The sequence below is a fragment of the Serratia sp. szju genome, from assembly GCF_044594185.1.
Lineage (GTDB): Bacteria > Pseudomonadota > Gammaproteobacteria > Enterobacterales > Enterobacteriaceae > Serratia > Serratia bockelmannii.
In genome coordinates this window covers 2,740,838-2,853,345 of record NZ_CP172576.1, presented here as the reverse complement: position 1 = coordinate 2,853,345, position 112,508 = coordinate 2,740,838, and the positions used below count along the sequence as shown (strand labels likewise).

Genomic DNA, 112,508 nt, shown 5'->3' with positions numbered 1-112,508 from the left:
AAATGCTCGGCCGCCAGCGGTGGCGTATTGTAGAACGATTGCAACGCCTGAATAAAGCGCGCAGGCCGTGTGGGTATTCCCTGCTCCAGTAGCATCAATACCCGGGCGCGCACCTTGCGCTGGAACGCGATGCGATCCGGCTCGCAGTCGCCGTTCAGGTTGTCGCAGCTGACGTTGAACGGGAAACCGGCCGCCACGCAGAACATCCATTCCAGCGCCTGCGGTTTGATCTCCACCGCTTCGAATTCACTCTGGGTTTGCGCGTCGCGCCCGTCCGGGCAATACCAGTAACCGAAGTCCACCAGTTGGCGGCGCGCTTCACCGGCGATGCACCAGTGCGAGATTTCATGCAGGCCGCTGGCGTAGAAGCCGTGGGCGAACACGATGCGGTGATACGGCAATTCGTCGTCGGCCGGCAGGTAGATAGGTTCGTCGTCGCCCTTCACCAGGCGGGTGTTGTAGTCATCGCTGAAGCACCGATTGAAGATCTCGATCAACTGCTCATAGTGATGGCGGGTCTGCATGTCTGACATAAAAACTCTATAACCACAAAAATAAAGAGGCCATTATACCCGATAAGACAGGGCGCGTAAGCAACGCCCCCTCTTCATCTTTAACCGTGCACCAAGGCGGTCAACCACTGCTGAATTTCCGCGCCGTGATTGTCGTACAGCAGCTTGAGGCTCATCACCAGCGAGACGATCACGATCATCGGCCGAATCAATTTCTGGCCGCGGGTCAGCACCATGTGCGCGCCCAAACGCGCCCCCAGCACCTGCCCCACCAACATCACCAGACCAATGCTCCACACCACCTTGCCGCCGATGATGAACAGCGCCAGCCCGCCGACGTTGGAGGTAAAGTTCAGCACCTTGGCGTGCGCCGTGGACTTGGCGAGGTTGAAACCGCACAGCGTCACGTAGGCCAGCGCGTAGAATGACCCGGCGCCGGGGCCGAAGAAACCGTCGTAAAACCCGACGCAACCGCCGGCCACCAGCCCGAACGGCAAGGCCCCGAGACGGCGTTGACGATCTTCCTCACCCAGTCGCGGCATCAACAAGAAATAGAGACCGATGCCGATCACCAGCAGCGGCAACATCTGCCGCAGCAAATCGGCGCGCATATGCTGCACCAAAATGGCGCCGGCGATCGAGCCGATCAGCGTCAGAAAAATCGTCAGCTTCTGGTCGTTGAGGTTCACCGCTCGCCGACGAATGAAGTACAGACTGGCGGAGAAGGAGCCGCCGACCGACTGCAACTTATTGGTCGCCAGCGCCTGCGCCGGAGGAACCCCCACCGCCAGCAGGGCCGGCACCGTCAGTAATCCGCCGCCGCCGGCGATGGAGTCGATAAACCCCGCCAGCAGCGCTACCGCAAACAACACCCCGAGCATCTCGGGGCCAATGACGAACCAGTCCATGTGTTATTCCGCTGAGAAATGGTGATCCAGCAATGCCTGACAGGTCGGCGGTAACGGCGGCGGCACGGGTTTGCCCGGCTTCGCGTTCGGCTGATGCGGCACGAACCAGCTCGCCAGTTCGGCGCCGCAGCCGTCGCCCGGCGGCGGCGTATCCTGCTCCTGGCACTCCAGGCTGCCGGCCGGACAACGCAGACGCACGTGCATGTGCGCACGGTGGCCGAACCACGGCCGCACCTTGTGCAGCCAGGCGCGATCGGCGCCGGCGTCCAGGCACAGACGCTGCTTGATCGCCGGGTTGACGAAGATGCGCGTCACGTCCGCGTCCTGCGCCGCCAGTTTGATCAGCGACTCAATTTGCGGCTGCCATTGGCTCGCCACCACCTGCTTGCCATCCCCTGACACCAGGTCGATCGGCTGCGGCTTGAGCAATTGCTGCGCGCTCCAGCGTTGGCGCGGCAGCTGCAGCCAGATGTCGACGTCGAGCCCAGACTGGTGGCTGGCGTGGCCGCTGCTGAAGCGCCCGCCGGCCGGCATCGCCATGTCGCCGATCAGCACCGTGCCCAGCGCTTTCTGGTTCGCTTGGCTGCTGAGGCGCTGTATGAACGCCAGCAGATCCGGATGGCCGAAATAGCGGCGCTGGTCGGTACGCATCACCTGATAGTCCGGTGAATTCAGCGGCAACGGCTGCGCGCCGATGATGCAGCCGTTGGCGAAACCGCCCACCGCCTGCGGCGCGCCGGCCACCGGATGGTCGATTTTCTGCCACGGCGTCAGCGCCATGGCGGAAGCGGAGGCCGTCAGGGCCACCAGGCCCAACATCCAGTTTTTCATGGCGATTACCAGCGAGGCACGTCGGAAACCACATCACCGTTTTGCGCACGCTGGCGCAGCAGGTGATCCATCAACACGATCGCCATCATCGCTTCGGCGATCGGTACGGCGCGGATGCCCACGCACGGATCGTGGCGACCGCGGGTCACCATTTCCACCGCTTCCCCGTGGCGATTGATGGTGCGGCCCGGCACCATGATGCTGGAGGTTGGCTTCAGCGCCAGATGCGCGATCACCGGTTGGCCGCTGCTGATGCCGCCGAGAATGCCGCCGGCATGGTTGCTTTGGAAGCCTTCCGGGGTGATTTCATCGCGGTTTTCGCTGCCGCGTTTGGTCACCACGGCGAATCCGTCGCCGATCTCCACGCCTTTCACCGCGTTGATGCTCATCAGCGCGTGCGCCAGATCGGCATCGAGGCGGTCAAACACCGGCTCGCCCAGGCCAACCGGCACGTTTTCCGCAATCACGCTGACCTTGGCGCCGATGGAGTCACCCTCTTTTTTCAGCGCGCGCATCAGTTCGTCCAGCGCTTCCAGCTTGTCCGGATCCGGGCAGAAGAACGGGTTCTGTTCGACCTGATCCCAGTCTTTCAGCTCACAGGTCACATCGCCGATCTGCGCCAGATAGCCGCGCACCTGCACGCCGAACTTCTGCTGCAGGTATTTCTTGGCGATGGCGCCCGCCGCAACGCGCATGGCGGTTTCGCGCGCCGAAGAGCGGCCACCGCCGCGATAGTCGCGCAGACCGTATTTCTGTTCGTAGGTGTAGTCGGCATGCCCCGGACGGAACACGTCTTTGATGGCGCTGTAGTCTTGCGAGCGCTGATCGGTGTTTTCAATGATCAGACCGATGCTGGTGCCGGTGGTCACGCCTTCGAATACGCCGGAGAGAATGCGCACCTGATCCGGTTCGCGACGCTGGGTAGTGTAACGCGAGGTGCCCGGACGACGACGATCCAGATCGTGTTGCAAATCGGCTTCGGTGAGCGGAATGCCGGGCGGTACGCCATCGACGATACAACCCAGCGCCACCCCGTGAGATTCACCGAAGGTGGTGACGCGGAAAATCTGCCCAATACTGTTTCCTGCCATCACGGCTCCTTACCGTTAGTCTTTTATCGTTATGAGGCCCGCCGTGCGGGCCCTGGAAATGCGGTTTAGCTGCGATAGAGGCTGAAGTGATCCTTGCAATCCACCAGCTGCTGTTTGGTCAGCATGAACACGCCGTCGCCGCCATTTTCGAATTCCAGCCAGGTGAACGGGATGTCCGGATATTGTTCCATCAGATGTACCATGCTGTTGCCCACTTCACAAATCAGCACGCCGTCGTCGGTCAGGTAGTCCGGCGCGCAGGCCAGGATGCGGCGCACCAGCTTCAGGCCGTCGCTGCCCGCCGCCAGGCCCAGTTCCGGCTCAAAGCGGAACTCCTGCGGCAGATCGGACATGTCTTCCGCATCGACGTACGGCGGGTTGGTGACGATCAGATCGTACTGGATCGCGGGAACGTCGCGGAACAGATCGGAACGGATCGGGATCACCTGATGTTCGACGCCGTGCGCCTGAATATTGCGCTCGGTCACCGCCAGCACTTCGCTGGAGATGTCCACCGCGTCCACTTCCGCTTCCGGGAAAGCGTAGCCACAGGCGATGGCGATGCAGCCGCTGCCGGTGCACATGTCGAGAATATGGCGTGGCGGGTGCGGGATCAGCGCGCTGAAACGATCGTTGATCAGCTCACCGATCGGCGAGCGCGGCACCAACACGCGTTCGTCGACGTAGAATTCCATGCCGCAGAACCAGGCCTTGTTGGTCAGGTAAGCGACCGGGATGCGTTCGTTGACGCGGCGGATCACGCGCTCAACGATGCGATGGCGCTCGCTGGAGGTCAGACGGGCGGTGTGCATGTCCTCCGGAATGTCCAACGGCAGGAACAGGCTTGGCAGCACCAATTGCACCGCTTCGTCCCACGGATTGTCGGTTCCGTGACCATAATAGATATTGGCGGCGTTGAAGCGGCTTACCGTCCAGCGCAGCATATCTTGAATGGTGTGCAGTTCGTTCACTGCTTCGTCGACGAAAATTTTGTCCAATTTGCCCTCCGGCAGGCGCTGTGTTTCATGATTTAGCCGCATAGTTTGCCATGAAGCCCGCGACAAATCACGCGCGCCCCTCGCGCTTTTCACTCTGGCCCGAGTTTTGCGTCGACAGCGCTCATTCACAAGGTAAACTAGCGAAATAAACGATTTCCGGTGAATGAAGCATGAAGAACAAGCCCCCTCTGAGCAAAGACGAACAACAGCTCTTCAGAGAGTCGGTGGCGGGCGCAAAAAAGCTGCGCCAGGACACCATCGTCCACCGCCCGCCGAAGCTCAAGGTCAAACAGGTTGCGCCGCAGCGGCTGCTGCAGGAGCAGGTCGATGCCAGCTATTATTTTTCAGATGAATATCAGCCGCAGCTGGAAGAGGAAGGCCCGACGCGCTACGTGCGCCCCGGCAGCAGCCCGTATGAGCTGAAGAAGCTGCGACGCGGCGATTATTCGCCGGAGCTGTTTCTCGATTTGCACGGCCTGACCCAGCTGCAGGCCAAGCAGGAGCTGGGGGCGTTGATCGCCGCCTGCAAACGCGAGCACGTGCACTGCGCCTGCGTGATGCACGGGCACGGCAAACACATTCTCAAACAGCAAACGCCGCTGTGGCTTGCGCAGCATCCCGACGTGCTGGCGTTCCATCAGGCGCCGAAGGAATGGGGCGGCAACGCCGCCGTCCTGCTGTTGGTGGAGCTGGCAGAATAGCCCCCCGCAGAAACGACTCAGGGCGATGTCAGACATCGCCCTGAGTTTATTCCGCACCGCATCCGCGGCTCACACTTTGGCCATCACCTGCGACGGGCTGACCTGCCATTCAAATTTGCCGTAGCTGCCGTCCGCCGGCAGATCGACGTTAGCGATCGCCGAGGTCGCGAACATCGGCGGGCACTCGCCCGGGCACAGTTCAGCCACCAGGTAGCCCACCAGCGGCAGGTGCGACACGATCAGCACCGAGCTCACCCCTTGCATCGCCAGCGCCTGCAGATAGCTGCCGACCTGTTCGGCGTTGCCGCCCGGCGTCAGCTCGGGCAGCACTTCTTCGCCCTCCGGCAGCGTCAAGGCTTCACGCACCGTCGCCAGCGTCTGTTCGGCCCGCAGATAGGGGTTGACCAGCACGCGTTCAATATCCACAGACTTGGTGTTCAACCAGGCCGCCATCTGACGGGACTCGTCGCGGCCGCACAGGGTAAGGGGCCTTACCGCATCGCTGGCTGCCTCGAGCGCCGCCTCTCCGTGACGCATAATCAAAACTTGCATATTGCACCGCTGTTGTTGACAAAGTAACGCTATACAGAAACGCCGTGCGTGCTGTACCGCCGAGTTTTACAACCCAAAGCCAAAGCTTTAAAACGATAACGCGCCGTCTCTTTATGGCGGCCGGGCATTTTGCCTGAAAGTTTGCCTAAAGAAAATGCTGTTTTTTACAGCAACCCTCCCCTGGCAAACCTCGATTGCTCACAGAACAATCAATTCAACGGGTTAAATTTTAACCTTACCGCCATGAAATTTATTGATGACGGTCAAGCTAACTTACCGCTGCCTACGCCTTGCTGTACAGCCTCACCGGCTGACGCTGTTACAAGGAGTGATGGCGATCACAACGCGGCCCTGTTGCAACTATAGTGCAAATCGGGCCGCCCTGCGTTCAGCTCCCCAGCGGGTAAAAACGCTCGCCCTGCTGCGCCATGCGCTGCAAGCGTTCGCACGGCGCGAAGTGCTCGCCGTGCTGCTGGCGCAGGTATTCCAACGTTTTCACCACTTTTTCGGCGCCGAGCTCGTCCATATAGCGGAACGGGCCGCCGAGGAACGGCGGGAAGCCGATGCCGAACACCGCGCCGATGTCGCCGTCGCGCGCGCTGCGGATCACGCCTTCATCCAGGCAGCGCGCCGCTTCGTTCAGCATCATCATCACGCAGCGCTGGGCGACGGTCGCCGGCAGCATGTGCGCCTTCGGCGTGACGCCGAGCAACGTATACAATGAGGTATCCGCACGTTTACGCCGCTGCCGCTGCTGCCCTTCGCTCGGGTAAAGATAGAAGCCGCGGCCGTTCTTGCGCCCTTTACGCCCGTCCTTCAGCACCGCATCGAACGCAGCCGGCGCGGCGAAGCGCGGCCCCAGCGCCTCGACCAGCACCGGAATGATCTTGGTGCCGACGTCGATGCCCACTTCGTCCAACAGGGTGATCGGGCCGACCGGGAAACCGAAGTCCACCAGCGCCTTGTCCAGCGACTCCATCGGCTCGCCTTCCAGCAGGCAACGGGCCGCTTCGTTGATGTACGGCGCCAGGATGCGGTTGACATAAAAACCCGCGCTGTCGCCCACCACGATAGCGGTCTTGCCCTGCTTGTGCGCCAGCGCCACGGTGGTCGCGATAGTTTCTTCGCTGGTGCCGGCGTGCGGGATCACTTCCACCAGCGGCATTTTGTCCACCGGGCTAAAGTAGTGCAGACCGATCACCTGCTGCGGCCGCTGGGCTTTTTCGGCGATGTGGCCGATAGGCAACGAGGAAGTATTGGAGGCAAACACGGTATGCGGCGCACAGTTCGCTTCGACCTCGGCCACCATCTTCTGCTTCAGCGCCAGATCCTCAAACACCGCCTCGACCACGATATCCACCTGCTCAAAGCCGGTGTAATCGGTAGAGCCGGAGATCAGCATCATCTGTTTTTGCCGTTCCGCCGGGCGCATGCGCTTGCTGCGTACCCGTTTGCCAAGCACGTCCCAGCTGTATTTCAGCGCGTGATTGATGCCGGTTTCATTAATGTCTTTGATACGAACCGGCAAACCGCCGCGCGTGGCGGTGACGCAGGCGATGCCGCCGCCCATCAGGCCGCCGCCGAGAATGCCGACGCGATGCAGGGCATGCGGCTTGGCATTGCCGCCCCGCTCTTTTTTCAGCGCTGTGGAGGCGAAGAACAGGCTGCGCAGCGCCGCCGACTGCGGCGTCATCGCCAGTTCGCCAAAGGCGCGCGCTTCGGCTTCATAGCCGCTGGCGCTGCCGTGATCCAGCCCGGTGCGCACTACCTGAATGATGCGTTCCGCCGCCGGGTAGTTGCCGTGGGTTTTCGCCAACGTTTTTTTGCGCACAATGCTGAACAGCAGATTTCTGCCCAGCGGGCCATTGAGCAGGCGATCCTGCCACGGCAGCTCGCGCTGATGCTTCCAGCCCTGTTTCACCCGCTCGATGGCGGTCTGCAACAGGATCGACTGCGGCACGGCGTCGTCCACCAGCCCCATGCGCAGCGCCTGGCGGGCGCGAATGTGCTTGCCGGTCAGGATCATGTCCAGCGCCTTGGCGGCGCCAACCAAGCGCGGCAGGCGCTGAGTGCCGCCGGAGCCCGGCAGCAGGCCCAGCTGCACTTCCGGCAGACCGAGCGCGGTTTTGTCATCCAACGAACAGACGCGGCCGTGGCAGGCCAGCGCCAATTCCAGGCCGCCGCCCAGGCAGGCGCCATGAATGGCGGCCACCACCGGCACCGGGAAGGCGGCGATCTGCGCTAGCGTGCTCTGCCCTTTCTTGGCCAGCGTTTCCGCCTCTTTGGCGCTGGTGCAGGCGGCAATCATGGTGATGTCGGCGCCGGCGATAAACGAGTCCGGCTTGCCGGAAACGATCACCAATCCTTCCAGCGCGGTATGCTGCTGCGCCCGGATCAGCACGTCGTTCACCTGTTCGACGAACTCGGCCTTGAGCGTATTGACCTTATCGCCCGGCACGTCGATGGTGATCACGCCGATGTTGTCGGGGCGAATCGTCAGCTGAAAGGCCGACGGTTTGGCCCGCTGTTCGTGCAATGCGTTTTCGGCACTCATCATTCCACCTCCACGATCATCGCGGCCCCTAACCCGCCGGCGGCGCAGGCGGTGGTCAGGCCCAACCCGCCGCCGCGGCGTTTCAGCTCACGCAACGTCTGGGTGATCATGCGCGCGCCGGTGGCGGCGAATGGGTGGCCATAGGCGATGGAACCGCCCAAGACGTTGAATTTGTCCATGTCCACCTCACCGATCGCCTGGCTGCGGCCAAGCTTCTCGCGGGCGAACGCTTCGCTGGCAAACATCTTCAGGTTGGCCAGCGTTTGCGCAGCGAAGGCTTCATGCATGTCGATGAGCGTCAGATCGGCCAGACCGATGCCGGCGCGATCCAGCGCCAGCGGCGTAGCGTAGGAAGGCCCCAGCAGCATGTCTTCCCACACGTCGATGGCGGCAAAGGCGAAACTGCGTAGATAGCCGAGCGGCTGCAGCCCCAGCTCTTTGGCGCGCGATTCGCTCATCATCAGTACCGCCGCCGCGCCGTCGGTCAACGGCGTGCTGTTGGCCGCAGTGACGCTGCCGTGTTTGCGATCGAACGCCGGTTTCAGCTTGGCGTAGGAAGCCAGGCTGGAGTCTTTGCGGATATTGTTGTCTTCAGAAAGCTGCGCGCGGTAAGGCGGCACGTAGGCCGTCATCACCTCATCGCGCAGCCACCCCTCACGCCAGGCCCTGGCCGCCAGTTCGTGGGAACGGTGCGCCAGCGCATCCTGCGCTTCGCGGGTGATGCCGTGGCTTTTCGCCATTTGCTCAGCGGTATCGCCCATGCGCAGACCGGTGGAATACTCCGCCACCGCCGGCGGCACCGGCATCAGATCGCGGAATTTCAGCCGGCTGAACAGTTTGAGACGCTGCGACAGCGTGCGCGCCTTGTTGACGTCCACCAGCGTGCGCGCCAACGCCTTGCTGACGCCGATCGGCAAGACGGAAGAAGAGTCCGCCCCGCCGGCGATACCGACGCTGATGCTGCCGGCCATGATGCTCTCCGCCACGTTGGCGATCGCCTGGAAGCTGGTGGCGCAGGCACGCGACACGCTGTAAGCGTCGGTATGAACGCTCATACCGGTACCGAGCACGATTTCACGCGCGATGTTCGGCGCCTCGGGCATTTGCACCACCTGGCCGAACACCAGCTGTTCGATCAGCTGCGGATCGATGCCGCTACGCGCCAACAGCTCGCTCACCGCCGTTTTCCCTAAATCCACCGCCGGAATGCCGTGATAGGCAGTTGCCTGTTTGGCAAAGGGGGTACGCAGTCCATTCACAATCGCAATGCGGTCACCATGACGGGTCACCAACGGCAGTGCCTTACTCATAAATGCTCCTGAAGAAAATAACGTCAGCGCAATGGGCAGAAAGAGGTCTGACCTGATGAGGTCATTGTTAACCAAACGGTTACATTTGGCAAACCGGCAGAGATCAAAACTGCGAGCAGGCGCACTTTCTATCGGGGCGGCACGGGGAAGGAAATCCCCGGCGCGCAGCAGGCGGCGCCGGGGGTAAAGCGGGGATTAACGCAGGCCGAGCTGGAAGATCAGGGTTTCCGCCTGGCAGGCGAAGGTGAAATCGGCCTCCAACTGCACGCCGCCGTCAACCGGTTTAATGCTACTGCTGATGTCACAAGGATCGGATTCAACCGCGCGCGCCTTTTCGCTCAGGGCGGCCAGCATCGCTTCCGCATCTTGTTGATTACTGAACACCTGGCTGTAGGACGCGGTGCAATCGGTGTTATCCATCACAGTGCCGACATCCACGCAGCAACACGCTGCGGTTTCCTGAGCGCTGCATTTATTAATTGCATCTGACATGATTGGTTCTCCTCAAGGGCCTCTGTTATCAGCCCAAATTGCCGTTTCACTCACCGGCACAAAGCCACAAAATTCTGCGGGTATTTTACGCTTCCACGCCGGCAATCACTAGCACTTACTTTTACTGGGTGTTTTAAGTGATGGAAATCACAAATAAAAATGAGCGTCTGCTAAGGAATGGTAAGAATTTTGTTATTTACCGCTGGCTTTTTGTTAAGCAGATCTCTTTTTTGATATCAGGTTGGAAATATTTCAAAAACAAACTTGCAACAATTTCACAGGTCAGACCTATACTTCAGCCACTGGTCTGATTTGTCTGAACGATAACGGACCCTACAATCCCGCGCTCCTTGTTACTTCGTGTAACAATAGTTTAAATAATAAACACATAATGAGGTTTTGGTCATGAGCCAGAAAAACCTATTGACTAAATCAGCTCTCGCAGCTGCAGTGGCAATTATTTCTTCAAACGTGTCTGCCGCAGGATTCCAGCTGAATGAGTTCTCATCAGCTGGTTTAGGACGTTCGTATTCTGGCGAAGGCGCCATGGCGGATACAGCGGCCTCCGCAAGCCGCAACCCGGCATTGCTGATGATGTATACCCGTCCCGAGCTGTCCATCGGCGCAGTCTTCATCGACCCGGACGTTGACATCACCGGCAAATCGCCTTCCGGTGCCAGCCTGGACTCCAAAAATATCGCCCCTGTCGCCTGGGTGCCGAACCTGCATTATGTTCACCCGATTAACGATCAGTTCGCCGTAGGCGGCTCGGTCACCAGCAACTTCGGTTTGGCGACCGAATTCAACGACGGTTATACCGCCGGCGCCTACGGCGGTAAGACCGATTTGACTACCGTTAACCTCAACCTGAGCGGCGCCTACCGTCTGAATCAACACTTCAGCTTCGGCCTGGGCTTCGATGCGGTGTACGCCAAAGCCAAACTGGAACGCTACGCCGGTGAATTGCCGAAACTGCTTGCAGGTTCTGGTAAGTTGCCGCCGCAGTTGGCCGGTCCGGTTTCGCAGATCCCGGCAGATACCCAAATTTCTCACCTGAAAGGCGACAAATGGGGTTACGGCTGGAACGCCGGCATTCTGTACGAAGTGGACGAAAACAATCGTTACGGTTTCACCTATCGCTCTGAAGTGAAAATCAAGTTCGACGGCGATTACAAGAGCAGCCTGCCATCGGCCTATAACCCAATTCTGGGTTCCCTCGGCTTGCCTTTGGGCACCAACGGCAGCACCATTCCGGGTTCTCTGGATCTGAACCTGCCGGAAATGTGGGAGCTGTCCGGTTACAACAAGGTGGCGCCGCAGTGGGCCATCCACTACAGCCTGGCCTACACCAGTTGGAGCCAGTTCCAGGAGCTGAAAGCCACCGGCAACAACGGCCAGACCCTGTTCCAGAAGCATGAAGGCTTCAAAGACGCTTACCGCATCGCGCTGGGCACTACCTACTTCTACGACGATAACTGGACCTTCCGTACCGGCATCGCCTTCGATGACAGCCCGGTGCCCGCCCAAAACCGTTCGATCTCCATTCCCGATCAGGACCGTTTCTGGCTGAGTGCCGGTACCACCTATGCGTTCAACAAAGACGCCTCGGTCGACGTCGGCGTGTCGTACATGCACGGTCAGAAAGTTACTATCAAAGAACAAGGTAGTCCTTATACCTTCACCTCCGAAGGCAAGGCCTGGCTGTACGGCGCCAACTTCAACTACCGCTTCTAATCTCACTTGAGATGGATGCCAAAGCGCCCCCTGGGGCGCTTTTTCTTTGCCTGTCGCTCGCGCGGGCATAAAAAAACCCGCCTGACGGCGGGTTTTCATTGGCATAATGCCCGGGATTACTGCGAGTCGATCTCGTCCAGTTCGCCCTGAATCGCCTTGGCGTTCGGGTTCTCTTCCGGCTTGAGCGAACCGCCGTTGGCGATGAAATCGTGGCGCTGGAAGTAAGCTTCGCGCACCATGATGTAAGGATCGGAGGAATTGCGCAGCAGACCGTCGGAATCCAGCAGTTGAGCGCGGGTTTCGATACCCTCGACCACCCATTTGCCCGCCGACATCCAGAAGGTCAGGTAGCTCAGCATCGGATACAGCGTATCCGCAAAGTCGCCACCTTCGTCACGCAGCGTGAAGCTGCCGTAGCCCGGCAACATCACGTACGGGCCGTAACCCACATCGTAATGCCCCAACGTGCTGCCGAAGCGATTCGGCTCTTCGCGCGCCAGTTTCGGGTTGGCCATGCCGGCCACGTCGATTAGGCCGCCCATCCCGAGCAGGGTGTTCAGGAAGAAACGGTTGAAGTGGATCATCCCGCGGTAAGGATCGCCCTTCAGGAAGGCGTTGACCATGCTGGCCGGCTCTTCCAGGTTGGAGGTGAAGTTGCTGATGCCGTTACGCGCCGGCATCGGCACGTAGTCACGCCAGGCCACCGCGACCGGACGCAAGATATAAGGATCCAGGACGTTGTAGTTGAAGTCGAACATCGTCCGGTTAAATCCTTCCAGAGGATCAGAACGCCCTTGCGGCTCATTGTCTGGCGCGCTGGCACAGCCCACCAGTAATGCCGCTGCGAATGCCACCCCAGTCAGGCGAAAGTTCATATTTTTCTCCATAAAAACACGTTCGGTCTTATTTTTCAGGGACCTGCTTGTTTATCTGAACGCTAACCTGCTCTTTACCGCTGAATGTCTGCAGCGAGCTTTCGCCGAACCAGTCCCCCGGTTGCGGCGTGGCCAATCCGTCCTGTGAGAGGCGCACACGCACCTGCACCTGATGCTGCGCCGAGAGCAGACGCTCGGGCATCATGGCGTTGCTGTCATCCAGTGAGAAAGACAGCGGAAAACGGCTCAACGGCAATTGTTTTACTGCGACCGGCACCGGGCTGACGCCGTCGGTCACCGAGATAACCAGCGTCCCCTGCGGCGGCAGGGCTTTCGCCGCCTGCGGTGACAGCGCAACGGTCACATTCAGTTTAACAGTTTCTCCGCCGGCCTGGGCTTTTGCTTGTGCAATACTGCGCTTTATCACTTCCGCGCGCGGATCGTTGGCCGGCAGCAGCTGCAGCATCACTTGCCAGGCGCCAATCGCCTGTTTGAAATCGCCCTGTTCGAAGGCATTGAACGCCAGCAGGCTGAGCACCCGCGGATCGCTGTGGTTTTCCGCGATCATGCGCCGCAACAGCTGCGTCGCCTGCTTGTTATCCTCCGGATCGTTGGAGCGCGTCAAGACCTCGGCATAGCCGAGCCGCACTTCCAGACTATTCGGATCCAATTGATAAGCATGAGCAAAGGCCTGCGTGGCGGTAGTGGCATTGTTCAACGCCATGCCGACGCGCCCCAGCATCATCCAGTCGTTGATATTGCGATCGTCCTGCTGCAGCGCGGTGCGCAGCCCCAGTCCGAGACGGGCAATCTCTTCCATGCTCAGCGGTTTGGCGCGCTCGTTGGCGACGCGCTCGCGCAATTCCGGCATTTGCGCCTGCACCAGACGCCAGTCCAGCACCTGCGCCAACCCGCCGGTTTTCAGATAAAAGCCAACGGTCACCGCCAGCAGTAACACCACGCCCGGCACCAGCGCCCAGCGGTTGATCGGCTTCGCCTGCACCATCTGCTCGGCCGGGATGTCGTTCAACAGGTTCTGTTGCAGCTCTTTGACCAGCTCCGGGCGCTCGGCCACCACGCCCTGCTGCTCATCCTGCTCCAGCTCGCTGAGGCGATCCTGATAAAACGCCTTGTTCAACGCATCGCGCGTGGCGGCGCTCTGCTTGCCGTGGCGCATCGCCGGCACCACCAGCAACGCGGCGGCGCCGGCCAACAACACGCAAATAATCAGCCAAAAAGCCATTAGGGTTTCTTCCTGTCAGTCTCTTGCAACAGCGCCGCCAGGCGCTGCCGTTCCCGTTCGGAGAATTCATCATCCGCCGCCGCATCGGGCCGCCGACGGGTGCGCAGGATCACCACCGCCCCGCCGATCAATACGAACAGCAGCGGGCCGATCCACAAGATCAGCGTCGCCGGCGTTACCGGCGGCTCGTAGGTGACGAAGTTGCCATAACGCGCCACCATGTAATCGATAATCTGCTGCTTGTTTTGCCCCTGCATCATCAGTTCGTACACCTTGGTGCGCATGTCGGCGGCGATGATGGCGTTGGAATCGGCAATGCTGTTGTTTTGACATTTCGGGCAGCGCAGCTGTTCGGTCAACTCGCGATACTGCTGCTCTTGCTCGACGGAGTTGAAGCGATAGGTATCGATCGCCGCGGCGGCGCTCCAGCTCAGCAGTGCGGCACACAGCAGAACAATCAGCCTCATGCCTCACCCCCGTACTTTTTATACAGCGGCAGCACTTCCTGCTGCCAGACGCGCTCGTTCATGTCGCCGGCGTGGCGATAGCGAATGATCCCCTGGCCGTCGATAAGGAAGGTCTCAGGCGCGCCGTACACCCCGAGATCCAACCCCAGCATGCCGTCGCCGTCGTACAGGCTGAGCGCATAGGGATTGCCGAGGGAATTCAGCCAGGTCACCGCCTTGGCACGATCGTCTTTATAGTTCAGGCCGACCACCCGCACGCCGCGCGCCGCCAGCGTATTGAGATACTGGTGCTCCGCGCGGCAGGTCGGGCACCAGGTGGCCCAGACGTTGAGCAATATCGGCTTGCCGTCGCGCAGCACCGCCTGATCGTAGGTTTTGCCGGGCTGATCCAGCGATTCCAGCCTGAAGGTCGGCACCGGTTTGCCGATCAGCGCCGACTCCAGCATGGTCGGATCTTCGCCGCCGGCGTTGCGCGTCAGTTGCACCATCAGGGCCGCCACCAGCAGCAGGAAGAGCACCAACGGGATAAACAGCAGCTTACGCTTCATGATTGCGCCTCCAGCTTGCCTTCGCGCTTGAGCTTTTTGCTCATGCGATAACGCGGGTCGAGAATGCACAGCAGGCCGCCGATCGCCATAAAGACGCCGCCGAACCAGATCCAGCGCACGAAGGGTTTGTAATACAGGCGCACCGCCCAGGAGCCGTCTTCCAGCTCCTCGCCCAGCGCCGCGTACAGATCGCGGCTGAACCCGCCGTCGATCGCCGCCTCGGTCATCATGCTGCGCGCCACGCTGTAGTAGCGTTTCTCCGCATGCAGCGTCGCCTCCGGCTTGCCGTTGCGCGTCACGTCGATGATACCGACGCCGCCGCTGTAGTTCGGGCCGCGGATGTCGTGCACGTCGCGGAACACGAAATGATAATTGTGGATATCCACGCTGTCGCCGGCCTTCATCCGCACGTCACGCTCCACGCTGTAGTTCTGGCTGAAGGCGATGCCGATCACCGTCACCGCCACGCCGAGGTGGCCGAGCACCATGCCCCAGTGGCTGCGGGACAGCTGCCGCAGGCCGCGCCAGAAACCGTGACGATGGGTGGCGCGCTCATGCAGCTCCATCAGCGTCAGGATGATCACCCACAGTGCCATGATCAGGCCCACCACCGTCATGCCGGCGATGCTGTCCTGCAGCAACCACGGCAGCAGAATCGACAGCACCAACGTCGCCAGCAGCGCTACGCCGAGGCGCCGCCACAGCTTGCGCGGCTCATCGCGGCGCCAGCGCACCAGCGGCCCAATGCCCAACAGCAGCGCCAGCGGCGCCATCAGCCAGGTGAACATGGTATTGAAGAACGGCTCGCCGATCGAAATGCTGCCCAGCCCCAGCTGTTTGTGCACCAGCGGCAGCAGCGTGCCCAACAGCACCACCAGCATGGCGGCGATCAGCAGCACGTTATTGCCCAGCAGGAAGGTCTCGCGCGAGAAGGTCTCGTGCTGTACACGGCTACGCACCTGGCCGCCCTTGACCGCGTACAGCAGCAGCGAACCGCCGATGACGATCACCAGATAGGCGAGAATAAACATGCCGCGCGCCGGGTCGGAGGCGAAGGAGTGCACCGAGACCAGCACGCCGGAGCGCACCAGGAAGGTGCCCAGCAGGCACAGCGAGAAGGCGGTGATCGCCAGCAGCACCGTCCAGGCTTTGAACGTGCCGCGTTTCTCGGTCACCGCCAGCGAATGCATCAGCGCGGTGCCGGCCAGCCACGGCATAAAGGAGGCGTTCTCCACCGGATCCCAGAACCACCAACCGCCCCAGCCCAACTCATAGTAGGCCCAGGCCGATCCGAGCACGATGCCCAGCGTGAGGAACACCCAGGCGGCGGTAGTCCACGGGCGTGACCAGCGCGCCCAGGCGGTGTCGAGCCGGCCGGCCATCAACGAGGCGATGGCGAACGCGAAGGCGACCGAGAAGCCGACATAGCCCATGTACAGCAGCGGCGGGTGGAAAATCAGGCCGATATCCTGCAGCAGCGGGTTGAGATCGCTGCCGTCGATCGGGAAGTTCGGCAGCGTGCGGGTGAACGGGTTGGAGGTCATGATGATGAACAGCAGGAAACCGGCGGTGATCATGCCCATCACCGACAGCACCCGCGCCACCGCGTCCTGCGGCATCGCCCGGCTGCACAACGCCACCGCCAGCGACCAGCAACTCAGCAGCAGTACCCACAGCAGCAGCGAACCTTCGTGCGCCCCCCAGGTGGCGGCGATGCGGTAATACACCGGCAGTTGGGTATTGGAGTTGGTGGCCACGTAGGCGACGGTAAAGTCGTTGACCACGAAGGCATGCACCAGGCACAGGAACGCCAGCGCAATCGCCGCGAACATGCCATAGGTCAGCGGCCGGGCCACCGCCATCATGCGGCTGTCCTGCCGCGCCGCGCCCCACTGCGGGTAGATGCTCAGCAACAGCGCGATCGCCAGCGCCAGGCACAGCAGAAAACTGCCCAGTTCCGGCATCATGACTTGGCACCCTCCGCCTGCGGCGCGTTATACGCTTCCGCCGGCCCTTTGTGATTCTCTTTCATCGCGTCGGCCACTTCTGGCGGCGTGTATTTCTCGTCGTGCTTGGCCAGCACTTCGCGCGCATTGACCACGTTGCCCTCGCCCAGCACGCCCTGCGCCACCACGCCCTGCCCTTCGCGGAACAGGTCCGGCAGAATGCCAGTGTAGGTCACGCCGATCGCGCCGCGCGCGTCGTAAATCTTGAAGCTGACCTGCAGCGTATTGGGATCGCGTTTCACCGAGCCGGGCATCACCATGCCGCCGATACGCAGCCGCTGGCCGACCTCGGGCTTCTCATGATTTTCGCCCTTGCCCTGCAGGATTTCACCCGGGGTATAGAACAGATCGATGTTGGAGCGCAGCGCGTACAGCATCAGGGTTGCGGTCAGCGCAATGCCGATCAGCACAACGATCGCCAGATAAAGGCGGCTTTTACGACGTGGATTCACAATGATTTCTCCCGCGGTGCGGCGGATTTTTGTTTTGATTGTTGCGCATGGCGAATGCGCCGCTCGCGCGCCTGACGGCGGCCGATCTCGGCGAGCAACTGCCGCCGCTGCCAGACGGTGTGTGCCACCAGCCCCAACAGCGAAATCAGCGTGACGGCGACCGCCAGCCAGACATAGAAGGCATAACCGCCCATGGCGAAAAACGCCGGCCAGGAATCGAATGCGGCATTCATGACTGACGCTCCTTATTCACCAGCCCGGCAACCCACGGGCGCTGGCGCTCCTGGAACAGAATCAAATTGCGCAGACGCATCAGCGTCAACGTAACGAACAACAGCAGGTAGCCGAGGATCGCCCAACGCAGCGGGGTGCGCATACTTGGCGCGATGGATTGCTGCATGTTGGTCGAGCCCTGATGCAGCGTATTCCACCATTCGACGGAGAAATGGATGATCGGAATGTTCACCACGCCCACCAGCACCAGAATGCCGGCGGCCCGGCCCGCCAGGCGGCGGTCTTCGAAAGCGTTATACAGCGCGATGACGCCCATATAAAGGAACAGCAGCACCAGCTCGGAGGTCAGCCGCGCGTCCCACACCCACCAGGTGCCCCACATCGGCTTGCCCCAGGCGGAGCCGGTCACCAGCGCGATAAAGGTGAACACCGCGCCGATCGGCGCCATCGCCGCCACCACGGTATCGGACATTTTCATCTGCCACACCAGGCCGATAAACGCCGCCACCGCCATCGAGGCATAGATGCCCATCGACCACATGGCCGCCGGCACGTGAATATAAATGATGCGGAAGCTGTCGCCCTGCTGATAATCCTTCGGCGCGAAACCAAAGCCCCATGCCCAGCCAAGCAGCAGGCAGGCCGCCGCCGCCAGCCCCAGCCAGGGGACAAAGCGGCCGCAGACGTGATACAGCCGTTCAGGCCGCGCCAGTTGATGTAACCATTTCCACATTGTCGTCAGTGCTCACGGTAATTTTTATGCGTCGGCCGCCCCGAGCGATCGAAACGGCGAAAATCTTCTGCAGGGTACGCTCTTGTCGGCCTTGCCCCGTCTGTTCATTCAATACGTTAGCTAGTGCACGCTCACTCGCAGCGCCGCTGCGGTGGCAAACGGTGCCAATGTCACGCTGCCCGCCAGCATCGCACCGAGTATCGCCAGGTAACCGTCAATCGGCATGCCCATCGAGGCGGCGTCGATCGCGCCGGTGGCGAAGATCAGCACCGGGATATACAGCGGCAGCACCAGCAGGCTGAGCAGCACGCCCCCTTTGCGCAAGCCGACGGTCAACCCCACGCCGATAGCGCCGATCAGGCTCAGCGTCGGCGTGCCGAGCAGCAGCGTACCCGCCACCGCCAGCCAGGTTTGCATATCGAGCGACAACAGCAGCGCCACCAGCGGCGACAGGATCAGCAGCGGCAATCCCGTCACGACCCAGTGAGCACACACTTTGCCCAGCACCGTCATCGGCAGCGGCGTCGGCAGCAGCAACAGCTGCTCCAGCGATCCGTCGAGAAAGTCGTCGCGAAACAGCCGCTCCAGCGACAGCAGCGAGGCCAGCAGCGCCGCCACCCACACGATGCCCGGCGCAATGCGCGCCAGCAGCTGCGGTTCAGGGCCAATCCCCAGCGGGAACAGCGTGATCACAATCAGGAAAAACCACAGCGGGTTGACGATCTCCGACCCTTTACGGCAGGCGATCTTCAATTCGCGACGCACCAGAGTCAAAAACATCACAAACTCCCCGCGTCGTGTTCCGCCAAACGAATTTTGCCCACCGTTTGGCTGACGCCGGCCAAATCCTGATGCGTGGTCAACAATACCATGCCGCCACGCTGCGCATGTTGTTCAAAAAGGCTAATCAACTCGGCCACGCCCTGTTTATCGATCGCCGTCAAGGGTTCATCGAGGATCCACAGCGGCGCCGCGCTGAGCCACAATCGCGCCAGCGCCACCCGCCGCTGCTGCCCGGCCGAAAGCTGCGCCACCGGCAGATCCTCGTACCCCACCAACCCGACCTGCTCCAGCGCGCGCCAGATGGCCTGATGCTCGGCCGCGCCGCGCACCGCCTGATAAAACTGCAGATTTTCGAAGGGTGTCAATACGGCTTTGATGCCAGGTTGATGGCCGATAAACAGCAAATCTTGCTGATACGCCGCGCGATCGCGCAGCGTGTTGCGCCCGCGCCAGCACACCTCACCGCCGTCCGGCCGCGCCAAACCGGCGAGGATGCGCAGCAAACTGGTCTTGCCCGCGCCGTTCGGCCCTTCTACCTGAATGATATCGCCCGGCTGAACTGAAAAGCTTAGCTCGCTAAACAGGATGCGCTCATCGCGCACGCAACTCAGACTTTTGGCTTCCAGCATCAGGGAACTCATATTTTTCTTTGGGATAGCGAATCATAGCATAAGCCTTTCCCCACACGCAGCCTGCGGCGGGCGCGCCGAGGGGCCAATATGGCGAGCAGGATCAAGAATGCGTGGAAAAAATCGGCGGATTTTAACTCTTGTTACCTTTTTCTGTATTTCGCCGCATTTTGGCCGGGCAACTACGCTTAATGACGTGACCTCACCCTTATTGAGCAGGAGCGATAGCATGAACGACCAGCAACGCCAGCAGCACGAGCCGGATGAGACAATGCAGGTAGAGAGCGAAGAGCAGGAACAGGGCAAACGCGAAATCGAAGTCAGGGAAGAGAATCTGCCGTCACGCGCGGCGGCGGTGCATGAACAGATCCGAATGGAAGGCGAAAAAGAGCTGGAGCGCGACGGGCTGGCGCTGCTGTGGTCGGCGATTGCCGCCGGGCTGTCGATGGGCGCCTCGCTGGCGGCGAAAGGCATTTTCCACGCCCGCTTGCCGGACGATCCCAGCCGCTTTTTCATTGAGAACCTCGGCTACACCTTCGGTTTTATCATTGTCATCATGGCGCGCCAGCAGCTGTTTACCGAAAACACCGTCACGGCGGTGCTGCCCATTATGCATAAACCCACGCCGCGCAACCTGCTTATCCTGCTGCGCCTGTGGGGCGTGGTGCTGCTCGGCAATCTGATCGGCACCGCGCTGGCGGCGCTGGCGTTTACCCATATGCCGCTGTTCGACGCCGAAACGCGCCGCGCCTTCATCAGCCTGGGCGAAGAGGTGATGCGCCATACGCCGGGAGAAATGTTCGCCAACGGCATCCTGGCCGGCTGGATCATCGCCACCATGGTATGGATGTTCCCGGCCGCCGGCGCGGCGAAAATTTGGGTGATCGTGTTGATGACCTACCTGGTGGCGATTTGCGATTTGACGCATATCGTGGTCGGCTCGGTGGAGATCCTGTATCTGGTGTTCAACGGCACGATTGGCTGGCAAGCATTCGTTTATCCGTTCGCCCTGCCGACGCTGGCGGGCAACATCATCGGCGGCACCTTTATCTTTGCGCTGATCAGCCACGCGCAAATCCGCAACGATTTGAGCGCCAAAAATAAGGCGGCGCGCCTGCAAGAGGAAAAACGGCGCCACGGCGGGGAAAAACCGTGATCGCCGTCGGTTAGCCGAGGAAATTTCGGCGCGAACTGGCGAGGTATTGAGCAAACGCGCCGCTAAGCGCTTATTCTGCGGGTAAAAAAAGGTATAATGCCCCGGCAGCTTCGGTTGCCGGTCCGCAGCGTCCCCGTAGTTAAACGGATATAACAAGCCCCTCCTAAGGGCTAGTTACTGGTTCGATTCCAGTCGGGGACACCATTCTTTCTCATCAAACCGTCCCCCATCATCTGTACCCGCAATCCCCCTTTTCCCTTGTTCAGTCCCGGTTTCTCCCGCGCCTTATGATGGGCATTAATTGAAAAACTTGATATCCGTCGGCGTTGAGATCGTCGCCGCCTCACCTCTGGCCTGCAACTCGCCCGTCTCATCATCGAAATCGAACAGCGTAACGCTATTGGTGAACACATTCGTGACATAGAGGCGGTTGCCGTCGGCATCAAAAGCGAGCGCCCGCGGTTCAATGCCGCCGGCCTCATAGCGCGTCGGCACGCCTGGCAGACCGTCCCTGCCTATTTTAAATACCAGCAGGTGGTTATCGGTACCGCGATGGGTGGCAATAAGATATCTGCCGCTCGGGCTCAGGATAATAGCCCCGCCGCTTTTCTCCTCCGCCGAATCGAGGCCGCCGTTCAGTTTCACTTTCCCTTGCCGCGTCAATCGATGATCGCTGACGGCAAACGCCTCGATCTCGCCCGCCATTTCAGTGATGACATAGGCGTATTCACCTTTCGGCGAGAACACCATGTGCCGTGGACCGGCGCCGGGCGCAAAGCCGACATCGCGCGACGTATCCGCCTGCAGCGGCTGCGCGTTATCCGGGCGATAGCGATAGGCGTGCAACTTATCGCCGCCGAGATCCGCCGCGTACAGGTATTGGCCATCACGGCTGAAGGTGGTGGAGTGCGCATGCCCGCCTTCCTGGCGCCCCTGCACGATGCCGGAGCCGGGTATAAACGGGTAATGCTGCACGCGTTCACCCAGTGTGCCGTCGCTGCGAATCGGCAATACCGTCACCCCCGCGCCGCCATTGGCGACGGAGTAGTTGGCGACAAACAGAAACTTGCCGTCCGGGCTGAGTGTGGCATGCGTCGGCTGCTGGCCCGCACTGCTCACCGTATTCAGCACCCGCACGCTGCCAGCGTCGTCTATTGCCAAGGCGGTCACCGTTCCCGCATCCTCTTCATTGGTGACATAGGCGAAACGACCATCGCGAGATTTTGCGATCCATGACGGGCTTTTCATCTTGATAACATTGAGCAGCGTTAACGTGCCGTCGACATTTACCCTCAGACGATAGAGCCCTTCACTGGGGAACGCCGGTTTCTGCACCGTGGGCGCATCCGGAATATGGGTCCAGGTACCGACTAACGCTATTTGTTGATGCTCCCGATTATTGGCCATCGCATTTCCTGAAAACATGAAGAGGGTTAATGCCAGCATTAATTGAATGACCTGCCAGCCTAAACCGGCAACGTTCACCCAGCCAGACACAGACAACGTTAAAGGTAGCATACCGAAAGCGTAATGGTGTTTATTCATTGAACCGGGGGATTTCTCTACACTCATGATGTCTCCTTTTCTCAACGCTACACCACAGGAATCAGTATATCGACATTAACAACTTCGCTGTTTAAATGCTCGTTTCTATATAGCTCGATAAAAAAGCTTTCCCTCATTTTGACATTAATGGCCGGCAGGTAAGCGTCATAGATGCTTTCAAAAAAATCAATGTACTCAGGCAACGCCCCCATAAAGGGAATAACAATATATTTCCCTCTGGGTATGTAGAAGTTAAAAATAGAGTGGAAAACCTCTTGTTCCTTACCATTTGAATGCCATTTACCCGCTCTGGTTTTTTCCACACCATAAGCTTTTCCATTCTTGCTTAACCATTTTTCATTAGTCTGCGTAATGTCACTGGCATCTCTGTATTTCCTTATGGAATGGAAAATCAATGCTTTGTACTGCTTTAACAACTCAATATCATCCGGCATGACCGTGTGATAAAAATAGGGCTTATTGTCATTGCCATACGGTGGGATCTGGATGGAGAAATCCCATCCCCGGCTGTTTCTAAAGCTGTTGGGCGTTTCGCCAAAGAAACGTTTGAATGCCCGCGTGTAACATTGCTGAGAGGCAAAGCCCGATGCCAAGGCGACATCCAGTATGTTCCCTTGATGTTGTTTAAGCAAAATTGCGGATCGGCTCAGCTTTCTGTGCCTGATATAAGTTCCGAGCGTCATACCAAAATAATGTTTAAACAGCCGTTGCAAATGCCATTTAGAATACCCTGAGATAATAGACACTTTCTCGACGGAAAGCCCCTCTATAATATTCTTCTCCATATACTCTAATACCTGTAAAAGAATATCTTTCCGATAGTCCATGTGCGCTCCTTGCCTTTATAAAAATCGTGTCCTTTTCATTAAAATCGTTAACCAACCAAACCAAGTCATTAAGATTAATCCTAAAAAAAATCACCTTGGCAGCGCCATTTTTGCGGCATAGGAAAAGTCATTACTTAAATAACTGAAAATGATCATGTTATATAAATCCACCCGCAAAAAAACGGCAAAACAAAAACAACCCACATAAAATGCTCCCGTCAAAGATGCATTTACATCTCCAGGGAGAATCACACTTTTTGCCAATTGTTTTATCTTAACGTGTTTTTTTACACTCCACTGGCATGGCCGAATAGGAATTTCATCATCACAAATTAAATCGTGAATTTATTGTTTGGTCGGCTGATAAAATTATTGAACCTAATGCGAAGAAGTAGGAACAATGTCGAGGGAGGATGCGGTGGATAAACGCAAGGCCTTAACCTCGGGCCAGATAATCGCAGAGCTTCATAGCGCGTTTCTTTTTTATCTTTTCCCATACAAAGCAGAATCGATGTTTCAACAAACCTTGTTCGATGCCCTACGTTACCCTCCACGCCAATTGGGGCGCCATTTATGCCTCGCTCTTCCCTCGTAACAGTGCCGTGTCTGCATACGCTGTGCTTTGTTGCCACAGCACGGCAAAAAGCCCGGCTCGCCAGGCCGGGCTTTTCATTAACGGACTGATTAATCAGCCAGGTTGTCGATCTCTGCCGATCGGTGCTTGCGTAACAGATTCAGCAGCAAAGATACCCGCCGCTCGGTGCGTTCCGGGGTATCCGGCGGCAGGTTGTAGCGCAAGGTGTAGCGCTCGTTGTTCTCGTTGCAAAAATCGATGACGAGCACGGGCGCGGACGCTCCCGCCACTTTTCGATAGTTCAGCGAGATGCACGACAGGTTTTTTCTCATCTCAACTTACCGCGACGGTACGGCGGGTTGATTCGGCAATCCGCCCCACGCCGGCGCTCAGCGCAGCGCCCAACAGCAGTATCAGTAGTGAGCCCCATGCGGCGCGAGACAGTTGTTTGGCCGCTTCATCAGCCGCTTCACGCGCTTTCTGCTCGGCCTCGGCCTTGAGTTTTTCCACCTTCTGCACCGCCTGCTGATAAGCCTGGGCGTAGTTATCGACGATTTGGCTCGCTTCATCACGGCTCTTGCCGGTGCGTGCCGCAACGATATTCACCAACGCATCCTTGTCGGCCGCACTCAACGTCGGCTCACCGGACTGCTTGACGCGTTCGAACCACTGCTTAAGCTCGGTAGCGGCCTGCGCCGGATCGGCAGCCGCGTCCATGGCTGATTGCTTGCCGTCGGCGGTCGCCCTATCGGCCTTCTGTTCCAACCGAGCCGGATCCAATTCCGGCTTGCCGGTCTGCTTGAGCGTGGCGTTCAACTGATTCTCCAGGCTTCCCCAGTCCAGGCTGATACCCTTTTTATCCAGCTGTTGCTTGAGGCCTTCACCCACGTTTGGCGCTGCCGCCGCCAGGCCGCTGCCCGCCAGCGAGAGCCCTTTACCCACCGCGCTGCCCGCCAGCCCCACCACGCCGCTTGCTAATGAAACCATCAGCCAGGTGGTCAGCAAGGTGGTGATCGCCCAGCTCAGCAGGCCATGCAAACCGCCGCGGTTCGGCGCAGTGCGTCCGGCGACGAACGCACCGGCGGCCAGCGATGCCAGCGTGGAAACCAGCAGCCAGATCCCGGTGCCGGTGCCAAAACCGCTCAGCGGATTGCCCTTTTGCATCATATCCACGGCCTGGGCACCGATAGCCGTACCCAGCACGCTGAAGATAAGATAAGTCACCAGCGCCACGGCACTCCCGGCCAATATCGAGCCCCATGACACCTGAAACGCAAAGCGATTTGATTCATAGACAGTGGTCATCGTTGTTCCTTATATTTTCTGGACAAGTGATTGCACGCACGGTGGATAACCGCGCAGACAAATTCAGTCTGCCGCGCGGTGGCGTCGGCCGTCCCAGTTCATTTGCGCCAGAATGCCTAGTGCATTCACACCCTGCGAATACGCACGTTATGCACTAAGCTGCTCAGCGAGTAGCGTAACCCGCGGCCCCGATCAGAGGCCGCTCCCCTTCTGTCTAGCGGAGAGCACATGAACCCATCCGTTCTGGCCAGCGAAACCCACCGCGGCCACCTGCAGCAAATCATCTCCGGCTTGTCCGACGGCGTGATCCTGACGGATACCGATCAAACGCTTCTCTGGGCTAACGAAGCCGCGTTGGCCATGCACGGCGTGAGCCACCAGAAAGCCCTGGGGGCTGATGCCGGCGAGTACGCGGCGCGTTTTGCACTGCGTTATCGCAACAACCACCCGCTGGCGCTGGAACAGTACCCGCTGAGCCGGGTTGCCGATGGCGAAACCTTCACCGATGTGGTGGTGGAGGTTCGGCAGGTCGACGATCCGGAGAGCTTCTGGGTGCACCGCCTGCGGAGCCTGATCATCACCGATGCGCAGGGGCAGCCGGAGCTGCTGGCGCTGATCCTGAGCGACGCAACGGAGTGGGCCAGCGCCGAACAGCGCTTTGAAAAAACCTTCAACGCCAATCCGGCGCCGGCGGTCATTTGTCGGCTAAGCGACCTGCGTTACGTCAAGGTCAACCAGGGGTTCCTCGATATGACCGGTTACCAGCGTGAACAGGTCATGGGGCGTTCGGTTTATGAACTCGACGTCTTAGAACAGGCAGAGCACAAAGAGCTGGCGGTTCAGCGCCTGGGGGAAGGCGCCACCATTCCGCAGATGGAGGCCGAGCTGAAACTGCCCGGCGGAGGAAGCAAGCTGGTGGTGGTTGCCGGTCAACCGCTGGATATCAATGAAGACGACTGCATGCTGTTCACGTTTACCGATCTCGAACCCCGGCGCCTGGCGGAATCGGCGCTGCGAGAAAGTGAAGAGCGGTTCGCCAAGGCATTTCGCCTGAGCCCGGTGCCGACGTTGGTGTGTACCGCAGACGAGAGGCGCGTGCTGGACGTCAACGAAGCGTTCACCCGCACCACCGAGTACGACGCCGAAGCGTTGATCGGCAAAACGGTCGATGAGATCCAGTTTATTGACGATCCCGAGGCGAACCGCCGTTTGTTTGCCGCACTGGAAAAAAGCGGCAACGTCGAAGGGTTGGATATCCAGGTGCGAAAGAAAGGGAGCGAGCTAATCGACTGCGTGGCCTCGGCGGATGCCGTCAGTATCCATAATGCGCCCTGCTACCTGTTGGTGCTCATGGACATTACCGAGCGTAAACGATCGGAGCTGGAGCTGGTGAATGCCATCGAAGAAGTGATGCAGGATGCCTCGTGGTTCAGCCAAACTTTGATCGAAAAACTGGCCAACGTAAAAAGCATCAACCGGCCCGACCAGGCTGGATTCACCGCCAGCGACCTCACGCCGCGCGAGCGCGATGTGCTGGAATTGATTTGCGAGGGGCTGCCGGACAAGAAAATCGCGGCGCGTCTCAATCTGGCGCTCAACACCATCCGCAATCATGTCGCGACGGTCTATTCCAAACTCGGCGTGCACAGCCGCAGCGAAGCCATCGTCTGGGCCAGAGAGCGCGGGCTGTTTACCGGCGGAGCGGCCTCCAGGAACGGCAAGTAACCTGCAAATGCACTACCCGCACCGATGCAAACGCCCCTTATGAGCGCAGAGTGAAGTGCATAACATGGCGGTGCAAATGCAGGCTTTCGCTCTGTGCGAACGCCAAACGGATCGAACCTTAGGAGCACATCATAATGAACAGCGAAAAAGCCAATGGCATGATGGACAAAGTGGCGGGCAAAGCGCAGGAAATCGCAGGCGACGTCAGCGGTAACGAACGTTGGCAGGCCGAAGGCGTCACGCGCCAGGCAGTGGGCGCGCTGCAAGAAAAATACGGCGACGCCCTGAGCTGCGCCGGCAGTATGATGAAGAAAAACCCCCTCGCCGCGTTGGCACTCGTTGCCGGCGCAGGTTTGTTGGCCGGCCTGCTGCTGCGTCGCCGTTGATTAGCGCCGACGATCAACCTGCTTTTCCCTGAATGTTGTGCCCGGTGGGTAACCACTGGGCACGGTTCTCTGGCCAGGCGGGGCTCAGCGTTATCGATTGCTACCTCCATCTCGTTGGCATCCGGGCTTAACGCGTACTCAACGTCGCCATGCGACGGATGATTATGGCGAAACCGTTATATCCCGCAGGGAATATGAGCTTTTATCGTTCAGGCTGCGGTACACCGCCTTTACTCGCTGCTTAACGGCACCTCTTTTTATTATATTCGTCCTATTGCTGATTATCATCGCCCCCACCGCCTGTTATTTCCGGTTGTTATGCAATTCTCTTCAACATATCGAAATCCCTCGGCATAAAAACTGAATAGATCAATCAGGCTGGGTTTATCCTCCGCGCCATTAAATGTTAATATTGCCAGATTGTGCGCACGGAGAAATAGCATGTTCCCCAGTAAAAAACATTCACAGCGGGCGACCCCGCTGACCAGCTATCAATTTTCCCGGCTGCATACTTTTGAATGCGTCGCCCGCCATTTATCTTTTGCGCTGGCGGCGCAAGAATTGTCGATCACCCCCAGCGCCGTAAGCCACCGCATTAATTTGCTCGAAAAGGAATTGGGCTTTCTGCTGTTTCAGCGCTTTCATCGCAGAATTACCCTGACGCCGGAGGGCGAGCGCATGCAATGGGCGCTGGACAGTTCCTTCAACACCTTGAATCAGGAAATTCTGGACATTAAAAATCGCGAGTTGACGGGAACATTGACCCTCTACTCACACCCGTCTCTGGTGCAATGTCTGCTGCTGCCGCGCATCGGCGACTTTATCGCCCAGCACCCCACCATTCACCTCAACATTTTGACCGGGCAGGAAATCATCAACCTGGCCAACCGCGGCGTGGACCTGGCGATGTACTTCGGCAAACTGCCCTCGGGGCGGCATCTGGACGAGGCCTTTATGCAGGAATCGATGGTGCCGATTTGCACGCCGCAGTACGCCGCTGCACATAACCTGTACGATGCGCCGGAAAACCTGGCTCACTGTACGCTGCTGCACGATCGCTACAACTCCGGCGAAGATGAGTGGCAAACCTGGTCACAACACTTTGCGTTGGGGCTGGATACCGACAGTAAAAGCATGGAGTTCGACCGTTCCGATCTCGCGGTACTGGCCGCCACACGGCACCTTGGCGTCGCCATGGGGCGGCTTAATCTGGTGCAGGACTGGATAAAAAGCGGCGAACTGATCATTCCGTTCACCAACATGACCGTGCCCTGTGAGCACTGCTATTTTACCTCGACCATTTCCGAACGGCAGTGGCCCAAGATCCTCGCGTTTAAGCAGTGGATCATGAAAATCTCCCCTCTGGTCTGATGGCCAGAGGGTTAGCGCTCTACTTTGGGGGAATAAGAAAAATGCAGCGCGCAGGCGTAGAGCCGGCCGGCCTTTGAATAAGAAATATATTTTCGACTTTTATCCCAGGTCAGCAGGGAATTATTGGCAAAATAATAAACCTCCAATCGCATCCCATTCGCCAACCTCGACCAGCCTCGGCTTCTTATTACGGTAAAATCACCGTTATCGCTGAGCGTAATCAGCGGCACGCCCCAAGCATAGCGGGATATTTGCAACTGAATAATGAATTGGCTTTCGCAGCTTATTTGGTAGTTCTGTACATCAACATCCATAATTTATATTTTTGGTGCCACCCTTCGGTCAAAATAAAGAAGATATGAACAACTCACCACGATTAACCCCAGCACGATCAGCACAGCACCCAATACAAACTCAATTTGCAGTGGTTCGCCGAGAATGGCGACCCCCGCCAGGATGCCGAATACCGGCGTCATAAAGGTGAGAATGCCCAGCGAGGAAGCCTGATAACGGCGCAGCAGTGAAAACCAGATCAGGTAGCTGAAGAACGACACGATCAGCGTTTGGAACAGCAGGCTGCACCAGGCCACCGGGCTCAGGACGACGTGCAAATTGCCCGTCGCTATCGCCAGCAGCGACAGCAGCACGCAGGCGCCCGTCAACTGGAATAACAACGTCTGTTTGGCCGGGCACTCCGCCAGACGCGTGGTACGGATCACCAGGGTAGAACCGCCCCAGGCGATCCCCGCCAGCAGGCCATAGAAATCGCCTTTCAGCCGATCGGCTCCGCCACTTCCCTCAGCCATGCCCGATATGGCCAGCACCACGCCGCCAAAGGCGATGAGCATGCCTAGCCACTGCACCGGCGACAGACGCTCCTGAGGAAGGAGAAAATGCAGACCGAGGGCGGAAAATAGCGGCGCGGTGTACAAAAACACCGCCATATGCGAGGCGCTGGTGTAGCGCAGCCCTTCGGAGACAAAAAAGAACTCCAGCGCGAACAATGCCCCTACGCTCAAACCGGCGCTCAGCGTGGCGCGATCCCAGGTGAAACACTCGCCGCGGCAACGCGCCAACAGGTATACCCCCAGCGCGGCGAGGCCCGAGCGAATGGCAATTTGCAGCACCGCCGACACATCCTGCTCGGCGGCCTTGATCGCCACCTGCTGCATCCCCCAGATGGCGCAAAGCAGCACCATGGCGGCGGCGGCCCTGCCGTCAATACCGACTCTTGCATTCATAATAGAATTCTCGCCACCGTTGAAATAATCACAGGCCACCGTAGAATTATTCTTTATACACCACGATTTCCTGATAAAGTTTAATAACCTCACCATCGCTGTCGACGGAGTCGGTATATTCAGTTTGCTGCGCTAAATGAATCACCCGCCATCCTTTACGCGCCAATTCCGGGATCGTCAGGCGCCCCACGCCGCGGCAGGTAAACAGGGTATCGTCAGATAACCTGAGTTTGCTAACCTCTGCATAATCATAAGCTTGAGAATGGCAAACGTGCGACTCCGCCGCCATCGCCGGTAATGAAAACAGCCCCACCAACAACATTAACAGATTTCTCATGGCGACCTCCCAATCGCTTATTCCTGCCGACCGATTACGCAGAAGAAGGCAAACGTTAATACGGCGGTGACAGGCTGAAATTAATTATCTCTTGCACGACTAAAATTACAGTCTGACGCCGATGACTGACAAATGAAAAATATAAACCTTGGCGTTAGATGAATTCATCCGAATCGAGAGACATAAATAATGGCGCTTTTCACCGCACGAAATGGTCAAAAACCGGCCAATAATTAGCAAGAAAAGTAATTATTTATCCCACCTTTTATGTTACAAATGCCGCCCGCCGCTAAAACACCAAAAAAACCGTCAAAATGCGTGAAAACGCAGCGTTCTGCGCAAAACATCGGCATGGCGGCGCTGATGGGGCGGTCATACATAAAACAGGGATAACACATGGCAATGAAATTGCGCGTAGTGACTCAAGCGGTGGCGCTGGGTCTGGCGATCGGCAGCGCGTCGTTCGCCGCTCAGGCAGAAATCACTCTGCTGAAGCAAGATCCACAGGCCGGCGATCCGCTCAGCCGCCTGAACTTTACCGTTGGCGGCAGCATCCGTCCGCAGTTCAACAACATGACGGGCGACGGTGACAAGGGCTCGTATAAGCGTAACGGCTTCGATGGCGGCACCCGTTTCCGTTTCGCAGCGGACTACTACCTGTTCGACGATATCAGCTGGATCAGCTACTACGAGCTGGGTGTGAACATTCCGGCGCTGTTTGACTGGGATCACCACTATGCCGACGGCGCGAGAAACACCAGCCGCCGTATGCTGTATACCGGCCTGAAAAGCAACACCTGGGGCCAGATGACCTTCGGTCAGCAAAACAGCGTTTACTATGACGTGGTTGGCGCCAAGACCGATATCTGGGACTACGACATGCTGGCCCAGGCACCGGGCAACGGCATCAACGGCGACTACGACGGCTCTTACCGTTCACGCAAAATGCTGAAGTACAAGAACCGCTTCGGCGATGCGGACGTTTACGCCTCGTACCTGTTCAGCGACAGCGACTACCTGCCGGGCAACGGCCTGCGTTATAAGCGCAAAGGCGGCGGCTCACTGGGTGTGGATTACCACATTACACAGGATCTGACCTGGGGTACCGCCTGGAACTACACCCGCGCCGAAATGCGCAACCCGTCCACCAGCGGCAGCAAGAGTTATGACCAGAACATTTTCGGTACCGCCATCAGCTGGAAACCGGACAACTGGACGCTCACCTTCGGCGGCGGTTACTACAACGACTTCCTGACCACCAAGAAAGCCGACGTCAACAATTACTTCGCCGGCGATGCGTGGGGTATCGAATACCTGGCCGGTTATACCGTGCCGGTGGGCCAGTACGCGGTGAAATCGGTGATGCCGTACTTCATGGGCGACCGCCTGGAATACATCAGCGGCCGCAACTACCAGCGCATCGACAACGGCCTCGGGGTTACCGTACAGTTTGACTACGGTTTCCGCGTTGACGTAGAGCACGTGCTGACATCGAGCACCGACAACCTCGGCGATATGACCGTGGTCCGTCTGCGCTACGATTTCTGATTGCTCAGAACGTAAAAAAGGCCGCGCAAGCGGCCTTTTTCGTTGTTTGAAGCAGCGGTCAGAAGCCGCCGCGCGCCGAGCGCCCTACCGCTTCGCCCAGTTGCCATACCGCCATGGCGTAATGGGTGCTGTGGTTATAGCGGGTGATAGTGTAGAAGTTCGGCAGACCGTACCAATACTGGTAGCCGGTGCCGACGTCCAGCCGCAGCAGGCTGGCCTCTTGGTTATCCCCGAGTGAACCCTGCGGGCTCAGGCCGGCTTCAGCCAGTGCGGCGACCGAGTAGCGGGTCTTGAAGCCGTTTTCCAACCCCGGCGCCTGGCCGTTGGCCTGAATGGCGACCGGCTCGCCCTTGGACCAGCCGTGCGCCTTGAAGTAATTGGCCACGCTGCCGATGGCATCGACCGGATCCCACAGGTTGATATGCCCATCGTTGTTGAAGTCAACCGCGTAGCTTTTGAAGGAAGAAGGCATGAACTGCCCATAGCCCATCGCGCCGGCGAAGGAGCCGCGCAGCTCGAGCGGATCGTCACCTTCAGTGCGCGACATCAGCAGGAAGGTTTCCAGCTCACCGGCGAAGTAATCGGCGCGGCGCGGGTAGTTGAAGGCCAGCGTCGCCAGCGCGTCGATAATGCGGGTTTTACCCATTACGCGGCCCCAGCGGGTCTCCACGCCAATAATCCCCACGATGATCTCCGGCGGCACGCCGTACACCTGCCAGGCGCGCTGCAGCGCATCCTGATATTGATTCCAGAACACCACGCCGTTTTGCACGTTATCCGGGGTGATGAACTTGTTGCGGTAGCGCAGCCAGGAACCGTTCGGCCCGGTTGGCCCCTGAGTAGACGGCGTCGGCGCCTGTCTGTCCATCAGCCGCAGCACCGAGTCCAATCGCCGAGCCTGCGCCAGCACGTCGTGCAGCTGCTGCCGGTCAAACCCGTGTTCCTGCACCATCTTATCGATAAAGCGCGCGGTATTCGGGTTATTGGCGAAATCCCCTCCCAGCGGCGCGCCGCTGTGCGCCGGGCTCAGCAAAAAGCCGCCCTTTACCGGGGTGCTCTGCGGCGTAGCGGTGGTACTGGGTTTCGGCGTGCTGCTACAGGCAGCAAGCAAGGTAATCAGCGGTAAAAGCGCAACCAGGTGACGCATCGGATATCCATAGCCATGCAAGAGATAAGTGGGAGTTATGTTAATGCATTGTTCAACGCGAACAAACAGGATTATGCCGCCAATGACCGCGTCAGGTAGCCAAACGTGCCAAATTGTGACGTTTTGCTCGGTGAAAGGACGCCCTGTGCGGCCGCGTGGAATCTCAACCGCGACTAAATGAGAAAAATTATCACCTTGACGCCCCCGTTTACCCCGCTAGAATGCCCGGCTGCTTGCCATCCGGCCTCCGCCGGGCGGCCAATGATGACGACAACGGACTGTGATGGAATCTCTCGGACAACTCACCAAAGACCTTTACCGCGGGCGCATCTCGCGCAAACCCTTTGTTTTCTCGCTGGCGATCTTCGCTGTTGGCATCGTGCTGCTGTTGTTTCTGTCGACCTATCTGGATAAAAACCATTTTCGCGCCCATGCGCACGGCGACACCGAGGAATTCGTCTCGGTGCTGCTGTATCTGCTGTGCATCATGGTGTGGGCGCTGTTCTGTTTTGGCCTGGTGGCGTGGTTTATGGCCAAAACCGCGTTTCGCCTTAATGATATCGGCCTGCCCGGTTGGGTGCTGGCCGTCACATGCTACGTTTGCTCGGTGCTCAACAACTACTCCCCCGGCCCGGTGGCGCGCTGGCTGCCGCTGTTCAGTCTGGCCGTCATGATCTGCGCCCTACTGTTGCCGCCCGACGGGCTGCGTCGCAAGCCGCGTGAACATGCCGATTGAGCGCCATTCCGCTCAAGGCTATGGCTATCCGCCGGCCGCGCCGTCACAATAGCGCCTCATTCAGGTTTCAATCAGGGATTGCCATGTACAGCCACTACCCCGCCCATTACACCTTCGATAGCGACAGCGACGCCTGGCAGATCGGTTTCCACGACTTCCCCGAGTGGCAATCTGCCTGCTATAAACGCGAAGACATCGAGCTGGAAGCGCAGGAAAGCCTGCTGGCCGCCATCGCCGCCGCGATGGATGAAGGTCTGCCTCTGCCCGCCCCTTCTCCTGCGCAAACCGATGACTTGAAAGTACACCTGCCGGCGCTGGTGGCGCTGAAGATCGAACTGCACAATGCCATGCTACGCAAAAACACCGGCAAAGCGGCGCTGGCGCGCAAGCTGGGATTCAACGGCGGGCAAATGGAGCGGTTGCTGGATATCGGCTACGCCTCGAAGGTTGAAGCGCTGGAGCAGGCGTTGTATCTGCTGGGCTACGAAGTGCGCGTGACGATAAGCGAAGTTTGCCAATGAGTTAGCGCTAAGTTAGCGAAATATTCGTCAACAGGACTAAATTTTCCCCGTTTTGCGCCGATATGATGGCTACCTAATCACTTATCGCAACAACGAAGGCTAAAAATGGAGTGGAGTCGCCGTCATATTTGGGCCGTTATTCTGCTGTCTTGTCTCGTTTTTTGGGTCATTTTGGCGACCGGCATCAACGCCGCCGCCTGAGCGCCCGCCGCTGCATTGCTTCATCCCCTATTTAACAGCCCGCCACGGCGGGCTAGTTCCTGTCGCCCGCCCATAAAAAGCGTTATAAAACAGCGCGCCCTGTTCAAAAAACAGCCGAAAATTGTGATCAAAAACACAGTATTGAAATCAGACCAGTATTGAGAGTACATTAGCGCCGATCCTGTCGCGGTTCGGATTTTACCTCACGGAGCATGAGGCGCGACAACCGGACAGCCCGCGCTCGAGGACGTTGTTCTTTCGCTTGGAAGAATCCGCCCGACAAGCAGGCTGCCCATAAAATACTCAGCACAACAATCGGGATCATTGCTGGCGAGGACTCCAGACAGGAGTTGTTCAGTGAAATATTTTTTGATGGGCGTGTCATTCATGCTGGTTGCCTGGGTTGGCACCTTCATGTTGATGGTTGCCTGACGGTAGCCAGACCAGGAACACAGCCAAAGGGACGCGCAAGCGTCCCTTTGTCGTTTCTATTAACGATCATTTGCCCGGCATCATGCGGCGCAAGGTGTCGTCCTTACGCAGGTAGTGATGAAACAGCGCCGCCAACGCATGTGCGCCAATGATAAAGTAGCCGATATTCGCCAGCGTCTCATGAACCGTTTTGACCAGCCTGCGCATCACCGGATCCGGCGTCACCCACTGCGGCATCGGCCAGCCCAGCAAAGACCACGATTTCCCGCCGTAGGCCAGGGTTAACATGCCCAGCAACGGCAACATCAGGAAGACCACGTACAGCAGCCAATGGAAGATCTTGGCGCCCACTTCCTGCCATTCCTCCAGCGGCGGCGTGGTCGGCGGCGCAGCGTGGAAAGCGCGCATGGCCAACCGAATCAGCATCAGGGCAAAAACCGATACCCCAAAATTAAAGTGCAGAGTTTTGACCAGCGGCGCCCACGCCTCCGGCACTGAATCCTTCAGCAACATCGCCGCATAGGTGAGGATCACCATCAGCAAAGTTAGCCAATGTAAAACGATTTGCGATCGCGCGTAGCGGTTGCTCATACACTCTATCCAAAAAATAAAATTCAGCGTAGTTGAGCATAATGGGGAAATAATGAAGAAAACCTTGGGACGGAAAAAATAAGGCCGGGCGAACGCCCGGCCTGACAGGATTATTTGGCGCTGCCGGCTTTGCCCGGCTTCAGCAGCCCGTCCGCGCGGAACATCGCCTTGATACCGCGCACCGCCTGGCGGATTCGGTCCTGGTTCTCGATCAGCGCGAAACGCACGTGGGTATCGCCGTAGTCGCCGAAGCCGATGCCCGGCGAGACGCAGACCTTGGCTTCCGCCAGCAGGCGTTTGGCAAATTCCAGCGAACCGAGGTGGGCATAAGGCTCGGGAATTTTCGCCCACACGTACATCGACGCCTTCGGGTTTTCCACCATCCAGCCCGCCTCATGCAGCCCCTTCACCAACACGTTGCGGCGCTGCCGATACTGCTCGGCGATATCGCGCACGCACTGCTGATCGCCTTCCAGCGCGGCGATGGCCGCCACCTGCAGCGGCGTAAAGGTCCCGTAGTCGTGATAGCTCTTGATGCGCGCCAGCGCGCTGACCAGTTCGGGATTGCCGACCATGAACCCGATGCGCCAGCCGGCCATGTTATAGCTTTTCGACAGGGTGAAGAACTCCACCGCGATGTCTTTCGCCCCCGGCACCTGCATGATCGACGGCGCTTTCCAGCCGTCATAAACGATATCGGCATAGGCCAGATCGTGGATCACCAGCACGTTGTACTGTTTGGCCAGCGCCACCACCCGCTCGAAGAAATCCAGCTCCACGCACTGCGCGGTCGGGTTGGACGGGAAGCCGAGGATCATCATTTTTGGGCGCGGAATGGTTTCCCGAATGGCGCGCTCCAGCTCACCGAAGAAATCCACACCGTCCACCAGCGGCACCGAGCGCACCTGGGCGCCGGCGATCACCGCGCCGTAAATGTGGATCGGGTAGCTGGGGTTCGGCACCAGTACCGTATCGCCGTGATCGAGGGTCGCCAGCATCAGGTGCGCCAGCCCCTCTTTCGAACCGATAGTGACGATGGCTTCGCTTTCCGGATCGATATCCACCTGATAACGATCGGCATACCAGCGCGAAATGGCGCGGCGTAGGCGCGGAATGCCGCGCGAGGTGGAATAACCGTGGGTGTCGTCGCGCTGGGCGACGGCGCACAGTTTTTCCACGATGTGCGGCGGCGTCGGGCCGTCGGGGTTACCCATGCTGAAGTCGATAATATCCTCGCCGCGACGGCGTGCGGCCATCTTCAGTTCGGCGGTGATGTTGAATACGTAAGGGGGAAGGCGTTCAATGCGCGTAAAACGGCGCTGTGGACTGTTATCAGCCATAGGGGATTCCTCGATAGACGTTAGCGCCCGGACCGTCCGAGCGACGCTGGCCAGCGAACTGACCGAATATCGAACATAGCGCAGCGCCGACGAGCTTGTCGATACCTGGCGCGATATTTTTATTTGCCGCCCTGAAACTCCGCCGCCAACAGCCCGAACAGCCAGTCATCGCACCACTGATCCGCCAGACGGTAGTTGTCGCGCAGCGTGCCTTCCAGCTGAAAACCGCACGACTCCAGCAGGCCACGCGAGGCGAGATTGCCCACGGTCACGGTGGCGGTCAATTTGTGAAAACCGCAGGCGTTCACCGCAAAATCCAGCACTGCCCGTAGCGACTCCTTGCCATAGCCCTTGCCCTGGCCGGAAGGCAAACTCCCGTATCCCACTTCCGCCTGCCGATACGGCGCCCAGTGCGGACGAAAGCCGGTAATGCCCACCGCCTCTCCGCTGTGCTTCTCACGCATCACCAGACACAACCACTGCTCGCCGTGTTTGTCCCAGGCCGGCAGCCGCTCTTCGAACCGAGCGCGGATCTCCGCTTCGCTGCGCGGATCGGAGATGTAACGGATCACCTCGGGATCTTGGTACAGGCGCAGAAACAGCGGCCAATCCTCGACGGTTATCGACAGTAAGTGCAGACGTTCAGTGACCAGCTTCATAAAATCTCCGAAAAACGAAAAAGAGGAACTTACGAATGAAAGATATCTCTTTATTTTCCCCGATTGGTTGCCGATAATCATTCACGTTAAAACCACAAAACCTTAACGTCTTGCCCGATTCCCTACAACTGCCCGCCGCCGTTATCCACGCGGCACCAGGAGAACACCATGGCCTCTTTAGTCATCGACGATATTCCGCAGACGATCGTTAACGTCAAGCGCCAGCTGCGCCAGGCATTGCCGAACTACCGCGACGTCTTTCTAGCGCTGGAAGAGAACATCCGCGGCCAGGTCGAACAGATCCGCCGCGAGCTGGCCGCCGGCCATAATCCGGTGCCGCAGATCGACGCAGAAGATATCCTGCAGCAGCGCGTCAGCGAGCAGCAAATAGCGCTGATCAAACAGCGCGGCGCCTGCGCCATTCGCGGCGTGTTCCCCCGCGCCAAGGCCGAAGGCTGGAACCGGGAAATCGGCGACTACCTTGAGCGCAACAACTTCGTCGAACGGTTGAAAAACGCCGCCGAAGACAACTATTTCGGCAAGTTGGCCGCCAGCAAGCCGCAGATTTACGGCATCTATTGGTCAAAACCGCAGGTTGAAGCGCGGCAGGATGCGCGCATGCATGCGGTGCAGGTGTTCCTCAACAGCCTGTGGGCCACCGAGAGCAACGGCAAACAGCATTTCGATCCGACCCGCGTCGCCACCTACGCCGATCGCACCCGCCGCCGCCCGCCGAACTCCTCGTCGCTGGGCCTGTCACCGCACGTCGACAGCGGCACCATTGAGCGCTGGCTGGACGAAAACTTCCGCTATGTATATCGCCACGTTTTCTCCGGCGACTGGCAGCAGTACGATCCCTTCGCCGCCGACGGCCGCACCGAGGTGCGCGAAATAGCCTCCCCGGCGGTCTGCTCGATGTTCCGCACCTTCCAGGGTTGGACGGCGCTGACGCCGCAGCGCACCAAGGCCGGCACGCTGAACCTGGTGCCGATCGCCAACGCCATGGCCTATGTGTTGCTGCGCGCGCTGCAGGACGACGTCGCCGACGACGATCTGTGCGATGCGGCACCGGGCCGCGCGCTGTCGATCTCGGAAAAGTGGCATCCCCTTTTATTAAGTGGGATTTCCCCCATTCCCGATCTGGAGCCGGGCGACACGGTCTTTTGGCACTGCGATGTGATCCACGCGGTGGAGAACGAGCATAACGGCGAGTTCGACAGCAACGTGATGTACATCGCTGCCGCGCCGGGCTGCGAGAAAAACGACGCCTATCTGCAGCGCCAGCTGCCGAGCTTTATCGACGGCAGAACGCCGCCAGACTTCGCCCCTGACGACTTCGAGGTGGATTTCGACGGCCGCGCCACCGTCGACCTGCTGACGCCACTGGGCAAAGCGCAGCTCGGCATGGGCTGATCCCCCGCCCGTGGCGCACGCCACGGGCCCCTTTCGCTGTGGTATACTGCCGCCATCCGTAAGCCGCAGCGAGAACCCGTCGTGCACCCTTTTTTTGAAATGCTGTTGGCGGTGTTTGATCGCGCCGCGCTGATGTTGATCTGTCTGTTTTTCCTGACCCGCACCCGGCTGTTCCGCCAACTGCTGCAAAAAGAAGACCATACGCCGCTCGAGCTCGGCATCGTCACGGCGATCTTCTCGCTGTTCGCGCTGTTCAGCACCTACTCCGGCATCAACGTCGAAGGATCGCTGGTTAACGTGCGCGTCATCGCCATCATGGCCGGCGGCATCCTGTTCGGCCCCTGGGTGGGGATCGTCACCGGCATCATCGCCGGCGTGCACCGTTATCTGATCGACATCGGCGGCATCACCTCGGTGCCTTGTCTTATCACCAGCATCATCGCCGGCATCAGCGCCGGTTACATCAACCTCAAGGTGAAGAAAGAGCAGCGCTGGCGTGCCGGCATCGTCGGCGGCATGCTGTGCGAATCCCTCACCATGCTGCTGATCGTGCTGTGGGCCAAGCCGACCGAGCTTGGGCTGGACATCGTGTCGCAGATCGCCCTGCCGATGATCCTCGGTACGGTGTGCATCGGCCTGATCGTGCTGCTGGTACAGAGCGTCGAGGATGAGAAAGAAGTGATCGCCGCGCGCCAGGCCAAACTGGCGCTGGATATCGCCCACAAGACGCTGCCCTATTTCCGCAACATCAACAGCGAATCGCTGGCCACCATCTGCGAGATCATTCGCCAGGACATCCGCGCCGACGCGGTGGCGATCACCGATACCCACCAGGTGCTGGCCTACGTCGGCGTAGGGCGTGAAGCCTACCCGATCGGCCGCGAAGGGCTGAGCCGCGTCACCCGCGAAAGCATTCGCCACGGCAAAATCATCATCAAGAACAACCTGGAAAACCCGGCCGCGCCGCAGATCCATTCGCAGCTGGTGGTACCGCTGTGGGAAAAAGGCGAAGTGACCGGCGCGCTGAAAATCTACTACTGCCACGCCCACCAGATCACCAACACACTGAAGGTGATGGCGGTCGGGCTGTCGCAGATCATCTCCACGCAGATGGAGGTTTCGCGCATCGAACACCTGCGCCAGATGGCGGATAAAGCCGAAATGCGCGCGCTGCAGAGCAAGATTAACCCGCACTTCCTGTTCAACGCGCTGAACGCCATCTCTTCCTCTATTCGCCTGAATCCGGACACCGCGCGCCAGCTGATCATTAACCTGTCGCGCTACCTGCGCTACAACCTGGAGCTGAACGACGAACTGATCGATATCCGCAAGGAGTTACATCAGATTCAGGACTATATCGCCATCGAACAGGCCCGCTTCGGCGCCAAGCTGACGGTGATCTACGACATCGACGACGATGTCTCGGTGCGCATTCCGAGCCTGCTGATCCAGCCGCTGGTGGAGAACGCCATCGTGCACGGCATCCAGCCCTGTAAGGGGAAAGGGGTGGTGGTGATCGCGGTGAAGGATCAGGGCGATCGGGTGAAAATTTCGGTGAAGGATACCGGCCACGGCATCAATCAGGAAACTATCGACCGGGTGGCGCGCAACGAAATGCCGGGCCACAATATCGGCCTGCTCAACGTACACCACCGCGTGTCGCTGCTGTACGGTGAAGGGCTGCATATCCGCCGCCTGGAGCCGGGCACCGAAATCGCGTTCTACATCAGCAAAAACGGCGGCAAGCTGCATCAGGAGCCGAGCGCGCCGCCGGTCGGGGAGGCCTCATGAAAGCCATCATCGTGGAAGACGAATTCCTCGCGCAGGAAGAACTCAGCTACCTGATCAAGAAACACAGCAATATCGATATCGTCGCCACCTTCGAGGATGGCCTCGACGTCCTCAAATACCTGCAGACTCACCAGGTCGACGCCATTTTCCTCGATATCAACATCCCGTCGCTGGACGGCGTGTTGCTGGCGCAAAACATCAGTAAATTCGCGCATCGCCCGTCGATCGTGTTCATCACCGCCTATAAAGAGCACGCGGTGGAAGCGTTCGAGATCGAAGCGTTCGACTATATCCTCAAGCCCTATCACGAGGCGCGCATCGTCACCATGCTGCAAAAACTGGAGGCGCTGCATCATCGCCCCGCCGGCGCGACGGAGCCGGCCAGCGCGCCGAGCCGCGGCAGCCATAGCATCAACCTGATCAAAGACGAGCGGATCATCGTTACCGACATCAACGACATCTATTACGCCGCCGCCGATGAAAAGGTGACGCGGGTCTATACCCGCCGGGAAGAGTTCGTGATGCCGATGAACATCACCGAGTTTTACGGCCGGCTCCCGGAAGAACATTTCTTCCGCTGCCATCGCTCTTACTGCGTTAACCTGGCGAAGATCCGCGAGATCGTCCCCTGGTTCAACAATACCTACATTCTGCGGCTGAGCGATCTCGAGTTTGAAGTGCCGGTCAGCCGCAGCAAGGTGAAAGAGTTCCGCAAGCTGATGCGCCTGTAAGCGCTTACCAGCGCGGGCCCGGACGGTAGTAATACCCCGGCGGCGGCGGTGGCGGCATGCGGTAATGCGGCCGATCTCGCCAGTCGCGCCGCGGTGGCCCGTAGTAAATCACCCGTGGCGGCGGGCCGTAATAGTACCCGCGCGGGCGTTCATACCGGTGATGATCGGCCCACCAACGCGGATCGCGCCAGCGATAGCCGTCCCAGTAGTGGCCGCGATTATCGCGATCGCCGATATGCAACGACAGGCCAGGCACGTTCACGCCGATGGACACGTCGGCCTGGCTCGCCAGCGGCAGCGCCAGCAGCGCGGCCAGTAACAACAGCGTTTTTTTCATTTCATGGACTCCTGCAGAGCGGACCTCGTCCGATCGCAGATAACATAGTCCCGCGCTCGCCGCCGCTCTATAGGCGCAATGCCGATTTACGCCTTTCAGACGCATCCTTCACAATTTCACCACAATCGTTCACCGGCGATTAACAATAAATCGTTGATATCTTTGATGTAGATCACGTGTCTCCCCCGGCATTTCACGCGCTTTTCGGCGCAAAAACGGCAACTCACGCCGCATAACATGCATTTCATTCCTTCCGTCGTGCAACTCATTCCCAATCCGCCGCCCGCCGGAGGAGCCGGCCATATAATAAGCCCATACCGCGGGAACACAGATTCACCCCGCAAATTTCAGCCAACGGCTCACGCCCGGCAACGCACACACAGGAAGGAGACCGGCCATGAACACCAAACCGGCAAATCGCAGCTTAATCGTTCTCGGCACCATCATCTGTCAGATGGGTCTGGGCACCATCTACACCTGGAGCCTGTTCAACCAGCCGCTGGTCGACAAGTTCCACTGGGGGCTGGCGGACGTCGCCACCACCTTCTCCATCACCAGCTTCTTCCTGGCCTTCGCCACGCTGTTCGCCGGCAAGCTGCAAGAACGCTTCGGCATCCGCAATCTGACGCTGTGTTCCGGCATCCTGGTCGGCCTGGGTCTCATCGCCAGCGCCCACGTCAGCTCGCTTGACATGATTTACCTGCTGGCCGGCGTGGTGGTGGGCTTTGCGGTCGGTATCGCCTACATCTCCACCCTGTCCAACCTGATTAAGTGGTTCCCCGCCAACAAAGGCCTGATTTCCGGCATCTCCGTCGGCGCCTTCGGCAGCGGTAGCCTGCTGTTCAAATACGTCAACGCCGCCCTGATCGCCGACGTCGGCGTTTCCGGTGCCTTCTTCTACTGGGGTGTCATCGTGATGGGCCTGATCGTCGTCGGCTCCCTGCTGCTGAAAGAGCCGGTGCTGGCGACCAACGCCGCACAGCCAGGCGCCAACGGTCTGGGTAACGACTACAGCGTGCGTCAGATGCTGGCCACCAAAGAAGCCTACCTGCTGTTCACCATCTTCTTCGCTGCCTGCATGAGCGGTCTGTATCTGATTGGCATCGTGAAAGACATGGGCGTTCAATTGGCCGGGATGGACTTGGCCACCGCCGCCAACACAGTGTCTGCCGTCGCCATCTTCAACACCGCCGGCCGCATCATCCTGGGTACGCTGTCCGATAAAGTGGGCCGCATGCGCGTCATCAGCTTCACCATGCTGGTTACCGTGCTGGCGATTGTCGCCCTGAGCTTCATGACCCTGAACCACACGCTGTTCTTCATCTGCGTCGGCGCGGTGGCCTTCTGCTTCGGCGGCAACATCACCGTGTTCCCGGCGATTGTCGGCGACTTCTTCGGCCTGAAAAACCACAGCAAGAACTACGGCATCATCTACCAGGGCTTCGGCCTGGGCGCGCTGGCCGGTTCGTTCGTCGCCAAATACTTCGGCGGCTTCCACGCCACCTTTATGGTGATTGGCGTCCTGTCCGCCGCTTCTCTGCTGATTACGCTGTTCATCAAAGCGCCGAAGGCGGTGGCAGCGGAAACGGTAGAAACCGCCCAAACGGCGGAGCTGGCCAAAGCCTGATACCCCACGAAAACGACAAGGGGCGCAATCTGCGGATTGCGCCCCTTTTTTTATCGTGCCGCCGCGTTGCTTACAGCTGCATGCCCAGCGTCTGGCGCAGATGCGCGCCGGCCCCCAGCAGGCCCGGTTGGCCATGGGTTATCATGAACACCGGAATGTCTCGCACATAGTCGCGGAAGCGCCCCTTGTCTTCGAAAGCGGCGCGGAAGCCCGAGGCCTTGAAGAATTCCATAAAGCGCGGCACGATGCCGCCGGCAATGTACACGCCGCCAAAGGTGCCCAGATTCAACGCCAGGTTGCCGCCGAAGCGCCCCATGATCACGCAAAACAGCGACAGCGCGCGGCGGCAATCGATGCAGCTGTCAGCCAACGCCCGCTCGGTGATGTCTTTCGGCTCCCATTTTTCCGGCAGGCGGTTGTCCGCCTTGACGATGGCGCGATACAGGTTGACCAGGCCCGGCCCGGACAGCACGCGCTCGGCGGAAACGTGCCCCACTTCACCGCGCAGCACCTCCAGAATAATGTCTTCTTCTTCGCTGTTCGGCGCGAAATCGACATGGCCGCCCTCGCCCGGCAGGCTGACCCAGCGGCGATCGACGTGCACCAGGTGGGCAACGCCCAGCCCGGTGCCGGCACCGTACACCGCGATCGGTTTGCCCGGCTGCGCATCGCCGCCGCCAAACTGCAGCACGTCGTCCGGCGAGAGCATCGGGATCGCCATCGAGACGGCGGTGAAATCGTTGATCACTTCCAGATGACTCAGCCCCAGGCTGGCCTTCATTTCTTTGATAGAGAACGCCCAGCTGTGGTTGGTCATCGCCACCCAGTCTTCCGTCACCGGGCAGGCGATCGCGATACAGGCATCCTGCACCTCGATATCGCACGCTTTCAGGTAGTGGCGGATCACCGCCTCCAGGCTGTCGAACTCCAGGCCGGAATAGGTTTTCGCCTGGGTAATTTCACCCGTCGCAACAGTGCACAACGCCAGGCGGGCATTGGTGCCGCCAACATCACCCACGAGGGCATAGGTCATTGATTTCGTCTCCGCAAAATGAAAAATAAAAAGCTGCCCACACTGTAAAATCCTGCTGCGAAAACAACAATCACCCGCCTCGGATCTGCGCCCCAATAGCGATCCGGATCACAAAAAACGTTTCAGCTTGCCTGTGATGCCGCGATTTGAAACAAATTGCGGCAAAAAACGCGCCGCCGCGACTGTTAACCGTCATCGACGCCGGGCAATATCAATGCGTGCCTGCTCGCCGATAGTCTGGCAAGCTGTGGCCACTGCCCAACCACCCGCTCTCCCTGCCCTGCATGGAGGCATCGACAAGGGATTATCCATGCTGCATCCGCGCGCCAATGCCATGTTGGCCTTTGCTTTGCCTGCGCTGATTATCGGTTCCGCCTCCAGTCTGGTGCTGCTATTGATGATGAAAGTCGCCGCTACGCTGCAGCAATGGCTGTGGGTGACGCTGCCCGACGCGCTGAGCCTGGATGCCCAGGCACCCTGGTGGCCGCTCGGCATGCTGACGCTGACCGGTGTGGCGGTCGGCCTGATCGTGCGCTATATGCCGGGCCATGCCGGGCCGGATCCGGCGACGGAATCGCTGATCGGCATGCCGCTGCCGCTCTCCGCCCTGCCGGGGCTGGGATTGGCGCTGATCGTCGGCCTGGCCGGCGGCGTCAGCCTGGGGCCGGAGAACCCGATCACCGCCATCAATATCGCGCTGGTGGCGGCGGCCGGCGCGCGCCTGCTGCCGAAGGTGCCGCGCATGGACTGGATCATCCTGGCGGCCGCGGGCACCATCGGCGCGATGTTCGGCACGCCGGTCGCCGCCGCACTGATCTTCTCGCAAACCCTGGCGGGCAATAACGAAACGCCGCTGTGGGATCGGCTGTTCGCCCCGCTGGTGGCCGCCGCCGCCGGCGCGGTCACCACCCAGATGTTCTTCGTACCCAATTTCGCCCTGCAGCTCGACGCCTACGACATAACGCGACTGTCGGACATCTTCAGCGGCGCCATCGTGGCGCTGATCGCCATCGCGCTCGGCATGGTGGCGCTGTGGTGCTTCCCACACGTTCACCGCCTGTTCCATTCGATGAAGAATCCGGTGTTGATGTTAGGACTGGGTGGCTTTGTGCTGGGCCTGCTGGCGCTGGTGGGCGGAGAGATTACCCTGTTCAAAGGGCTGGATGAAATGAAGCGCCTCGCGGCAGACGGCAACTATTCGGTGCCGGCGCTGTTGACCGTTACCCTGACCAAGCTGGCGGCGCTGGTGATCGCCGCCGCCAGCGGCTTTCGCGGCGGGCGCATCTTCCCGGCGGTGTTCGTCGGGGTGGCGCTGGGGCTGATGCTGCACCAGCACGTTCCGGCGGTGCCGGCGGCGATCACCGTCTCCTGCGCCATCATGGGGCTGGTGCTGGTGGTCACGCGCGACGGCTGGCTCAGCCTGTTCATGGCGGTGGCGGTGGTGCCGGATCTGCACCTGCTGCCCGTCTTATGCATCGTGATGCTGCCCGCCTGGCTGACGCTGGCAGGCAAACCGCTGATGCTGGTGAACCGCCGGCAACCGCCGCACGACGATTAGTCCAGCGCGAACGCGGCGGCAGCGCGGGCGTGGATCGCGGTGGTGTCGAACACCGGCACCGACGCATCCCGCTCACTCACCAACAACCCTATCTCGGTGCAGCCGAAAATAATCCCCTGCGCGCCCTGTTGCTCCAGGTCGCTGATGATCCGGCGATACTCATCGCGCGAGGCATCGCGAATGTTACCGAGGCACAGCTCGTCATAGATGATGCGGTGCACGATGTCACGATCGGCGCTGACCGGCGTCACCACATCAATGCCGTGCAATTCCTGCAGGCGGCCGCGGTAGAAGGTCTGCTCCATGGTAAAACGCGTGCCCAGCAGCCCGACGCGGCGAATGTTTTTTTCCCGCACCTGCAGCGCCGTGGCGTCGGCGATGTGAATCAGCGGCAGGCCGCTGGCCTGCTCGACCGCCTCCGCCACCTTGTGCATGGTGTTGGTGCAGATCACGATGGCTTCGGCGCCGGCGGCGCGCAAAGCCACGGCGGCCTCGGCCAGCAGCCGGCCGGCACCATCCCAATCGCCCTGATGCTGCAAGCGTTCAATTTCCTGAAAATCGACGCTGTAGAGCACGATTTTGGCCGAATGCAGCCCGCCGAGGCGCGCCTTTACCTGCTCGTTGATGGTGCGGTAATACGGAATGGTGGATTCCCAACTCATGCCGCCCAGCAGACCCAACACTTTCATCCTTCGTTCCTCAGCATTTCCGACGATCCTCTGACCTTACCTGAGAATCGCCGGGCTGACGACGCCTTATTTGACGCCGGAATTGATCGGCTGGCGCGCTTCGAACCAGCGCTGGCGCAGCGTGTCGTACAGCCAGTTATAGGCCATGGTGTACGGCAGGAAGAACAGGAAGAAACCGATTTCCAGCATAAACGCCTGCGCCCAGGAGATACTCAGCATCCAGGCGGCGATCGGCACGCCGATCAGGATAAAACCGGCTTCAAAGCCGACGGCGTGCAGCGCGCGCACCTTCAGGTTACGCACCACCCGGCTGGCCGGCCACAGGCGGTCGAACACCGTGTTGTAAACCATGTTCCACAGCATCGCGACGGTGGAGAGCATCACCGCCAACGCACCGACCTGCACCATTGAGCGGTTCAGCAGCCACGCGCCCAGCGGGGCGCAAACCATCACGGCGATGGCCTCGAAACCGACGGCGTGGACGATACGTTCAATGAGAGACTTGTTTTGCAGTTGCATACATCACCTTTTTTTCAACAGTTGTTGCGAAAGCCAGGTGATTATCATCGCTTTTTTGGGTAGATTAAAAATAGGTTCCATCGATAAAGTAGATATATGCACTATTCACCGGAAGCGTTACAGGCGTTCGTAGAAGCCGCCGCCCTCGGCTCATTTTCCGCCGCCGCGCGCAAGCTGCGTAAAAGCCAATCCACCGTCAGTACCGCCATCGCCAATCTGGAGGCCGACCTGGCATTGACGCTGTTCGATCGCAGCGCGCGCCAGCCGGTGCTCACCGCCGCCGGCCGCAAAGTGCTGGGGCACGTACAGGCGATCCTCGCGGCCAGCGAACGGCTCGATGCCCTGAGCATTCAGCTGGCGGGCGAGGTTGAACCGCGCCTGAGCATGGTGTTTTCCGATACCTACCAGCCCAAGCATCACGATCGGTTAATGCAACTGTTCGAACAGCGCTACCCGGAAATTGAGCTGGAATGGATGATCGCCGAGGAAGGCGACGTTATCGATCTGCTGCAAAGCGGCCGCGCGCATTTGGGCATGGTAGAAGTGCAAAAACGTTATCCGCCGGATATCGCCTTCTCCCGGCTGCCTGAGCAGACCGAAATGGGGCTGTTCGTCGCCCATCAGCATCCGCTGGCGCAGGTCGCCGCGCCGACGCCAGAGCAATTGTCCAGCACCCGCCAACTGATCCTCAATACCTACACCGGCGCCGAGGCGGCCAGACAGGGTGGCCTGGTCTGGTCGGCGCCCAGCTATCTGCTGTTGCTGGAGATGGCGGAACAAGGATTCGGTTGGGCGGTGTTGCCGCACTGGCTGGTGCAGCAATACGGCCACGGCAGGCTCACCCAGCTGCGGCCGCGCGGCTGGCCAAAACTGATTTCGGTGGATGCGGTATGGTCCAAACTGACCCCGCCGGGCCCGGCGGGGTTCTGGATGCTGGAGCGCCTACTGGGCGATACCCTGCCCTAAGCGGCGGCGTTGCGCGCCTGAATGGCGCGGGAGACGGTATCGAGAAGTTCCGGAATGTCCATCTTCGGCAGCATCACTTCGATGAAGGCCAGCCGTTCGTCGTCCGCTACCTCGCGCAGCGCCTGACGCAATCCGTCCGGATCGCTGACCCGCAACGCCTTCACCGGCCGCTCACCGGCCAACGCCGACGGCAGCTGCGTCCAGTTCCAGCGCGCGATATCGTTATAACGTTGCTCCGGCCCGTGGATCGCGCGTTCAACGGTATACCCCTGATTGTTCAGCACGAAGATCACCGGTTTAAGCCCGTCGCGCAGCATCGATCCCAGTTCCTGCACGGTCAACTGCGCGGCGCCGTCACCGATCAGCAATACTGCCCGGCGCTGCGGTTCGGCAGTCTGCACGCCGAACGTCGCCGGCAGGGTATAGCCGATCGATCCCCAGAGCGACTGCACGATCATCCGGCAGCCGCGCGGCAACGTCAGCGCCGCCGCGCCGAAACAGGCGGTGCCCTGATCGGCCAGCACGATATCCCCCGGCCGCAGGAAATCCTGTATCTGCCGCCAGAAGGCGTGCTGATCCAGCCCTTCCCCATCGCCTTCCGGCAGCGTCGGGCGGACGATCGGCGGCAACGGCCAACGCGACGCCAGCGACAGACTCAGGCGATGCAGCGCCTGTACCGCCTCGCGCATCGGGATGCGGCTAAAACACCGCCGCCCAACCCAGGCTTCGAACGGCTGAATATCGATGCATTTTTCCACCGGCAGATGATGCGTGAAACCGGCGGTAATGGTGTCGGTGAGACGCACCCCGACGCTGATCACCACATCGGCGTTTTCGATAAGCTGTTTCACCGCCGGATCGCTGGCGCCGCCGCAGTAGGTACCAACAAAACCGGTGCGGTTCTCATCCAGCACGCCTTTGCCAAGCAGCAGCGTAGCGTGCGGAATGTCGACCTCCTGCAGCCACTCGTCCAGCACCCCTTCGGCGCCGAAGCGATCGGCCAGGAAATCCGCCAACAATGACACCCGCCGCGCCGACAGCAGCTTTTCGCGCGCCGCGGCGATAAATGCCTGCAATGCGTTCTGCGACAGTTTGGCCTGGCGCAGCATCAGCGGCGCCGGTTTACTCGGCAGCGGCGCCTGCGCGACGTCGCTGGGCAACATCAGATAAACCGGGCGATGTTCCAGCAAGGCGACGCCGATCAGGCGGTCTATCTCCATCGCGGCGTTATCGGCGGTCAGATTGGCCTGCGCGACGGTCACCTCTTTGGCGATCCGGGCGAAGTGGGTGAAGTCGCCATCCCCCAGCGAATGATGCAACAAATCACCGGCGCGCTGGGCGCGCTGCGCCGGGGTGCCGACCACGTGGATCACCGGCAGGTATTCGGCGTAGCTGCCGGCTACCCCGTTCAACGCGCTTAGCTCGCCGACGCCAAACGTGGTGAGCAGCGCGGCCGCCGGTTTGCAGCGCGCGTAGCCATCGGCGGCGTAGGCGGCGTTCAATTCGTTGGCGCAGCCTACCCAGCTGATTTGCGGATGAGCGAGAACATGATCAAGAAATTGCAGGTTGTAATCCCCCGGCACGCCGAAGAAATGACGGATGCCGATTTGGGCCAGACGATCGAGAAGATAATCGGCCACCGTATAGGTCTGAGTCATGATCATCACCTGTCTGCAGCTGGAGCGATTATCTTAATTATCGAAGATGCCGTTCAAATTTCGAACAAACGCTCCGGCATCGAACGGCAACCTGGCGTTACATGCCGGCGCTGTGATCGCTCCCCCGGCAGCGTGGTGTGGAAACGTATACACTCAAAGCACTTCACCTCTCGCCGACAAGGATAACTATGTCCTACCAAGCCTCCCCTACGCGTTATCAAGATATGGAATACCGGCGCTGTGGCCGCAGCGGGCTGAAGCTGCCCGCCGTCTCGCTCGGGCTGTGGCACAACTTCGGCGACGCCACGCTGTACGACAACGCCCGCGGCCTGATCCGCTGCGCCTTCGATCGCGGCATTACCCATTTCGATCTGGCCAATAACTACGGCCCGCCGCCCGGCGCCGCCGAGGAGAACTTTGGCCGCATTCTCAACGCCGATCTGCGGGCCTGGCGCGATGAGCTGATCGTCTCATCCAAAGCCGGTTACACCATGTGGCCCGGCCCCTACGGCGATTGGGGCTCGAAAAAGTACCTGGTCGCCAGCCTCGATCAGAGCCTGAAGCGCATGGGATTGGAGTATGTGGATATCTTTTACCACCACCGGCCGGATCCGGACACGCCGCTGGAAGAAACCATGGCGGCGCTGGATTTGTTGGTGCGCCAGGGCAAAGCGCTGTATGTCGGCCTGTCCAACTACCCGGCCGAGCGCGCGCGACAGGCGTTCGACATTCTGCAGCGGCTCGGTACGCCGTGCGTGATCCACCAGCCCAAGTATTCGATGTTGGAACGCACGCCGGAGGCGGAATTGCTGGATACGCTGGCGGAGCATGGCGTCGGCTCGATCGCCTTCTCGCCGCTGGCGGGCGGCCTGCTGACCGACCGCTACCTGCACGGCGTCCCGCAAGATTCCCGCGCCGCCAGCGGCAGCCGCTTCCTGCAGCCGGAGCAGTTGACCGACGAGCGGCTGGACAAGGTGCGCCGCCTCGATGCGCTGGCGCGGCAACGCGGGCAGAAGCTGTCGCAGATGGCGCTGGCCTGGGTGCTGCGCGGCGATCGCGTTACCTCGGTGCTGATCGGCGCCAGTAAGAATGCGCAGATAGAAGACGCGGTGGGCATGCTGGCCAATCGTCACTTCAGTGAAGAAGAGCTCGCGCAGATCGAGAAAATCTTATTGTAATCGTTTACAAATTCCGCCGCTCAATCGAGCGGCGAGACTCCAGAAAAATCTCAAATCTTGGCCTCCCGCACCGTTTTCAGAGTGGCTCTCAGATTCAACCCTATGCGCTGGCGCTATGATGCCGATATTGCAGCAAAATAACGATAAGGCCGCTTTTTTAAACTGATGAACGCGCTTCATAAAGTGACAAACGGCCAAGCCGCGCAAGCGGGAAGGAGAAGCCATGTTTAAACCTCTGCTCTTGGCCGCCATCTTGGCGGCGACGGTACTGCCCGCCGCACAGCAAGCACACGCCGAAGGGATCAGCATCGATCTGATGCCGGGCGTTTCACTGCGCATCGGCGATCAGGACAATCGCGGCCGTTACTGGGACGGTTACGACTGGCGCGATCGCGACTGGTGGCAAGGCCATCAGGGGCGCTATCTCGGCGACCGCAGCCGTCGCGGTTACTACTGGGACGGCTATCGCTGGCGCGACCGCGACTACTGGCGCAAACACTATTACTATCATGAAGGGCGCTATCGTAAATACGACAAGCATTACGATAAGCACCATTGGAAGAAAGAGAAAAAGCACCACCACGATCATGACCGCGATCGCTGGCGCCGCCACGGCGATGACGACCGCGATTAACGACGACGGGCCGGCGTAATGCCGGCCCGCGTTTTTTTTTGCCTACAGCACGCTGCCGATCAGCAGGTAGCCGTTCAATCCCACCACCACCAGTACGATCAGCTTGCCCAGGTTTTGCACCAGCGGGCCGTTGACCATTTCCCCCATCAGCGCCCGATTACCGGTGAAAGCCAGCAGCGGCACCAGCGCCAGCGCAATGCCGAAGCTGAGCAGCACCTGGCTCAGCACCAGAATGCGCGTGGCGTCCATTCCCAGCATGATAACGATAAACGACGGCAGCATGGTCACCGCGCGACGCAGCCACAGCGGGATATGGAAATGCACAAACCCCTGCATCACCACCTGCCCCGCCAGCGTGCCCACCACGGTAGAGGAGAGACCGGCGGCCACCAGGCTCAGGCCAAACATGGTGGCGGCGGCTTGCCCGAGCAGCGGCTGCAGCGTCAGGTAAGCCACGTCGAGATCGGCGATGCCGCTGTGGCCGCTGAAATGAAACGCGGCGGCGGCAGTGGCCATCATCGCCAGGTTGACGAAACCGGCGATGGTCATGGCGACGGCGACGTCGACTTTGGTGGCGGCATAGCGCTCCGCCTTATCGTGCTCACCGCCGACTTGGGTAAGCGACGAATGCAGATAGATCACGTGCGGCATGATGGTGGCACCCAATACCCCGGCGGCCAGAAATACCGCATCGCCGTTAGGCAGATCGGGCAGCGCCATCCCCTTCAGCAACGGCGCAAACTGCGGCTGAGAGAATGCCAGCTCGACGATGTAAGCGGCGGCGACGAACAGCAGCAGGCCGCCAATCACCCGTTCCAGCGGCTTTTGCCCGCGTTTTTGCAGCATCAGAATTAAAAAGGTGGCGATGCCGGTCAGCACCGCGCCCTGCAACAGGGAAATCCCGAGCAGCAGCTTGAAGCCGATCGCCGCGCCGATAAACTCGGCCAGGTCGGTCGCCATGGCGATGATCTCCGCCTGCACCCAATAGGCCCACACCGCCGGCCGCGGAAAGCGATCGCGAATGTGCTCGGCCAGGTTTTTCCCGGTGGCGATGCCCAGCTTGGCAGACAACAGTTGGATCAGCATCGCCATCACGTTGGCCCAGACCACCACCCACAGCAGGCTGTAGCCGAACGAGGCGCCGGCCTGGATGTTGGTGGCGAAGTTACCGGGATCGATATAGCCGATAGCGGCGATGAAGGCGGGCCCCATCAGCGAGAGTTTGATTTTTCTGGCGGAGCGACCGGGGGTGGTTTCAACCACGCGACTGTTCAGCATATGTTGAACCCTTACTGAAATTACGTTTATCTCCACTCTATATAAATGATAATAATTATCAAGCGCATTTAGAGCGGTAAAACTTATCTCTGTAATAGCCAACATTAATGGTTTTATCGAAGGGTCCGACACCAAGCATGCCGATTTCCGTGCTTTTGGGATGGGATTTTAGCTGCAATACCCCTGAAAGACAGGTTAGCACAAGAATACGAATTTCCTATCTCTGCGTTAACATCTTGATTTTTTATGCTTTTGCGCAACACTTTAGGAGAATTCCCGCTATGATTTTCCATATTTGCAATAGAAGTCTCGTTTTTAAACGTAGCGTTACATAAAATGACAGCCGAAATTCAGCCTGCCTCAAATTTGGAGCAAACATGTCCCATATTGCGCACTTTGCGTTGGCGATAGTAGTGGTGGCGATCCTGGCCCTGTTGGTGTGCCGCGATCGTAAAAGCATCCGCATTCGCTATGTTATTCAATTACTGGTTATCGAAGTACTGCTGGCCTACTTTTTCCTGCATTCGGAAGCGGGTTTGGGCTTCGTAAAAGGATTCGCCGCGCTGTTTGACAAACTGCTCGGGTTTGCGGGACAAGGGACTGATTTCGTGTTCGGCGGCATGGGCGACAAAGGCCTGGCGTTCTTCTTCCTGAAGGTGCTGTGCCCGATCGTCTTCATTTCGGCGCTGATCGGTATTCTGCAGTACATCAAAGTGCTGCCTTTCATCATCCGCATTATCGGTACCGTGCTGTCGAAAGTGAACGGCATGGGCAAGCTGGAGTCGTTCAACGCCGTCAGCTCGCTGATCCTGGGCCAATCCGAAAACTTCATCGCCTACAAGGATATCCTGGGCAAGATGTCGGAAAAGCGCATGTACACCATGGCGGCAACCGCGATGTCTACGGTGTCCATGTCTATCGTCGGCGCCTACATGACCATGCTGGACGCCAAGTTCGTGGTGGCGGCACTGGTATTGAACATGTTCAGCACCTTTATCGTGCTGTCGCTGGTCAACCCGTACGACACCAATAAAGAAGAAGAGCTGCATCTGGGCAATCTGCACGAAGGCCAGAGCTTCTTCGAAATGCTGGGTGAATATATCCTGGCCGGCTTCAAAGTAGCGATTATCGTCGCCGCGATGCTGATTGGCTTCATCGCCCTGATCGCCGCGCTCAATGGCGTATTCAGCGCTATCTTCGGCCTGAGCTTCCAGGAAATCCTCGGTTACTTCTTCTATCCGTTCGCCTGGATCATGGGCATTCCTAAACACGAAGCCCTGCAGGTCGGCAGCATCATGGCCACCAAGCTGGTTTCCAACGAATTCGTGGCCATGATGGAGCTGCAGAAAGTCTCTGCCGAGCTGTCGCCGCGCAGCCTGGGGATCCTGTCGGTGTTCCTGGTGTCCTTCGCCAACTTCTCTTCCATCGGCATCGTGGCCGGTGCGATCAAGGGCCTGAACGAACACCAGGGCAACGTGGTGTCGCGCTTTGGTCTGAAGCTGGTGTACGGCTCTACGCTGGTCAGCATCCTGTCCGCTTCCATCGCGGGTCTGGTGCTGGGCTAAGCCTCGAACCGACGACGATAACAAGGCGCCTGCGGGCGCCTTTTTTATTGCTTGGCATTCGGCGAAGGATAAATGACGAAAAGCAAAAAGCCGACCCTAAGGTCGGCTTTTTAAATGGTGGTGGAGCTAGACGGGATCGAACCGTCGACCTCTTGCATGCCATGCAAGCGCTCTCCCAGCTGAGCTATAGCCCCACAAAAGTGGTACGCGTTGACCGGCGTTACGGTATTCCCCAACCTCTCTGAGAAGAAGGTTGGTGGAGCTAGACGGGATCGAACCGTCGACCTCTTGCATGCCATGCAAGCGCTCTCCCAGCTGAGCTATAGCCCCGTTCCACAATCACTTTGTGCTGTGAACGGGGCGCATAATATGAAACCCATTCAAAGCTGTCAACGGCTAAATTGAATTACTGAATCAAGCGTTGAAAAAGCCGCCAAATCAGCATCTTTGGCGCCAAAAAATCATCAGTTTGTGCAGAGTTCATCCATTTTGCGCGCTACATCTCAAAATAGCAAAAGACCCTGCATATCACGTTGATTTTTAATTAACGGAATGTTAGCGAAATGCGCTTGAGTCGGGCTCCCGAGCGGCATAGACTGCCCGCGCCATAAACTTTATTACTATAAACCGAGTCCGTCATGTCTTTGCATTCACCAAAAGAAATCGCCGCCCTCGCCGTTCAGGCCGGGGTAAACAAAAGCCGCGCCCCTCTCGCTAATCTGTTGATTCTGGGCTTTCTCGCCGGCGCCTTTATCGCCACCGGCTTCCTGCTGGATATTCACGTCATCGGCACCCTGCCGGCTGAATGGGGCTCTTTCGGCGCCCTGTTGGGCGCCGCGGTCTTCCCTATCGGTTTGATCCTGACCATTCTGGCCGGCGGCGAACTGCTGACCGGCAACATGATGACCTTGCCGATGGCCTGGTTTGCCCGCGAAATCCCCGCCATCGCCGTGCTGCGCAACTGGTTTTGGGTCACTCTGGCCAACCTGGCCGGCAGCGTGGCCGTCGCGTACTTCTTCGGCCATTTGCTGGGCCTGACCGAAGGCGCGTTCTTGCATAAGACGCTGGCGATCGCGCAGGCCAAAGTGGATGCGGACTTCCTGCACGCCTTCATTTCCGGCGTCGGCTGCAACTGGCTGGTGTGCCTGGCGGTGTGGTTAGCCTTCGCCAGCAAAGATGTGCCGGGCAAAGTGATCGGCATGTGGTTCCCTGTCATGGCTTTTGTCGCCATCGGCTTCCAGCACGTGGTGGCGAATATGTTCATCATCCCGGCGGCCATCTTTGCCGGCGGCATGGGTTGGGAACAGTATCTGCCTAATTTCGTCGCGGTATTTCTCGGCAATGCGCTGGGCGGCGCCGGCTTTGTCGGGCTGATGTATTTCATCGCCTACCGTCCGGGTTTGCCGGCCGGCGAACAAGCCTGACAGCAAGCAATAAAAAAGCCCCGGGATCGCTCCACGGGGCTTTTTCATTTACGGCGTATCAGCCTAATCAGGCCTGGGCTTCACGCTCGGCGATGTAAGCCAGCGCCATATCGATACGCTGCAGCGAGCGCTTCTGGCCGATCGCATGCACGGTCACGTCCATGCCCGGCGACTGGCCGGCGCCGGTCACCGCGACGCGCAGCGGCATGCCGACTTTGCCCATGCCGACACCCAGCTCATCCGCCGTGCCCTGAATGGCGTCGTGCACATTTTCCGGCGTCCAGACGGTGATGGCGGCCAGCTTGGCACGCACCGCTTCCAGCGGCTGACGCGCGACCGGGCGCAGGTGCTTCTTGGCGGCGTCGGCGTCGAACTCGCTGAAGTCTTCGTAGAAGTAACGGCAAGACTCCGCCATCTCTTTCAGCGTCTTGCAACGCTCGCCCAGCAGCTTGACAAGGTCTTTCAGTTCCGGACCGTTGCGGGTTTCAATGCCCAGTTGCTCAACGTGCCATGCCAGATGCACCGCCACTTCTTCCGCCGGCATATGGTTGATGTAGTGGTGGTTCAGCCACTGCAGCTTCTCGGTGTTGAAGGCGCTGGCGGATTTGTTGATCGCTTCCAGCGTGAAGAACTCTTTCATCTCATCGATGGAGAAGATCTCCTGATCGCCATGGGACCAACCCAGGCGCACCAGGTAGTTCAGCAGCGCCTGCGGCAGATAGCCGTCGTCGCGGTATTGCATAACACCCACGGCGCCGTGGCGCTTGGACAATTTTTTACCGTCGTCGCCGAGGATCATCGACACGTGCGCATATTCCGGCACCGGCGCACCCAGCGCTTTGAGAATGTTGATCTGGCGTGGGGTGTTGTTGATGTGGTCTTCACCGCGGATCACATGGGTGATTTCCATATCCCAGTCATCGACGACGACGCAGAAGTTATAGGTTGGCGAACCGTCGGTGCGGCGGATGATCAGATCGTCCAGCTCCTGGTTGCTGAATTCGATCGGGCCGCGAATTTTGTCGTCGAAGATCACCGACCCTTCCTGCGGATTGCGGAAACGCACCACGTGCGGCTCGTCGTCGGTGTGGCTGCACTGGCTGTCGCGGCAGTGGCCGTCGTAACGCGGCTTCTCGCCGTTTTCCATCTGCTTCTCGCGCAGCGCTTCCAGACGTTCCTTGGAGCAATAGCATTTATAGGCCGTGCCCTGCTCCAGCATTTCGTCGATGACCGCGTTGTAGCGATCGAAACGCTTGGTCTGGAAATACGGGCCTTCATCCCAATCCAGGTTCAACCAGTTCATGCCATCCATAATTGCGTCGATCGCGTCCTGGGTCGAACGTTCCAGATCGGTATCTTCGATACGCAGAACGAACTCACCGCCCGCATGGCGGCTGAACAACCAGGAGTAAAGTGCGGTACGCGCGCCGCCGACGTGGAGATAGCCGGTCGGGCTCGGTGCAAAACGGGTTTTGATTTTCATTGGGTTCACTGCCTTATTACGCAACGCGTGTCGGCGATGGCCGACGATTGCTCGGAATTGAAAAAAGAGTGGACGACATTGTATCACCACGCGCTAATTCCTCAACGCCGACACGATATTGCGCCGGTCGATTTCGCGCGTTTTGCGGCGAGTTTCGCATAGCGTTGCGTAAAGAATCAGCGCTACTGGCGATAATTATCGCGCCCTGCCTAAATTTGCGGCGAACGATTGAAATCATTTTAAAAAGCGTTGACTCACTTTGAACTATCCCTATAATGCGACTCCAACAAGACGGGGCGATTAGCTCAGTTGGTAGAGCATCTCCTTTACACGGAGGGGGTCGGCGGTTCGAGCCCGTCATCGCCCACCATCTTGTTGAGAAAAATGAGAACGAATGAGGGTGATTAGCTCAGTTGGTAGAGCATCTCCTTTACACGGAGGGGGTCGGCGGTTCGAGCCCGTCATCACCCACCATCATTCTCTCGTTTAGCAGTACCTGGAAGTCCTGAAGTGGGTGATTAGCTCAGTTGGTAGAGCATCTCCTTTACACGGAGGGGGTCGGCGGTTCGAGCCCGTCATCACCCACCACTTCTGCGGGTCGTTAGCTCAGTTGGTAGAGCAGTTGACTTTTAATCAATTGGTCGCAGGTTCGAATCCTGCACGACCCACCAATTCAGAAAAAAGCGCCTTTTGGCGCTTTTTTCGTTTCTGCGCCACCTGACTCTGCCTTTATTTCTTACTGACATGGCCCACTGAGTCGTGCGGGTGAGATCCTGCGTTCAGGTTCGAGCATCGCGCAGCGACACGACAACGCGCAGCGTTGCCCGTAGGGTGAGGCCACAGGCCGAATCAATCCTGCACGACCCACCCATTCAGAGAAAAGCGCCTTTGGGCGCTTTTTCCGTTTCTGTCTCACCCACTTCCCTTTTCTTCGTATTCTTTCTTTATTCACCACGCGCTGAGATACGAATGGTTATCATTTTGGCGGCTTGAATGGTAAATTAGCGGGCATCCACCACTCAGCCAATCCGCCGCCGGATTGATACGCCTTAGTTCAAGGAAAGAAAGAGCCCGCTCATGACCCTATCCTTACGCCAGCTGTTCATTGCATTCATCGCCACTTCCAGCCTGTTGCTCAGCGGCTGTGGCCCGGACGACAAGAACGACGAGCAGAAACCTTCCGCCCCCGCTGCCGACAGCAGTTGGCCGCGCACCATCGACAGCGCCAAAGGGAAATTCACGCTGGAAAAACCGCCGCAGCGCATCGTGTCCACCAGCGTCACCATCACCGGTACGCTGCTGGCGATCGACGCCCCGGTGGTCGCCAGCGCCGCCACCAGCCCAAATCCCCTGGTAGCCGACCAACAAGGCTTCTTTACCCAGTGGAGCGAGGTGGCCAAACAGCGCCACGTCGAACGGCTGTATCAGGTGGAACCCAATGCCGAAGCCGTCGCCGCTGCCGCGCCGGATTTGATCGTCGTCGCCGCCACCGGCGGGGATTCAGCGCTGAAGCTGTACGATCAGCTGTCCGCCATTGCGCCGACGTTAGTACTCGATTATGGCGACAAAAGCTGGCAACAGCTGGCCAGCGAGCTCGGTGAGATCACCGGTCACGAAGCCGGCGCCAAACAGGCGGAAGATCGTTTCGAACAGCGCGTGGAGCAAGTGAAGCAGGCGATCACCCTGCCGCCACAGCCGACCACGCCGCTGGTGTATGCCGACAACGGCCGCGAGGCCATGCTGTGGACACCGGGCTCCGCCCAGGGCAAGCTGCTGACCCAGCTTGGCTTCCAATTGGCCACCCCGCCGGAAAGCGCCAAAGGCAACGCCAGCATGGGTAAACGCCATGACATCATCCAGATCTCCGGTGAAAAAATGGCCGAAGGCCTGAACGGCAAAACCCTGATCCTGTTCGCCACCAATGAGCGCAAAGTGCAAGAGGTGCTGACCAACCCGTTCCTTAAACATCTGGAGCCGGTGGAACAGCGGCACGTCTATGCCGTCGGCAACGACACCTTCCGCCTCGATTATTACAGTGCCACCAACATGCTGAACCAAATCGAACGGCTGTTCAAAAAGCCCTGAACCACGCCGTCGGCAGGCCAGGCTCCTGCCGACGCTTTCCGCAAACGGGGCGACCGTTCACATTCAATCAATTGAAATATCAATAGTTATTAACATCGTCAACGCACCTTTGCCACCAACCGGCGGGTGCATGCGGGCGTAAACTCGTGCTACTATTAGCGCCCGCATGAACGCAAATAACAATGAGAATAAAAATCATACAGGAGTTACCGGTGTGAACGTACCCACTCCGACTGAGCGGACGCTTTCGTCCGCACCGCACGCAGCTTACGCCAGTGGCTTCAAACGCCTCGCCGGGTTCGGTATCGGTTTGGCGCTGTTGCTGCTGTGCATCATTGCCAGCCTGATGCTGGGTTCCAAAGCCATCCCCTTCCATACCGTCTGGCTCAGCCTGCAGGGCGCCGCGAGCGGTTCCGACAGCACCATCATTCTCAACGCCCGAGTGCCCCGTACGCTGGCGGGCATTTTAGCCGGCATGGCGCTCGGCGCCGCCGGCGCGCTGATTCAGGCGTTGACGCGCAATCCGCTGGCCGATCCCGGCGTGCTCGGCATCAACGCCGGCGCCAGCTTCGCCGTGGTCATCGGCATCATGTTTTTCGGCGCCGCCACCACTGAAAGCTATATGGCCTATGCCTTCGTCGGCGCTGCCCTCACCACCCTGCTGGTCTACCTGATCGGCACGCTGGCGGGTGGGCGCATCAACCCGGTGCGGCTGACGCTGGCCGGCGTGGCGATCGGCGCGGTACTGCTCGGCATCACCACCGGGCTGTCGCTGATCGATCCGCAAACCTTTGACCAACTGCGCTTCTGGCAGGCCGGCACGCTGGATATCCGCACGCTGTCCACGCTGCCGGTCACCGCCCCCGCCATTTTGCTCGGCTGCCTGCTGACGCTGCTCATCGCCCGGCCGCTGAATACCATCGGTATGGGGGAAGATTTGGCTATCGCGCTCGGCGCGCGCGTAGTGCTGACTCAGATTGTCGCGGTGATCGCCATCACGCTGCTGTGCGGCGCGGCGACCGCCACCGTCGGCCCAATCAGTTTCATCGGCCTGATGGTGCCGCATATCGCCCGCTGGTGGGTCGGCCCCGACCAGCGCTGGATCCTGCCCTACTCCATGCTGCTGGCGCCGATTTTACTGCTGTGCGCCGACGTGGTCGGCCGCTTGCTGGCGGCCGGTGAACTGCGGGTTTCCATCGTGGCGGCCTTCATCGGCGCGCCGGTGCTGATCTGGCTGGTGCGCCGCAAGAAAACGCTGGGGGGTCTGTGATGAGTCTGCCCCACACGTTGCATATCGGCCGCCCGGGCGGCGTCATCAACTGGCGCATGCCGCTGCGCCTGCTGCTGGTCAATCTTTCGCTGCTGGCGTTGTGCCTGGCGATGGCCGTTGCCGCGCTGTGCTACGGCACACTGCAACTTTCGCTGGAACAGGTCTTTGCCGCGCTCAGCGGCGAGGCGCCGAAAAATCTGGTCACCGTGGTCACCCAATGGCGTTTGCCGCGTATTGCCATGGCGCTGTTGTTAGGCGGCGCGCTCGGCATGAGCGGCGCCATCTTCCAGTCGATTATCCGCAACCCGCTCGGCAGCCCGGACGTGATTGGCTTTAACATGGGGGCTTACACCGGCGCGCTGATCGCCATCACCCTGTTCAACGGCGGCTATTACTACATCGCCGGCGGCGCGCTGGCCGGCGGCATTCTCGCCGCGCTGGCCATCTACCTGCTGGCCTGGCGGCAAGGCATCGCCGGCTTCCGGCTGATCATCGTCGGCATCGCCATCAGCGCGGTCTTGGTCTCCACCAATACCTGGCTGATCATCACCGCTTCGCTGGAGCGCGCCATGGACGCCGCCATGTGGCAGGCCGGTTCGCTCAACGGCATGACCTGGCAGAAAGCCCAGCCCGCCACGGCGTTCATCGTGCTGGCGGCCGCGGCCGCACTGCTGATGGGCAAACGGCTGCAGCTATTGGAAATGGGCGACGACACGGCGCGCGCGCTGGGCGTGAACGCCGAAGGCAGCCGGCTGTGGCTGATGTTGTTCGGCGTTACCCTCACCGCCGCCGTCACCGCCACCGCCGGGCCGATTTCCTTTATCGCGCTGGCGGCGCCGCAGATCGCCCGCCGCCTGGCCGGACAATCCTCGGTCACCCTGACGTCATCGGCGCTGATGGGCGCAGCGCTGCTGCTCAGCGCCGACGTGGTGTCCCAACATCTTTTCGCGCCGATCCAACTGCCGGTCGGGGTCGTGACCGTCTGCATCGGCGGCCTGTACCTGATTTGGCTGCTCATCCGTGAGGCCCGCAGATAATGAAGAGTGATAATGCCATGAGCCACCGCCTGCACGCCTCGCACCTGAAGCTGGGCTACGACAATAAAATCATCGCTGACGATCTGAGCGTGGCGATCCCCGATGGCGCCTTCACGGTGATCGTCGGGCCGAACGCCTGCGGCAAATCGACGCTGCTGCGCGCCCTGTGCCGCCTGCTGAAACCCAGCGCCGGCGAGGTGATGCTGGACGGCAAAAACATCAGCAGCTTCGCCACCAAGGCGCTGGCGCGCGAGCTTGGGCTGCTGCCGCAAACCTCGATCGCACCGGACAGCATTACCGTGGCGGACCTGGTGTCGCGCGGCCGCTATCCGCACCAGAGCCTGTTGAAACAGTGGACGCAGGCCGACAAACAGGCGGTGGAAGCCGCCATGGCGGCCACCAACGTCAGCCAGCTGGCGGACCGCAGCGTCGACGAACTGTCCGGCGGACAGCGCCAGCGCGTCTGGGTGGCGATGGCGTTGGCGCAGCAAACGCCGCTGCTGCTGCTGGATGAACCAACCACCTACCTCGACATCGCGCACCAAATAGAGCTGCTGGATCTGTTCCGCCAGCTCAACCGCGAGCGCGGCCAAACCCTCATCGCGGTGCTGCACGATCTCAACCACGCCTGCCGCTATGCCGATCACATCATCGCCATGCGCGACGGCAAGATCGTGGCGGAGGGAAACCCGGCGGAGATCATTACCGCCGAGCTGGTGGAACGGGTGTTCGGCATGCCGTGCATGATCATCGACGATCCGCTGTCCCACACGCCGCTGGTGATCCCGCGCAGCCGCTACCACTGCGACGCGCCGCACGCATGAAAAAGGCCGGGTTACCCCGGCCTTTTCGTTACTTCTCCAGCGACACCTGCTTGAAGATGTGTTTGCCGAACGGGTCTATTTCGTAGCCTTTCACTTCCTTGCGCACCGGTTCGAAGATGGTCGAGTGCGCGATCATCAGCGCCGGCATCTGATCGTGCATTATCACCTGCGCCTGCTGATACATCGCCACCCGTTTGGCGTGATCGTTCTCTTCACGCGCCTGCAGGATCAGCTGGTCGAACGGTTTGTAGCACCATTTCGCCGAGTTGGAGCCGCCGAGCGAAGCGCAGGTGAACAGCGGGCCGAAGAAGTTGTCTGGATCGCCGTTGGCGGTGGTCCAGCCCATCAGCGCGGTCTGGTGCTCGCCGTTTTTAATCCGCTGTAAATACTCGCCCCACTCGAAGGTGACGATTTTGGCGCGCACGCCGATTTTAGCCCAGTCGGCCTGGATCATCTCCGCCATGCGCTTGGCGTTGGGGTTATAGGGCCGCTGCACCGGCATCGCCCATAGATCGATATCGAAGCCCTGCCCCAGCCCGGCCTCCTGCAACAGCTGCTTCGCCCGCTCCGGCGAATACGGGTAGTCTTCAAGCTGCGCGTTGCTGCCCCACTGGGTCGGCGGCAGCAGATTTTTGGCCGGCTGGCCGGCGCCGTGGAACACCGCGTCGATGATCGCCGGCTTGTTGACCGCCAGCGCCAACGCCTGGCGCACCTTAACGTTATCCAACGGTTTCTTCTGGGTGTTGAACGCCAGGAAACCGATATTCAAGCCGGATTTTTCCATTACCTGAAGGTTGCCGTCCTGCCGCATGCGCGCCAGATCCGCCGGGTTGGGGAACGGCATCACCTGGCACTCGTTCTTTTGCAGCTTGGCGTAACGCACCGTCGCATCCGGCGTGATCGAAAACACCAGCCGATCGATCTTCGGCTTGCCTTCCCAGTAGCGGTCGAACGCCTTGTAGAGGATTTTCGCGTCTTTCTGGTACTGCACCAGCTGGAACGGCCCGGTGCCGATCGGATCGTTGTCCACCCGCTGCGGCGTGCCGGCCTTCAGCATCGCGTCGGCATATTCCGCCGATAATAGGGTGGCGAAATACATGCCCAGATCGGCGACGAACGGCGCCTCGGCGCGGGAGAGTTCAAAACGCACGGTGTGGTCATCCACCTTGACGATCCGGTCAATCAGCGTGCCGAACTCCATCGACTCGAAGTTGGTGTAGGCGCCGTTGGAGACCTTGTGATACGGGTTGTTGGCGTCCTTCTGGCGCATAAACGAGAAGATGACGTCATCGGCGTTGAAATCGCGGGTGGGCGTGAAATATTTATTGCTCTGGAATGCCACGCCCTTGCGCAGATGGAAGGTATAGCGCTTGCCGTCTTCGCTCACCTCCCAGCTTTCCGCCAGGCTGGGTTGCAGCTCGACGGTGCCGGGTTTGAAATCCACCAGCCGGTTGTAGATCGCCGCCGAACTGGCGTCTACCGTGGTGCCGGAGGTGAACAGCTGCGGGTTGAAGCCTTCCGGCGAGCCTTCGGAACAGTAGACCAGCGTATTGGCCCGCGCGCCGCCGGCAATCGCCAACGCCAGCAGCCCGATCGTTATTGCTTTTCTTTTCATTGCGCTATCCCCAGTGGTGAAAAAACAGCCGAACGGATAGCAATAAATCATGCAGTTAGCGATGTAAAGGACAAATTCCGCGCATAAAAACGGGCAGGCGCGCAAGCGGCCTGCCCCGGTGAAACGGCGCGAGGATGATGAAATTAAATCATCTGGCTGAAGTTCATCTGCGCCATCAGCTTATAGTTATCGGCGTAGTCGACCGGAATGGCCACCACCACCGGCCCCTGGATCTCCATCGCCTTGCGCAGCATCGGCCGCAGATCTTCCACCGACTGCACGGCGAAACCGACCGCGCCGCAGGATTCCGCGTAGGCCTTGAAGTCTATCGGCCCGAACTCCACGCCGGATTTGCGCTGGTATTTGTTCACTTCCTGCATTTCCACCATGTTGTAAGCGTTATCGACCCAGATCACGTGCACGATGTTGTTTTTCAGCCGCACCGCGGTCTCCAGCTCCATGCTCGACTGCATGAAGCCACCGTCGCCGGAGATTGACACCACCTTGTCGCCGGGGCGCACCAGCGCCGCGCCAATGGCCCACGGCAGCGCTACCCCCATGGTTTGCTGGCCGTTGGAGATCAACAGCTGGCGAGCGCGGAAGCTGTAAAGATAGCGGGCGATCCAGATGTGGAAACTGCCCATGTCCACGCACAGCGTCACGTCGTCGCTGACGATGTCCTGCAGCTCCTTGACGATGCGCAGCGGGTGGATCGGCATGCCGCCGCGGCGAGCGGCGCGCTCCGCCAGTTCAGTGCGCTGGCGGCCGAGATCGGTGAGGATCAGCTCCACCTCCGGCGGCACGCAGACCGCCTCATTGAACGCTTCGGTCATCATGTTCAGCGTGGCGCTGATGTTGCCCACCAGCTCGACGTCCGGCCGATAGCAGGTATCGATATCCGCCGGCAGCACGTCGATATGCACCAGCTTCAGCCGCCCGTGGCTGTTCCACATGCAGGGATCGTATTCGATCGGATCATAACCGACGCTCACCACCAGATCGGCCTTCTGCAGCAGCTGATCGGCCGGCTGGTTGTTGAACAGGCCGACGCGGCCGGCGAAACGGGCAAAGTGGTTGACGTCGATCACCCCCGCCGCCTGATAGGTGCCGACCACCGGCATATGGGTGCGGTACAGCAGATGGCGCACCGCCTCGCTGTTCTCCGGCCGGCTGGCCTGCAAGCCCAGCAGCAGCACCGGGCATTTGGCCTGGCGGATCAGTTTCACCGCCGCCTGAATGTCGTCTGCCGCGGCGGCCCCCATGCGCGGCAAGCGGCAGCCCGCCAGCACCGGCGCGCTGACCGGTTCATTGACGATATCCATCGGCAGGCTGACGAACGACGCCCCCGGCCGGCCGAACTCGGCGCGGCGGAAGGCGTTGGCGATCACCTCGGAAATCGCCGAACCGGCATGCACTTCGGCGCAATACTTGGTGACCGGCCGGAACATGCTGACGGTATCCATGCTCTGGTGCGTCTGCTTCAGGCTGTCGGCGCGCTTCACCGCCCCGCCGAAGGCCACCACCGCGTCCCCTTCCGAGGTGGCGGTAGCCAGCCCGGTGATCAGGTTGGAGCTGCCCGGCCCGGAGGTGACCAGCGCCACCCCGGCCTTGCCGGTCAAGCGGCCGACCGCCGCCGCCATAAAGGCCGCGTTGGCCTCATGCCGCACCACCACCGTTTCGATCGACGGCGCGTCCTCCAGCGAGTCGAACACCCGGTCGATTTTGGCGCCCGGAATACCGAAAACGTGTTTGACGCCCTGCGCTTCCAGGTTTTTCACCACCAAATCGGCGCCGCATTGCCAGTCATTGCCTGTTTTTTCCTGTGCCATGGTTCCACCTCCTAAGAAAACGATCGCCGGGGTTAGCCCTCGGCGGAACGAATCGCGCGGTCCAAATCCTCTGGGCAGAGGTTGGCGCGCAAGAAATCCGCATCATGCGGCAACTGAAGATTGAGACGCGTGATGACGCCGAACTGCAGACGGCCATGATCGAGCTGATAGTCCAGCACGTGGCCGCCGCCGCTGCGGTCGTCGGTAACGAAGTGTTCGTGATAGCCGGCCACGCCGATGCCCTGCATGTAATCCGGCGAGCGGAAGCCGACCAGCGTGCCGCGCCGCTGATGGAACGAGAAGGTCGGCTGCTCTTCTATCGCTTCCAGCATCGGGCGGTAAGGCCGCTCCTGGCGCGGCACGGTGCGGGTTTCCACGTGGCTGAACTCGCCGTCGACCCGCACCGCACAAAACAGGTTCGGCGAGGCGACCTGTTCGTCGATGCACTGGTGCAGCTGCGCCTTGGTGATCGGCCGGTCGAATTGCTGGCTGACGCTGGGCTGGAAAAAGGTGACGACGGCGAAGGGGGTTTTCTGTTGCAGGCCGGCCGGCCGGGCGCTGCCGTCGGCGCGCAGCTGGTGTATTTCCTGGTCGAAAGCGATCAGTTCACCGTCCAGATGATTGAAGGTACCGAGGCCAAAGTTGCCGTGTTTGAGCAACTCGGCAATGGTGGTTTCCCCCTCGTAGACCCCGTCGATGAGCGCGCTCATCAGCGAGATTTGATAGATTTCGCCCTCCCCGGCGTTGATCGACTGCCTGGCAAAACCCTGCGCCAAATGGCGCGCACAGGAACACCCGTGTTTTTCGTTCATGCTGACTCCTCCACCAGCGCGGAACTGCGGTTCCACGCGTTCAAAAGACCCGCCGACGGCGGGCCAAGATGCCCCTCAGGCGCGTTCATCAGTTGGAACGATTCAGCCTGAGGCGACAAAAAAACCGGCACGGCTGGCCGGCCGATATCCAGAGTCAACAGCATGATGAGTGAAAGTAAAGGCTCACTAATCATTAATGCTGGATCGGATATCAAATTGAACGGTTAATCTGGTGTTGGAGCGACTATCAACTCCGCAGGCGGCTCGCGCAGCCTGGGAAAAACATCTGTTATTTAGTGCTAAGCGCCGCGAGGTTTATGCGTTTTCTCTCTATACGGCCGGGATAAGGCGGCGTTGAAGCCCGTCGTCAACCCGCAGCCAGAGTAGCCGCCGCGCCGCCGGCAGAGAAGCGGGTATTCATAAGAAACGCTTTTGCATATAATGCAAAAATGAATGACGCCCGCTATGTAGAACATCTGCCAATTTTTCTCGACGTGGCCCACCTGGGCAGCTTTTCCGCCGCCGCGCGCCAGCTGGGTATGGTGCCTTCTTCGCTGGTGCGCCATATCGATGCGCTGGAAAGCGCGCTCGGTGCGACGCTGTTCGTGCGCTCCACCCGCGGCCTGTTGCTGACCGACGCCGGCGAGCTGCTGCTGGCACGCGCCGCCGCGCTGATGACGGACATTACCGGCCTTCGCGCCGAGCTGAACGCGCTGAACGAAACGCCGCAGGGCACGCTGCGCATCAGCTGCCTGCCGACCTTCGGCAAAACCTATGTGCTACCGCTGCTGCCGACGCTGGCGGAACGGTACCCTCAGCTGTGGGTCGATCTCGATCTGACCGAACGCCAGACCGATCCGACCCAGGAACGGCTGGACGCCGCCATCCGCATCGGCGAGCAGAAGGACAGCGCGCTGTACGCCAGCCGCATCGCCACCCAACGCTGGGTAATGTGCGCCAGCCCCGCCTACGTCGCCCGCTATGGCCTGCCGAGCGATCTGGAGGCGCTGCCGCAGCACCGGCTGATCGCCCGCTACCACAAGCAGCAGCCGGCCTGCTGGGCGCAGATCCTCGACGCGGCGCTGATGAGCCGCTGCACCATGGCGCTGCGCTGCGACGACTTCACCGCGCAGCGTCAGGCCGCACTGCTCGGGCTCGGCATCGCCTTTCTGCCCAACTGGGTGGTGGGGCCGGACGTGCAGCACGGGCAACTGGTGCAAATGCTGGAAGATCCGCGCCATGAGCAGCAAGGCATCTATCTGCTGCGCCCGATGGCGAAGGTGTCCGCCCGGCTGGCTGCCTTCACTGCCCTGCTGCAGCAAACCATCGGTCAGCCGCCCAGCTGGGGGTAAAGCGGCGTCACTCGTCCATGCAGGGCCGGGTTGTCGCTCTCGTCCTTCAGCTCGATGCCGCTCAGCCGCCGCTGGAACGCCTGCTCCAGCAGCCAGGCCAGGCGGAACGCCGCCTGCGGGTAATCCAGCCCCTCGGGCCGTACGTTGGAAATACAGTTGCGCTCGGCGTCCGTTCTGCGCGCGCTCGGTCCCCAGGTCAAATAGATGCCCAGACTGTCCGGCGACGACAGCCCCGGCCGTTCGCCGATCAGCATCGCCACCGCCCGGGCCTGCAGGCATTCACCGATCTCATCCCCCAGCGCCACCCGCGCCTGATGCGCCAGCACCACCGGTGCCACGGTCAGCCCCAGCGTATCGAGATAGGGCCGCAGCGCTTGCAGCAACGGCAGCGCCTGGCGGTGCACCGCCTTGGAGGAGAGGCCGTCCGCCACCGCCAGCAGCAGATCGACGCGGCGCGGCGGTAAACCAAGCAGCAGGCTGCGGCTATCCGGCGCCAATCGCCGCCCCAGATCCGGACGGCGCAGGTAGGCGGCGCGGTCGCCAGCCTGGCTGTGCACCGCCAGCGTGGGCCAACCGGCATCGTGCAGATCCGCCGCCAGCCGCTCGCTGTCGAAAGGCTGATGCACCGCGTCGCGCGCCTGGGCATGGGCCAGGCCGAAGCGCAGCAGCTCGTCGGTCGGCAGACTGGCGCCGGTGCGCCCCAGCGCGATGCGCGCGTCGGTAAAGGCGCGCAGCGCATCCCAACTGTTGACGTGAACCGGTTTGCTCATGTCCGTTCTCCCTGCAGCGCCAGCAACAGCGGGTGATTGGCGGCGGCGTCGCGCAGCCGCCCGCGTTCGTCGGTGATGTTCATCGCCGCCAGCCAGGCGGCGAACTCCGGCGCGTGCTTCAGCCCCAGCAGCTCTCGGATATAGAGCGCGTCGTGGAACGAGGTGCTTTGGTAGTTGAGCATGATGTCATCCGCGCCCGGCACGCCGATCAGGAACGTCAACCCGGCGGCGGCCAATAGCGTCAGCAGCGTGTCCATGTCGTCCTGATCGGCTTCGGCATGGTTGGTGTAGCAGACGTCGCAACCCAGCGGCAGGCCGAGCAGCTTGCCGCAGAAGTGGTCCTCCAGCCCGGCGCGGATAATTTGTTTGCCGTCATACAGGTATTCGGGGCCGATAAACCCCACCACGGTGTTGATCAGCAGCGGTGAGAAATGGCGCGCCACCGCATAGGCACGCGCCTCACAGGTCTGCTGATCGACGCCGTGATGCGCGTTAGCCGACAGGCAACTGCCCTGCCCGGTTTCGAAGTACATCACGTTATCGCCCAACGTGCCGCGCTTGAGGCTCAGCGCCGCCTGCTGCGCCTCCGCCAGCAGCGCCAGACTGATGCCGAAACCGCGATTGGCCGCTTCGGTACCGGCGATCGACTGAAACACCAGATCCACCGGCGCGCCGCGCTCCATCAGCCGCAGCGTGTTGGTCACATGGGTCAGCACGCAGGATTGGGTGGGAATGGCGAAGCGCTGGATCACGTCGTCCAGCATGTAGTTGAGCTTTTCCAGCAGCGGCAGGCTGTCGCTGGCCGGATTGATGCCGACCACCGCATCACCGCTGCCGTACAGCAAACCGTCCAGCATGCTGGCGGCGATGCCTTGCAGGCTGTCGGTCGGGTGATTGGGCTGCAGCCGCACGCTGAGGTGGCCCGGCAGGCCAATCGTATTGCGAAAGCGCGTCACCACCCGGCATTTCTTCGCCACCAGGATCAGATCCTGATTGCGCATGATCTTGCTTACCGCCGCCGCCATCTCCGGCGTAATGCCGGCGGCCACCTGCGCCAGCATGGCGCTGTCCGCCTGCTCGCTCAGCAACCAGTCGCGAAAATCGCCGACCGTGAGGTGCGAGATGGGCTCAAAGGCGGCGGCGTCGTGGCTATCGATGATCAGGCGCGTCACCTCGTCCTGCTCGTACGGCACCAGCGTCTGCTGCAGGAATGCCTTGAGCGGCACATCCGCCAGCGCGATGCGCGCCGCCATGCGCTCTTCGGCGCTTTCCGCCGCCACCTCCGCCAGATAATCGCCGGAGCGTGCAGGCGAAGCCTTCGCCATCAGCTGGCGCAGATCGCCAAAGCGATAGCCGCGTTGGCCCACCGTTGCCTGATACATAGCCCCCTCCCTTGCCCCGAGTGACGAGATAACAACCCTGCACCAAGTGTAGTCAGTGGGAAAAGAAAATTATTTTGCACGCGATCGCCGCCATCACGCTTCTCTCCATTTCACCCGCCGCCGCTTCGGGTTACAGTAGCCGCGAAAACAGGAGGGGTGATGGATCCGCAACGGCAAATTATCGACTGGCTGCAACAAGATAGCGCGCGCATGGCCGCCCTGCGCACCGTGCGCCGGCTCGGCCTGAATGACTGGTGCCTCGGCGCCGGCTTTGTGCGTAACCTGGTGTGGGATCGGCGCCACGGCTATGTGGAGCCCACGCCGCTCAACGATATCGACGTGATCCACTTCGATGCGCAGCGGGCGGACGCCGAACGCGATCGCATGCTGGAGGCGCGGCTGCAACAGTGGCTGCCGCAGCCGTGGTCGGTCAAGAATCAGGCGCGCATGCACCTGCGCGGCGGCCGGGCGCCCTACCGCAACAGCGAAGAGGCCATCAGCTTCTGGACTGAAGTGGAAACGGCGGTCGGCGCGCGTCTGAACGCCGACGACAGCATCACGCTGGTCGCCCCTTTCGGGCTCGCGGCGCTGTTCGACGACACCATTACCTTCAACGTGAAAAACGGCGATCGCGCGGCCTATGCCCAGCGCGTGCTCGACAAAGGCTGGCTGTTGCGCTGGCCGCGTCTGCGGCAGGTAAAGATTTAGCCGCCGCTGCCGATACCCTGATCAGCGATATACCGACTCAGGGAGAGCATCCATGTCGACCACCATCACCATGATCGTACCGATCAAAAATACCGTTCCCGGCGTCAGCAACGTCTTTAGCGCGCCGGGCCATCAGGGCGAATTGCTGATGGCCAAACCGGTCAACAACCAGCCGCAAGGCGGCAAGATGGAGAAAAACGAACGCGCCAACGGCAATGAAGAACCGGCTAACCTCAACGAAAGCCGCGCCTCGGTGCGCATCAAGGCGCTAAACCGGCAGATTCAGGCGCTGCAGCAAAAGCTGGTGGAGCTGAAGGACTCCAGCGCCGACCCCAAAGAGATCGAAAAACAGAAACAGCTGATCGAAGCGCAGATCAAGATGTTGCAGGCCGAGATCGCGCGCATCCAGAAAGAAGAAATGGAAAAGCAGCAGCAGGAGCAAATGGAAAAAGCCGCGGCGCAATCCGGCGACGGCGTAAACCGCCCAACGCCGCTCAACGCGGTGGACGTCTATATCTGAGTCAATATGCCGCGTTTTCCCGCCGGCGCTGTTGCAGCAGCGCCGCCTGCTGACGCGCCACCTGCCAGATGGCCTCCGCCGCCGGCGTCAGTGAGCGGTTCTTGCGCCGCACCAGCATCAGCGCGCGGTTAATTTCCGGCACCAGCCGCCGCACCCGGAGCCGCTCCCCTTCCGGCAACGGTAGCGCCAACGCAGGGAAAATGCTGATGCCAATCCCCTCCGCCACCATCGGGAACAGCGTGGCCGGATGGCCGATTTCCTGCACCACCTGCGCCTCCACGCCCTGCTGTCTCAGCGCACTGTCGATCAGCGGCCGGCTGCCCGACGCATAATCCTGCAACACCAGGCGGCAACCGTTCAACGCCGACCAACGCACCGCCGGCTGCGCAGCGAACGGATGATCGTCGCGGCACAGCAACAGGAAAGGTTCATGCAGCACCGCTTCGCACTCCAGATCCACCGCCTGTACCGGATCGACCACGATGCCGAAATCCACCTCGGCGTTGCGCACGCTGTGCAGCACCTGCTGCTGCGCCTGATCGCGCAGCATGATGCGGATCTCCGGATATTCACGCTCGCCGGCGGCGATGCACTGCGGCATCAGATGGGCGGAAATGGTTTGGCTCGTCGCCACCCGCACCGTGCCGCTGCGCTGTACGCCAGAGCTGCGCGCATCCAGCAACGCGGCCTGCAGCTCGTCCAGCAGCCGCTCGACCCGGTTGGCCAACCGCAGACCGGCGTCGGTCAACACCACTTCACGCGTGGTGCGATCCAGCAGCCGCACGCCGACCTCCGCTTCCAGCTCTTTCACGCTGTGGCTGACCGCCGATTGCGTCAGGCCGATCGCCTCACCGGCGCGGCTGAAGCTGCCGTGGCGGGCGATGGCGACGAACACCCGCAGCTGTTTGAGTGAGTAATTCATGTGTTTTATTCATGGATGAATTAAATAAATCAATTTTATTATTATATGCCCGCGCGGGAGAATAGCCCCATCGATTTTCTACCCGAGCGCATCGCCATGAGATTCCTGCCCGATCGTTTTACCCTGACGCTGATCGCCACCGTGCTGCTGGCGTCGTTCCTGCCGGCGCGCGGCGAGTTCGTCGGCTGGCTCAACGCCCTGACCATCGCCGCCATCGCCCTGCTGTTTTTCATGCACGGCGCCAAGCTGTCGCGCGAGGCCATCCTGGCCGGCAGCAACAACTGGCGGCTGCATCTGTGGGTGATGTGCAGCACCTTCATCATTTTTCCGGCGCTGGGCGTGCTGTTTGCCTGGTGGGCGCCGATCGACGTCAGCCCCGAGCTGTACGCCGGTTTCATCTACCTGTGCATCCTGCCGGCCACCGTGCAATCGGCCATCGCCTTCACCTCGCTGGCGGGCGGCAACGTCGCGGCGGCGGTATGCAGCGCTTCCGCCTCCAGCCTGCTCGGGATCTTCGTGTCGCCACTGCTGGTCGGCTTGTTGATGAATGTACACGGCGATACCGGCGGCCTGCGGCAGGTCGGTTCGATCGTGCTGCAGCTGCTGGTGCCGTTCGTCGCCGGTCACCTGCTGCGGCCGCTGATCGGCGGCTGGATCGAACGCCATCGGCCACTTATCGGTAAAACCGATCAGACTTCAATTCTGCTGGTGGTGTACGCCGCCTTCAGCGAGGCGGTGACGCACGGCATCTGGCATCAGGTAGGGATGGGCTCACTGGCGTTTATCGTCGGTGGCAGCATCGTGCTGCTGGCGATCGTGCTGGTGGTGAACACTTACATGGCGCGCTGGCTGGGGTTCAGCAAAGCAGACGAGATCACCATCGTATTCTGCGGTTCGAAGAAGAGCCTTGCGAACGGCATTCCGATGGCCAATATCCTGTTCCCGGCGGCGACGGTGGGGATCATGGTGCTGCCGCTGATGGTGTTCCATCAGGTGCAACTGATGACCTGTGCGGTATTGGCGAAAAGGTATCAGCGCAAGCAGCAGGCGCAACAGGCGGTGCCCAACGCGCAGGCGTCGCGCGGGTAAAAAAAAGACGGGCCAAGGCCCGTCAGTTCAGCTTTTCTTCAGCGGCTTGACCAGGTGGTCAAGCCCTTCGATTTTAATCGCCAGCGTCATCTCCATCAGCATGCCGAGCTTGCCTTTGGGGAATTCGCCCTTGCGGGCGAACCACAGCAGGTACTCTTCGGGCAGATCGATCAGCACCCGCCCTTGGTACTTGCCGAACGGCATCACGGTATTGGCGATCTCCAGCAGGTTTTCTTTTTCCATCACTCACCCAGCAAGCGGATCATCTCCGCTTCGTCGATCACGGCGATACCCAGCTCCTGCGCCTTCGCCAGCTTGGAACCGGCCGCCTCACCGGCGATCACCAGATCGGTTTTCTTCGACACGCTGCCGCTGACCTTGGCGCCCAGCGCCGTCAGGCGATCTTTGGCCTCGTCGCGCGACAGCTGGCTCAGCGAGCCGGTCAGCACCACGGTTTTGCCGGCGAACGGGCTGTCTATCTCTTCCGCCGCCACCACCACCGGCGCCGGCCAGTGAATGCCGATCTCGGCGCCCACCAGCTCGTTGATCACCTGCTGATTGAGCGCTTCATCGAGGAAGTTGCGAGTGTGTTTGGCCACCACTTCGCCGACGTCCGGCACCTCTTTCAGCGCCTCGATGTCAGCGGCGAACAACTTCTCGAGCGATCCGAAATGCGCCGCCAGGTTGGCGGCGGTCGCTTCGCCGACCTCGCGAATGCCGAGCGCATACAGGAAGCGGGCGAAGGTGGTCTGTTTAGATTTCTCCAGCGCATTGACCAGGTTCTGCGCCGATTTCGGCCCCATGCGATCCAGACCGGTCAGAATGCCGGCGGACAGCCGGAACAGATCGGCCGGGTTCTTCACGTACTCCTTGTCCACCAGTTGCTCGATGATCTTGTCGCCCATGCCTTCAACGTCCAGCGCGCGGCGGGAAACGAAATGCTTCAACGCCTCTTTGCGCTGCGCGCCGCAGATAAGACCGCCGGTGCAGCGCGCCACGGCTTCGCCTTCCACGCGCTCAACGTCGGAGCCGCACACCGGGCAGTGCAGCGGGAACACCACTTCGCGCGCATCCTGCGGCCGGCGGTCTTCCAGCACCCCCACCACCTGCGGGATCACGTCGCCGGCGCGGCGCACGATCACCGTATCGCCGATGCGCAGCCCCAACCGCTCAATTTCATCGGCATTGTGCAAGGTGGCATTGCTGACGGTCACCCCGGCCACCAACACCGGCTCAAGGCGGGCCACCGGCGTAATCGCGCCGGTGCGGCCAACCTGAAACTCCACTTCGCGCACCACGGTGATCTGCTCCTGGGCCGGGAATTTGAACGCCGTCGCCCAACGCGGTGCTCGCGCCACAAAGCCCAGCGTTTCCTGCAGATCGATGTCGTCAATCTTGATCACCACGCCGTCGATGTCGAAACCGAGCTGTGCGCGTTCCTGCTCGACCTGACGATAAAACGCCAGCACTTCCTCGCTGCCGGTGCGGCGCTGGGCGCGATCGCTAACCGGCAGGCCCCAGGCCTTGAACTGCATCAGGCGCTCAAAGTGGCTGCGCGGCAGCTCGCCGCCTTCCAGCAGGCCGACGCCGTAGCAGAAGAAGGTCAGCGGCCGTTTAGCGGTAATGCGCGGATCGAGCTGGCGCAGCGAACCGGCGGCGGCGTTGCGCGGATTGGCAAACACCTTGCCGTCTTTGCGCCGCGCCTCTTCGTTCATCTGTTCAAAACCGGCCTGCGGCATGAACACTTCGCCGCGCACTTCCAGCCGGCGCGGGATGTTGTCGCCGGTCAGGCGCAGCGGGATGGCGCGAATAGTGCGCACGTTGGTGGTGATGTTCTCCCCGGTGGTGCCATCGCCGCGCGTCGCCGCGCGCACCAGTTCGCCGTCTTCATACAGCAGGCTGACCGCCAGGCCATCCAGCTTCAGTTCGCAGCAGAAGGTCAGCGGATCGCTGCTTTTGAGCCTGTCCTGCACGCGCTTGTAAAACGCCAGGAAACTTTCTTCGTCGAACACGTTGTCCAGCGACAGCATCGGCACTTCGTGACGCACCTGGTCGAACGCCGCAAGCGGCGCCGCGCCCACGCGCTGGGTCGGCGAATCGGCGGTGATCAGCTCCGGATGCGCGCTCTCGAGCTCGCGCAGCTCACGCATCAGGCGGTCATATTCCGCATCCGGCACTTCGGGCGCATCCAGCACATGATACTGGTATTCATGATGGCGCAATGTGGCTCGTAGTTGATTGATTTGTTGGATTATCGATTCCATGGCTCACCATCAAAGATAAAAAACCCCCGGCTAGCGGGGGCTTTGTTGTTACGGATGTTCAGTGCGCGCGGCAACCCGGTCAGGCGTTGTTTTCCAACACTTCACGGATACGCGCTTTGTAGGTTTCCAGCTTCTGCGGCGTCATCATGCGGCGCTCGTCGTCCAGCACCACGCCGCCCACGTCGTCGGCGATGCGCTGCGCCGACTGCAGCATCAGCTTGAAGTTCTGATTGGCGTCGCCGTAAGACGGCACCATCATGAACATCGACACGCCCGGCGTGGAGAAATCGGACATCATGTCAGGATCGAACGACCCCGGCTTGACCATGTTCGCCAGGCTGAACAGTACCGGGCCGCTGCCGGCCGGGCTGATATGGCGGTGGAAGATGCCCATCTCGCCAAACTGGAAGCCCGCCTGCAACACGCTCTGCAGCAGCACTTCGCCGCCGATCACGCCGCCCTGATGGGCCGCGACGTGCAGCACCAGCACGGTCTCTTTCAGCTTAGCCTGAATTGGCGCAGCCGCAGGCTGCGGTGCAGGTTCCGGCGCAGGCTTCACTTCCGGCGCTTGCTGCACAGGAGCCGGTTCGGCGTGGAATGCCGGTTCTGCCCCCTGCGGCGCCTCATGTTCATGCGGCAGATCGTCGACGCGCGGCTCACGGCGCACGGCCGGTTGCGGTTGCTGCGGTTCGGCCTGTTCTTCGTCCGGCGCGTAGTTGTTCAGCAGGATATCATCATATTCCGGCCGCTGAGACAGCGGAGGCGGCGTCTGATGGGCAGCCGGCTGAACGGCGTGGGGCGCTGGCGCAGCCGCCGGAGCGGGCTTCGGCGCGGCCACGGGTTCTTCGCGTGCGGCATCGAAATGGCCGAATGACGGCTCGTCTTGCGGGTGAGCGGCGCGTACGCGCACCTCACCGACGCCTTCTTCGAGATCGTCGATCGGAGTTTGTTCACGTTCCTTTTGGGAACGTTTGGCTGGGCGATCGCGGAAGAGCGCTGACCGTTCTTTGCGACTGGTCCACAGACCGTGCAATAACAGCGCTATTATGGCGATCGCGCCAACAACGATTAATATCAGACGCAAATCCTGCATCATTGCTATCTCTGTTGTTCCAATACATTGCCACCGCGGCAAACATTCACTCTTTAACTCTATTTGCCCGCGCACACAAGTGCAAGTCCGTGCTGAACTTTATGCCAATAAAGATGATTATACTGCCTTTTTCTGCTGGTTTTTCAGCCAACCCTACCCTAGCCAGTGGAAAATCATCCCTATATGATAATGATGCCTGTTCAGACAACGAGATAACTTAAGATATGTCCTATACGCAGCTCCCTTCCCGCTCGACCAGCGGCATTCACTATTTCGCCGAAGGCTGGCGCCTGATTTCGCGCCCGGGGATTAAACGCTATGTGGTCCTGCCGTTGCTGGTCAACGTGCTGCTGATGGGCTCCGCTTTCTGGTGGCTGTTCAGCCGGCTTGGCGATTGGATCCCGGCGATGATGAGCCACGTTCCCGACTGGCTGCAATGGTTGAGCTACCTGCTGTGGCCGCTGGCGGTCATTTCGGTGCTGCTGGTGTTCAGCTATCTATTCAGCACTATCACCAATCTGATCGCCGCGCCGTTCTGCGGCCTGCTGGCCGAGCAGCTCGAAGGCAGCCTGACCGGCAAACCGCTGCCGGACACCGGCCTGCTCGGCATCGCCAAAGATCTGCCGCGCATCATGGCGCGCGAATGGCGCAAGCTAATGTATTACCTGCCGCGCGCGCTGCTGCTGCTGGCGCTGTACTTCGTGCCCGGCATCGGCCAGACGGTGGCGCCGGTGCTGTGGTTCCTGTTCAGCGCCTGGATGCTGGCGATCCAGTATTGCGACTACCCGTTCGACAACCACAAGGTGAGCTTTGCCGACATGCGCCGCGCTTTGCGCCAGCACAAAACCGACAATCTGCAGTTCGGCGCGCTGGTCAGCCTCTTTACCATGATCCCGATCCTCAACCTGGTGATCCTGCCGGTCGCCGTCTGCGGCGCCACCGCGATGTGGGTCGATCGTTATCGCACGCAATTCGTCCGATAATCGCTGTTTTTTACCGCCGACAGCGCGGGAATTTTCGACAGGGCGCGCATTTCGCGCCCTTATCATTGTGCTTAAAACTTATTTCCTAATAACATATAGATATACCAATTCTTTACTTCCCTGCCGGTACTGTTAGCGTATGCTTTCGATGTTCCCCACATTTTCATAGAGTTAAAGGACGGGCTATGAGCAAGATATATGAAGACAACTCATTAACAATCGGCCATACGCCGCTGGTTCGTCTGAACCGTATCGGCAACGGACGCATTCTGGCCAAGGTTGAATCACGCAACCCGAGCTTCAGCGTCAAATGCCGCATCGGTGCCAATATGATTTGGGATGCGGAACAACGCGGCGTGCTGACCGCCGGCAAGGAACTGGTGGAGCCGACCAGCGGCAACACCGGCATCGCGCTGGCCTTCGTCGCCGCTGCGCGCGGTTACAAGCTGACGCTGACCATGCCGGAAACCATGAGCATCGAGCGCCGCAAGCTGCTCAAGGCGCTGGGCGCCAATCTGGTGCTGACCGAAGGGGCGAAAGGCATGAAAGGCGCCATCGCCAAAGCCGAAGAGATCGTCGCGACCGATCCGAACCGCTACCTGATCCTGCAGCAGTTCAGCAACCCGGCCAACCCGGCCATCCATGAAAAAACCACCGGCCCAGAAATCTGGGAAGACACCGATGGGGAAGTCGACGTGTTCATCTCCGGCGTCGGCACCGGCGGCACATTGACCGGCGTCAGCCGCTACATCAAGAACACCAAAGGCAAGGCCATCACCACCGTGGCGGTCGAGCCGACCGACTCGCCGGTCATCAGCCAGGCGCTGGCCGGTGAAGAGCTGAAACCGGGCCCGCACAAGATCCAGGGCATCGGCGCCGGCTTCATTCCGGGCAACCTCGATCTTGACCTGGTGGATCGCGTCGAGAAAGTCTCCAACGACGAAGCCATCAGCATGGCGCGTCGTCTGATGGACGAAGAAGGCATCCTGGCGGGCATCTCCTCCGGCGCAGCGGTCGCGGCGGCGGTGAAACTGGCCGAAGAACCGGCGTTCGCCGACAAGACTATCGTGGTCATCCTGCCCTCTTCCGGCGAACGTTATCTCAGCACCGCGCTGTTCGCCGATCTGTTCACCGAGCAGGAATTGCAGCAGTAATTCCGCAACTGCACAAATCGCTAAAAAAGCACCCTGCGGGGTGCTTTTTTGTGGACTGGATCAAACTTTATAGCAGTCCAAGATTGCTTTTGCCCGTCGCCTTTAGTATTTAACGTTGCATTATTTCGATGCGCAAAATTAATCACTCTCCGAGCACGGTCAAGGCTGAATCGATTTACTCATCTGTCGCCGACGCGGCGAATCGGGCATAATGGGGAGCGGATTGGAACGACGTCTAAAGCCGAGTTTTTTGATCTGAAGTGCCTAACGCGTCGTTTTCTGTTGCATCAACGTTCGCCCCTGTCCATAGTCAGGCGCTATAACCAGACAAGTTAAAGTCAGGCCCCTGGGCTAAACTTTAACTCCACAACATTAATCCAATAAGTTGGGGAAACATCAATGTTCCAGCAAGAAGTTACTATTACCGCTCCGAATGGTCTGCATACTCGCCCTGCCGCTCAGTTCGTTAAAGAAGCCAAAGGCTTCACGTCTGACATCACCGTGACCTCCAACGGCAAAAGCGCCAGCGCTAAAAGCCTGTTCAAACTGCAAACTCTGGGGCTGACTCAAGGGACCGTAGTGACCATCTCAGCTGAAGGTGAAGACGAGCAGAAAGCCGTTGAGCACTTGGTAAAACTGATGGCAGAGCTTGAGTAATCGGCCCGTCTTTTTAGTTAACACCAGTCAAGAGTAAGGTAGGGTTATGATTTCAGGCATTTTAGTATCACCGGGCATCGCTTTTGGTAAGGCTCTCTTGCTGAAAGAAGACGACATCGTCATCAACCGGAAAAAAATCTCTGCTGATCAAGTAGAGCAGGAAGTCTCGCGTTTTCTGGCCGGCCGCGCAAAAGCGTCCGAACAGCTGGAAGCGATCAAGACCAAAGCTGGCGAAACCTTCGGCGAAGAGAAGGAAGCTATCTTCGAAGGCCACATCATGTTGCTGGAAGACGAAGAGCTTGAGCAGGAAATCATAGCCCTAATCAAAGACGATCTGGCCTCCGCAGACGCCGCCGCCTACACCGTGATCGAAGGTCAGGCAAAAGCGTTGGAAGAGCTGGACGACGAATACCTGAAAGAACGCGCCGCCGACGTGCGCGACATCGGCAAACGCCTGCTGCAAAACATTCTGGGCATGCCGATCGTCGATCTGGGCTCCATTCAGGACGAAGTGATCCTGGTGGCCACCGATCTGACCCCGTCCGAGACCGCGCAGCTGAACCTGGACAAAGTGCTGGGCTTCATTACCGATCTCGGCGGCCGCACCTCCCACACCTCTATCATGGCGCGCTCCCTGGAGCTGCCGGCGATCGTCGGTACCAGCGACGTGACCAAGCAGGTGAAAAACGACGACTACCTGATTCTGGATGCGGTTAACAACAAAATTTACGTTAACCCGACCGCTGACGTTATCGATCAGCTGAAAGCCGCCCAGAACCAATACATCACCGAGAAAAACGATCTGGCCAAGCTGAAGGACCTGCCGGCGATTACGCTGGACGGCCATCAGGTTGAAGTCTGCGCCAACATCGGCACCGTGCGCGACGTCGCGGGTGCAGAGCGCAACGGCGCGGAAGGCGTCGGCCTGTATCGTACCGAATTCCTGTTCATGGACCGTGACTCGCTGCCGACCGAAGACGAGCAGTTCCAGGCTTATAAAGCCGTGGCGGAAGCCATGGGCTCGCAGGCCGTGATCGTCCGCACCATGGACATCGGCGGCGACAAAGACCTGCCGTACATGAACCTGCCGAAGGAAGAGAACCCGTTCCTCGGCTGGCGCGCCATCCGCATCGCGATGGACCGCCGTGAAATCCTTCACGCCCAGCTGCGCGCCATCCTGCGCGCCTCGGCGTTCGGCAAACTGCGCATCATGTTCCCGATGATCATCTCCGTGGAAGAAGTGCGCGATCTGAAAGGCGAAATCGAGACGCTGAAGGCGCAGCTGCGCGAAGAAGGCAAGGCGTTTGACGAGAGCATCGAGGTGGGCGTGATGGTGGAAACACCGGCTGCGGCGGTCATCGCTCACCACCTGGCGAAAGAAGTCGACTTCTTTAGTATTGGGACAAACGATCTAACCCAGTATACTCTGGCGGTAGATCGCGGCAACGAGCTGATTTCTCATCTCTATAACCCGATGTCCCCATCAGTACTTAGCCTGATCAAACAGGTTATTGATGCATCTCACGCAGAAGGCAAGTGGACCGGCATGTGCGGCGAACTGGCTGGCGATGAGCGTGCTACACTGTTGTTATTGGGCATGGGGCTGGATGAGTTCAGCATGAGTGCGATTTCAATCCCGCGCATCAAGAAAATTATTCGTAACACGAATTTCGAAGATGTGAAGGCGTTGGCAGCGCAGGCCTTGGCACAGCCAACGGCACAAGACCTGATGAATTGCGTCAATAAATTCATCGAAGAAAAAACGCTCTGCTAAACTTCCACGACACTGGAACGCCGCCCAATTTAATGCTTAGGAGAAGATCATGGGTTTGTTCGATAAACTGAAATCTCTGGTTTCTGATGACAAGAAAGACACGGGCACTATCGAGATCGTCGCTCCCCTTTCTGGCGAAATCGTCAATATCGAAGATGTGCCGGACGTAGTGTTCGCTGAAAAAATCGTTGGCGACGGTATCGCCATCAAACCGGCCGGTAACAAAATGGTTGCTCCGGTTGACGGCACCATCGGTAAGATTTTCGAAACCAACCATGCATTCTCTATCGAATCCGACAGCGGCATTGAGCTGTTCGTCCACTTCGGCATCGATACCGTAGAACTGAAAGGCGAAGGCTTCAAACGCATCGCCGAAGAAGGTCAGCGCGTCAAGAAAGGTGACGTGGTTATCGAGTTCAACCTGCCACTGCTGGAAGAGAAAGCCAAGTCTACCCTGACGCCGGTCGTTATCTCCAACATGGACGAGATCAAAGAGCTGATCAAACTGTCCGGCAGCGTGACCGTTGGCGAAACCCCGATCATCCGCATCAAGAAGTAAGCGCGGATGAGCAAGAAAAACGGCGCCCTCGGCGCCGTTTTTTTATCCCCTTCGTCGTATCCCAATCTCACTACGTTATGACGACCAGCGCGGGATACGCAGGGTAATGACCAGCCCCTCTCTGTCGCCGTTGCGCGCCTCAACCTGGCCGCCGTGCGCCAATACCACCTTGCGGGTAATCGCCAGCCCCAGGCCGTAACCCTTGCCCGACAGGGCCGACTTCACGCGTACGAACGGATCGAAAATGCTCGACAGCTTCGCCTCCTCAACCCCCGGCCCCTGATCGCTGACCGCGATCTGGAACTGGTTATCGACGCGCGTCAATGCCACCGTCACCCGCTGGCCGTGGCTGGAAAAGCGCAGCGCATTGCGCACGATGTTGTCCACCGCTCGCCGCATCAGTTCCGCATTGCCCTTGACGGTGTACTCCACGTCCGACTCGGCCTGCAGCACGATATCCACGCCGGGCACCTGCGCCTCGTAGCGTGCATCACTCACCACCGCATCCACCAGGCCGTACAGATCGAAGTACTCCTCGTCCGGCAGGCTACTGTGTTCGGTACGCGACAACGCCAGCAGCTCGCCGATCATTTTGTCCAGCCGCCCCGACTCGTGTTCGATACGTTTGAGCGAGGCTTCGACGTTACCGGCATTCTGCCGCGCCAGGCCAATCGCCAGCTGCAGGCGCGCCAGCGGTGAACGCAGCTCGTGCGAAACGTCATGAAGTAACTGCTCGCGGGCGCTAACCAGCAGTTCCAGCCGCTCGGCCATGGTGTCGAAATCGCGCGCCACGTCGGACAGCTCGTCATGGCGGCGCCGCATGTTCGGGAACAGCCGCACCGACAGATCGCCCTGCGCCACCCGATCCAGGCCGCCGCGCAGCTGACGCATCGGCCGGGTCAGGTTCCAGGCCAGCACGGCGCTGAACAGCAAACCGCCCAGCCCGCCGACCCACAGCATCGGCGCAGGAATGTTGAAGAAGTGGGAACGCCGCTCCGGCCGATACTCTTCCCGCAGCCCGCGCACGTCATAGCTCAGCCAGTAACCTTGCCCTTCCCCGGTCTGCACCCAGGCGGAAATCGCTTTCGGCATACGACGCCCCTCAAACACCGGTTCTTCCGGCGCGGGCGGCGGCGGTTGGGTCATCGGCGTAACCGACAGCAGATGCCTGTCGTCCTCGGGCCAGTCGCGCATCAGGGCTTCCAGCGCCGGCATACCGCCGCTGCGCAACTGGGTGGCGGCGGAGGTCAGTTGCAGGCCAATGACCCGCCGCGCCATGGCGTTCTCCGGCGGCACATAACGATCGCCATAAAGAGAAAACGCCACCCACAGCGCCTGCGTCATGATGAGGAAGGTCAACCAAAAGCCGAGTAAAATTTTCCAGAACAGTCTTCCGCGCATATCAGGTTACCGGATGCGATAGCCGATGCTGCGTACCGTCTCGATGCTGAGCTTACTGCCGGCCAACGCGCTCAGCTTCTGGCGAATATTGCTGATGTGCACGTCCACGCTGCGGTCATAGGCCTCACGCGGGCGCCCCAGCCCCTTCTCGGACAGCTCGTCCTTCGACACCACGCGATCCGGCGCGCGCAGCAACAGCTCCAACAGATTGAATTCCGAAGCGGTCAGATCAAACGCCTTACCGCGCCATTCGCTGCTGCGGGTTGAAGGGTTCAGCGTCAGCTCGCCGAAGCTGATAGCGGCTTCGTCGTCCGCCTCTTGCGGCCGCTCTTCGAAACGGCGCAGCACCGCGCGCAGACGCGCCACCAATTCGCGCGGGTAGCACGGTTTGGGCATGTAATCGTCGGCGCCCATCTCCAGGCCAATCACCCGATCGATGTTGTCACCTTTGGCGGTCAGCATGATGATCGGCAGCCGGCTCTTTTTACGTACGTCCCGCAGCACGTCAATGCCGCTCATGTCCGGCAGCATGATGTCGAGGATCATCGCGGTATAGTCGCCCGACAGCGCGCCCTCTATCCCCGCCTTGCCCGTCAGCACTAGCGTGGCATCGAAGCCTTCGCCGGTCAGGTATTCGCTCAGCATGGTGCCAAGCTCCAGGTCATCGTCGACCAGTAAAATTTTCATGCCTTGCTCCTTCACCGATTTTCGTTATTTTCCCGCCAATTTCGCCGGCCCGCAGCCGGTTTTACTCAATCCTTACACATCGCTCTTGGCGTCTCTCCACCGTTATTGTGGCCGCTGCCGCGCAATTTCTCTACTTCAGTCATGGCATTGGCGCACGAGCAAGCGGCAGCTACCACGCAAGCGGGGCTGCCGTCTGTCGAAAGGAAAGGGGGAAAGATTCTCCCGACGGAACACACCGCCGGGAAGGAGCGATCAGTCGAACACGCCGGTAGAGAGGTAACGGTCGCCGCGATCGCAAACGATCGCCACCACGACGCTGCCAGGGTGGGCCGCCGCGATGCGCAAGGCGCCGGCTACCGCACCGCCGGAGCTGACGCCGCAGAAAATGCCTTCACGCTGCGCCAACTGGCGCATGGTCTGCTCGGCATCGCCCTGTTCGATATCCAACACCTGATCCACCAGCTCCGGGCGGAAAATCCCCGGCAGGTAAGCAGGCGACCAACGGCGAATGCCGGGGATGCTGCTGCCCTCCGCCGGCTGCAGGCCGACGATCTGCACCTGCGGATTCTGGCTCTTCAGGTAACCGCCCACGCCGGTAATGGTGCCGGTGGTGCCCATGCTGGAAACGAAGTGCGTGATGCGCCCTTCGGTCTGGCGCCAGATCTCCGGGCCAGTGGTGGTGAAGTGGGCATAAGGATTGTCGAGATTGTTAAACTGATCCAGCACCTTGCCCTGCCCCTGGCGCTGCATCTCCAACGCCAGATCGCGCGCCCCTTCCATCCCCTGCTCACGGCTGACCAGGATCAGTTCCGCACCGTAGGCGCGCATCGCCGCCTGCCGTTCCAGGCTCATGTTCTCCGGCATCAGCAGCTTCAGCGTATAGCCTTTCAATGCAGCGATCATCGCCAGTGCAATGCCGGTGTTGCCGCTGGTAGCCTCGATCAGCACGTCGCCGGGCTTGATCTCCCCGCGCAGCTCCGCCTGCTGGATCATCGCCAACGCGGCGCGATCCTTCACCGATCCCGCCGGGTTATTGCCTTCCAGTTTGACCCATACTTCGCTGCCCGCCTGGGCGGCCAGCCGTTGCAGTTTTACCAGCGGGGTATTCCCGATGCATTGTTCGAGCGTTGTCACGATCTTTGCCTGTGTGTTGGTGTGCGTAAAGTAAAAAGGCAACCCTGGGGTTGCCTTGAAAAAAAGGGCTGTTAAAACCTATCAGGCGCTTTTGGCTAACGCAACAGGTTGCAGCAGTTGATCGCCGGCATACAGCCGCGCATTGAGGCTGCCGACGTAATAACGGCCGCCGCGCACCGGCGTGGCGTTGCCTTCCGGCAGCACTATGCTTATCGGTTCCTGATGCCAGCCGATCGGCTGCACCGTCAGCTGCCAGAAATGGCCGCGCGGGCTGACTTCCAGCACCTGAACCGGCAGCGGGCAACGTTCGCTGCTTTCGGTCGCCACTTCCATTTCCCACGGGCGCAGGAACAGATCGACGCTGCCCTGGTGCATCGGCTGGAACGACAGCGGCCACTGATGCGCGCCGACGAACAGCTGGGAGCCGCGAATTTCGCCGTTCAGGCGGTTCACTTCCCCCATGAATTCCAGCACGAAGCGGCTGGCCGGCTCGCGCATAATCTCCTCCGGCGAGCCAACCTGTTCGATATTACCCTGGCTCATCACCACGATGCGGTCGGCCACTTCCATCGCCTCTTCCTGATCGTGGGTGACGAATACGCTGGTGAACTTCAGCTCTTCGTGCAGTTGGCGCAGCCAGCGACGCAGCTCTTTACGCACCTGCGCATCCAGCGCGCCAAACGGCTCGTCCAGCAGCAGAATTTGCGGTTCCACCGCCAGGGCGCGCGCCAGCGCCACGCGCTGTTTCTGGCCGCCGGACAGCTGCGACGGGTAGCGATTGGCCAAATGGCCAAGCTGCACCATGTCCAGCAACTGAGTGACTTTCTGTTTGATCGCCGCGGCGTTCGGCCGCTCGCGGCGTGGCAGCACGGTCAGGCCGAAGGCGATGTTGTCGAACACCGTCATGTGGCGGAACAGCGCATAGTGCTGAAACACGAAACCCACGCGCCTGTCGCGTGCATGCATGTGGCTGACGTCGGTGCCGTGGAAGCCCAGCTTGCCGCCGCTCTGGCTTTCCAGCCCGGCGATGATGCGCAGCAGCGTGGTCTTGCCGGAACCGGACGGCCCGAGCAGCGCCACCATCTCGCCGGAAGCAATATCGAGCGAGATATCGTTCAATACCTTGGTGCGACCGAAGTACTTGTTGATGCCGTTAATCTCAATGCTCATGATTTTCCTCCCGCTCGAGACGCGCGTTTTGACGTTCCAGACGCCACTGCAGCGCACTCTTCAAAAATAGGGTAACGATCGCCATCAGGGTCAACAGCGCGGCAGCGGTAAAGGAACCGACGGTGTTGTAATCCTGCTGCAACAGCTCGACCTGCAGCGGCAGACTGTAGGTTTCTCCGCGAATCGAACCGGACACCACCGACACCGCGCCGAACTCGCCGATGGCGCGTGCGTTGGTCAGCACCACGCCATACAGCAGCGCCCAGCGAATATTGGGCAGCGTCACGCGGCGGAACATCTGCCAGCCGGACGCCCCCAGCAGAATGGCGGCCTCGTCTTCCTGGCTGCCCTGGCTGAGCATCATCGGCACCAGCTCGCGCACCACGAAGGGACAGGTGACGAAAATAGTCACCAACACCATGCCCGGCCAGGAGAACATGATCTGGATGTTATGCGCATCCAGCCAGCCGCCCAGCAGGCCGTTGCTGCCGTAAAACAGCAGGTAAATCAGCCCCGCCACCACCGGTGAAACGGCGAACGGGATATCGATCAGCGTCAGCAGCAGCTGGCGGCCGGGGAAGGTGAAACGCGTCACCAGCCACGCCAGCAACGTGCCGAACACCAGGTTAAACGGCACGGTAATCAGCGCGATCAAGACCGTCAGCCAAATGGCGTGCAGCATGTCCGGATCGAGCAAGTTGCTCCACATCGCGCCGAATCCTTTGGAAAAGGCCTCGGCGAAAATCGACATCATCGGCACCACCAGCAGCAGCACCGAGAACAGCGTTCCGATGGCGATCAGCGTCCACTTGCCCCAGTTAACGCGTGGGCGCTCGGCGCCGTTGAAGGCGGAAACATCAGCCATCAGTGCCCTCCTCCCAAACGTCTGCCGAAGCGGCTTTGCAATACGTTAATGCTGAACAGCAGCAGCAGCGACGCCGCCAGGATCACCGAGGCGATGGCGCTGGCAGCCGGGTAATCGAACTCCTGCAAACGCACAAAAATCATCAGCGAGGTCACTTCCGTCTTCCAGGCGATGTTGCCGGCGATGAAAATCACCGCGCCGAACTCGCCCAGGCTACGGGTAAAGGAGATGGCGGTGCCGGCCAGCAGTGCCGGCGCCACCTCGGGCAGCACCACGCGGCGAAAACTCTGCCAGCGCGTGGCGCCCAGCGTCTCGGCCGCCTCTTCGTATTCCGGCCCCAGCTCTTCCAGCACCGGCTGCACGGTGCGCACCACAAACGGCAGGCTGGTGAACGCCATCGCTACCGCGATCCCGAGCCAGGTAAAGGTAACCTTGATGTCGAAGTGCGCCAGCCACTGACCGTACCAGCCGGTGGTAGAAAACAGCCCCGCCAGCGTCAGGCCGGCCACCGCCGTCGGCAGCGCGAACGGCAGATCGATCAGGCCATCCAGCAGCGAACGGCCGGGAAAACGGTAGCGCGTCAGGATCCAGGCCATCAGCATGCCGAACACCGCATTGAACAGGCTGGCAACGCCGGCCGCCAGCAGCGTCACTTTATACGCCGCCACCACCTGCGGGTTGGCTATCACTTCCCAATATTGCGCCAGGCTCATCTGCGCCAGCTGCATCACCAACGCACTGAGCGGCAGCAGCAGGATCAAACAGGTATAAAACAGGCTGCTGCCGAGGCTGAGGCCAAATCCGGGCAGCACCCGCTTACTGGACGACAACGCCAACATTTACTTGCGCCCTGCCGCTAACAGCTGATCCAGCTCGCCGCCGGTGGCGAAATGGGTTTTCATCACCTGCGGCCAGCCGCCAAATTGATCTTCCACCCGGAACAGTTGGGTGTCCGGGAATTGCCCCTTGGCCGCCGCCATCGCTTTCTGGTCATACACGCGGTAGTAGAAGCTGGTGATCACCTGCTGCGCCGCCGGGCTGTAGAGATAGTTCAGATAGGCTTTGGCCGCCTGTTCGGTGCCGTTGCGCGCGACGTTTTTGTCGACCCAGGCCACCGGGAACTCCGCCAGAATATCGACCGGCGGCACGATCACTTCGTACTTGTCTTCACCGTATTGCTTGCGGATGTTGTTCACTTCGGACTCGAAGCTGATCAGCACGTCGCCCAAACCGCGCTCGACGAAGGTGGTGGTCGCGCCGCGGCCGCCGGTATCGAACACCAGCACGTTCTTCAGGAAACGGGTCATGAAGGCGCGAGTCTTGGCCGCATCATTGCCGTCGGCCTGGCTGGCGGCGCCCCAGGCGGCCAGATAGGTATAACGGCCGTTGCCGGAGGTTTTCGGGTTCGGGAACACCAGTTTCACGTCGTCACGCACCAGATCGTTCCAGGTGTGGATGCCCTTCGGGTTGTCCTTGCGCACCAGAAACGCCATGGTGGAATAGAACGGCGAGCTGTTGTTCGGCAGGCGCGACTGCCAGTCCGCCGGGATCAGCTGCCCGCGATCGTGCAGGATCTGTACATCGGTGACCTGGTTGTAAGTCACCACGTCGGCACGCAGGCCCTGCAGGATCGCCAGCGCCTGCTTCGACGAGCCGGCGTGCGATTGTTTGATGGTCAGCTTGTCGTTCGGATGCTGTTGATTCCACTGCTGTTCAAAGCCGGGATTCAGCGCGACGAACAATTCACGGGAAACGTCATAAGAGCTGTTCAGCAATTCCGCCGCCGACGCGGCGCCGCTCGCCAACAGCGCAGCCGCCAGCCAACCTTTCAGCACGAGATTTTTAACCCGGTTTTGTTTCATTCTGCACCTTATCACTGAGTCATTCCTTCAGGCTTTCGCCTTATTGACGACCAGTGTATTTATAACTCGGTGCGGAGCTGTAACGCTTTTATATACCGTTTGGTGATTTACAAGCATCAAACGCTATAAGGCAGGGAATGCGAGGCGTTTTCGGGACGGAAAAACGGGCCGAAGCCGGGCGCACCGGCTTCGGCAACGGCGTCAAAGTGACAGCAGGCGCGTTAGCGATGGCGCAAAGTAGTAGCTGCCGGTGACCGCACGGCTGAAACGCAGCATCGCGTCGCGTTTGCCGTCCAGATCGCCGAACATGCTTAGCAGCTGCTGCTCGATATTGTGCAGGCGCGCGCAATAGGCAATGAAGAACAGGCCGTGCTTGCCGCTGGCGGTGCCGTAAGGCAAGCTCTGGCGCAGAATTTTCAGGCCCTTGCCATTCTCTTTCAGATCGACGCGGCTGACATGGGAGGTATCCGGGCGCTGATCCGCAGGCAGTTCTTCGCTGTCGTGCTTGGTGCGGCCGATGATCTGCTCCTGCTGCTCGGTGGTAAAGCGCTGCCACTGGCGCAGGTTGTGCTCGTAACGTTGCACCAGCACGTAGCTGCCGCCTGCGTCCTCTTCGCCTTCGGCGATCGTCGCCACTGCCGGGCGCTGATCGCCCTGCGGGTTTTCGGTGCCGTCGATGAAGCCGCTCAGATCGCGCTCTTCCACCCAACGGAAACCGTGGGTTTCTTCTTCAATTTTGATGACGTTGCCGAACGCTGCCAGCGCGGCCTGCGCCAGCGTGAAGTTGACGTCGTGACGCAGCGACTGGATGTGGATCAGCATATCGCGTTGGGTGGCCGGCGCCAGCCCTTTGCCAAGCGGCGTGAACGGCTTCAGCTCTTTCGCCCCCTGGCCGCTGGAGAGATCGTGCCAAACGTCGTAGCCGAAAGCGATCACCGCGCCAAGGCGCGCATCGGGGAACTGCTGCTGCAGCTCGCTCAGCGTCTGACAAAACTGCTTGCAGCCCTGGCGCAAGTCGGCGAATTCGCCCTGTACGCTAGCTTCCATAAAAATGGCGAAACGGCAGTGCTCCAGCAAAATGCCGCTCTGAACCTGTGTCATGTTGTTATCCTCGATACCAGAATCCGGCAACAGGTAAGGTATGGCGGTTGACGCGCGGGTTCCCTGTTACAAACGCGCGCTATCATACCGCAAGCACGGGCGATTGCCTTGCAGCAGCGCAAAGAAAATAGGGGTAATGATTTGGACAAGCAGGCGCCGGGAACCGGCGCCCGTTGAACGAGTTACTGCTGCGGCTTGGCGTGCCAAATGATTTTGCTGACCGTCCAACTTTTCAGGGTGTCGTCCGGCGGAATGATATCCTGCGCCCCGGCCCACTTGCCGCTGAAGATGTAGGTGACGTACTTGCTCTGCTCCGCCACGCACTCCACTTTACCGGCGTCTTCGCCGCTGCCCGGTTTACAGGAGCCGAACGCCTTGCTGTACATGTCGCCGAACGGCGTGCCGAGCTTGTTGCCCCACTCCGTCGCCACTTTCGGATCCAGCACGTCCACCTGCTGCAGGCGCCCCTTCGGTTCGCCGGTGATCACCAGCTTCACCTCGTCGCCGGACAGCGCCTGGTAGTAAGAGACGATCTGGCCGTTGTTGGTCGCCATGCCGCCGCGCAGACGGTAGTTGCCGTCCAGCCCGTCGTTGATGGCGCTTTCCGACATCGGCGTGCCGGCGTTGAGCTTGCCGACGCCCTTGGCGCCGACCTCCAGGCTGCTGCCGAACCAGTTGAACGGCGACAGGCTGGACCAGGAGAAATTGGACATGCTCGAACAGCCGGTCAATAACAGCGGAAGCCCTAACAGCAGGGGGCGAATATTCATCTCTAGCTCCTTAAACATCAATGGCACGGGGCGGTAACCCGCCCCTGCCGCACTCGGCGTTTTGCTGCGTGCCAGCCTCTCACAACGGCCCGCACTACGCCAACGGTTGCCAGCTTGGAGTGCGGAAAATGCGAAAAGTGCCGCACTTCTCGGCAATTAGTCGGCGTGCTCCGCCGGCGCGAAACAGGCTTTCAGACGCGCATTCAACAGCAGATAGCTCAGCGCGAGCGCATCGAGCAGCGCCAGCGTCAGTTCCAGCCCCGGCGCATCGCCGTCCTGGCGCCACAGGCTGAACAACGCGCCGCAGAGCGACGCCAGCACGGAGATAACCAGCCCCCAGCGCCAGCCGCGCCACAGCCGCGGCCATTGATGGCGACGACCGCTCAGCAAAAACGCCAGCGCTGCCGGCAAGCCGAGCAACATGCCGTACCAAAAACGTTGGGTATCCGGATAAAACAGCGCCAGCAAGCTTTCGCCCTGTTCACGCGAAACGCCGGCCATCACGAACAGCAGCCAGGTGCGCGCCTGCAGAATCAGCACGGCCCAAAATCCCAGCGGCAGTCGCAGCGCGCCGTGCTGGTCGTAATCGTCCGGGGAAAACCGGGGTGAGAATGGCTTCAACGATCGTTCCTTGCCAACAGAATAAAGACTATGGCTACAGATGGGCGCCGGCGATGGGAATTTCAATATGTCGGCTTAAGAAGCTCTTAAGATCGGCGTGTTTTAATGCTTATCACTAAGCAAGCAACCCGATATCAGCGGGATGTGATTTTCGATAACAATAAGGAAGCGCAACATGAAAAAACTGACTCTGGCCGCTCTGATCGCGCTGTGCAGCGCACCGGTACTGGCGCAACAAGGCGGGTTCCTCGATCCGGCCGCGCCGCAGGCCCAAACGCAAACCACCGCACAAGGTGGTTTCGCCGGCCCCAGCGCAGCGCTGACCACCGTGGACAAGGTGAAATCGCTGAGCGACGACACCTGGGTGATGCTGCAGGGCAACATCGAGCAGCGCATCGGCGACGAAACCTATACTTTCCGCGACGCCACCGGCACCCTGACGGTCGATATCGATCGCAAACGCTGGAACGGCCAAACCGTTACGCCGAAAGACAAGGTGCAGTTGGAAGGCAAAGTGGATAAAGACTGGAACAGCCTCGAAGTGGACGTGAAAACCGTCAAAAAGCTGCCGTAATGCACTGCGTCGGGCGGTGCAACACCGCCGCCCGACGCGCGATCAATATTCCTGATCTTCGATCAGCCGCTTGCCCAGGCTGGTGATGCCCTGGATCTCGTAGCCGAGCTTCTCGTACATCTCGACCACCGTGTCGTTGTCTTCGCGCACCATAATCTGGATCTTCGGGCAGCCACGGGCGATCAGCTTCTTCTCCAGACGATTGATCAACGCATTGGCGATGCCGCGTCCGCGATAGTCGGGATGCACCCCGAGGTAATACGCCGAGCCGCGGTGGCCGTCATAGCCGCCCATCACCGAACCGACCACTTCGCCGCCGACTTCCGCCACCAGGAACAGCTCAGGATCGTGGTTCAGCTTGCGCTCGATGTCCATTTCCGGATCGTTCCAGGGCCGCAGCAGATCGCAGCGCTCCCACAGGGTAATGACTTCTTCAAAGTCGTCTTGTCGAAATACGCGAATTTCCATCGATGTTGGCCGCTGTTAATTAAGGTGTTTATCTGATTATCGCGTGATTATTCACTTACGCAATATCAAACTGCGATTTACCGCGCTATTTACCCGGAAATCGCCGGTAACAGGCGTAATAAATGGAAATAGTTATCGGGTCGATTAATGATTATCAATACGATATAACGTCGCAAAATAGAAACGTCGATGGAGCGTTGCGTAATGAAAAAGCAGGGTAAACAATTCCTCAATTTTAAGCCGCTTGCCGTTTCCCCGACGCGACGCCAACTTTTGCTTTCCGGCCTGGCGGTCGCGCTGTTCGGCGTGAAAAGCCACAGCGCCAAGGCGGAAGGCATGCTGCGCAATCAGCACAGCAAACCGGCGGCGAAACCGGCCGGCGGCAAAAAGCGGGTGATGATCGATCCTGGCCACGGCGGCATTGACTCGGGCGCGGTCGGCCACGAAGGTTCGCAGGAAAAACACATCGTGCTGGAAATCGCCAACCACGTGCGCCGTTTTCTGCATGAGCATGACCACGTCGAGGCGCGCCTGACGCGCGAAGAAGACGAGTTCATTCCGCTGTTCCAGCGGGTGGAGATCGCCCACCAGCACCAGGCCGATCTGTTCATTTCGATTCACGCCGACGGTTTTACCAGCCCGTCGGCCTCCGGCGCTTCGGTGTTCGCCCTCTCCAACCGCGGCGCCAGCAGCGCCATGGCGCGCTACCTGTCCAACCGTGAAAACGCCGCCGACGACGTGGCGGGCGGCAAGTACAAGGATCAGGACAACTACCTGCAGCAGGTGCTGTTCGATCTGGTGCAAACCGACACCATCAACAACAGCCTGACGCTCGGCCGCCACGTGCTCGGCCAAATTCGCCCGGTGCACCATCTGCACAGCGACAGCACCGAACAGGCGGCGTTCGCGGTGTTGAAATCCCCGTCCATTCCCTCGGTGCTGGTGGAAACCTCGTTCATCACCAACCCGAACGAAGAGCGGCTGCTGGGCACCACCGCGTTTCGCGAGAAAATCGCCCGCGCCATCGCGGACGGCATCGTCAACTTCTTCGACTACTTCGACGCCCACCAGCGCAAACCCCGCTGATGCCGCGGGCGGCGAATAAGAGTATACTCAGCGCCTTGTTCAGCCAGACGCTATAAAGACCCCGCATGAGTTTACCTAACATCGCTGAAGTAAAATCCTTCCTGCTGGCGCTGCAGGATCATATCTGCGTGCAGCTCGCCCAGGCCGACGGCGGCGCCGTGTTCACCGAAGACCAATGGACGCGTGAAGAAGGCGGCGGTGGCCGCAGCCGCGTGTTGACCAACGGCGCGGTGTTTGAACAGGCGGGGGTTAACTTCTCGCACGTCTCCGGCGCCACCCTGCCGGCCTCGGCCACCGCGCACCGTCCGGAACTGGCCGGGCGCAGCTTCCAGGCGATGGGCGTCTCGTTGGTTATCCATCCGCTCAGCCCTTACGTGCCCACCAGCCACGCCAACGTGCGTTTCTTCATCGCCGAAAAACCGGGCGAAGCGCCGGTGTGGTGGTTCGGCGGCGGCTTTGATCTGACGCCGTTCTACGGCTTCGAAGAGGATGCCGTGCACTGGCACCGCACCGCGGCCGATCTGTGCGCGCCGTTCGGCGACGAGGTCTACCCGAAATATAAACAGTGGTGCGACGATTACTTCTTCATCAAGCACCGCAACGAAGCACGCGGCATCGGCGGCCTGTTCTACGACGATCTGAACACCCCGGACTTCGACCACTGCTTCGCCTTCACCCGCGCGGTGGGCCAGGGCTTCCTCGACGCCTACCTGCCGATCGTCGAAAAACGTAAGGCCTTGACCTGGGGCGAGCGCGAGCGCCAGTTCCAGCTGTACCGCCGCGGCCGCTACGTGGAGTTCAACCTGGTGTGGGATCGCGGCACGCTGTTCGGGCTGCAAACCGGCGGGCGCACCGAGTCCATTCTGATGTCGATGCCGCCGCTGGTGCGTTGGGAGTATAACTACCAGCCGGAAGGCGACAGCCCGGAAGCGGCGCTGGAGCGCGATTTCCTGCCGGTGCGCGACTGGCTGCAGGAGGCGAAATGATGCAGGTTTGGGTCGATGCAGACGCCTGTCCGAACGTAATCAAAGAGGTACTGTTCCGCGCCGCCGATCGTACCGCCATCACCGTGACGCTGGTGGCGAACCAACCGCTGCGCACGCCGCCGTCGAAGTACATCCGTTCGCTGCAGGTGGCGGCCGGCTTCGACGTGGCCGACAACGAGATCGTGCGCCGCTGCGAAGCGGGCGATCTGGTGATCACCGCCGACATTCCGCTGGCGGCGGAGGTGATAGAGAAAGGCGCGGTGGCGCTGAACCCGCGCGGCGAACGCTATACGCCGGACACCATCCGCGAGCGCCTCAACATGCGCGATTTTATGGATACCCTGCGCGCCAGCGGCATTCAGACCGGCGGCCCGAACGCCCTGAACCAGCGCGACCGCCAGCAGTTCGCCAACGAGCTGGACAAATGGCTGCTGCAGGCGAAACGGGCGCAATGAGAGTCTCCCCAAGAATAGGCGCTTTACTTTAAAACTTACTGCGCCTCAATCTTTATACTACGCAATCCAACGTAACATATTTCACGGCAAAGGATGAGGTTACCGCATCGTTCAAATAGCAATGGTCCATTTCGCCTTCTTTCCCTACATCCCACAGTAACGCCCACGACTCACCATCAGGACACTTTATTACCCGAAAGTTTTGTCTCCTCAACCACACAAATGAGAATAGCTCTCAACAATTGACACATCAAAGCCCAACCGATAGAGTCAAATCACTGTGTAAATAACCATGTTTATATACACAGCCATTGAATGAAGTTTCTTTTACAGTTCTATTTCGGAAATAAGAGGTTTATATGAACAATGAAACATTGGTTTCTAAACACTATTTTATGTTTATCCTAAAAAACAATAATGGTAGTGACATCAGTTGCGTTTCAGAAGTTATCGCAACTAAAGAACAAGCCCTAAGCTATTTTTCATCCGCTGTAGAAGGATTAAATATTGAGATTATAGAAATATCAAATGAGGACAACTGGAAAGAAGAACATAACCATTGAAATAAATAACATTTTTTTAAATCATAAAATTATATTCTATCGATAAAAGTCAAACAGGAGAATTTATGAGCTCAATCGTTATCTGGGCACCACCAATGTTTTGGGGGCCTTGGATGAAACTAGGTGGCCACACTGGCGAAATCACATATAATGTAAACTTTGATACGGTTTCCAATGCCCCCTCGGCCTGTGTTATTCGTGTTAAATGGGCTAAGTTGGGTCCTAGAATCACTGAGATTTTAGGCCCACCAGGAAGTGCGACGATTACATGCTATGGAACAGGAACAGATATGGTTCAAGCAAAGAGTTTCTCTTTAGGGCAAATGCTCAGGGTTGACTCTGGTTTGCCAAAACAATTTTAATTTATTAATGAAACCCATCGGGGCTCTATAATCCCCGATGGGTTTTTATTATAATTAATTTTATAACTTATTTTTACATACGTATTCATTTCACTGATGGTGTGATCCGCAGGTAGTCTGCGGTGTTCGCATCGACTTGTACGCCTAGCTCCGCCAGCATCAGCACCGCCGGCTATGCATTCCATTGAAAAAGCATTGCGGGTATAACCAATAGCCATTCAGATATTTAGGTGCCTATATGGTTAGATTATTATGCAACCATCGGCACCCGCTGCTGAACAATTCAAACGCAGCATGAAGGCCCGGCACCTGGCGATGCTGTCGCTGGGCGACATGATCAGTATCGGACTGTTTTTCAACACCGGCCACATCATTTCCACCATCGGCACGCTGCCTATCCTGATGACCATGATGGCGGTGAACTTCGCCTTCTCCGGCACGGAGCTGATCGGCATCGTCGCCTGTGAAACCGATAATCCGGAAAAAGTCGTGCGCTGGCGAGCCGCACCACGATGATCCGCCTGATGCTGTTCTACAGTCTTCGTGCAGGTATTTGAACACATCGGCGTGCCTTACGCCGCCGATATCTTCAACTTCGTGATCCTGACCAACATCCTGTCGGCGACCAACTCCGGCCAGTATTCTTCTGGGCGCATGCTGTAGCCGCTGGTCCACCAGCGCCACCTGCCAGCCTACTTTGCGCGCGCCACCGTGCGCGGCATTCCGAGCAACGCCCTAACCTTCAGCATAAGAGACGAATAATCTTCTGCTCAACCTCGTCGGACTGCGTGATCTGGTACTTCTTCACCAGTTGAGGTTCGAAGGCCCCATTACGACTCTCACATCGTCCAACTTATGGGGTGCAGTTCATGACTGCACCCTTCTCCGCTGCGGTTTAGAAGCGCACCTCCCCGCCGAAGATATAGGTGCGTCCACGGGCAGTGTTGGCGGCCGTCGCGTCATCCCCTTGGATCGGCAACATATTCAGTTTGTTCAACGCCTCGGAATAGCTCTTGTTCATCACGTTTTGCACGCTGAATTTCAGCATGACGTTGCGGTTGATCTGATAAGTGCTGTACAGGTCGATAACGGTAGGAATATTCGGCATTTCCTGCTTGAGGATTTCACCGGTCGATTCACTCTGCTCATAATCCGGCGACAGGCGACGCGTCTTGCCCGTATATTTCACGATGCTGCCGACGGTTAGCGATTCATCAAGAAAACGCACCCCGGTATCCAACGTAAAGTACATGTCCGGCAGTTCATTGATATCCCCGGCGCCGAAATAGGTGCTAGCGATGGAGGTCGGCTGCTCGGTGTGCTGTTTGCTGAAAGAGACGCGCGCGAAGGCTCGGCCGGCATCATAGTTGGCTTCAACCTCAACACCATGCATACGCACCGGCGTCAGAGAGTTGACGTAGATATACATATTGTCCGAGTAATCTTCGCTCGCATCGGCCCAATCGTTTTCCAGATTTTCGCGATAGCTGCATTTCCGTCCATTGCGGCACACCATGTAAGATTCACTGAAGATGTAATTGCGCACTTTACTGGTATAGCCCACGACCTTGAGGCGTAAAGAGTCTTCCTTCACCAGCAGATCGTGTCCGTTGGCGTTGAAGCCGGCCTGCCAGGTTTCCGCTCGTTCACCTTTGAGGAACGGGTTCATCGATGCGCCACCCGAGTTGGAATAGAACACTTCTTGAATGTTCGGCGCACGCATCGACTTGCTGTAGCTGACGAATGGCTGCAACCACGGCGTCACCTGTGCCGATAGCATTACCGAAGGATTGAACCCTTGCTCTTTCAAATTGATGCTAGCGGCCCCTTGCGGGAAGCACTCCACGCGATAATCGCATTCAGGCTTGTAACCGGTCAGCTTGTTGCTGGTGTAGTTCAGGTTGAGATCGAGCTGATAGATATCCCGGTTAAGCTGCAGGCCGGTATATAAACTGCCGATTCGCTGCTCGCCGGATGGCGCAAAGGTATTATTTTCTATTGCTTCCTGCGCCGTCTGCGAATTCTCTATAGCCGATTCTACATGCTTGCGGTATTGGTTGCGCATCAGTTTGCCGCCATAGCTGAAGGCTACATCGGTATCCAGCAGGCTGAATCGGCTGGTGTTATTGATATCCAGCGCATCGGAGCGGTTTTCCGCGTTGGTGTTAAAGAAGGTGAACAGCGAACCGCCGTCGTATTTCTGATTGCCTTTACTGGTGCTGACGGTGAGGTTTAAATCCACCAACTCCGAAAACGGCGCATAGTGATATTTGAGGTAGAGGTCATGGCTATCGATATCGCGCCGAGAAAAGCGGTTTTGGTAGTTCCTGGCGGAAAACTCAATGCTATTGAACTCGTTCGGTTTGATATCCAGTTTGAACAGCTGTGACTTGGGATTTTGCTTCATAAATTCATCGTACCCAAAATCTTCGCTGCTGATACCGTCGCCATTGTTGAAGTTCGAGTAAATGGAGCTCCCACTGATCGCGGCCATCGCGCCAATGCTGCCGGTATCGGTAAACGCCTGCCCCTTACCGGCGACGGCGATCATGCCACTGCGGCCAATGCCGTTGCTGCCGACAGAGAATTTGGTTCTCACCCCGAAAGGATTGCCAGAAAAGATCACATCATCGACACCGATTGTGCGGAAGTTAGCACTGCCTGCCAACGCATTTACGCCGCTGCCGCCACTGTTCTCACCGCGCGCCACGTCCACTCCGACGATAAAATTGGGATCTATCAAGACCCCCGCCTGGTTATTGGTCGAACCGTGTGACATCACACCAGACGTGGAAGTACCGTAATAGTTCTGGGTAATGCCGTCGACCATGGTGTTGACCCGGCCAAAACCGCTCAGACCGCGGATATTGACGCTGACGGCCCCCTGACTGGGATCGATCTGGGTATAGGTGCCCGGCATGCTGCGCAGAATGCTGTCCACCGACTCCAGATTTTTGTTTTCGTCGCGCGAGCTGAACGCGCCCGGCCGGGCCAACGCCTCTTTTTCGCTGCTCTTGCCGCTGTCGGCGGCCGAGACGTTGAGCGGGCTGAACGCCACGCTGCCTTTATTATTTTCCGCCTGTTCCTGCGCGGCCGCAGCCTGCCCGTACAGCGCCAGTCCCGCGCCGATCAGGCTCGCTATCATTTTGATTTTCATATATCCCCAGAAATAGCCAATAAGGTTTGATGGCCGACAATGCCCAGCAAAAAGCCCGCCGAAAGCGCGGTAAAAGGTTGTTATTGTTTTATTGCGCCGCAGCGTGCTACGGCGCTAAAGGTTATTTCTGCGCCTGCCGGTCCGCCGCCAGAATAAAGGCGTACTCCAGCGCGCCGTTTTCCAGCCGCGCCAGGCGGCCCGATTTGCCGCCGTGGCCGGCGGTCATGTCGGTGGAAAGCAGCAGCAGCGAATCGCCCTGCTTGAAACGCCGCAGCTTCGCCACCCATTTGGCCGGCTCCCAATACTGCACCTGCGAGTCGTACAGACCGCTGGTGACCAGCAGGTTCGGGTAATGCTGCCGGCGCACGTTGTCGTACGGGCTGTAGGATTTCATCAGCGCATAGGCGGCCGGCTGGTGCGGGTTGCCCCACTCCTCGTATTCGCCGGTGGTCAGCGGAATGCTGTCGTCCAGCATGGTGGTCACCACGTCGACGAACGGCACCTGCGCCACCACCGCGTTGTACAGCTGCGGCGCCTGATTGATCACCGCCCCCATCAGCAAGCCGCCGGCGCTGCCGCCCATGGCGTAGATGCGCCCCGGTTGGCCGTAGCCGTCTTTGATCAGCGCCTGGGTGGCGTCGATGAAGTCGTTGAAACTGTTCGGTTTGTGCGTCAGCTTGCCCTGTTTGTACCAGCTCTGCCCCAGCTCGCCGCCGCCGCGCACGTGGATCAGCGCATAGACGAAGCCGCGATCCAGCAGGCTGATGCGGTTGGCGCTGAACGCCGGATCCATGCTCATGCCGTAAGCGCCATAGCCGTACACCAGCAGCGGGTTATGCCCGTTTTTGAACAGCGATGTGCGGTACACCAGCGAGACCGGCACCTTCACGCCGTCGCGCGCCGTGACCCAGATGCGCTCGCTGTGATACAGGCTGGGATCGACGCCTTTCACCTCCTGCTGCTTCAGCAAGGTGCGCTCGCCCTTGTTCAGATCCCACTCATAGGTGCGGGTCGGCGTGGTCATCGCCGAATAGCCGTAGCGCAAGCGATCGCTGTCCGGCTCGGGGTTATAGCCCAGCCAGGCCATGTAGCTGGCATCGTCGAACGGGATGGCGCGCTCGGTTTTGCCGTCCCAGCTGATTTGCCGCAGCTGCACCAGCCCGTTGGCGCGCTCCTGCACCACCAGCCAGTCGCGGAACAGGCTGAAGCTTTCCACCTCGTGCTGCGCCTGCGGTGCGATCAGCGTCTGCCACGGTTTGCCCGCCGCCGCCGTGCGGTACAGGCCGAAGTTCGGATCCTGATGGTTGGAGCGCAGGTAGAACTCGCCCCGGTAGTGATCGAGGTAATACTCGCGGCCGTTCTGCCGAGCGGCGAACAGCTGCGGCTCGCGCTGCGGCTGGTTGGCGTCGATCAGGCGCACTTCGGAGGTGGTGTTGCCGCTGATGGTCAGAATCAGGTAATCGCGCGAGGACGAGCGGCCGAGGCTGAGGTAGAACGCCGGATCGTTCTCCTGGTACACCAGCTTATCTTCCGCCGTCGGTGTCCCGTACTGATGGCGATAGACCTGGTATGGCAACAGCGTTTGCGGGTGGTTGCGCACGTAGAACAGGGTTTGGTTGTCGTTGGCCCACACCATATTGCCGGAGGTGTTTTCCAGCGTTTCCGGCGACCAACGCTCACTGTCTATCTCGCGCAGGGAGATGCGGTATTGGCGACGGCCCTGCAGATCTTCGGCTACCGCCAGGCGGCGGTTGTCCAGGCTGACGTCCATCGCCCCCAGGCGGTAATAGGCGTGGCCGGCCGCGCGCTGATTGGCGTCCAGCAAGGTTTGCCACGGCGCGTCGGCGGTGAGCGCCTGGCGCTGATACAGTGCGAAATCTTTACCGGCGGCGTAGCTTTCCTGGTAGCGATAGCCGTTGAGCTGATACGGCACCGAACGATCGTCAGGGCTCATGCGGCCCAGCATCTCCTGATACAGCGTGGCGCGCAGCTTCTGGTACGGCGCCATCATCTGCTCGGTATAACGGTTCTCCGCCTTCAGGTAGTCCAGCACCTTCGGTTCTTTTCGGCTGTCGTCGCGCAGCCAGTAGTAATCGTCGGTGCGCGTCTCGCCGTGGGCCGTCAGCACTTTCGGCGCGCGTTCCGCCAACGGCGGCTGCGGTTGCGCCAGCGCGGCGCCGGCGACGCCTAAAGAAAGCCAGAGCGCGGCCGCGATGCGACGGCGCGAGGTAGATAACAGCGGATTCATAATCCCTCACGAAGTTTGAAGAGGCGCACGACGGCGATGCGGCGCCTGCGGGCATTAACGGCGGGCATTCAGCTCCGCCAGATTGAAATCGATCGGCATCGTCACCTTGACGGCCCCCTGTTGCAGCATCTCCGGCGGCGGCGGCGGCAACGGCTGGGCGCGCGACACCACCGCCACCGCTTCCCGATCTAGCGACGCGGTGCCGGAACGCACCTGCAGCATGACGTTCGAGACCCGTCCCTGCGCGTCAACGCTGAAACTGACCTGCGGCATGCCGCTGCGCCGCCGGCTGCGGGCATCCAAAGGGTAATCCTTGATGCGGTTCAGTTTGCCTTTCACCAGGCTCTCCCACGACAGTTTGGCCTGCGCATTGCTGTTGGCGTCGCTGTTGATCGGGGCGGCGGTCTGGTGGGAGATCGTCTGCGCCTGCGGCGCGGCGGCGCTGGACGCGGCGGCATTGCGCGTCTCTTTGGCCTGTTCCTGCGGCTTCGGCTGCGCTTTTTGCGGGGGACGGTGTTCGGCGCGCTTCTTCTGCGCCGTCACGATTTTTGCTTTATCGGCGCGCGCCAGCTTGGGCAGATCCGGCTGTTGCTGCTGCTCCGCGGGCTGCGCCGCGGCGGATTCCGCCTGCTGCACGCCCAGCGGCAGCGGCTTGCTTTCCGGCGCTTCAATCTGCGCCGCCCAGCTCATCATCACCGCCGGCGGCGGCAACACCACCGGCTCCAGCGCCGTCTGCGGCCAGTAAAACAGCAGCACCAACGCCGCGTGCGCCGCCAGGGCGAGCAGCAGGCCGCGCGCCCAGCGCGGCTGCGGCAGTTCAAAGGCCGGGAGGGAGTAAGACTGACTTAACATAGGGGCATTAGCTTACTTAATTGCGAATGATTGCAGATCACATTTACTAATGATAATCATTTGCAACTATAATTAACACCCCTTTTCACTCTCTTAACGTATTCATTTCACTGATGGTGTGATCCACAGGTAGTCTGCGGTATTCGCATCGACCTGTACGCCCGGTTCCGCCAGCATCAGCACCGTCGGCACCGCCGCCGGTTGCAGATCCCGCACGTGCAGCGGCACGCCCACCGATTTGGCGGCGTGATAGCCACCGGCGATCAACAACGCGGGCGTCGGTGCCGCCAGCAGACGTTCCGCCATGCGCCGATCGCGCTGCTGCTGGATCGCCAGCATCGCGTGCAGTTGGTCGGCCTCAATCTTGCCGCCGTGCGAAGTGCGGATGGTCTCTTCCAGCGCCTTGCGCACCGCCGGCTGCGCCGATAGCTGCCCCGCCGGGAACTGCGGCTGCTGATAGAACGCCGTAATCTCGCTGCGATCCAGGTTGGCCGACCACAGCGGGTAAGGTGCACGCATCGCCGCCATCGTCACCCCGCCATACAGCTCCCACTTCCAGCCCGGCTGCCAGGCGATCAGTTCCGCTACGCGGCCGTCACGCACCGTGGGATCGCTCTGCAGCCACTGTTTGACCTTGTCGACCTGCGCCTGCTGGTTCGGGTTGATCATCTCCATCAGCACGCTGCCCTGCGGCCGCCGTTGCGGCAGCTGCTGCACCAGCCATTGCTCAATCTGATGGTGGTAAGGATTGTCATGCTTCTCCCCCAGGATCACCCGCGGCTGCTGCGCCAATCGCGTCAACAGCTGCTCCGGCGTCAGGGTCGCGCCGCTGTGCAGATCGGTGATGCTACCCAGACTCACGACGTCGCTGGCCGGTGTCTTAACCGGCGTTTGGCTGCAGGCGCCAAGCGCCAACGCCGCCAATAAAATCAGATATCTCATCATGTTGCCCCATTATCGAAAATGGCGACATTATAGATAATAATTATCATTTGCATATATATTTGGCTTAACGATTTTTTTACGCGGCGATCGCCGGCTGCGCATTGCGTTGAAAAAGCATTGCGGGTATAACCAATAGCCATTCAGATATTTAGACGTCTATACGGATAGATTATTATGCAACCATCGGCACCCGCCGCAGGACAGTTCAAACGCAGCATGAAGGCCCGGCACCTGGTGATGCTGTCGCTGGGCGGCGTGATCGGCACTGGGCTGTTTTTCAACACCGGCTACATCATCTCCACCACCGGCGCGCTCGGCACGCTGCTGGCCTACCTGATCGGCGCATTGGTGGTGTATCTGGTGATGCTGTGCCTGGGCGAACTGTCGGTGGCGATGCCGGAAACCGGCGCCTTTCACGTCTATGCTTCGCGCTATCTGGGGCCGGCCACCGGCTATGCCGTCGCCTGGCTGTATTGGCTCACCTGGACGGTGGCGCTCGGCTCCAGCCTGACCGCCGCCGGATTCTGCATGCAGTACTGGTTCCCGCAGTCGCCGGTGTGGCTGTGGTGCCTGATCTTCTGCGCGGCCATTTTCCTGCTTAACGTGGTGACCACCCGCTTTTTCGCCGAAAGCGAATTCTGGTTTTCGCTGATCAAAGTGGTGACCATTCTGGCGTTCATCATACTGGGCGGTGCCGCCATGTTCGGTCTTCTGCCGATGAAAGACGGCACGCCGGCGCCGTTCCTGCATAACCTGATCGCTTCCGGCTGGCTGCCGCACGGCACGCTGCCGATCCTGATGACCATGGTGGCGGTGAACTTCGCTTTCTCCGGCACGGAGCTGATCGGCATTGCCGCCGGTGAAACCGAGAACCCGGAAAAAGTCGTACCGCTGGCGATCCGCACCACGGTGATCCGCCTGATGCTGTTCTTTATCGGCACGGTCTTCGTGCTGGCGGCGTTGATCCCGATGGATCAGGCGGGGATCGTCAAAAGCCCGTTCGTGTTGGTGTTTGAACGCATCGGCGTGCCTTACGCGGCCGATATCTTCAACTTCGTGATCCTGACCGCCATCCTGTCGGCGGCCAACTCCGGCCTGTACGCCTCGGGACGCATGCTGTGGTCGCTGGCCCACCAGCGCACCCTGCCGGCCTACTTTGCGCGCGTCAATGCGCGCGGCATTCCGATCAACGCCCTGACCTTCAGCATGCTCGGCGGCGTGCTGGCGCTGCTGACCAGCGTGATCGCGCCGGACACGGTGTTTGTCGCCCTGTCGGCGATCTCCGGTTTTGCGGTGGTGGCGGTGTGGCTGAGCATCTGCGCGGCCCACTTTGCTTTCCGCCGCGCCTACCTGCGCAGCGGCCAGCCGATAAGCGGCTTGAAATACCGCGCGCCTGGCTACCCGCTGACGCCGATCCTCGGCTTTGCGCTGTGCCTGCTGGCCTGCATCGGGCTGGCGTTCGATCCGGAGCAGCGCATCGCGCTCTACTGCGGGCTGCCGTTCGTCGCCCTGTGCTACCTCACCTATTTCCTGACCCGGCGCGCCGGGCAAAAAAACGCTTTGGGAGAACAACATGTCGGTTAACAACCCTGTCGCCCGCCTGCTGGCCGAACACCCCACGCTGATCCTGGACGGCGCGCTGGCCACCGAGCTGGAAGCGCGTGGCTGCGATCTGACCGATCCGCTGTGGTCGGCCAAGGTGCTGATTGAAAATCCCGAGCTTATCTATCAGATACACCTCGATTATTTCAACGCCGGCGCCCAGTGCGCCATCACCGCCAGTTATCAGGCCACGCCGCAGGGCTTCTTGCGCCGCGGCCTGGATCAGGATCAATCGCTGGCGTTGATCGCCAAAAGCGTGCAGCTGGCGCAACGCGCGCGCCACGATTATCTGGCCGCACACCCGCAGGCGGCGCCGCTGTTGATCGCCGGTTCGGTGGGTCCGTACGGCGCCTATCTGGCCGACGGTTCGGAATACCGCGGCGACTACCGGCTGGCACAGGATGACATGATTGCCTTCCACCGCCCGCGCCTCGCAGCCCTGGCCGCCGCCGGCGTCGATCTGCTGGCCTGCGAAACGCTGCCGTCGTTCACCGAACTGCAGGCGCTGCTGACGCTGCTGCAGGAGTTCCCGACGCTCGGCGCCTGGTTCGCCTTCACCCTGCGCGACAGCCAACATCTCAGCGACGGCACGCCGCTGACGGAAGTCCTGTCCGCGCTGCGCGGCAATCCGCAGGTGCTGGCGATCGGCATCAACTGCATCGCGCTGGACAAGGTCGCCCCAGCGCTGCGCCAACTGGGCGCGCTGGCCGACAAACCGCTGCTGGTTTATCCGAACTCCGGCGAGCACTACGATGCGATCAGCAAAACCTGGCACGCGTGCGGCGGCGAGCACGGCAGCCTGGTCGATCAGGCGACAGAGTGGCGCGCGCTCGGCGCACAATTGATCGGCGGCTGTTGTCGCACTACGCCGCAGGATATTCGCGCCATCGCCGCGCGCTGTAAGAAATGAGCAGGGGGGTTATTCGGTTAGCCGGCGTAAGTGTTCAGCGGCTTGTTCAACGTTGAGGCGGCCTTGAGCTGCTTCAACCGTAATTTCGACCAGTTCTGCGTCTTCCCGCAGTGCAATGCCATTAATACCGAGAAATAGCGCCATGCTTTGGAAGGCCGTACGTTTGTTGCCATCAAGAAAAATGTGACCGTGGCTGATGGCGATGAGATAGAGCGCGGCCAAGCGGTAAACGTCTGTGACGTTCTCGTAGTGGTAAGCATTGAGCACGCGGTTGGCTACAGCCTCAACTTTGCTGCCTTCCTGGCGGCCGTGAGGCACAATTTCAGCATTGAACTCCGCAATATCCTCTGCGGTCAAAAAGATCATCTATTCGCCAGCGCCTTAATCGTATCCGCGTGTTTAGCCTGAATGCGCGCTTTCACTTTGGCTTTGACCAAAACCTCATAGTCGGCCTTACTGATGATGTAAACCTCATCGTGTCCGCGGCGCGTCACTTCCACCGGCTGTTTTTGCGCTTCCAAAAGCACCTCGGCCAAATTGTTTCTCGCCGCCGTGTAGCTAATCGTAGTCATTTTCTTTACCTGTACATGTACATATTTGACGATTATTTGTACCACGTCCACTGGAAATAAAAAAGCCCCCGGCGCCAACGGCGCAGGGGGCCAGTCACTCAACCCGGGCTTACAGTGGTTCGGTCTGGGCTTCCACTACCGCCAGCGCCACCATGTTGACGATGCGGCGAACCGAGGCGATCGGCGTCAGGATGTGCACCGGCTTGGCGACCCCCATCAGCACCGGCCCGACGGTCACCCCTTCCGAGCAGGAGACGCGCAGCAGGTTGTAGCTGATGCGTGCCGCTTCCATGTTCGGCATGATCAGCAGGTTGGCTGAGCCTTTCAGCGGGCTGTCCGGCATCAAATCGTGACGGATGCTTTCCACCAGCGCGGCGTCGCCGTGCATTTCGCCGTCGATCTCCAGCTCCGGCGCCAGCTCATTCACCAGCTCCAACGTTTTACGCATCTTGCGCGCCGCCGGGCAATCAGACGAACCGAAGCTGGAGTGAGACAGCAGCGCCACCTTAGGTTCGATACCGAAGCGGCGCACGGTTTCCGCCGCCATCAGGGTGATCTCCGCCAGCTGTTCCGGCGTCGGATCGTCGTTGACGTAGGTGTCGGCGATGAAAGTGTTGCCGCTCGGCAGCAGCAGCGCGTTCATCGCGCCGGCGACGTGCGCGCCTTCACGGAAACCGAACACGTTCTTCACCACGTCGTAATGCTCGTGGTAGCTGCCGATGGTGCCGCAGATCATCGCATCCGCTTCGCCGCGGTGCAGCATGATGGCGGCGATAAGCGTCGGGTTGCCGATCACCGCGCGGCGCGCCTGTTCCTGCGAAACGCCGCGGCGTTTCATGATCTGGTAGTACTCGCCCCAGTATTCGTTGAAGCGCGGGTCCGACTCGTTGTTCACCACTTCGAAATCTTTACCCGGCGTCAGCTGCAGACCCAGCTTTTTCAGGCGCATCTCGATCACGCTCGGGCGGCCGACCAGGATCGGGAAGGCCAGCCCCTGCGACACCAGCTCCTGCGTGGCGTGCAGCACGCGCTCTTCCTCGCCTTCCGCCAGCACCACCCGCTTCACCTCTTTGCGCGCCTGCGAGAAGATCGGCTTCATGAACAGGTTGGTTTTGTAGACGAACTCCGCCAGCTTCTCGACGTAGGCGTCGAAGTCTTCGATCGGGCGCGTCGCCACGCCGGAATCCATCGCCGCCTTGGCCACCGCCGGCGCGATCTTGACGATCAGGCGCGGATCGAACGGTTTCGGAATGATGTATTCCGGGCCGAAGGAGAGATCCTGGTCATCATAGGCGGAAGCCACCACGTCGCTCTGCTCTGCCAGCGCCAGATCGGCGATGGCATGCACGCAGGCCAGTTTCATCTCTTCGTTGATAGTGGTGGCGCCCACGTCCAGCGCGCCGCGGAAAATGAACGGGAAGCACAGGACGTTGTTCACCTGGTTCGGGTAGTCGGAACGGCCGGTACATATGATGGCGTCCGGGCGCACCGCTTTGGCCAGCGGCGGCAGAATTTCCGGTTCCGGGTTGGCCAGCGCCATGATCAGCGGATCGCGCGCCATGGTTTTCACCATATCCTGCGTCAGGACGCCCGGGCCGGAGCAGCCGAGGAAGATGTCGGCGTTCGGGATGGCGTCGCCCAGCGTGCGCTGACCGTTATCCTCGATGGCGTAGGCGGCTTTGGTCTGCTCCATGTTAGCGTCGCGGCCTTTATAGATGACGCCTTTGGAATCGCAGACGGTGATGTTCTGTTGACGCAGCCCCAGCGCCACCAGCAGGTTCAGACAGGCGATAGAGGCCGCACCGGCGCCGGACACCACCAGCCGTACGTCGGAGATGTTCTTCTTCACCACACGCAGGCCGTTGAGCACCGCCGCAGTGGTGATGATCGCCGTGCCGTGCTGGTCGTCGTGGAACACCGGGATCTTCATGCGCTCACGCAGTTTCTGTTCGATGTAGAAACACTCCGGCGCCTTGATGTCTTCCAGGTTGATACCGCCGAAGGTCGGTTCCAGCGCGGCAATAATGTCGATTAATTTGTCAGGGTTATGCTCATCCACTTCGATATCAAATACGTCGATACCGGAAAACTTCTTGAACAAAACGCCCTTGCCTTCCATCACCGGCTTACCGGCCAACGCGCCGATATTGCCCAGACCCAGAACCGCCGTGCCGTTGGAAATCACCGCCACCAGGTTGCCGCGCGCGGTGTATTTGTAGGCCGCCAGCGGATCTTCGGCGATCTCGAGGCAAGGCGCGGCGACGCCCGGCGAATAGGCCAGCGCCAGATCGCGCTGGGTCGCCAACGGTTTGGTAGGGGAAACCTGGATCTTCCCTGGGACAGGAAACTGATGGAAATCAAGGGCACTCTGTTTGAGCTGTTCGTCCATTATGGATTCCTTTGTTTTTTGCTTTTATGTTGAGGTAAGGCTTTGAGGCTGCGCCCTGCCGTGGGCCATGGCGCCCAAGTACAATGACAGGGCACAGCCTTGAAGTATAGTGAGAGAAACATCACAAACTTTGAAGCGCGCCATAACCTTGGTCGAAATTCCGTTTTAAAAGTAAAAAAAAGAAGGTCTGCGGGACGAGCAAAGAAACGCCGCCGTCAGCGCGGCGGCAGCATGGCGCGCCAGGCGTTGAGCGTATCCACCTGGCCGGCGCAAATGTGTAACGAGGTTTGTAACGCCAGGGCATAGCTTACCGCATCGCCCCAGGTCTTCCCCTGCAACTGCGGCTGCTCACAGGGAGCGAATACCGATTCAGGGGGCAACAGCGGCACGGCCTGCGGCGCCGGCGGCCGGGCGCAGGAGCTCAAACACAGCGCCAGGCAGAGGCTGAGCGGCGCAGGGATCGTTTTTAATCGCTTCACGGTATTTCCTCTGATAAGCCTCGTGTTGTTGGCGTAGCTGCTGTTCCTGCCGCTGCTGCGCCGCCATCAGCGCACGATTTTGCGCATCCTGAGTCTGCAGGGTGGCGATTAGTCCGGCCTGCTGCGCCAGACTTTTCTGTAACTCTGCCGCCTGTTGCCGTGCAGACGCCAACTGGTGCGACAGCAGCGAGCTGTAGCCACCCAGGCAGATTGCCGCCAGCAACAACAGCAGCAAGCCGCCCTGCATCAGTTTTTGCAGCCAACCGCTCATGCCGGGTAGTCCCGGAACGGCAGTTGGAAGTGCGGGCCATCCTTGAGGGTTTTCCATTCGCCGCCCCATTCGACGTTGATGCCGCATTCACGCGCCGCGCGCCGCACCGCCACCGCAATCTGCGCGTAGTAATCCCACTCCCAGGAGACCACGCCCGCCGGCATCGCCACCACGTCCACCGCGTGGCCGGTCAGGTGGCGGCTGCGCAGCGTTTGGCTGCTGCCGGCGCGCACCATTTCCCGCTGGCGCGCCATACTGCGCAGCCCCTCGCTGACGGAAAACGGCACCAGGGAATAACGCAGCGCCAGACGAATAACGCGCACCAGATCCGGGTGCACGCCGCGCAGGTTTTCTTCGCTGCGGGCAGTAAAGCGAATCTCTTCGATGTCATTTAACATTTTTAAACCCCGTCTTTTTGCCGATGAATTTTTTAATTAAGGCGTTGATGTAATCCGCCCCCATAAAACCAATCAGTACGCTGGCCAAATTCGCCCACTTTAATTCCAGGCCCATCAACGCCAGCGCATCGCGCACCGTCCAGGCCAATAACGCGCACATCGCCGCATTCAATAAACGGCGCCGAATACCCACGTTGCGATAGGCACCGTGCAATAGCGCCATCACGCCGGCCAGAATGGCGTTCAATACCGGCTGAAGGTATTCACATACTCGCTGGACTATTAAGCCAACAGCGTCAGGCTCTATGCTGGACATAGCTCATCTCCTTTTTTATTTTTAATTAAATGCCAATCACGGCCGGTGGGACATCGGATATTCAGAATCTAATTAAGGATGCTATTACAAAGCAAATGAATAAATACAGCCCCTATGGTCGAATTCATTCATGCTGAGCGCTGGCACAACTCATCAGCGCCAATTTGTGCAGCAGTGAATAAAAATTCATTGTCATTGTGATTTATTTCGACTTTTGTTTTCACTAAAAATAAACATTAATGGCAACGGGAAATATTTCCCCATCATAAAAACATCCACTCTGGAGAAATGCCATGTCCACACGTAAAGCGGTTATTGGGTATTATTTTATTCCGACCAACCAAATCAATAATTACACCGAGACCGATACGTCTGTCGTGCCGTTCCCGGTTTCCAACATCACGCCGGCCAAAGCCAAACAGCTGACGCACATCAACTTCTCGTTCCTGGATATCAACAGCAATCTGGAATGCGCCTGGGATCCGGCCACCAACGACGCCAAGGCGCGCGATGTGGTCAATCGTCTGACCGCGCTCAAAGCGCACAACCCCAGCCTGCGCATCATGTTCTCCATCGGCGGCTGGTACTATTCCAACGATTTGGGTGTGTCACACACCAACTACGTCAACGCGGTGAAGACCCCGGCGTCGCGCACCAAGTTTGCCCAATCCTGCGTGCGCATCATGAAGGATTACGGCTTCGACGGCGTGGACATCGACTGGGAGTATCCGCAGGCGGCGGAAGTAGACGGTTTCATCGCCGCGCTGCAGGAGATCCGCACCCTGCTGAACCAGCAAACCGTCACCGACGGCCGCCAGGCGCTGCCGTATCAATTGACCATCGCCGGCGCCGGCGGCGCTTTCTTCCTGTCACGCTATTACAGCAAGCTGGCGCAGATCGTCGCGCCGCTCGATTACATTAACCTGATGACCTACGATCTGGCCGGCCCTTGGGAGAAGGTAACCAACCACCAGGCGGCGCTGTTCGGCGACGCGGCCGGGCCGACCTTCTACAACGCGCTGCGCGAAGCCAATCTGGGCTGGAGCTGGGAAGAGCTGACCCGCGCCTTCCCCAGCCCGTTCAGCCTGACGGTCGACGCTGCGGTGCAGCAACACCTGATGATGGAAGGCGTGCCGAGCGCCAAAATCGTGATGGGCGTCCCCTTCTACGGCCGCGCCTTCAAGGGCGTCAGCGGCAGCAACGGCGGCCAGTACAGCAGCCACAGCACGCCGGGTGAAGATCCGTATCCGAATACCGATTACTGGCTGGTGGGTTGCGAAGAGTGCGTACGCGACAAGGATCCGCGTATCGCTTCCTATCGCCAGCTGGAGCAGATGCTGCTGGGCAACTACGGCTATCAGCGGCTGTGGAACGACAAGACCAAAACCCCTTACCTGTATCATGCGCAGAAAGGGCTGTTCGTCACCTATGACGATGCCGAGAGCTTCAAATACAAAGCGAAATACATCAAGCAGCAGCAGTTGGGCGGCGTGATGTTCTGGCATCTGGGGCAAGACAACCGCAACGGCGATCTGCTGGCCGCACTGGATCGCTATTTCAACGCCGCGGACTACGACGACAGCCAGCTGGATATGGGCACCGGGCTGCGCTACACCGGCGTCGGCCCCGGCAACCTGCCGATCATGACCGCGCCGGCATACGTGCCGGGCACCACTTACGCGCAGGGTGCACTGGTGTCCTATCAGGGTTACGTCTGGCAGACCAAGTGGGGTTATATCACCTCGGCGCCGGGCTCAGACAGCGCCTGGCTGAAGGTGGGCCGCGTGGCGTAAGCCGTAAAAAAACCCCGTAGCCGAATGCTGCGGGGTTTTCATTGAGTTAACCGTTTGATTTTCGCGTCCCTTCGTGTCTATTCCATCAGTTGTGGCACCACGGATAGCCGCCATCCCGTACCACTTCGCGGCCCATCAGGCTGTAGACATCGCTTTTGCGCGTCAGCCGCTCATGCCACCAGTTAAACCCGGCGCCCTTGCTGGCCGGGTGCCACGCCAGCCAAATCATTTCGTCGCCCTTTTGCATTTCCACCGGCACCGTCACCAGTTCGCCGCTGGCCAATTCCTTTTCGATCAAAGCAGGCGGCAGAAAAGCGTGGCCGATGCCGCGTTTGAGCAGCGCCAGGTTGCTTTCCACATCGCATACCACCAACTGACGCTGCAAGGGCAGCGTGCCGTGATTGCGCTTGGGCAGCTCGTGGCTGCTGTCGGCAATCACCACCACGATGTCGTTCAACCGCTGTTTCTTGCACACCGGTTTTCTCTGCGCCGCGAACGGGTGCGAAGGCGACACGCATAGCACAAAGTTGAGCTTGCCGAGCATCAGGGTTTTGGCCTGTACGCTGTCGGGA

General features: G+C 59.8%; 111 protein-coding genes, 7 tRNA genes, 1 other RNA gene and 1 pseudogene (2 of these 120 running past the window's edge). 49 read left to right on the top strand and 71 right to left on the bottom strand.

Translation table 11 applies throughout. The features are described from left to right. The 5 genes from RE418_RS13540 to prmB form a co-directional block, all read right to left on the bottom strand. Positions 1-533, bottom strand: partial view of an elongation factor P hydroxylase gene (locus RE418_RS13540; RefSeq protein ID WP_043140178.1) — the 5' portion only. Its footprint begins 25 nt before the window's first position; the window shows 533 of its 558 coding nt (coding positions 1-533); its start codon is at positions 531-533; the stop codon falls past the left edge of the window. 80 nt (positions 534-613) lie between these two features. Further along, a complete protein-coding gene (locus RE418_RS13535) occupies positions 614-1,420 on the bottom strand; it encodes a sulfite exporter TauE/SafE family protein (protein WP_025303718.1) in 807 nt (268 codons plus the stop codon). A 3-nt stretch (positions 1,421-1,423) separates the two neighbouring features. Further along, positions 1,424-2,251 (bottom strand): penicillin-insensitive murein endopeptidase, encoded by an 828-nt coding sequence (mepA, locus tag RE418_RS13530; protein WP_049207359.1) that lies wholly within the window; start codon positions 2,249-2,251, stop codon positions 1,424-1,426. A 5-nt stretch (positions 2,252-2,256) separates the two neighbouring features. Continuing rightward, complete coding sequence (gene aroC / locus RE418_RS13525; protein ID WP_033643909.1) at positions 2,257-3,342, bottom strand: chorismate synthase; 1,086 nt, start codon at positions 3,340-3,342, stop codon at positions 2,257-2,259. Positions 3,343-3,407: 65 nt separating this feature from the next. Beyond that, positions 3,408-4,340 carry a 50S ribosomal protein L3 N(5)-glutamine methyltransferase gene (gene prmB / locus RE418_RS13520; RefSeq protein WP_025160157.1) on the bottom strand — a complete coding sequence of 311 codons (933 nt, stop codon included), beginning with the start codon at positions 4,338-4,340 and terminating at the stop codon, positions 3,408-3,410. A 170-nt stretch (positions 4,341-4,510) separates the two neighbouring features. Here prmB and smrB point away from each other — a divergent pair, with 170 nt between their 5' ends. After that, positions 4,511-5,041 (top strand): endonuclease SmrB, encoded by a 531-nt coding sequence (gene smrB / locus RE418_RS13515; protein ID WP_025303720.1) that lies wholly within the window; start codon positions 4,511-4,513, stop codon positions 5,039-5,041. Positions 5,042-5,110: 69 nt separating this feature from the next. On the opposite strand, the gene sixA is transcribed toward smrB, so the two are convergent. The 4 genes from sixA to RE418_RS13495 all read right to left on the bottom strand — a co-directional run bounded on the left by sixA (position 5,111) and on the right by RE418_RS13495 (position 9,949). Continuing rightward, positions 5,111-5,593, bottom strand: a complete 483-nt coding sequence (gene sixA, locus RE418_RS13510; protein WP_399675148.1) for a phosphohistidine phosphatase SixA — start codon at positions 5,591-5,593, stop codon at positions 5,111-5,113. 388 nt (positions 5,594-5,981) lie between these two features. Beyond that, on the bottom strand, positions 5,982-8,147 hold the full coding sequence (gene fadJ / locus RE418_RS13505; protein WP_025303721.1) for a fatty acid oxidation complex subunit alpha FadJ: 2,166 nt from the start codon (positions 8,145-8,147) through the stop codon (positions 5,982-5,984). After that, the gene (gene fadI / locus RE418_RS13500; protein WP_025303722.1) at positions 8,147-9,457 is read right to left on the bottom strand and encodes an acetyl-CoA C-acyltransferase FadI; all 1,311 of its coding nucleotides are present in this window, start codon (positions 9,455-9,457) and stop codon (positions 8,147-8,149) included. The genes fadJ and fadI overlap by 1 nt, the downstream gene beginning before the upstream one ends. A gap of 195 nt (positions 9,458-9,652) precedes the next feature. Next, positions 9,653-9,949 (bottom strand): YfcZ/YiiS family protein, encoded by a 297-nt coding sequence (locus tag RE418_RS13495; RefSeq protein ID WP_072145088.1) that lies wholly within the window; start codon positions 9,947-9,949, stop codon positions 9,653-9,655. A gap of 405 nt (positions 9,950-10,354) precedes the next feature. Between RE418_RS13495 and fadL the strand changes: the two genes are divergently transcribed. Further along, complete coding sequence (fadL, locus tag RE418_RS13490) at positions 10,355-11,683, top strand: long-chain fatty acid transporter FadL (RefSeq protein ID WP_089181162.1); 1,329 nt, start codon at positions 10,355-10,357, stop codon at positions 11,681-11,683. A gap of 116 nt (positions 11,684-11,799) precedes the next feature. Here fadL and mlaA read toward each other — a convergent pair whose 3' ends face one another. The 10 genes from mlaA to ccmA form a co-directional block, all read right to left on the bottom strand. Continuing rightward, complete coding sequence (gene mlaA, locus RE418_RS13485; RefSeq protein ID WP_025303725.1) at positions 11,800-12,558, bottom strand: phospholipid-binding lipoprotein MlaA; 759 nt, start codon at positions 12,556-12,558, stop codon at positions 11,800-11,802. Positions 12,559-12,586: 28 nt separating this feature from the next. Continuing rightward, the gene (ccmI, locus tag RE418_RS13480) at positions 12,587-13,801 is read right to left on the bottom strand and encodes a c-type cytochrome biogenesis protein CcmI (RefSeq protein WP_025303726.1); all 1,215 of its coding nucleotides are present in this window, start codon (positions 13,799-13,801) and stop codon (positions 12,587-12,589) included. Beyond that, positions 13,801-14,268 (bottom strand): cytochrome c-type biogenesis protein, encoded by a 468-nt coding sequence (locus RE418_RS13475; protein WP_043140196.1) that lies wholly within the window; start codon positions 14,266-14,268, stop codon positions 13,801-13,803. The genes ccmI and RE418_RS13475 overlap by 1 nt, the downstream gene beginning before the upstream one ends. Next, positions 14,265-14,816 (bottom strand): DsbE family thiol:disulfide interchange protein, encoded by a 552-nt coding sequence (locus RE418_RS13470; protein ID WP_015378623.1) that lies wholly within the window; start codon positions 14,814-14,816, stop codon positions 14,265-14,267. The genes RE418_RS13475 and RE418_RS13470 overlap by 4 nt, the downstream gene beginning before the upstream one ends. Beyond that, positions 14,813-16,783, bottom strand: coding sequence for a heme lyase CcmF/NrfE family subunit (locus RE418_RS13465; RefSeq protein WP_025303728.1), 1,971 nt, complete (start codon positions 16,781-16,783; stop codon positions 14,813-14,815). Before RE418_RS13465 ends, RE418_RS13470 begins: the two co-directional genes overlap by 4 nt. Further along, on the bottom strand, positions 16,780-17,274 hold the full coding sequence (gene ccmE, locus RE418_RS13460) for a cytochrome c maturation protein CcmE (RefSeq protein WP_004936264.1): 495 nt from the start codon (positions 17,272-17,274) through the stop codon (positions 16,780-16,782). The genes RE418_RS13465 and ccmE overlap by 4 nt, the downstream gene beginning before the upstream one ends. Beyond that, the gene (gene ccmD, locus RE418_RS13455; RefSeq protein ID WP_025303729.1) at positions 17,271-17,507 is read right to left on the bottom strand and encodes a heme exporter protein CcmD; all 237 of its coding nucleotides are present in this window, start codon (positions 17,505-17,507) and stop codon (positions 17,271-17,273) included. The genes ccmE and ccmD overlap by 4 nt, the downstream gene beginning before the upstream one ends. After that, complete coding sequence (locus RE418_RS13450; RefSeq protein ID WP_033653722.1) at positions 17,504-18,241, bottom strand: heme ABC transporter permease; 738 nt, start codon at positions 18,239-18,241, stop codon at positions 17,504-17,506. The genes ccmD and RE418_RS13450 overlap by 4 nt, the downstream gene beginning before the upstream one ends. A gap of 120 nt (positions 18,242-18,361) precedes the next feature. Continuing rightward, positions 18,362-19,021 (bottom strand): heme exporter protein CcmB, encoded by a 660-nt coding sequence (ccmB, locus tag RE418_RS13445; RefSeq protein WP_025303731.1) that lies wholly within the window; start codon positions 19,019-19,021, stop codon positions 18,362-18,364. Then, positions 19,021-19,653 carry a cytochrome c biogenesis heme-transporting ATPase CcmA gene (gene ccmA, locus RE418_RS13440; RefSeq protein WP_015378626.1) on the bottom strand — a complete coding sequence of 211 codons (633 nt, stop codon included), beginning with the start codon at positions 19,651-19,653 and terminating at the stop codon, positions 19,021-19,023. The genes ccmB and ccmA overlap by 1 nt, the downstream gene beginning before the upstream one ends. Before the next feature lie 229 nt (positions 19,654-19,882). Here ccmA and RE418_RS13435 point away from each other — a divergent pair, with 229 nt between their 5' ends. Further along, positions 19,883-20,809 carry a formate/nitrite transporter family protein gene (locus RE418_RS13435; protein ID WP_049203728.1) on the top strand — a complete coding sequence of 309 codons (927 nt, stop codon included), beginning with the start codon at positions 19,883-19,885 and terminating at the stop codon, positions 20,807-20,809. 129 nt (positions 20,810-20,938) lie between these two features. Next, positions 20,939-21,013, top strand: a tRNA-Arg gene (locus RE418_RS13430). A gap of 93 nt (positions 21,014-21,106) precedes the next feature. Here the strand turns inward: RE418_RS13430 and RE418_RS13425 are convergent. From RE418_RS13425 to RE418_RS13410, 4 genes are all read right to left on the bottom strand, one after another. Continuing rightward, positions 21,107-22,381 carry a lactonase family protein gene (locus RE418_RS13425; protein WP_233494347.1) on the bottom strand — a complete coding sequence of 425 codons (1,275 nt, stop codon included), beginning with the start codon at positions 22,379-22,381 and terminating at the stop codon, positions 21,107-21,109. A 20-nt stretch (positions 22,382-22,401) separates the two neighbouring features. Further along, the gene (locus RE418_RS13420) at positions 22,402-23,202 is read right to left on the bottom strand and encodes a helix-turn-helix domain-containing protein (protein WP_049207364.1); all 801 of its coding nucleotides are present in this window, start codon (positions 23,200-23,202) and stop codon (positions 22,402-22,404) included. A gap of 684 nt (positions 23,203-23,886) precedes the next feature. Continuing rightward, complete coding sequence (locus tag RE418_RS13415) at positions 23,887-24,108, bottom strand: hypothetical protein (protein WP_025303735.1); 222 nt, start codon at positions 24,106-24,108, stop codon at positions 23,887-23,889. 1 nt (position 24,109) lies between these two features. Further along, entirely contained in the window at positions 24,110-25,081 is a 972-nt protein-coding gene (locus RE418_RS13410; protein ID WP_043140216.1) for a TIGR04086 family membrane protein, read from the bottom strand. A 228-nt stretch (positions 25,082-25,309) separates the two neighbouring features. Between RE418_RS13410 and RE418_RS13405 the strand changes: the two genes are divergently transcribed. The 3 genes from RE418_RS13405 (at position 25,310) to dsdC (ending at position 28,563) form a co-directional block, all read left to right on the top strand. Then, complete coding sequence (locus RE418_RS13405) at positions 25,310-26,806, top strand: helix-turn-helix transcriptional regulator (RefSeq protein ID WP_043140220.1); 1,497 nt, start codon at positions 25,310-25,312, stop codon at positions 26,804-26,806. Positions 26,807-26,940: 134 nt separating this feature from the next. Continuing rightward, positions 26,941-27,192 carry a CsbD family protein gene (locus RE418_RS13400; protein WP_025303738.1) on the top strand — a complete coding sequence of 84 codons (252 nt, stop codon included), beginning with the start codon at positions 26,941-26,943 and terminating at the stop codon, positions 27,190-27,192. A 441-nt stretch (positions 27,193-27,633) separates the two neighbouring features. After that, positions 27,634-28,563 (top strand): DNA-binding transcriptional regulator DsdC, encoded by a 930-nt coding sequence (gene dsdC / locus RE418_RS13395; protein ID WP_025303739.1) that lies wholly within the window; start codon positions 27,634-27,636, stop codon positions 28,561-28,563. Positions 28,564-28,574: 11 nt separating this feature from the next. On the opposite strand, the gene RE418_RS13390 is transcribed toward dsdC, so the two are convergent. From RE418_RS13390 to RE418_RS13380, 3 genes are read right to left on the bottom strand one after another with little or no spacing between them, the layout of a single operon-like run. Further along, positions 28,575-28,877 carry a hypothetical protein gene (locus tag RE418_RS13390; RefSeq protein WP_049294901.1) on the bottom strand — a complete coding sequence of 101 codons (303 nt, stop codon included), beginning with the start codon at positions 28,875-28,877 and terminating at the stop codon, positions 28,575-28,577. A gap of 3 nt (positions 28,878-28,880) precedes the next feature. Beyond that, a complete protein-coding gene (locus tag RE418_RS13385) occupies positions 28,881-29,804 on the bottom strand; it encodes a DMT family transporter (protein ID WP_049203765.1) in 924 nt (307 codons plus the stop codon). Positions 29,805-29,850: 46 nt separating this feature from the next. Further along, complete coding sequence (locus RE418_RS13380) at positions 29,851-30,141, bottom strand: hypothetical protein (RefSeq protein ID WP_049200124.1); 291 nt, start codon at positions 30,139-30,141, stop codon at positions 29,851-29,853. A 396-nt stretch (positions 30,142-30,537) separates the two neighbouring features. On the opposite strand from RE418_RS13380, the gene RE418_RS13375 reads away from it, so the two are divergent. Then, positions 30,538-31,689, top strand: coding sequence for a porin (locus RE418_RS13375; protein ID WP_025303743.1), 1,152 nt, complete (start codon positions 30,538-30,540; stop codon positions 31,687-31,689). 58 nt (positions 31,690-31,747) lie between these two features. Here the strand turns inward: RE418_RS13375 and mltB are convergent, their stop codons facing one another. Continuing rightward, positions 31,748-32,836, bottom strand: a complete 1,089-nt coding sequence (gene mltB / locus RE418_RS13370; protein WP_049294902.1) for a lytic murein transglycosylase B — start codon at positions 32,834-32,836, stop codon at positions 31,748-31,750. A gap of 283 nt (positions 32,837-33,119) precedes the next feature. Between mltB and RE418_RS13365 the strand changes: the two genes are divergently transcribed. The 3 genes from RE418_RS13365 (at position 33,120) to ypdK (ending at position 34,726) form a co-directional block, all read left to right on the top strand. Further along, positions 33,120-33,572 carry a DUF805 domain-containing protein gene (locus RE418_RS13365; protein ID WP_089181171.1) on the top strand — a complete coding sequence of 151 codons (453 nt, stop codon included), beginning with the start codon at positions 33,120-33,122 and terminating at the stop codon, positions 33,570-33,572. Between the two features lie 83 nt (positions 33,573-33,655). Then, complete coding sequence (locus RE418_RS13360; protein WP_025303746.1) at positions 33,656-34,093, top strand: antitoxin HicB; 438 nt, start codon at positions 33,656-33,658, stop codon at positions 34,091-34,093. Between the two features lie 558 nt (positions 34,094-34,651). Next, on the top strand, positions 34,652-34,726 hold the full coding sequence (gene ypdK, locus RE418_RS13355) for a membrane protein YpdK (protein ID WP_099782600.1): 75 nt from the start codon (positions 34,652-34,654) through the stop codon (positions 34,724-34,726). 66 nt (positions 34,727-34,792) lie between these two features. On the opposite strand, the gene RE418_RS13350 is transcribed toward ypdK, so the two are convergent. From RE418_RS13350 to RE418_RS13340, 3 genes are all read right to left on the bottom strand, one after another. Then, positions 34,793-35,317, bottom strand: a complete 525-nt coding sequence (locus tag RE418_RS13350; RefSeq protein ID WP_089181172.1) for a cytochrome b — start codon at positions 35,315-35,317, stop codon at positions 34,793-34,795. A gap of 110 nt (positions 35,318-35,427) precedes the next feature. Next, positions 35,428-36,657, bottom strand: coding sequence for an alanine transaminase (alaC, locus tag RE418_RS13345; protein WP_016926818.1), 1,230 nt, complete (start codon positions 36,655-36,657; stop codon positions 35,428-35,430). Positions 36,658-36,776: 119 nt separating this feature from the next. Beyond that, positions 36,777-37,316 carry a GNAT family N-acetyltransferase gene (locus tag RE418_RS13340; RefSeq protein ID WP_049207371.1) on the bottom strand — a complete coding sequence of 180 codons (540 nt, stop codon included), beginning with the start codon at positions 37,314-37,316 and terminating at the stop codon, positions 36,777-36,779. A gap of 168 nt (positions 37,317-37,484) precedes the next feature. On the opposite strand from RE418_RS13340, the gene RE418_RS13335 reads away from it, so the two are divergent. From RE418_RS13335 to RE418_RS13325, 3 genes are all read left to right on the top strand, one after another. Further along, positions 37,485-38,729 (top strand): DUF1479 domain-containing protein, encoded by a 1,245-nt coding sequence (locus RE418_RS13335; RefSeq protein WP_089181173.1) that lies wholly within the window; start codon positions 37,485-37,487, stop codon positions 38,727-38,729. 99 nt (positions 38,730-38,828) lie between these two features. Beyond that, complete coding sequence (locus RE418_RS13330) at positions 38,829-40,520, top strand: LytS/YhcK type 5TM receptor domain-containing protein (RefSeq protein WP_399676283.1); 1,692 nt, start codon at positions 38,829-38,831, stop codon at positions 40,518-40,520. Next, a complete protein-coding gene (locus RE418_RS13325; protein ID WP_025303751.1) occupies positions 40,517-41,251 on the top strand; it encodes a LytTR family DNA-binding domain-containing protein in 735 nt (244 codons plus the stop codon). The genes RE418_RS13330 and RE418_RS13325 overlap by 4 nt, the downstream gene beginning before the upstream one ends. A 4-nt stretch (positions 41,252-41,255) precedes the next feature. Here the strand turns inward: RE418_RS13325 and RE418_RS13320 are convergent, their stop codons facing one another. Beyond that, a complete protein-coding gene (locus RE418_RS13320) occupies positions 41,256-41,588 on the bottom strand; it encodes a DUF2502 domain-containing protein (RefSeq protein ID WP_025303752.1) in 333 nt (110 codons plus the stop codon). A gap of 397 nt (positions 41,589-41,985) precedes the next feature. Here RE418_RS13320 and RE418_RS13315 point away from each other — a divergent pair, with 397 nt between their 5' ends. Continuing rightward, on the top strand, positions 41,986-43,215 hold the full coding sequence (locus tag RE418_RS13315) for an OFA family MFS transporter (RefSeq protein WP_342122429.1): 1,230 nt from the start codon (positions 41,986-41,988) through the stop codon (positions 43,213-43,215). A gap of 70 nt (positions 43,216-43,285) precedes the next feature. Here the strand turns inward: RE418_RS13315 and glk are convergent, their stop codons facing one another. Beyond that, on the bottom strand, positions 43,286-44,248 hold the full coding sequence (gene glk / locus RE418_RS13310) for a glucokinase (RefSeq protein ID WP_060447972.1): 963 nt from the start codon (positions 44,246-44,248) through the stop codon (positions 43,286-43,288). A 310-nt stretch (positions 44,249-44,558) separates the two neighbouring features. On the opposite strand from glk, the gene RE418_RS13305 reads away from it, so the two are divergent. Further along, the gene (locus RE418_RS13305; protein WP_342094133.1) at positions 44,559-45,806 is read left to right on the top strand and encodes an ion channel protein; all 1,248 of its coding nucleotides are present in this window, start codon (positions 44,559-44,561) and stop codon (positions 45,804-45,806) included. On the opposite strand, the gene RE418_RS13300 is transcribed toward RE418_RS13305, so the two are convergent. Then, a complete protein-coding gene (locus RE418_RS13300; RefSeq protein ID WP_025303756.1) occupies positions 45,803-46,495 on the bottom strand; it encodes an aspartate/glutamate racemase family protein in 693 nt (230 codons plus the stop codon). The genes RE418_RS13305 and RE418_RS13300 overlap by 4 nt on opposite strands. A 66-nt stretch (positions 46,496-46,561) precedes the next feature. Then, positions 46,562-47,014: a multidrug/biocide efflux PACE transporter gene (locus RE418_RS13295; protein ID WP_025303757.1), complete on the bottom strand. Its 453-nt coding sequence runs from the start codon at positions 47,012-47,014 to the stop codon at positions 46,562-46,564. A gap of 96 nt (positions 47,015-47,110) precedes the next feature. On the opposite strand from RE418_RS13295, the gene RE418_RS13290 reads away from it, so the two are divergent. After that, positions 47,111-47,980, top strand: coding sequence for a LysR family transcriptional regulator (locus tag RE418_RS13290; protein ID WP_025303758.1), 870 nt, complete (start codon positions 47,111-47,113; stop codon positions 47,978-47,980). Here the strand turns inward: RE418_RS13290 and RE418_RS13285 are convergent. After that, a complete protein-coding gene (locus tag RE418_RS13285) occupies positions 47,977-49,638 on the bottom strand; it encodes a thiamine pyrophosphate-binding protein (RefSeq protein WP_342094132.1) in 1,662 nt (553 codons plus the stop codon). The genes RE418_RS13290 and RE418_RS13285 overlap by 4 nt on opposite strands. Positions 49,639-49,826: 188 nt before the next feature. Between RE418_RS13285 and mgrA the strand changes: the two genes are divergently transcribed. Both mgrA and RE418_RS13275 read left to right on the top strand, forming a co-directional pair. Next, positions 49,827-50,816, top strand: coding sequence for an L-glyceraldehyde 3-phosphate reductase (gene mgrA, locus RE418_RS13280; RefSeq protein ID WP_060433780.1), 990 nt, complete (start codon positions 49,827-49,829; stop codon positions 50,814-50,816). A 223-nt stretch (positions 50,817-51,039) separates the two neighbouring features. Further along, on the top strand, positions 51,040-51,450 hold the full coding sequence (locus RE418_RS13275; RefSeq protein WP_025303761.1) for a DUF2502 domain-containing protein: 411 nt from the start codon (positions 51,040-51,042) through the stop codon (positions 51,448-51,450). A gap of 42 nt (positions 51,451-51,492) precedes the next feature. Here the strand turns inward: RE418_RS13275 and RE418_RS13270 are convergent, their stop codons facing one another. Next, positions 51,493-52,728, bottom strand: a complete 1,236-nt coding sequence (locus RE418_RS13270) for an Nramp family divalent metal transporter (protein ID WP_089181178.1) — start codon at positions 52,726-52,728, stop codon at positions 51,493-51,495. Between the two features lie 377 nt (positions 52,729-53,105). Between RE418_RS13270 and RE418_RS13265 the strand changes: the two genes are divergently transcribed. Continuing rightward, entirely contained in the window at positions 53,106-54,293 is a 1,188-nt protein-coding gene (locus tag RE418_RS13265) for a NupC/NupG family nucleoside CNT transporter (RefSeq protein WP_004936373.1), read from the top strand. A gap of 118 nt (positions 54,294-54,411) precedes the next feature. Here the strand turns inward: RE418_RS13265 and RE418_RS13260 are convergent. Both RE418_RS13260 and RE418_RS13255 read right to left on the bottom strand, forming a co-directional pair. Next, positions 54,412-54,487, bottom strand: a tRNA-Ala gene (locus tag RE418_RS13260). 60 nt (positions 54,488-54,547) lie between these two features. After that, a tRNA-Ala gene (locus RE418_RS13255) sits at positions 54,548-54,623 on the bottom strand. A gap of 308 nt (positions 54,624-54,931) precedes the next feature. Here RE418_RS13255 and RE418_RS13250 point away from each other — a divergent pair. Beyond that, on the top strand, positions 54,932-55,717 hold the full coding sequence (locus tag RE418_RS13250) for a formate/nitrite transporter family protein (RefSeq protein ID WP_043143749.1): 786 nt from the start codon (positions 54,932-54,934) through the stop codon (positions 55,715-55,717). Positions 55,718-55,784: 67 nt separating this feature from the next. Here the strand turns inward: RE418_RS13250 and gltX are convergent, their stop codons facing one another. Beyond that, positions 55,785-57,200, bottom strand: a complete 1,416-nt coding sequence (gltX, locus tag RE418_RS13245) for a glutamate--tRNA ligase (protein WP_025303764.1) — start codon at positions 57,198-57,200, stop codon at positions 55,785-55,787. Positions 57,201-57,494: 294 nt separating this feature from the next. Here gltX and RE418_RS13240 point away from each other — a divergent pair. The 9 genes from RE418_RS13240 to RE418_RS13200 all read left to right on the top strand — a co-directional run bounded on the left by RE418_RS13240 (position 57,495) and on the right by RE418_RS13200 (position 62,416). Next, positions 57,495-57,570 (top strand) — tRNA-Val (locus tag RE418_RS13240). 28 nt (positions 57,571-57,598) lie between these two features. Then, positions 57,599-57,674, top strand: a tRNA-Val gene (locus RE418_RS13235). Between the two features lie 38 nt (positions 57,675-57,712). Beyond that, positions 57,713-57,788 (top strand) — tRNA-Val (locus tag RE418_RS13230). Positions 57,789-57,795: 7 nt separating this feature from the next. Continuing rightward, positions 57,796-57,871, top strand: a tRNA-Lys gene (locus RE418_RS13225). A 74-nt stretch (positions 57,872-57,945) separates the two neighbouring features. Further along, positions 57,946-58,070: non-coding RNA, RtT sRNA (locus RE418_RS13220), on the top strand. A gap of 207 nt (positions 58,071-58,277) precedes the next feature. Next, the gene (gene fepB, locus RE418_RS13215) at positions 58,278-59,285 is read left to right on the top strand and encodes a Fe2+-enterobactin ABC transporter substrate-binding protein (protein WP_049209334.1); all 1,008 of its coding nucleotides are present in this window, start codon (positions 58,278-58,280) and stop codon (positions 59,283-59,285) included. Positions 59,286-59,499: 214 nt separating this feature from the next. Beyond that, on the top strand, positions 59,500-60,555 hold the full coding sequence (fepD, locus tag RE418_RS13210; protein WP_049209335.1) for a Fe(3+)-siderophore ABC transporter permease: 1,056 nt from the start codon (positions 59,500-59,502) through the stop codon (positions 60,553-60,555). Beyond that, complete coding sequence (gene fepG / locus RE418_RS13205; protein ID WP_089181179.1) at positions 60,555-61,592, top strand: iron-enterobactin ABC transporter permease; 1,038 nt, start codon at positions 60,555-60,557, stop codon at positions 61,590-61,592. The genes fepD and fepG overlap by 1 nt, the downstream gene beginning before the upstream one ends. Positions 61,593-61,609: 17 nt before the next feature. Next, complete coding sequence (locus tag RE418_RS13200; protein WP_399676280.1) at positions 61,610-62,416, top strand: ABC transporter ATP-binding protein; 807 nt, start codon at positions 61,610-61,612, stop codon at positions 62,414-62,416. Between the two features lie 28 nt (positions 62,417-62,444). On the opposite strand, the gene RE418_RS13195 is transcribed toward RE418_RS13200, so the two are convergent. From RE418_RS13195 to budA, 3 genes are all read right to left on the bottom strand, one after another. Further along, positions 62,445-64,031, bottom strand: a complete 1,587-nt coding sequence (locus tag RE418_RS13195) for an ABC transporter substrate-binding protein (protein WP_089181181.1) — start codon at positions 64,029-64,031, stop codon at positions 62,445-62,447. Positions 64,032-64,174: 143 nt separating this feature from the next. Then, positions 64,175-65,860: an acetolactate synthase AlsS gene (alsS, locus tag RE418_RS13190; RefSeq protein WP_149570110.1), complete on the bottom strand. Its 1,686-nt coding sequence runs from the start codon at positions 65,858-65,860 to the stop codon at positions 64,175-64,177. A 32-nt stretch (positions 65,861-65,892) separates the two neighbouring features. Further along, positions 65,893-66,672 carry an acetolactate decarboxylase gene (budA, locus tag RE418_RS13185; RefSeq protein ID WP_025303770.1) on the bottom strand — a complete coding sequence of 260 codons (780 nt, stop codon included), beginning with the start codon at positions 66,670-66,672 and terminating at the stop codon, positions 65,893-65,895. A gap of 449 nt (positions 66,673-67,121) precedes the next feature. Here budA and RE418_RS13180 point away from each other — a divergent pair, with 449 nt between their 5' ends. Beyond that, positions 67,122-68,024, top strand: a complete 903-nt coding sequence (locus tag RE418_RS13180) for a LysR family transcriptional regulator (RefSeq protein WP_301480032.1) — start codon at positions 67,122-67,124, stop codon at positions 68,022-68,024. Here RE418_RS13180 and eutC read toward each other — a convergent pair. Further along, positions 68,003-68,794: an ethanolamine ammonia-lyase subunit EutC gene (gene eutC, locus RE418_RS13175; protein ID WP_043140316.1), complete on the bottom strand. Its 792-nt coding sequence runs from the start codon at positions 68,792-68,794 to the stop codon at positions 68,003-68,005. The two genes, RE418_RS13180 and eutC, sit on opposite strands and share 22 nt — an antisense overlap. After that, a complete protein-coding gene (locus RE418_RS13170; protein WP_060433805.1) occupies positions 68,791-70,176 on the bottom strand; it encodes an ethanolamine ammonia-lyase subunit EutB in 1,386 nt (461 codons plus the stop codon). Before RE418_RS13170 ends, eutC begins: the two co-directional genes overlap by 4 nt. Positions 70,177-70,335: 159 nt before the next feature. On the opposite strand from RE418_RS13170, the gene RE418_RS13165 reads away from it, so the two are divergent. Next, a complete protein-coding gene (locus RE418_RS13165) occupies positions 70,336-70,884 on the top strand; it encodes a nucleotidyltransferase family protein (protein WP_049205395.1) in 549 nt (182 codons plus the stop codon). 52 nt (positions 70,885-70,936) lie between these two features. Beyond that, on the top strand, positions 70,937-71,404 hold the full coding sequence (locus RE418_RS13160) for a FlxA-like family protein (RefSeq protein ID WP_089181184.1): 468 nt from the start codon (positions 70,937-70,939) through the stop codon (positions 71,402-71,404). A gap of 1 nt (position 71,405) precedes the next feature. Here RE418_RS13160 and RE418_RS13155 read toward each other — a convergent pair whose 3' ends face one another. Further along, on the bottom strand, positions 71,406-72,326 hold the full coding sequence (locus tag RE418_RS13155; protein ID WP_399675131.1) for a LysR family transcriptional regulator: 921 nt from the start codon (positions 72,324-72,326) through the stop codon (positions 71,406-71,408). 96 nt (positions 72,327-72,422) lie between these two features. On the opposite strand from RE418_RS13155, the gene RE418_RS13150 reads away from it, so the two are divergent. Then, positions 72,423-73,415, top strand: a complete 993-nt coding sequence (locus RE418_RS13150) for a bile acid:sodium symporter family protein (RefSeq protein ID WP_047574159.1) — start codon at positions 72,423-72,425, stop codon at positions 73,413-73,415. A 27-nt stretch (positions 73,416-73,442) separates the two neighbouring features. On the opposite strand, the gene RE418_RS13145 is transcribed toward RE418_RS13150, so the two are convergent. The 3 genes from RE418_RS13145 to zipA form a co-directional block, all read right to left on the bottom strand. After that, a complete protein-coding gene (locus RE418_RS13145) occupies positions 73,443-73,658 on the bottom strand; it encodes a DUF3820 family protein (protein WP_004936441.1) in 216 nt (71 codons plus the stop codon). Continuing rightward, positions 73,658-75,679 (bottom strand): NAD-dependent DNA ligase LigA, encoded by a 2,022-nt coding sequence (gene ligA / locus RE418_RS13140; RefSeq protein WP_049209341.1) that lies wholly within the window; start codon positions 75,677-75,679, stop codon positions 73,658-73,660. The genes RE418_RS13145 and ligA overlap by 1 nt, the downstream gene beginning before the upstream one ends. A 79-nt stretch (positions 75,680-75,758) precedes the next feature. Continuing rightward, positions 75,759-76,775, bottom strand: coding sequence for a cell division protein ZipA (zipA, locus tag RE418_RS13135; RefSeq protein ID WP_043140339.1), 1,017 nt, complete (start codon positions 76,773-76,775; stop codon positions 75,759-75,761). A gap of 221 nt (positions 76,776-76,996) precedes the next feature. On the opposite strand from zipA, the gene cysZ reads away from it, so the two are divergent. The 5 genes from cysZ to crr all read left to right on the top strand — a co-directional run bounded on the left by cysZ (position 76,997) and on the right by crr (position 81,899). Then, entirely contained in the window at positions 76,997-77,755 is a 759-nt protein-coding gene (gene cysZ, locus RE418_RS13130; protein WP_025303781.1) for a sulfate transporter CysZ, read from the top strand. 185 nt (positions 77,756-77,940) lie between these two features. Further along, positions 77,941-78,909 (top strand): cysteine synthase A, encoded by a 969-nt coding sequence (gene cysK, locus RE418_RS13125; RefSeq protein ID WP_004936453.1) that lies wholly within the window; start codon positions 77,941-77,943, stop codon positions 78,907-78,909. 399 nt (positions 78,910-79,308) lie between these two features. Then, positions 79,309-79,566 (top strand): phosphocarrier protein Hpr, encoded by a 258-nt coding sequence (gene ptsH, locus RE418_RS13120; protein ID WP_004936458.1) that lies wholly within the window; start codon positions 79,309-79,311, stop codon positions 79,564-79,566. Between the two features lie 46 nt (positions 79,567-79,612). Further along, complete coding sequence (ptsI, locus tag RE418_RS13115; RefSeq protein ID WP_025303782.1) at positions 79,613-81,340, top strand: phosphoenolpyruvate-protein phosphotransferase PtsI; 1,728 nt, start codon at positions 79,613-79,615, stop codon at positions 81,338-81,340. A 49-nt stretch (positions 81,341-81,389) separates the two neighbouring features. After that, a complete protein-coding gene (gene crr, locus RE418_RS13110) occupies positions 81,390-81,899 on the top strand; it encodes a PTS glucose transporter subunit IIA (RefSeq protein WP_004936467.1) in 510 nt (169 codons plus the stop codon). Positions 81,900-81,974: 75 nt separating this feature from the next. Here the strand turns inward: crr and RE418_RS13105 are convergent, their stop codons facing one another. The 10 genes from RE418_RS13105 to RE418_RS13060 form a co-directional block, all read right to left on the bottom strand. Continuing rightward, on the bottom strand, positions 81,975-83,300 hold the full coding sequence (locus RE418_RS13105) for an ATP-binding protein (protein ID WP_089181186.1): 1,326 nt from the start codon (positions 83,298-83,300) through the stop codon (positions 81,975-81,977). A gap of 6 nt (positions 83,301-83,306) precedes the next feature. Further along, positions 83,307-83,987, bottom strand: a complete 681-nt coding sequence (locus RE418_RS13100; protein WP_049294915.1) for a response regulator transcription factor — start codon at positions 83,985-83,987, stop codon at positions 83,307-83,309. A gap of 252 nt (positions 83,988-84,239) precedes the next feature. Continuing rightward, entirely contained in the window at positions 84,240-85,121 is an 882-nt protein-coding gene (gene cysM, locus RE418_RS13095; RefSeq protein ID WP_025303785.1) for a cysteine synthase CysM, read from the bottom strand. Between the two features lie 81 nt (positions 85,122-85,202). Next, positions 85,203-86,291, bottom strand: coding sequence for a sulfate/thiosulfate ABC transporter ATP-binding protein CysA (cysA, locus tag RE418_RS13090; protein ID WP_025303786.1), 1,089 nt, complete (start codon positions 86,289-86,291; stop codon positions 85,203-85,205). Then, positions 86,281-87,156 carry a sulfate/thiosulfate ABC transporter permease CysW gene (gene cysW, locus RE418_RS13085; protein WP_025303787.1) on the bottom strand — a complete coding sequence of 292 codons (876 nt, stop codon included), beginning with the start codon at positions 87,154-87,156 and terminating at the stop codon, positions 86,281-86,283. The genes cysA and cysW overlap by 11 nt, the downstream gene beginning before the upstream one ends. After that, positions 87,156-87,995: a sulfate/thiosulfate ABC transporter permease CysT gene (cysT, locus tag RE418_RS13080; RefSeq protein ID WP_025303788.1), complete on the bottom strand. Its 840-nt coding sequence runs from the start codon at positions 87,993-87,995 to the stop codon at positions 87,156-87,158. The genes cysW and cysT overlap by 1 nt, the downstream gene beginning before the upstream one ends. After that, entirely contained in the window at positions 87,996-89,018 is a 1,023-nt protein-coding gene (locus tag RE418_RS13075) for a sulfate ABC transporter substrate-binding protein (protein WP_033652562.1), read from the bottom strand. A 201-nt stretch (positions 89,019-89,219) separates the two neighbouring features. After that, on the bottom strand, positions 89,220-90,119 hold the full coding sequence (locus tag RE418_RS13070; RefSeq protein WP_004936493.1) for a Dyp-type peroxidase: 900 nt from the start codon (positions 90,117-90,119) through the stop codon (positions 89,220-89,222). Between the two features lie 182 nt (positions 90,120-90,301). Then, positions 90,302-90,889 carry an RpoE-regulated lipoprotein gene (locus RE418_RS13065; protein WP_089181188.1) on the bottom strand — a complete coding sequence of 196 codons (588 nt, stop codon included), beginning with the start codon at positions 90,887-90,889 and terminating at the stop codon, positions 90,302-90,304. A 156-nt stretch (positions 90,890-91,045) separates the two neighbouring features. Further along, complete coding sequence (locus RE418_RS13060; RefSeq protein WP_025303790.1) at positions 91,046-91,510, bottom strand: DUF2919 domain-containing protein; 465 nt, start codon at positions 91,508-91,510, stop codon at positions 91,046-91,048. A 175-nt stretch (positions 91,511-91,685) separates the two neighbouring features. On the opposite strand from RE418_RS13060, the gene RE418_RS13055 reads away from it, so the two are divergent. Further along, positions 91,686-92,084 (top strand): YgiW/YdeI family stress tolerance OB fold protein, encoded by a 399-nt coding sequence (locus RE418_RS13055; protein ID WP_025303791.1) that lies wholly within the window; start codon positions 91,686-91,688, stop codon positions 92,082-92,084. A 42-nt stretch (positions 92,085-92,126) separates the two neighbouring features. Here RE418_RS13055 and RE418_RS13050 read toward each other — a convergent pair whose 3' ends face one another. After that, positions 92,127-92,552, bottom strand: coding sequence for a GNAT family acetyltransferase (locus tag RE418_RS13050; RefSeq protein ID WP_004936504.1), 426 nt, complete (start codon positions 92,550-92,552; stop codon positions 92,127-92,129). Between the two features lie 204 nt (positions 92,553-92,756). On the opposite strand from RE418_RS13050, the gene amiA reads away from it, so the two are divergent. The 6 genes and pseudogenes from amiA to RE418_RS13020 all read left to right on the top strand — a co-directional run bounded on the left by amiA (position 92,757) and on the right by RE418_RS13020 (position 96,667). After that, on the top strand, positions 92,757-93,638 hold the full coding sequence (gene amiA, locus RE418_RS13045) for an N-acetylmuramoyl-L-alanine amidase AmiA (protein ID WP_043140361.1): 882 nt from the start codon (positions 92,757-92,759) through the stop codon (positions 93,636-93,638). Between the two features lie 65 nt (positions 93,639-93,703). Next, a complete protein-coding gene (gene hemF, locus RE418_RS13040) occupies positions 93,704-94,624 on the top strand; it encodes an oxygen-dependent coproporphyrinogen oxidase (protein WP_089181189.1) in 921 nt (306 codons plus the stop codon). Further along, positions 94,624-95,079 (top strand): YaiI/YqxD family protein, encoded by a 456-nt coding sequence (locus RE418_RS13035; protein ID WP_025303794.1) that lies wholly within the window; start codon positions 94,624-94,626, stop codon positions 95,077-95,079. Before hemF ends, RE418_RS13035 begins: the two co-directional genes overlap by 1 nt. 359 nt (positions 95,080-95,438) lie before the next feature. Next, positions 95,439-95,642: a hypothetical protein gene (locus tag RE418_RS13030; RefSeq protein ID WP_072271550.1), complete on the top strand. Its 204-nt coding sequence runs from the start codon at positions 95,439-95,441 to the stop codon at positions 95,640-95,642. A gap of 65 nt (positions 95,643-95,707) precedes the next feature. After that, entirely contained in the window at positions 95,708-96,004 is a 297-nt protein-coding gene (locus tag RE418_RS13025; protein ID WP_072271551.1) for a colicin Z C-terminal domain-related protein, read from the top strand. Between the two features lie 252 nt (positions 96,005-96,256). Continuing rightward, positions 96,257-96,667, top strand: a pseudogene (locus RE418_RS13020) (hypothetical protein). A 232-nt stretch (positions 96,668-96,899) separates the two neighbouring features. Here the strand turns inward: RE418_RS13020 and RE418_RS13015 are convergent. From RE418_RS13015 to RE418_RS13000, 4 genes are all read right to left on the bottom strand, one after another. Further along, positions 96,900-99,161, bottom strand: a complete 2,262-nt coding sequence (locus RE418_RS13015) for a TonB-dependent receptor domain-containing protein (protein WP_089181190.1) — start codon at positions 99,159-99,161, stop codon at positions 96,900-96,902. Positions 99,162-99,282: 121 nt separating this feature from the next. Then, entirely contained in the window at positions 99,283-101,409 is a 2,127-nt protein-coding gene (locus tag RE418_RS13010) for a S9 family peptidase (protein WP_197813377.1), read from the bottom strand. Positions 101,410-101,463: 54 nt separating this feature from the next. Next, the gene (locus tag RE418_RS13005; protein ID WP_025303797.1) at positions 101,464-102,261 is read right to left on the bottom strand and encodes an energy transducer TonB; all 798 of its coding nucleotides are present in this window, start codon (positions 102,259-102,261) and stop codon (positions 101,464-101,466) included. Positions 102,262-102,363: 102 nt separating this feature from the next. Next, entirely contained in the window at positions 102,364-103,203 is an 840-nt protein-coding gene (locus RE418_RS13000) for a ChaN family lipoprotein (protein ID WP_025303798.1), read from the bottom strand. A 177-nt stretch (positions 103,204-103,380) separates the two neighbouring features. Between RE418_RS13000 and mmuP the strand changes: the two genes are divergently transcribed. Both mmuP and mmuM read left to right on the top strand, forming a co-directional pair. Continuing rightward, complete coding sequence (mmuP, locus tag RE418_RS12995) at positions 103,381-104,790, top strand: S-methylmethionine permease (protein ID WP_049205384.1); 1,410 nt, start codon at positions 103,381-103,383, stop codon at positions 104,788-104,790. Further along, a complete protein-coding gene (gene mmuM / locus RE418_RS12990) occupies positions 104,780-105,718 on the top strand; it encodes a homocysteine S-methyltransferase (RefSeq protein WP_089181192.1) in 939 nt (312 codons plus the stop codon). The genes mmuP and mmuM overlap by 11 nt, the downstream gene beginning before the upstream one ends. A gap of 9 nt (positions 105,719-105,727) precedes the next feature. On the opposite strand, the gene RE418_RS12985 is transcribed toward mmuM, so the two are convergent. From RE418_RS12985 to RE418_RS12955, 7 genes are all read right to left on the bottom strand, one after another. Beyond that, positions 105,728-106,084 (bottom strand): type II toxin-antitoxin system death-on-curing family toxin, encoded by a 357-nt coding sequence (locus tag RE418_RS12985; protein WP_025303801.1) that lies wholly within the window; start codon positions 106,082-106,084, stop codon positions 105,728-105,730. Continuing rightward, on the bottom strand, positions 106,081-106,290 hold the full coding sequence (locus RE418_RS12980; protein WP_004936539.1) for a type II toxin-antitoxin system Phd/YefM family antitoxin: 210 nt from the start codon (positions 106,288-106,290) through the stop codon (positions 106,081-106,083). Before RE418_RS12980 ends, RE418_RS12985 begins: the two co-directional genes overlap by 4 nt. 109 nt (positions 106,291-106,399) lie before the next feature. After that, entirely contained in the window at positions 106,400-108,679 is a 2,280-nt protein-coding gene (gene maeB, locus RE418_RS12975; protein ID WP_016926766.1) for an NADP-dependent oxaloacetate-decarboxylating malate dehydrogenase, read from the bottom strand. Positions 108,680-108,894: 215 nt separating this feature from the next. Beyond that, positions 108,895-109,068, bottom strand: coding sequence for a hypothetical protein (locus RE418_RS12970; RefSeq protein WP_049205380.1), 174 nt, complete (start codon positions 109,066-109,068; stop codon positions 108,895-108,897). Then, positions 109,049-109,429 (bottom strand): DUF2570 family protein, encoded by a 381-nt coding sequence (locus RE418_RS12965; RefSeq protein WP_025303802.1) that lies wholly within the window; start codon positions 109,427-109,429, stop codon positions 109,049-109,051. The genes RE418_RS12970 and RE418_RS12965 overlap by 20 nt, the downstream gene beginning before the upstream one ends. After that, positions 109,426-109,827, bottom strand: coding sequence for a M15 family metallopeptidase (locus RE418_RS12960; RefSeq protein WP_015378690.1), 402 nt, complete (start codon positions 109,825-109,827; stop codon positions 109,426-109,428). Before RE418_RS12960 ends, RE418_RS12965 begins: the two co-directional genes overlap by 4 nt. Next, positions 109,817-110,143 carry a phage holin, lambda family gene (locus RE418_RS12955; RefSeq protein WP_004936551.1) on the bottom strand — a complete coding sequence of 109 codons (327 nt, stop codon included), beginning with the start codon at positions 110,141-110,143 and terminating at the stop codon, positions 109,817-109,819. Before RE418_RS12955 ends, RE418_RS12960 begins: the two co-directional genes overlap by 11 nt. Before the next feature lie 293 nt (positions 110,144-110,436). Between RE418_RS12955 and RE418_RS12950 the strand changes: the two genes are divergently transcribed. Beyond that, positions 110,437-111,936 carry a glycosyl hydrolase family 18 protein gene (locus RE418_RS12950; RefSeq protein ID WP_049209351.1) on the top strand — a complete coding sequence of 500 codons (1,500 nt, stop codon included), beginning with the start codon at positions 110,437-110,439 and terminating at the stop codon, positions 111,934-111,936. Positions 111,937-112,021: 85 nt separating this feature from the next. Here RE418_RS12950 and RE418_RS12945 read toward each other — a convergent pair whose 3' ends face one another. Then, a protein-coding gene (locus tag RE418_RS12945; RefSeq protein ID WP_025303805.1) for a LysR family transcriptional regulator crosses the window boundary here: on the bottom strand, positions 112,022-112,508 show its 3' portion. 455 nt of this gene lie beyond the right edge of the window; only the last 487 of its 942 coding nucleotides appear in the window; its start codon lies beyond the right edge, outside the window; it ends in the stop codon at positions 112,022-112,024.

Bases quoted from the DNA above. Each gene is read 5' to 3' on its own strand.
- RE418_RS13535 (WP_025303718.1), bottom strand. From the start codon at position 1,420: ATGGACTGGTTCGTCATTGGCCCCGAGATGCTCGGGGTGTTGTTTGCG.
- mepA (WP_049207359.1), bottom strand. From the start codon at position 2,251: ATGAAAAACTGGATGTTGGGCCTGGTGGCCCTGACGGCCTCCGCTTCC.
- aroC (WP_033643909.1), bottom strand. From the start codon at position 3,342: ATGGCAGGAAACAGTATTGGGCAGATTTTCCGCGTCACCACCTTCGGT.
- smrB (WP_025303720.1), top strand. From the start codon at position 4,511: ATGAAGAACAAGCCCCCTCTGAGCAAAGACGAACAACAGCTCTTCAGA.
- sixA (WP_399675148.1), bottom strand. From the start codon at position 5,593: ATGCAAGTTTTGATTATGCGTCACGGAGAGGCGGCGCTCGAGGCAGCC.
- fadJ (WP_025303721.1), bottom strand. From the start codon at position 8,147: ATGAGTGCCGAAAACGCATTGCACGAACAGCGGGCCAAACCGTCGGCC.
- fadI (WP_025303722.1), bottom strand. From the start codon at position 9,457: ATGAGTAAGGCACTGCCGTTGGTGACCCGTCATGGTGACCGCATTGCG.
- RE418_RS13495 (WP_072145088.1), bottom strand. From the start codon at position 9,949: ATGTCAGATGCAATTAATAAATGCAGCGCTCAGGAAACCGCAGCGTGT.
- fadL (WP_089181162.1), top strand. From the start codon at position 10,355: ATGAGCCAGAAAAACCTATTGACTAAATCAGCTCTCGCAGCTGCAGTG.
- mlaA (WP_025303725.1), bottom strand. From the start codon at position 12,558: ATGAACTTTCGCCTGACTGGGGTGGCATTCGCAGCGGCATTACTGGTG.
- ccmI (WP_025303726.1), bottom strand. From the start codon at position 13,801: ATGGCTTTTTGGCTGATTATTTGCGTGTTGTTGGCCGGCGCCGCCGCG.
- RE418_RS13475 (WP_043140196.1), bottom strand. From the start codon at position 14,268: ATGAGGCTGATTGTTCTGCTGTGTGCCGCACTGCTGAGCTGGAGCGCC.
- RE418_RS13470 (WP_015378623.1), bottom strand. From the start codon at position 14,816: ATGAAGCGTAAGCTGCTGTTTATCCCGTTGGTGCTCTTCCTGCTGCTG.
- RE418_RS13465 (WP_025303728.1), bottom strand. From the start codon at position 16,783: ATGATGCCGGAACTGGGCAGTTTTCTGCTGTGCCTGGCGCTGGCGATC.
- ccmD (WP_025303729.1), bottom strand. From the start codon at position 17,507: ATGAATGCCGCATTCGATTCCTGGCCGGCGTTTTTCGCCATGGGCGGT.
- RE418_RS13450 (WP_033653722.1), bottom strand. From the start codon at position 18,241: ATGTGGAAATGGTTACATCAACTGGCGCGGCCTGAACGGCTGTATCAC.
- ccmB (WP_025303731.1), bottom strand. From the start codon at position 19,021: ATGTTTTTGACTCTGGTGCGTCGCGAATTGAAGATCGCCTGCCGTAAA.
- ccmA (WP_015378626.1), bottom strand. From the start codon at position 19,653: ATGCTGGAAGCCAAAAGTCTGAGTTGCGTGCGCGATGAGCGCATCCTG.
- RE418_RS13435 (WP_049203728.1), top strand. From the start codon at position 19,883: ATGAACGACCAGCAACGCCAGCAGCACGAGCCGGATGAGACAATGCAG.
- RE418_RS13425 (WP_233494347.1), bottom strand. From the start codon at position 22,381: ATGAGTGTAGAGAAATCCCCCGGTTCAATGAATAAACACCATTACGCT.
- RE418_RS13420 (WP_049207364.1), bottom strand. From the start codon at position 23,202: ATGGACTATCGGAAAGATATTCTTTTACAGGTATTAGAGTATATGGAG.
- RE418_RS13415 (WP_025303735.1), bottom strand. From the start codon at position 24,108: ATGAGAAAAAACCTGTCGTGCATCTCGCTGAACTATCGAAAAGTGGCG.
- RE418_RS13410 (WP_043140216.1), bottom strand. From the start codon at position 25,081: ATGACCACTGTCTATGAATCAAATCGCTTTGCGTTTCAGGTGTCATGG.
- RE418_RS13405 (WP_043140220.1), top strand. From the start codon at position 25,310: ATGAACCCATCCGTTCTGGCCAGCGAAACCCACCGCGGCCACCTGCAG.
- RE418_RS13400 (WP_025303738.1), top strand. From the start codon at position 26,941: ATGAACAGCGAAAAAGCCAATGGCATGATGGACAAAGTGGCGGGCAAA.
- dsdC (WP_025303739.1), top strand. From the start codon at position 27,634: ATGTTCCCCAGTAAAAAACATTCACAGCGGGCGACCCCGCTGACCAGC.
- RE418_RS13390 (WP_049294901.1), bottom strand. From the start codon at position 28,877: ATGGATGTTGATGTACAGAACTACCAAATAAGCTGCGAAAGCCAATTC.
- RE418_RS13385 (WP_049203765.1), bottom strand. From the start codon at position 29,804: ATGAATGCAAGAGTCGGTATTGACGGCAGGGCCGCCGCCGCCATGGTG.
- RE418_RS13380 (WP_049200124.1), bottom strand. From the start codon at position 30,141: ATGAGAAATCTGTTAATGTTGTTGGTGGGGCTGTTTTCATTACCGGCG.
- RE418_RS13375 (WP_025303743.1), top strand. From the start codon at position 30,538: ATGGCAATGAAATTGCGCGTAGTGACTCAAGCGGTGGCGCTGGGTCTG.
- mltB (WP_049294902.1), bottom strand. From the start codon at position 32,836: ATGCGTCACCTGGTTGCGCTTTTACCGCTGATTACCTTGCTTGCTGCC.
- RE418_RS13365 (WP_089181171.1), top strand. From the start codon at position 33,120: ATGGAATCTCTCGGACAACTCACCAAAGACCTTTACCGCGGGCGCATC.
- RE418_RS13360 (WP_025303746.1), top strand. From the start codon at position 33,656: ATGTACAGCCACTACCCCGCCCATTACACCTTCGATAGCGACAGCGAC.
- RE418_RS13350 (WP_089181172.1), bottom strand. From the start codon at position 35,317: ATGAGCAACCGCTACGCGCGATCGCAAATCGTTTTACATTGGCTAACT.
- alaC (WP_016926818.1), bottom strand. From the start codon at position 36,657: ATGGCTGATAACAGTCCACAGCGCCGTTTTACGCGCATTGAACGCCTT.
- RE418_RS13340 (WP_049207371.1), bottom strand. From the start codon at position 37,316: ATGAAGCTGGTCACTGAACGTCTGCACTTACTGTCGATAACCGTCGAG.
- RE418_RS13335 (WP_089181173.1), top strand. From the start codon at position 37,485: ATGGCCTCTTTAGTCATCGACGATATTCCGCAGACGATCGTTAACGTC.
- RE418_RS13330 (WP_399676283.1), top strand. From the start codon at position 38,829: ATGCTGTTGGCGGTGTTTGATCGCGCCGCGCTGATGTTGATCTGTCTG.
- RE418_RS13325 (WP_025303751.1), top strand. From the start codon at position 40,517: ATGAAAGCCATCATCGTGGAAGACGAATTCCTCGCGCAGGAAGAACTC.
- RE418_RS13320 (WP_025303752.1), bottom strand. From the start codon at position 41,588: ATGAAAAAAACGCTGTTGTTACTGGCCGCGCTGCTGGCGCTGCCGCTG.
- RE418_RS13315 (WP_342122429.1), top strand. From the start codon at position 41,986: ATGAACACCAAACCGGCAAATCGCAGCTTAATCGTTCTCGGCACCATC.
- glk (WP_060447972.1), bottom strand. From the start codon at position 44,248: ATGACCTATGCCCTCGTGGGTGATGTTGGCGGCACCAATGCCCGCCTG.
- RE418_RS13305 (WP_342094133.1), top strand. From the start codon at position 44,559: ATGCTGCATCCGCGCGCCAATGCCATGTTGGCCTTTGCTTTGCCTGCG.
- RE418_RS13300 (WP_025303756.1), bottom strand. From the start codon at position 46,495: ATGAAAGTGTTGGGTCTGCTGGGCGGCATGAGTTGGGAATCCACCATT.
- RE418_RS13295 (WP_025303757.1), bottom strand. From the start codon at position 47,014: ATGCAACTGCAAAACAAGTCTCTCATTGAACGTATCGTCCACGCCGTC.
- RE418_RS13290 (WP_025303758.1), top strand. From the start codon at position 47,111: ATGCACTATTCACCGGAAGCGTTACAGGCGTTCGTAGAAGCCGCCGCC.
- RE418_RS13285 (WP_342094132.1), bottom strand. From the start codon at position 49,638: ATGACTCAGACCTATACGGTGGCCGATTATCTTCTCGATCGTCTGGCC.
- mgrA (WP_060433780.1), top strand. From the start codon at position 49,827: ATGTCCTACCAAGCCTCCCCTACGCGTTATCAAGATATGGAATACCGG.
- RE418_RS13275 (WP_025303761.1), top strand. From the start codon at position 51,040: ATGTTTAAACCTCTGCTCTTGGCCGCCATCTTGGCGGCGACGGTACTG.
- RE418_RS13270 (WP_089181178.1), bottom strand. From the start codon at position 52,728: ATGCTGAACAGTCGCGTGGTTGAAACCACCCCCGGTCGCTCCGCCAGA.
- RE418_RS13265 (WP_004936373.1), top strand. From the start codon at position 53,106: ATGTCCCATATTGCGCACTTTGCGTTGGCGATAGTAGTGGTGGCGATC.
- RE418_RS13250 (WP_043143749.1), top strand. From the start codon at position 54,932: ATGTCTTTGCATTCACCAAAAGAAATCGCCGCCCTCGCCGTTCAGGCC.
- gltX (WP_025303764.1), bottom strand. From the start codon at position 57,200: ATGAAAATCAAAACCCGTTTTGCACCGAGCCCGACCGGCTATCTCCAC.
- fepB (WP_049209334.1), top strand. From the start codon at position 58,278: ATGACCCTATCCTTACGCCAGCTGTTCATTGCATTCATCGCCACTTCC.
- fepG (WP_089181179.1), top strand. From the start codon at position 60,555: ATGAGTCTGCCCCACACGTTGCATATCGGCCGCCCGGGCGGCGTCATC.
- RE418_RS13200 (WP_399676280.1), top strand. From the start codon at position 61,610: ATGAGCCACCGCCTGCACGCCTCGCACCTGAAGCTGGGCTACGACAAT.
- RE418_RS13195 (WP_089181181.1), bottom strand. From the start codon at position 64,031: ATGAAAAGAAAAGCAATAACGATCGGGCTGCTGGCGTTGGCGATTGCC.
- alsS (WP_149570110.1), bottom strand. From the start codon at position 65,860: ATGGCACAGGAAAAAACAGGCAATGACTGGCAATGCGGCGCCGATTTG.
- budA (WP_025303770.1), bottom strand. From the start codon at position 66,672: ATGAACGAAAAACACGGGTGTTCCTGTGCGCGCCATTTGGCGCAGGGT.
- RE418_RS13180 (WP_301480032.1), top strand. From the start codon at position 67,122: ATGAATGACGCCCGCTATGTAGAACATCTGCCAATTTTTCTCGACGTG.
- eutC (WP_043140316.1), bottom strand. From the start codon at position 68,794: ATGAGCAAACCGGTTCACGTCAACAGTTGGGATGCGCTGCGCGCCTTT.
- RE418_RS13170 (WP_060433805.1), bottom strand. From the start codon at position 70,176: ATGTATCAGGCAACGGTGGGCCAACGCGGCTATCGCTTTGGCGATCTG.
- RE418_RS13165 (WP_049205395.1), top strand. From the start codon at position 70,336: ATGGATCCGCAACGGCAAATTATCGACTGGCTGCAACAAGATAGCGCG.
- RE418_RS13160 (WP_089181184.1), top strand. From the start codon at position 70,937: ATGTCGACCACCATCACCATGATCGTACCGATCAAAAATACCGTTCCC.
- RE418_RS13155 (WP_399675131.1), bottom strand. From the start codon at position 72,326: ATGAATTACTCACTCAAACAGCTGCGGGTGTTCGTCGCCATCGCCCGC.
- RE418_RS13150 (WP_047574159.1), top strand. From the start codon at position 72,423: ATGAGATTCCTGCCCGATCGTTTTACCCTGACGCTGATCGCCACCGTG.
- RE418_RS13145 (WP_004936441.1), bottom strand. From the start codon at position 73,658: ATGGAAAAAGAAAACCTGCTGGAGATCGCCAATACCGTGATGCCGTTC.
- ligA (WP_049209341.1), bottom strand. From the start codon at position 75,679: ATGGAATCGATAATCCAACAAATCAATCAACTACGAGCCACATTGCGC.
- zipA (WP_043140339.1), bottom strand. From the start codon at position 76,775: ATGATGCAGGATTTGCGTCTGATATTAATCGTTGTTGGCGCGATCGCC.
- cysZ (WP_025303781.1), top strand. From the start codon at position 76,997: ATGTCCTATACGCAGCTCCCTTCCCGCTCGACCAGCGGCATTCACTAT.
- cysK (WP_004936453.1), top strand. From the start codon at position 77,941: ATGAGCAAGATATATGAAGACAACTCATTAACAATCGGCCATACGCCG.
- ptsH (WP_004936458.1), top strand. From the start codon at position 79,309: ATGTTCCAGCAAGAAGTTACTATTACCGCTCCGAATGGTCTGCATACT.
- ptsI (WP_025303782.1), top strand. From the start codon at position 79,613: ATGATTTCAGGCATTTTAGTATCACCGGGCATCGCTTTTGGTAAGGCT.
- crr (WP_004936467.1), top strand. From the start codon at position 81,390: ATGGGTTTGTTCGATAAACTGAAATCTCTGGTTTCTGATGACAAGAAA.
- RE418_RS13105 (WP_089181186.1), bottom strand. From the start codon at position 83,300: ATGCGCGGAAGACTGTTCTGGAAAATTTTACTCGGCTTTTGGTTGACC.
- RE418_RS13100 (WP_049294915.1), bottom strand. From the start codon at position 83,987: ATGAAAATTTTACTGGTCGACGATGACCTGGAGCTTGGCACCATGCTG.
- cysA (WP_025303786.1), bottom strand. From the start codon at position 86,291: ATGAGCATTGAGATTAACGGCATCAACAAGTACTTCGGTCGCACCAAG.
- cysW (WP_025303787.1), bottom strand. From the start codon at position 87,156: ATGGCTGATGTTTCCGCCTTCAACGGCGCCGAGCGCCCACGCGTTAAC.
- cysT (WP_025303788.1), bottom strand. From the start codon at position 87,995: ATGTTGGCGTTGTCGTCCAGTAAGCGGGTGCTGCCCGGATTTGGCCTC.
- RE418_RS13075 (WP_033652562.1), bottom strand. From the start codon at position 89,018: ATGAAACAAAACCGGGTTAAAAATCTCGTGCTGAAAGGTTGGCTGGCG.
- RE418_RS13070 (WP_004936493.1), bottom strand. From the start codon at position 90,119: ATGACACAGGTTCAGAGCGGCATTTTGCTGGAGCACTGCCGTTTCGCC.
- RE418_RS13065 (WP_089181188.1), bottom strand. From the start codon at position 90,889: ATGAATATTCGCCCCCTGCTGTTAGGGCTTCCGCTGTTATTGACCGGC.
- RE418_RS13055 (WP_025303791.1), top strand. From the start codon at position 91,686: ATGAAAAAACTGACTCTGGCCGCTCTGATCGCGCTGTGCAGCGCACCG.
- RE418_RS13050 (WP_004936504.1), bottom strand. From the start codon at position 92,552: ATGGAAATTCGCGTATTTCGACAAGACGACTTTGAAGAAGTCATTACC.
- amiA (WP_043140361.1), top strand. From the start codon at position 92,757: ATGAAAAAGCAGGGTAAACAATTCCTCAATTTTAAGCCGCTTGCCGTT.
- hemF (WP_089181189.1), top strand. From the start codon at position 93,704: ATGAGTTTACCTAACATCGCTGAAGTAAAATCCTTCCTGCTGGCGCTG.
- RE418_RS13035 (WP_025303794.1), top strand. From the start codon at position 94,624: ATGCAGGTTTGGGTCGATGCAGACGCCTGTCCGAACGTAATCAAAGAG.
- RE418_RS13030 (WP_072271550.1), top strand. From the start codon at position 95,439: ATGAACAATGAAACATTGGTTTCTAAACACTATTTTATGTTTATCCTA.
- RE418_RS13025 (WP_072271551.1), top strand. From the start codon at position 95,708: ATGAGCTCAATCGTTATCTGGGCACCACCAATGTTTTGGGGGCCTTGG.
- RE418_RS13015 (WP_089181190.1), bottom strand. From the start codon at position 99,161: ATGAAAATCAAAATGATAGCGAGCCTGATCGGCGCGGGACTGGCGCTG.
- RE418_RS13010 (WP_197813377.1), bottom strand. From the start codon at position 101,409: ATGAATCCGCTGTTATCTACCTCGCGCCGTCGCATCGCGGCCGCGCTC.
- RE418_RS13005 (WP_025303797.1), bottom strand. From the start codon at position 102,261: ATGTTAAGTCAGTCTTACTCCCTCCCGGCCTTTGAACTGCCGCAGCCG.
- RE418_RS13000 (WP_025303798.1), bottom strand. From the start codon at position 103,203: ATGAGATATCTGATTTTATTGGCGGCGTTGGCGCTTGGCGCCTGCAGC.
- mmuP (WP_049205384.1), top strand. From the start codon at position 103,381: ATGCAACCATCGGCACCCGCCGCAGGACAGTTCAAACGCAGCATGAAG.
- mmuM (WP_089181192.1), top strand. From the start codon at position 104,780: ATGTCGGTTAACAACCCTGTCGCCCGCCTGCTGGCCGAACACCCCACG.
- RE418_RS12985 (WP_025303801.1), bottom strand. From the start codon at position 106,084: ATGATCTTTTTGACCGCAGAGGATATTGCGGAGTTCAATGCTGAAATT.
- RE418_RS12980 (WP_004936539.1), bottom strand. From the start codon at position 106,290: ATGACTACGATTAGCTACACGGCGGCGAGAAACAATTTGGCCGAGGTG.
- maeB (WP_016926766.1), bottom strand. From the start codon at position 108,679: ATGGACGAACAGCTCAAACAGAGTGCCCTTGATTTCCATCAGTTTCCT.
- RE418_RS12965 (WP_025303802.1), bottom strand. From the start codon at position 109,429: ATGAGCGGTTGGCTGCAAAAACTGATGCAGGGCGGCTTGCTGCTGTTG.
- RE418_RS12960 (WP_015378690.1), bottom strand. From the start codon at position 109,827: ATGTTAAATGACATCGAAGAGATTCGCTTTACTGCCCGCAGCGAAGAA.
- RE418_RS12955 (WP_004936551.1), bottom strand. From the start codon at position 110,143: ATGTCCAGCATAGAGCCTGACGCTGTTGGCTTAATAGTCCAGCGAGTA.
- RE418_RS12950 (WP_049209351.1), top strand. From the start codon at position 110,437: ATGTCCACACGTAAAGCGGTTATTGGGTATTATTTTATTCCGACCAAC.